The sequence below is a fragment of the Phaeobacter sp. CECT 5382 genome (assembly GCF_001457775.1).
Classification (GTDB): domain Bacteria; phylum Pseudomonadota; class Alphaproteobacteria; order Rhodobacterales; family Rhodobacteraceae; genus Pseudophaeobacter.
Genome location: NZ_CYSG01000001.1, coordinates 114,051 through 226,843, shown reverse-complemented (window position 1 = coordinate 226,843; position 112,793 = coordinate 114,051). Strand labels below are relative to the sequence as shown.

Here is a 112,793-nt window from a genome sequence, read left to right as displayed (position 1 = left end):
GCTTTCGTGCGGGTCATTCGATCGCCTCACTCGAAGATCTGGCGCAGGTGATATCGTGCCCTGATGATATTGGTGAAAAAGACCGCCTGTTACGGGCTGTGACGCAGGGTAAAAATTCCAACAATGGAATTTGATTGATTTCGATCAATTTTGTTGTCCCCAAAACAGTATACATTTTAGAAAATGAATATGATGGAGGGCATAATGCCACTGAACTGGAAAGCCGGAGGGCTCTTGCTTGGCCTGGTCTTTTTCCTCGCCGTATTATTGGTGAAACCGATTGGGGTATCGACACAATTTGTCATTCTGGATGGCATCGTCGGCGATGCTGTCAACAGCGAGCTGGTGACCCAGACCGACGAGGGCTATACCTCGACGAATGCCTATCTGGCCAAATCAAACGGAAAATATGCCAAATCCGTGGCCAATCCGCTGAACTACAGCTTTGTCTTTGTGCTGGCCATGGCGCTGGGCGGTTTTCTGTCGATGCGCCTGCGCGGTGGTCTGGATCAGGCCGAGCGCAGCATGCCAGCCCTGTGGCGGGCAAATTTTGGTGACAGTACATTCAAACGCTACGCACTGGTGTTTCTTGGCGGGTTTGTCGTGCTTTATGGTGCGCGGCTGGCGGGGGGCTGTACCTCGGGGCATATGATGTCGGGCATGATGCAGACCTCCCTTTCGGGCTATGTCTTTGCCGCCGGGGCCTTTGCAGCTGGCGTTCCTGTTTCCCTGATGCTGTTCAAAAAGGAGGCCTGAGCCATGATGTCGATTGTTCTTGCTATTGTGATCGGACTTGCCTTTGGCGCGGTACTAGACCGGGTTGGAGCCTCCAATCCGAACTTCATCGGAAAAATGCTTAATCTGACCAACCTCAATCTAGCGAAATCAATCATGCTGGCGATTGGTATCGGGTCGGTGCTGATGTTTGGCGGGCAGATGCTGGGGCTGGTAGATGTGGGCCATATGTCGGTGAAATCGGCCTATGCCGGGGTCTTTATTGGCGGGCTGATGCTGGGGGCTGGCTGGGCACTTGCGGGCTATTGTCCCGGTACCGGGGTGGTTGCAGCTGCCTCTGGTCGCAAGGATGCGCTGTTCTTTATTGCTGGCGGCCTGCTGGGCGCTGCGGCTTATATGATGACCTACCCTGCCTGGAAAAACAGCGGGTTGCTGGATGGGTTTGCCGGGGGCAAGGTTACATTGGGAACGGTCCCTGGTGCGAAATATGACGGGCTCACGGCCTTTCCCGGGGATATCCTTGGTCTGCTTTTGGGCGCGGTTTTCATCGCCGTGGCCTTTGCCTTGCCTGAGCGGATCATGACCGCAAAGTCGAAGGCGCAACCAGCAGAATAACGTATAAAAATCGGACTGAAATTCCCGCAGACGGCATCCACCTGGAAGGGCGGGTGCCGTTAAGTTTTTTTGTCCTCACGGTTTTGCGCCTTGAAACCGGAGCTGCAACGGGCAAGCTTGGGTCAAAAGGGGCGCTATGACCCTGCCTATGACCCTGCCGGAGGAAACATGACCCAGGATGCTCACCCCGCCGATACGGCGGAACTGTTGGACAGCGCGGCCAAAACGGCCCTGCGCTGGCATAGGGCAGGCCAGGGTGCGGCATTGGCCACCGTCGTTCAGACCTGGGGATCGGCACCGCGCCGGGTGGGATCACAACTGGTGGTCAGTGGCGATGGTCGTATCGAAGGCTCCGTTTCTGGCGGCTGCGTCGAAGGGGCGGTGATCTTTGAAGCGCAGGATGCACTGCGCGATGGCAAACATCGGGTGCTGGAGTTTGGGGTCAGCGACGGGGACGCCTTTGCGGTGGGGCTCGCCTGCGGTGGTACTATTCGTATTTTGGTGGAGCCTATTGGTGGCACGCTTCCGGCAGATCTGCTCGAAGAATTGGTGGCGGCACAGGATTCACGTCTGGCCCTTGCCTATGAGGTTAACCTGAACACCGGTGTGGGGCGACTGGTACGGGATGGATATAGCGACCGGCTGCGTCTGGATCGTTCTGGTGTCGAAGAGGATGGCGAAACCTTCGTGGCGGTGCACAATCCGCCATTGAGGCTGGTGGTGGTGGGGGCCGTGCATATAGCCCAGGCACTGGTGCCGATGGCGCAGATAGCCGGGTACGATCCGGTTGTGATCGACCCGCGCAGCGCCTTTGCCTCTGCGGAGCGGTTCCCCGGCGTGACCCTTTTAGATGACTGGCCAGACGAGGCCGTCGCCGCTTTGGGGTTGGATGCCCGCACGGCGCTGGTCCTGCTGACTCATGATCCCAAACTGGATGATCCAGCACTTGAGGCGGCGCTTGCGGCTGCTCAGGATGAGGCCTGTTTCTACATCGGCGCGCTGGGGTCCAAACGTACTCATGCCAAGCGGGTGGAACGCCTGCAGGCCGCAGGGTTCAGTGCGGCTGAAGTCGCCCGTATCCATGGTCCTGTCGGGCTGGACATCGGTGCGGCAGGCCCGGCTGAAATTGCCGTGGCGATCCTGGCAGAGATGACGACCGTGTTGCGAAAGGGCGTTGCATGATTTTTGGTACGGTACCTCTGGCCGAGGCCGAAGGCGCGATCCTGGCGCATTCCCTGCGTGCAAGCACAGGAAAAATCCCCAAGGGCAGCTATCTGACAGCGGCAGATCTTACTGCGCTTGCGCAGGCCGGATTTGAGGCGGTCACAGTGGCCAGGCTGGAGGCCAATGATCAACACGAAGACGCGGCAGCACTTGCTTTGGCGCAGGCGCTGGTGAGTGATGAGGCAGGGCAGAATATCCGCATTTCAGGCGCCGGGGCCGGGCGGGTGAACCTCTATGCGCGCAGTTGTGGCATTGTCCGGCTGGATCCACATGCGCTGAATGCGGTCAACGCAGCGGACCCGATGATCACCATCGCCACGGTGCCCGACTATCACCGCGTTGACAGGGACGGTATGCTGGCAACCATCAAGATCATTTCTTACGGGGTGCCGGAAACGGCGCTGTGGCAGGCGGGGGCCGGTGCCAGTGGGTCCATCTGGGTGCAACCACCAGTTTATAAGTCAGCGACCCTGATCGAGACCAAAGTGACCGATGAAACACCGCCTGACAAAGGTCGGCGCGCCATGGGGGGGCGGCTGCAGCGAATGGGGCTGGATCTCAGTCCGCGCGTTATCGTGCCGCATCGCGAGGCAGATCTGGCCGATGCCCTGACAAAGGCCCCCGGCGAAGTCCTGTTGATCCTGACAGGATCCGCAACCTCTGATCCGGCAGATGTGGCGCCTTCGGCCCTGCGTCAGGCTGGTGGAACAGTGACCCGGTTTGGCATGCCGGTTGATCCGGGCAACCTTCTGTTTCTGGGCGATTTTGGGGAAAAGCCTGTGATCGGGCTGCCGGGCTGTGCGCGCTCTCCGGCGCTGAACGGGGCAGACTGGGTGTTGGAACGGGTGCTCTGTGCGGAGCCTGTGACAGGTGCCGATATTTCCGCGATGGGCGTTGGCGGTTTGCTCAAGGAGATTCCTACACGGCCGATGCCGCGCGCAAAAGCCTAGCAGCAGTGCGCTTAGGAAATGGACAGTTTGGGGATGGAAGGACGCCGAGCCGGTGGCGGCTTCGTCAAAATGTCTCACGGAGGTTGGGTTTCGGGCAGGAAACTGCCAAGCGTTAAAATTGTTTCGTGACGGAACGTCTTGAGGGGTTCGCGAGGGCGCAATCCCGTGCTTAACTTCCCGCAGCCAACAAAAGTAGCAAATGGGAGGAATTCATGACCAAGGTCTCAATGACCGTGAACGGCAAACCCGCCAGCGGAGAGGCGGAAGGCCGCACACTGCTGTCGTCGTTTCTGCGCGAAGAGCTGGAACTCACAGGCACCCATGTCGGATGTGACACCAGTCAATGTGGTGCCTGCGTCGTGCATGTGAACGGTGTCGCTGTCAAATCCTGCACCATGCTGGCCATCGAGGCCGAGGGGGCCGAAGTGGCAACCATCGAAGGCCAGGCGGCTGCAGATGGCACGTTGAACACAGTGCAGCAGGCGTTTCAGGACCATCACGGATTGCAGTGCGGTTTTTGCACGCCAGGCATGGTGATGTCAGCGACAGCTTTGCTGAAAGACAACCCCAAGCCAAGCGAACAGGAGATCCGGGAGTATCTCGAAGGCAACCTGTGCCGCTGCACCGGCTATCATAATATCGTCAAGGCAATCATGGCCGCGTCCGGCCAGGACGTCTCTGCCATCGCGGCCGAGTGACAAGCCCCTCCTGGGCCGCCATAGGGAGGTGCGGCCCCGGCAATGATCAAACTGCATAACCAAGAGGTGCGCCCAAGGGTGGCACCCTCCAGGGAGGAGATTTGAAATATGCCAAAAGATAGTGGTATCGGCGCCAGTCCGAAACGGCGCGAAGACCAGCGGTTCCTGACGGGAAACGGCAACTACACCGATGATATCAACCTGCGCGGTCAGGCCTATGTGCACTTCCTGCGCTCTGACGTGGCCCATGGGCGCATCACATCCATTGATACAACGGCCGCTTCGGCGATGCCCGGCGTGGTGCGGATTTTCACCGGCGACGATTTTGAGGGTGTCGGCGGCATCCCTTGCGGCTGGCAGATTACCGATAAACATGGCGAAGTGATGCAGGAACCTGCGCACCCGGTGCTGGCCCAAGGCAAGGTGCGCTATGTCGGCGACGCCATCGCCGCCGTCGTGGCAGAAACGGCTGATCAGGCGCGTGACGCGGCCGAGGCGATCGAGCTGGACATAGAAGAGCTGCCAGCGGTCATCAACATGAAAGAGGCCGTCAAAGAAGGCGCCACCAAGGTCCACGATGATTTGACCTCGAACCTCTGCTATGACTGGGGTTTTGTTGAAGAAAACAAACCCGCGGTTGAAGAAGCCTTTGCCAATGCGGCACATGTGACGACGCTGGAGCTGGTCAACAACCGCCTCATCGCCAATCCGATGGAGCCCCGCGTGGCCGTTGGCGATTTCAATCGCTCCACTGGCGACAGCACGCTTTATACCACTTCGCAGAACCCGCATGTGATCCGGCTTCTGATGGGGGCCTTCGTGCTGGGTATTCCCGAGCACAAGCTGCGCGTGATTGCCCCCGATGTGGGCGGCGGTTTTGGCACCAAGATCTTCCACTACGCTGAAGAGGCCTTTTGTACCTTCGCAGCCAAGGCCCTGAACCGGGCGGTCAAATGGACCTCGAGCCGGTCTGAGGCCTTTATCACCGATGCTCATGGTCGTGACCATGTCTCGACGATTCAGCTGGCGCTGGATGCGGACAATAACTTTACCGCGCTGCGCACCGATACCTATGCCAATATGGGGGCGTATCTTTCGACCTTTGCGCCTTCGGTTCCGACCTGGCTGCATGGCACATTGATGGCGGGGAATTACAAAACGCCGCTGATCTATGTGAACGTCAAGGCGGTCTTTACCAATACCGTGCCGGTGGATGCCTATCGTGGTGCCGGCCGCCCCGAGGCCACCTATCAGCTGGAGCGCGTTGTTGACAAAGCCGCGCGAGAGCTGGGCGTTGACCCGATCGCGTTGCGGCGGCAGAACTTTATCACCGAATTCCCCTATGCCACGCCCGTGGCGGTGGAATATGACACCGGTGATTATAACGCCACGATGGATAAGCTGGAGGAGATCGCGGATCTCAAGGGCTTTGCCGCACGTCGCGCTGCCAGCGAGGCCAAAGGCAAGGGGCGTGGGCTGGGTGTGAACTGCTATATCGAGGCCTGCGGCATTGCTCCCAGTAACCTCGTGGGGCAGCTGGGCGCGCGTGCGGGTCTCTACGAAAGCGCCACCGTGCGGGTCAATGCAACCGGCGGACTGGTGGTTATGACCGGGTCGCACAGTCATGGGCAGGGGCATGAGACGTCATTTCCGCAGGTCATCGCGGATATGATCGGCATTGATGAAAGCATGGTTGAGATCGTACATGGTGATACTGCCAATACGCCAATGGGCATGGGCACTTACGGATCCCGTTCGCTGGCTGTTGGCGGCTCTGCTATGGTGCGTGCGACTGAAAAGATCATCGCCAAGGCGAAAAAGATCGCCGCCCATCTGATGGAGGCTGCTGAGGCCGACATTGAACTGAAGGATGGTGCCTTTAGCGTTGCAGGCACAGATAAATCCGTGGCCTGGGGCGATGTGACCCTCGCGGCATATGTGCCGCACAACTACCCGCTCGAGGATATTGAGCCGGGCTTGGAAGAGACCGCTTTCTATGACCCTGCGAACTTCACCTACCCGTCAGGCGCCTATGCCTGCGAGGTGGAGTTGGATCCGGAGACCGGCAAGGTCAGCATCGAACGTTTTGCGGCCGCCGATGATTTTGGCAATATCGTCAATCCGATGATCGTTGACGGTCAGGTGCATGGCGGCATTGGTCAGGGCATTGGTCAAGCGCTGCTTGAGGCGGCAATCTATAACGAGGACGGGCAGCTCCTGTCGGCCTCTTATATGGATTACGCCATGCCGCGCGCCGATGATCTGCCGTTCTATCAGGTGGACCATTCCTGCCAGACGCCCTGTACGCACAACCCACTGGGCGTAAAGGGCTGTGGTGAAGCCGGTGCCATCGGATCCCCCCCAGCGGTGGTCAATGCGGTGGTCGATGCGCTGCAATCGATGGGCAAGGACATCACCCATGTGGATATGCCGCTGAGCCCTGCGCGGGTTTGGACTGCGATGAATGAATGATAAGGGCCGGGGGTACAGCCCCCCGGTGCTTTGCTCAACTCTATCAAAAGATCTGACGCCAGACAGTGCGCAGGTCTTTGGGAAGGAAAAGCGAAATGTATAATTTCGAGGTCGAACAACCCACCAGTGTCGCGGATGCGGTGGCAGCCCTGGGCGAAGAGGAAGCCCAGGCGCTGGGCGGCGGACAAACCCTGATCCCGACGCTGAAACAACGTCTGGCGAGCCCGTCAAAGCTTGTCTCGCTGAGCGGCATTGCCGAGATGCAGGGGATGAGCGCGGATGCAGGCGTTCTGTCGATCGGCGGTGGCACAGCCCATGCAACGGTCGCAGCAGGTACTGCCGCATCCTATCCGGCGCTGGCAGCGCTGGCGGGCAATATTGGTGATCCGGCTGTACGCAATCGAGGCACCATCGGCGGGTCACTGGCCAACAACGACCCGGCTGCCTGCTATCCGGCAGCGGCGCTGGCCAGTGGAGCCACCATTGTCACCAATGCACGTGAAATTGCAGCGGACGACTATTTCGACGGGCTGTTCACCACGGCTCTGGAAGAAGGTGAAATCGTCACCCAGGTGCGTTTTCCAGTGCCGGAAGTAGCGAATTATCAGAAATTCGTGCAGCCAGCCTCGCGCTTTGCGCTTGTCGGGGTGTTTGTCGCCAAATATCCCGATGGCGTTCGGGTTGCTGTAACGGGCGCGTCAGAAGACGGAGTTTTCCGCTGGAGCGAGGCCGAAGCCGCGCTGAGTGCCAATTTCAACGCCGACGCACTTGAAGGCTTGTCACTTTCACCAGATGGTATGATGGCCGACCTGCACGGCACCAAAGCTTATCGTGCGCATTTGATTTCTGTGTTGACCAAACGTGCGGTCGCAGCTGCTGGCTGAGGCAGGGGAAATCCTAGCTGAAAAGGCCAGGCGGGTTATCCTGCCTGGCCTTTTTTCTGATTAACAGGCGGTTCGAATCATGCTGCTTCATGAGATCGAACTGACCAAGAAAGGCCCTTTCGAGCTAGGATGCGCGTAGCAAGTCGGCAATGTTATCTAGCATCATTTGGGTCTTTCCCGAGAGGTCGCGAATTTCCGAGGCAATAACGGTGAAGCCCTTGCCCATGTCACCAATGCGGGCGGCCTCGATCGAGGCGTTGAAGGCGATGAGCTGGATATTTTTGCCCACGACCTCTGCATTGGTAATGGCTTTGAGCATATCTTCCTGACGCCGCTCTTCCAGTCGCTTGTGGTTTTCCATCAGGTCTTCGGTCATCTCAATGAGAAAACTGGAAACAAGAGGTTCAAGCCGGTAGAGGCAGTGGTCTGAAAATGCGCTGCCTTGTGCTTTGCTGCTGTCTCTCAGGGATTCGACCAGCGGGGTGAGCGCCTCGAAACAGGCCAGCCGCTTTTCTTCCAGCTTGCTTGGGAAGGTATGGTTGCAGGCCTTCAGCATCGCCGGAAGCTTGGTGCCGAGCATCTCGTGTGCTGCAGTAATACGATCAACTGACAACTGGCGTGCTGTGTGTGCATCATCGCTGTCTTCTTTGTTCGCGAGAACCAGCAAGGAAAGCGCTGCGATACGGGCGGGGCCAATGGCCATAAAGGCCAGGCTTTGAATGTCGGTCAGGCTGTGCATATGTGAATTCGCTCTTGTTGCTGACACAAGCCTTAGCAAACGGAGGTTAACGCGATCCCAAGAGAGTTCAGAGATCTACAAAAGGAGAGCGGCAGAGCCTGTGTGATCTTCAGCGACGCAAGCGGATCGAATCCATCCGAGATCCGGGTAAGGGATTGGTCCTGTAGCGGAGATCTCATTGCCGGAAATGGACAGAGGCGAGGGTTACTTCGGTTTTCTGGCAACAAAATCCAACAGAGCTGAAAGGCCGGAATGACCACGTCCCTCTTCGATTTCGCGCTCGTAGGCCCGGCACTCAAGGATCTCCCAACCGGAGAAATCAGCCCGCATCTGTGCCTCTGTATACATGTTTTCGGCAAACGGTGGCCCGCCTGTGCCGTGTTTCAGCTGATCGGGCGTGTATCCATGGATCATTACCAAGCCTCCGGGCCTGCAACTGCGCTTCATGCCGTCAAACTGCTTGCGTCGCCCGTCGGGTCCAGTGAACTGGATGAAGATCCCGAGAACCAGATCATAGCTGCTCTCTCTGGCCCAATCTTCCTGGAGGATGTCGCAATGCTGGTAGTGTACTGAAACACCACGTGTTTTGGCTAACTGGCGTGCCCGTTCCAGGGCCGAAGGTGCAAACTCCAGTGCGGTGACTTCAAGGCCCTGCTGCGCCAGGTAAACCGAATTGCGTCCTTCCCCATCAGCGATAGAAAGCGCAGTCAGACCGGGGCGGAGATAGGATTGATGCTCTGCCAGGAACCGGGCCGGTTCCGTTCCAAAAACATATGAGTCCGAGGCCGCAAAGCGTTCTTCCCACATAGATGTCTCCTGTGCTGGTCGCCGGTGGATAGGGTCCAGGCCAATTTATGGCCCTGTGGGCGAAGATCAAGCGGGGGCAAGATGAAAAGACGATCAGGCAAAAAAAACGCCCCGCCCGAAACCGGGCAGAGCGTCCATACTCACCGAAAAAGGCGGTCTTATTTTTGTGGAAGAGGGCCGATCATCATAACCATCTGGCGGCCTTCCATTTTGGGCATGTTTTCCACTTTGCCCAGTTCCTTGACGTCTTCGGCAACGCGTTCCAGCAACTGGCGGCCCAGGTTCTGGTGCGCCATTTCACGGCCGCGGAAACGCAGGGTAATTTTTACCTTGTCGCCGGCTTCCAGGAATTTGAACACGTTGCGCATTTTGACATCATAGTCATTGGTGTCAGTATTGGGCCGGAATTTGACCTCTTTGACCTCAATGATCTTCTGCTTTTTGCGCGCTTCGCTTTCGCGTTTCTGCTGTTCATATTTGAACTTGCCAAAGTCCATGATTTTGCAGACGGGCGGATTTGCATTTGGCGAGATTTCAACCAGATCAAGTCCGGCTTCATTTGCCATGTCCATAGCCTTGGCAGGGTGCACGACCCCGACATTTTCGCCATCAGCACCAATCAGGCGGATTTCAGAGGCGCGAATTTTTTCGTTGGTGCGCGGGCCGGTGTCACGTTGCGGCGGCGCATTATGAGGTCTGCGGGCTATGGCTTTGATCCTTTGATTATTGCCGTTTTTCGAGCACGGAACCTAACCGGAACGGCCAGGTGTTTCAAGCGGCAACCGGCGGGCGCGGTCCTGAATTTCCGCCTCATAGGTGCTTTTTACTGCAAAGAGTACCGGTTTTGCTCCATTCAGGGTTTCAGTCGTGAAATTATGGTTAATTTGTCTCCTTTGTGAAAGGCCTGCAGGTATCGGCCGGGAGTCGCTCAAATCTACTGAGTCTCTGGAGATTCAACAGCAAGCTTTGGCCGATGATGTCTTGACCGGGTTATTCCCCCTTGTGAAATTGCCTGTCTGACCGCACCTCATCTGTCATCATAACTGCCAATGGCAGGTAAAAGGACAGGAGACGAAGATGAAACCGATTTATGTGGTTCTTGGTGCGGGTATCATTGCAGCAGGTGGGTATTTCTACCTTCAGAGCCAACAGCCAGAGGCCGTTGCCGTGGCCCCTGCCGCGAATGAAGCTACTGCTCCAGCAGCCGAAGAGGCACCGGTCGTTGAGGCAACTGAGGAAACTGTCGCGCAAGAGGCGGCAGAGGCCGTCGAAGAAGCCGGTTCGGCCATCGAAGAGGCTGTGGAGGCTGCAACCGATACTGTTACCGAGGCCGTGGATGAAGCCGTAGAAAGCGCAGCGGAGCAGGCCACCGAAGCCGCGACTGCAGCGGTTGAGGCCGCAAGCGAAGCGGCGGGCGAAGCGTCTGATCTGGCCAGCGGTGCCGCAGCCGCAACGCAAAGCTTGACCGAAAGTGCTGTAGACGCGGCAGGTGAAGCAGCAACGACTGCCACCGAAACCGCGGTAGACACTGCGACATCCGTCGCCGAAGCTGCAACTGAGACTGCAACCGAGGCGGCCAGCGAGGCAGCAACCACTGCCAGCGAAACAGCAACTGCTGCCGTCGAAGCCGTGACAGAGAGTGCGACGAATGCCGTGGCAGGGGATGCAGCGGCTGGCGCTCTGTCCGGTATGGGCGAATATCTGACGCTTGATGGTTTCAATTTCGACAAGGTGATCGAAATGATCGACGGCTCCGAGCTGGGTGAGGTTAAGAAAACCATGCTGAGCACTGCTTTGAACCAGGCAAAAGACAATCCCGAGCTGCTGTCCGGGGTTCTGGACCAGGTGAAAACCGCGATGGGCCTGTAAGCTCTGCTTGGGAGCAGTCGACGGAAAAAACGAAGGGCGGCCTCTGGATGGGGCCGCCCTTTGGCAAAATCAGATCGCTCGGTCAGTAAGAGATCTGGCGCGATAAGGTCTCGTCTTGAGAGATCTAGTCCAGAAAGGCCTTTTCCACCACATATTGCGCGGGTTTGGAATTGGCGCCTTCTTCAAGACCTGCTTTTTCAAGCATGTCCTTCAGTTCAAGATTGAAGGCCATGTTGCCACAGATCATTGCCCGGTCATTGTTTGGGCACAGCGGCGTCACATCGAGATCCTTATAGGCTTCACCCGAATTGATGAGATCGGTGATCCGGCCCATCTTTGGGCTCTCCTCGCGGGTGGTGGTGGGGTAGTATTTGATCTTCTTCCAGAAGCCTTCGCCGATCACCTCATTGAGCAACTCATCGGTTTTCAGACCTTCGATCAGCTCGGCGCCATAGGTCAGCTCACCAGCGGTGCGGCAGGTATGGGTGATGATGACTTCGTCGTAATCTTCATAAGTTTGTGGCTCGCGCAGCAAAGATGCAAAGGGTGCAAACCCGGTGCCGGTGGCAAAGAACCAGATGCGTTTGCCGGGGATCAGCGCGTCATGCACCAGGGTGCCAACTGGTTTGGGACGCAGAATGATTTCGTCGCCCACCTTGATGTGCTGCAAGCGCGATGTCAGCGGCCCGTCTTCGACTTTGATCGAGTAGAACTCCATTTCCTCGTCCCAGCTGGGCGATGCGATGGAGTAGGCGCGCAGCAGTGGCTTTTGCTTTCCGGTCTTCTCATTGACCTCGCCCATCAGGCCGATCATCACGAATTCACCCGAACGGAACCGCAACGAGGCAGGACGCGTCACCCGGAAAGAGAACAGTTTATCCGTCCAGTGTTTGACTTGCGTCACAGTCTGGGCATCGGGCAGGGCGGGGGCAGCCTTTACAGGCGCGGCATTGGTCGCAGCATCGGTCACGGGTGAAATCTCGTTCATCGGTTGCACTGCCGGTGGTTTTAACCGGCACCTCTGATTAATCTTTGATGTAGGTCAGGGGAAGCCCCGGAATCTGTACCATCGTAACGTCTTTGACGCTGCGACATGCAGAAATCAGGGCAATCCCGGACTGGTGAGGGGCTTGCTGGGGGTGGGCTGGCTTAGTTGGCAGCCGCGCTGCCGCGCAGGCGGGCCTGATAGTTATGGGCCTTCCACTGGGCCCGGGCAAGCCATTGCTCTTGCGGTTGCCGGGCGGCGAGATCATCGCTGATCTCCACTTCGTCAAACCCGGTGCGGCGCGCCATCGCATATTGGTCTGCCAGCACATGTCCCTTGGCGCGCAGGCGGCCCTGATAGCCCATCAGGCGCAATTGCCGCGCCAGAGTAAAGCCGCGACCATCGGCAAAGCTGGGGAAATCAATGCGGATGATCTGCACAGCACCAATGCTGTCGGTCAACGCAGCCGGGTCCGCATCTGAGGTGAGATCCAGTGCGGCCGCATCCTCGAAACCTGCGGTCCAGGTATCAGGGCCAAAGCCTGCGTCGGTTACAATAACAGTCATATCACTCATGCTCCTGTACGGATGAATTGGCCGTTCACGACGTGGATGCCACATTCTTCCTTGTTCTGATCGCGCCAGCGTCCGGCGCGGGGATCTTCGCCTGCCTTCACTGGTGATGTGCAAGGCGCACAGCCAATCGAAGGATAGCCCTTGGCCACCAGCGGGTGCCGCGGCAGGCGGTTCTCGTCCATATAGGCGCGTACGTCCTCTGGTGCCCAATGGGCCAGCGGGTTGATCTTGATGCGCCCGGTTGGGCCAGCGGCGGTCTCTTCGATCTCAAAGAAATCAAGTGCTGCCCGGCTGCCAGCCTGAAAGCGTTTGCGTCCGGTAATCCAGCCGTCGAACCCGTCGAGCGCCGCCTGCAAGGGCGCGGTCTTGCGCAAGCCACAGCAGGCATCGGTGTCGGAAAACCGCAGCGCACCATAGGGATCCCGGGTGGCGATATCCGCCGCCTTGACGATCTGCACATTGCGCAGGCCCAGGCGCTCGCTCACCTCTTGCTGATAGACCAGCGTTTCGGTGAACAGCAGTTCGGTATCCACAAACAGCACCGGCACCATAGGGTCGATGACAGCGGCCATGTGGAGCAGAACCACGGATTCCGCTCCAAAACTAGAGACCAGCGCGATGTGACCCGCATCCTCCAGCGCGCCCTGCATCACTGCAGTGGCAGAGTGGTGGCGGTAGCGGGCGTTGAGATTAGCGACTTTTTGGGCCAGTTCAACCTGTAGATCGTGCGGGGCTACAGAAGCCCCGCCCGGTTTAGTGTTCTGTGCTTCGAGGTTCACCATGGGGCTATGCCACCTTTTTCTGAGCCTCGGGATAGAGCGCGGACTTGAAGGGCTCCATGCCGAGGCGGCGATAGGTCTCGAGGAAAGTCTCCTCTTCACCGGTGCGGATCTCAAGATAGGTTGCAACCAGGCGTTCGACCGCCGGGACAATCTCGTCATAGGCAAAGCCGGGACCGGTGCGGGTGCCGATGGCTGCGGTTTCTGTGGCGTCGCCGCCCAGGGTGATCTGGTAGTTTTCAACCCCGGCGCGATCCAAGCCCAGAATGCCGATATGGGCGACATGGTGGTGACCACAGGCATTGATGCAGCCCGAGATCTTGATCTGCAGATGCCCGATGTCATGCTCCTGCTTCAGGTCGTCAAACCGGGCCGCGATTTCCTGTGCCACAGGAATCGAGCGCGCTGTGGCCAGGGCGCAGTAGTCCATGCCAGGGCAGGCGATGATATCTGAGATCAGACCGATATTGGCAGTGGCCAAGGCGTGTTCTTTCAGCTTGGCGTGAATGGCGGGCAGGTCGCTCTTGTGGACATGCGGCAGGATCACGTTCTGCTGGTGGCTGATGCGCAGTTCGTCATAGCCAAACTGTTCGGCCAGATCTGCCATCACGCGCATTTGTTCGGCGCTGGCGTCACCGGGGGTCGCCCCGTGAGCCTTGATCGAGATCGTGACAATGGCATGATCCGCATCGCGGTGTTCGGTCAGGTTGGTGTCTGCCCAAGCGCGAAACACAGGGTCCGCGTCATAGGCCGCCCGATAGGCGTCAGTTGCCCCTGCACGCAGGGAAGGCGGGGTGAAGTGGGTCTTGATCTCGGTCAGAAGTGCTTGATCGGTGCCGTCGAACTCATGGCGACGCTCTTCAAAGCGGGCCTCTACCAGCTCGCGGATCTTGTCGATGCCGTTTTCCTGCACGGTGATCTTGATGCGGGCTTTGTATTTGTTATCGCGGCGCCCCAGCACGTTATAGACGCTGAGCACGGATTCCAGATAGGGCAGCAGATCCGGCTGCGGCAGGAAGTCACGAATGACCTTGCCGACCATGGGCGTACGGCCAAGGCCACCGCCAACGATGACCTCGAATCCGATCTCACCATCGCGTTCGACCATGCGCAGACCTACGTCATGGGCCTTGGTCACGGCGCGGTCATTGGGGCTGCCGGTGATGGCGATCTTGAACTTGCGGCCCAGGAACTGAAACTCCGGATGATCTGTCGACCACTGGCGGATCAGTTCGGCATAGGGCCGCGGGTCTGTCAGCTCATCTGCGGCGGCACCGGCAAAATGGTCCGCAGTGGTGTTGCGGATGGTATTGCCCGAGGTTTGGATCGCGTGCAGGCCGACTTCTCCCAAAGCATCCAGCATGTCGGGGATGTCGTTGAGCTTGGGCCAGTTGTACTGGATGTTCTGACGTGTGGTGAAGTGGCCGTAGCCCTTGTCCCACTTCTCTGCCAGCAGCGCGAGCTGACGCATCTGGGCAGAATTCAGCGTGCCATAGGGGATGGCGACCCGCAGCATATAGGCATGCAGCTGCAGATATACGCCATTCATCAGGCGCAGGGGTTTGAACTCATCTTCGGTGAGCGAGCCGTCAATACGGCGTGCGACCTGGGCACGGAACTGGGCGTTGCGTTCGGCCAAAAAGGCATCGTCAAAGGCGTTGTACTTATACATGGGCTTCGGCCTCCTGTTTGCCGTGGCTGTAGTTGGATGGGCCCTTGCGGCGGAAATCTTCGCGGAAATGCACAGGTTCGGGGCCGTTTTCACCGGCCTTTGCATCGGCAAGATAGGCACCGACGATGGAAATGTTCTGGCGCTCGGCGTCCAGCAGGCGCAGCTGGGCTTCGGCCTCATCCACGATCAGTTCGGCCTCGGTCAAATCACGGGTCCAGCTGTCGTCGGCTTTGAAATAGATCACGTCACCTTCGAGCAGGTCGTTGGCGGTGATGACTTTGGGTGTAAAGGGGCGGGCCATTATGCGAGCTCCATGTTCAGGTCAGAAAGGGCGGCGACGCTTTGGCGTGGCGCCAGCCCAAGAAAGGTGAGAGCAGGGCCGTCAAAGGCGGCCTGCGCCAGATCGGCTGGCAGGTGTTCCAGTGTGGTTTCCAGCACGCGCTGATCAGCGCGCGAAGCGTTTTCAACGATGGTGATCGGTGTGGCGCGATTGGCCCCATGCATGATCAGACGGCCCTGCACAAAACGGGCGGATTTTTTGCCCATATAGATGGCGGCCACTTCACCGGGGCGCGCCAGCGCTGCCCAATCCTGATCGGCAAAACCGCGCATGTCATGGCCAGTGAGAAACCGCACCGAAGAGTTGCGGCCGCGCTGAGTCAGACTTTGACCAATGCCAGCCACAGCGGCCGAGGCGGCGGTGATGCCGGGCATGATCTGATAGCTGACACCTGCGTCTTCACAGGCGGTCAGTTCTTCGTCCAGACGGCCAAAAATGGTGGGGTCACCAGATTTCAAGCGCAGCACTTTCTTGCCAGTCTGTGCATGGGTAATCATACGGGCACAGATCTCATCCTGGCTCATGGAGGGGCCAAAGCCCTCTTTGCCAACGTCTTCGAGCTGTGTGTGTGCACCTGCAAGCGCCAGGATCTCGGCACTGACAAGGCGGTCGAACAGCACCACGTCTGCGTCTTGCAATGCACGCGCGACTTTGACGGTCAGCAAATCCGGATCCCCGGGGCCGGATCCGGCAAAGGCCACCTGGCCTTTGACAAGGCAACACATGCCGCTGCGGGTCTGAGCGGTGGCTTGGGCGATATGTGTCACGGGACCGGTCATGTCGGACCTCTTTTCTGTTGTTTGACTTGAGGTAAGATATAGGAAATATTCCCACCAATACGCTATATGCTTGGGCAAATAAGGAAGTTTGTTCCGAGTTGACGTGCAATCGGATGGAATGGTCCTGAACCAGAGGGAATAAGAGAATGACAGTGCGGATCGATGCCACGGACCGGAAAATTCTGGCGGAACTGCAGCGCGATGCCGGGCAATCCCTGGACGAAATTGCGCGGCAAGTGGGCAGTTCCAAGACCCCGGTGTGGAATCGCATCCGCAAATTGCGCGAGGCCGGCGTGATCGGTCAGCAGACCTTTGTGCTGGATGCAGAGGCTCTGGGGTTTGAGGCCTGCTTCTTTGTTCTGATCCGCACCTCAGAGCATGAGGCGGATTGGCAGCAGAAGTTCCTCAAAGCGCTGCAGGACCGTCCGGAAGTGCAGGAGGCGCATCGTCTGGCAGGCGATATTGACTATATTCTCAAGGTGCGGGTGCAGAACGCGCGAGCCTATGACAAATTCTACCAGGCGCTGATTTCAGAAGTGCGAGTGCACAATGTGACTGCGCTGTTGTCGATGGAAGAGATCAAATCCACCACCATGCTGCCGCTGGAAAGCTAGGGGAGATCCTGCGCTTTGCAAGGCGTGACCAAAAGGAGCGCTTCCGCGCGCTGGTTCAGGCATGGGGTGAGGTGACGCAGAACGTTGAGCCTGCGGCGGTGGTGATCGGTGTTTAACCTGCTGAGAAGCGCTTCAGGGGGCGGTCTGCCCCTGAAGGCGCCTAAGCCAGTATGATTGAGAATGCGCGTCAAGGACAAGCCGTGCAGAGCACGGGGGCCGTTGGCCCTCCTTGACTCGCGAATGCGTTGCTCAGCGCGTGACACGCAATTCCGTCAGCCCGTGGAAATGGTAGCTGTTGCTGTAGCGAGGTTCCTCGGCTAGGCGCAGGTTGGGGCAGCGCTCAAACAGAATGGGCAGGGCGATCTGCATTTCCATGCGCGCAAGTGGCGCGCCGACGCAGAAATGCAGCCCACCTCCAAAAGATGTATTGGTGCGGGCCGGGCGTGTCGGGTCAAAGACCTCGGGGTCGTCTTCGGCAGCGGGGTCGCGATTGGCGGCCGCCAGCAACAATGCGACCTGATCGCCGCGTTGGAAGGTATGTCCCATGACCTCGGCCTCTTCATAGGCGTAGCGGGTGAACATATGCAGGGGCGGGTCGAACCGCAGGATTTCTTCGACAAGGTTGGCAACGCTATCTGCGGCCAGCCAGGCTGGATCCCAGCCCTGTTCCAGCATGCATTTCACCCCGTTTCCAAGTGCGTGCACGGTGGCTTCGTGGCCTGCGTTCAACAAAAGAATGCAGGTGCCGATGAGCTCATCCGTGCTGAGCTTGTCGCCTTCCTCTTCGGCTGCGATCAGCCGGGTGATAAGATCGTCTTGCGGGTCAGCCCGACGCAGCCCCACATAGTCACGCAGAAAGCCAGAAAATTCCTGTGCGGCGCGGGCGGCGGCCAGTTCGGTGTCATGGGTTTTGCCAGCCTGATACATCGCCACCATATCATGGGACCAGTTGAGCAGTTGCGGCGCCATTTTGGCAGGAACCCCCAACAGGCGGCAGATCACGATGACCGGTACCTGGGTGCAATAGTGTTCAAGCAAATCAAAAGGGGCGTCGGGAAATGCGTCAATTAACTGATGGCAAAGGCTGGCAATGCCAGCCTCCTGGGCCTGAATCTCGCGCGAGGTGAAGGCGCGCATTACCAGCCTGCGCAGCCGGGTGTGGCGTGGAGGCTCCGCTTCCAACATGGAATGGGCCTCGACGGCGAGAAAGGGCGCCAGATGCGCTGGGCCGTCCTGAGCCATTTCCGCCGGGATTTCGCGACCAAAGCGACGGTCGCGCAGCAGCGCGTGGACCGCTGCCCGGCGAAAGGCGGTCGGCATTTTGTAATCCTGCCAATAGTGCAGTCCGCCCTCGGCGCGGGCCTTGGCATAAAACGGATAGGGGTTCTGGACAAATGCGGGGTCGGTAGGGGATTGAATGACTGTTTTCATGGGGCGACTTTTGCCATCGTGGCTGGTCTTTGCAAGGCAACATTTGCTAGAGTGCCTTTGAAAAGGCAGACAGAAGTGGGCTGGAAATATTGCATCGTTGGACGTTGTTGCTGGGGTTTGCGCTGGCGATTGTGGGTATTGCCGGGGCCACCTGGAGTTATGGATTTCGGCAGGCGCTTGATTCATTGGCCGAACGCAGCGCCGCTGATCTGGCGCTGGCCTCTGATAGGGTAAGCACGCAGCTGCAGATTTATCAGGAGCTTGCCGTCCTGATGGCCGATCATCCTGCCTTGGCGACATTGCAGACCGCTGCGGACCGCAAGGCTGCGCAGGCGCTGCTGCGCTCAGTTGCGGATAAGACCGCGGCCCTGGATGTGTTCTATGCCGACAGATCCGGCAAGGTTTTAGTCTCTGCCGCGGGCATCGCCCCTGCGAATGTCGCTTCTGAGGGATATTTTCACCGCGCCATGCAGGGGGCTTTGGGCACCGGCTCAGGGGTTCTGAGCACTGGCGGGCGTCGTGCCTATTTTTACGCTGCACCAAGTTTCAAAGCTGAACAGGGGCTGCAAGGGGCCCTGATCGTCGTGGCTGATGTCGAGGACGTAGAACAGACTTGGCGCGGGTCCTTACCGGCGGTGTTCTTTACCAACGACGACGGGGAGGTGTTTATTTCCAACCGGCCAGAATTGCTGTTCTGGCGTCGGGCGGAAGCGGGGCTGGGCATTTCTCCGCAGAATGGGGTCGATGTGGCGCTCGAGGTCTCCAGCTATGGAGGCCATGATATTTGGGAGCTGTCCTGGAGCCCCTATCTGCCGCAGCGGGCGCTGCATCTGGCGGTGGATCTGCCGGTGATCGGCCTGCAGGGGCAGATTTTGGTGGATGTCGCCCCGGCCCGGCGGATCGCAGTGTTGCAATCGGCCGCACTGGCCGCACTGTGTTTGGCCTTTGGTACATTTTTGTTCCTGACCATGGAGCGACGGCGCACCCTGGCCGAGGCCAATGCGGTTCTCGAAAGCCGGGTCGAGGCACGCACCCGGGCCCTGCAATCCACCAACAGCCAGCTGCGCCGGGAAGTCAGCGAGCGTGAAGAGGCTGAGGCCGCGCTCAAAAAGGCGCAGGAGGAACTGGTGCAGGCGGGGAAATTGTCCGCTCTGGGGCAGATGTCGGCAGGGATCAGCCACGAGCTAAACCAGCCGCTGATGGCAATCCAGCAATATGCCGAAAACGCCGAAGCCTTTTTGCAGCGGGAACAAACAGAGCGGGTCGGCGAAAACCTGACGCGGATTGCCGGGATGTCGGCGCGTATGGCGCGGATCATCAAGAACCTGCGATCCTTTTCGCGCAATGAGAACGAGCCCATGGCGCGGGTAGATCTTGTGCAGGTGATCAACACTGCCGTCGAGTTGACAGCATCCCGGCTTGAGACTGACAGGGTCTCGCTTGACTGGAAGCCACCGCAGGGCGGCGATCCGGTCTATGCCTGGGGCGGTGAGGTGCGGCTGACGCAGGTTTTTGTCAATCTGATCAACAATGCTGCCGATGCCATGCTGGGGCAGGCTGACCGGGCGATTACGGTTGCTTTGGATGTCACTCAGGACGCCGGTCGACGGCTGTCGGTTTCGGTCAAGGATATCGGGCCGGGTATCCGGGAGCCGGAAAAGATGTTTGATCCATTTTATTCCACCAAGGTTGTCAGCAGCTCCGAAGGAATGGGGCTGGGCCTGTCGATCTCCTATGGGCTTTTGCAAAGCTTTGGCGGCAATATCCGGGGTGCAAACGCCGCTCAGGGGGCGGTTTTCACTGTGGAGCTGGATCGCTGGAGCCCGGAGGACGCAGGATGAGCCACAAAGTTCTGGTTGTCGATGATGACGCAGCCCTGCGCGAAGCGCTGGCGCAAACGCTGGAGCTGCATGATCTGGAACCGGTTACCGCAGGCTCTTTTGTGGCGGCGAAGGATCTGATTCAGAAAGATTTCAATGGGGTTATCCTGTCTGATATCCGAATGCCCGGGCGGGATGGATTTCATCTGCTCGACTATGTGCAGGGGCAGGACGAGGATCTGCCGGTGATCTTGTTGACCGGCGAAGGCGATATCCCCATGGCGGTCAAGGCGATGTCGCGTGGTGCCTTTGGATTTCTGGAAAAGCCCTGTGTGACGGCGGATCTGGTGTCGGTTCTGGAACGGGCGTTGAAAACACGCAGGCTGGTGCTGGAGAACCGGCATTTCAAACAGCAGCTGGAAGATGGTGACCCGGCTGCACGGATGTTGTTTGGAACATCCAGCCAGTCAAAGGAGCTGCGCACGCGGGTACGCATGGCTGCGCCGACTGCCGCTGAGGTGCTGGTGGCCGGGCCTGCCGGCAGTGGGATCTCCAAGGTGGCAGAAGTGATCCACCTGATGTCTCCACGGGCGCAGGCGCCGTTTGTCAAATCGCCCTCGGCGGGGCTCAGCCCGGCGGGATTTGAGGATCTGTGTCATCAGGCCGCTGGCGGGTCGCTCTTCCTTGATGAGATCTCTGCCTTGTCCGAAGCGGTGCAATATGCGCTGCTGGAACGCCTGGAGCAGGGCGCAGAGCCGCGCGTGATTGCTGGCAGTACTGCCGATCTCGCCGCATTGGTCGCGGCGGGAAGCTTTGGTGCCGATCTCTATTACCGGCTCGAAGGCATGCGGGTGCGCGTGCCATCATTGGCGGAACGTCCCGGTGATATTCCCGTGCTGTTTCGCCACTATGTCGCTCAGGCGGCGGAGCAGGCCGGGATTGAGGCACCGCAGGTCAGCGAGGAGCATCTTGCCGCCCTGATGGCGCAGGACTGGCCAGGTAATGCACGCTCGCTGATGTCGGCGGCGATGCGGTTTGTTCTTGGCATGCCGGATGAGATCACCGAGGCCACCGAGCTGGGGCTGGCCGAGCAGATGGCTCAGGTCGAACGGTCACTGCTGATTGCCGCACTTGGGCGTCAGAATGGGCGGGCGGCAGCAGCTGCCGAAGCGTTGAAGCTTCCGCGCAAGACTTTCTATGACAAGCTGGCGCGCTATGGCATCCGGCCCGAGGATTACAGACGCTGAGAATTGCGGGCGCTCAGGAGAACGACCGGCGCCAACAGTCTTTCAAACAAGCGCTTCGTATAGATTCTGGGCGCGATTCCTATAGCCGTGATATCTGCAGTGGCCTTGTGCGGTTTTTCGCACAACCTTTCCAAAGACTGTGCGGATTTTCGCACAGGGGCCAAGGCTCGCATGGCGGCTGCCTGTGTCAATTTCAAGTAACGTGCTGAAAAATATCGCAAAGACATTAGGAAGGATCAAATTTAAATCATTTCTTGAGCGATCGGCGGCAACTCGCAATTCTGTGAGAGAGGCTCCCGCCTGATTTGGGGGCGTGTCTGATAATCTGGGAGGATTAAGATGAAATTCCTGACTGCTGCTGCCACTGCGATGGCATTGACCGTAACCGCTGGTGCTGCCCAGGCAGCCTGTGACGACGGCGAGATCGTTGTAAAGTTCAGCCATGTGACCAACACTGACAAGCACCCCAAAGGGATTGCGGCCTCGCTGCTGGAACAGCGCATCAATGATGAGATGAATGGCACCATGTGCCTAGAAGTCTATCCGAACTCGACTTTGTACAACGATAACAAAGTTCTCGAAGCTATGCTGCAGGGCGACGTCCAGCTGGCGGCGCCTTCGCTGTCGAAGTTTGAAAAATTCACCAAACAGTTCCGCCTGTTTGATCTGCCTTTCATGTTCAAAAACATTAATGCTGTGGATGCGTTCCAGGCCTCTCCTGATGGTCAGGCCTTGCTGGACAGCATGCAGCGTCGCGGCCTGCAGGGGCTGGCCTACTGGCATAACGGCATGAAGCAAATGTCCGCCAACAAGCCACTGGTTGCGCCGACGGATGCCAATGGCCTGAAATTCCGCGTGCAGTCTTCGGATGTTCTGGTGGCCCAGATGGAAGCCATTGGTGGTAGTCCACAGAAAATGGCCTTCTCCGAGGTCTATGGCGCGCTTCAGCAGGGCGTGGTTGATGGGCAGGAAAACACCTGGTCCAATATCTACGGCAAGAAATTCTTTGAAGTGCAGGATGGCGTAACCGAAACCAACCACGGCATCATCGACTACCTTGTGGTGACCAATGTAGACTGGCTGGAAAGCCTGGATGCGCCGGTGCGTGAGCAGTTCCTCACTATCCTTGGTGAAGTTACAGAGGCACGCAACGCGAAATCGACGGAAGTGAACCTGGCGGCCAAGGAGGCGATCATCGCTGCAGGCGGCGAGGTGCGCAGCCTTGATGCTGATCAGCGTCAGGCTTGGGTTGAAACCATGATGCCGGTTTGGGCGAAGTTCGCAGGCGACGTGGGTCAAGACAAGATTGACGCCGCACAGGCGATCAACGCCGGTTTCTGAACCGATTGACTGAGCTAAAGCCGACCTGCCCGAGGGGCAGGTCGCAACCAGGGCGCCAGTCATAGACTGCCTGCGCCTTGGTTCTCAGGCGGCGAGGGGATCCGCCGCCTGATCCGTATCTTTCCTTACATTCTAAAACTGGGGTGACCATCATGTCGGGGGCAAGAACCGGCCCGTCCGGGTTTATCAACTCACTCGAAGAAACGCTGATCGCCCTGCTGCTGGGGCTGATGACAGTGATCACCTTTGCCAATGTGATTGCGCGTTTCGTCTTTAATTCCAATATTCTCTGGGCTTTGGAGCTGACGGTGTTCCTGTTTGCCTGGTTGGTGCTTCTGGGGGCCGCCTATGCGGTCAAAACCCATGCACATCTGGGTGTCGATGCCATTCTCAACATGCTGAACCCCGGTCCGCGCAAGGCGGTGGCCCTGTTTGCCGCCATCTGCTGTCTGGTTTTTTCGCTGCTGCTGCTGAAAGGCGCCTATGACTATTGGGCGGTTTTTGCCGATCTGCCGCCGACCTCAGGCCGCTGGTTCCCAACCGGGTTTGACATGAAAGCGCGCTCGCAAAGTTTCTATGAGGTGCAGGATGTGCCGATGGTGGGAATTTTTCGCTTTCTCGAGGATCTGATCAACTACGGCGACCCCTACGAGAAGCTGCCCAAAGTGGTGCCCTATGTGGTGCTGCCGCTGTCGATGCTCTTGTTGGTCTATCGTTTTACCCAGGCGGCCCTGCAGGTGCTGCGCGGCGAGACCGACCGACTGGTCGCGAGCCATGAAGTGGAAGATGAGCTGGAAGCCGTGAAGGCCCAGCAAGGGGAACATGACTGATGGAAGTAGTCTTTCTTTTTTCGATGGTGATCGGGCTTTTGCTCGTCGGGGTGCCAATTGCGGTCTCGCTTGGCCTCAGCTCGACGCTGTTTCTGCTGATCTATTCCGACAGCTCCCTCGCTTCGGTCGCAGGCACCCTGTTTGAGGCCTTTGAAGGCCATTTCACCCTGCTGGCGATCCCCTTTTTCATTCTGGCCTCCAGCTTTATGACCACAGGCGGTGTGGCGCGGCGGATCATTCGCTTTTCCATCGCCTGCGTTGGGCATCTGCCGGGCGGGCTGGCGATTGCCGGCGTCTTTGCCTGTATGTTGTTCGCGGCCCTCTCTGGATCTTCGCCGGCCACTGTCGTGGCGATTGGTTCCATCGTGATCGCAGGCATGCGGCAGGTGGGCTACAGCAAGGAGTTTGCAGCCGGGGTGATCTGTAACGCTGGCACGCTAGGCATTCTGATCCCACCCTCCATCGTCATGGTGGTCTACGCCGCAGCTGTTGAGGTGTCTGTCGGCCGGATGTTCCTGGCGGGAGTTATTCCTGGCCTGATGGCTGGGATCATGCTCATGGTCACCATCTATATCATGGCCAAGGTCAAGAACCTGCCCAAGGGCGAATGGCACGGCTGGGGCGAGATCTTTGCCTCGGCGCGCGAAGCCGGTTGGGGATTGTTCCTGATCGTCATTATTCTGGGCGGTATCTATGGCGGGATCTTCACCCCGACCGAAGCAGCTGCTGTGGCAGCGGTCTATGCCTTCGTGATTGCCAGCTTCGTCTACAAAGACATGGGCCCGCTCTCCAATGGCGAAGGCGCCGCCAAGACCTCGTTGCTGAAAAAACCGCAGGCGCTGGTCACGGCCTTTTTCCACTCTGACACCAAGCACACGCTGTTTGAGGCTGGAAAGCTGACCGTAACGCTGCTGTTCGTGATCGCCAACGCACTGATCCTGAAGCATGTTCTGACAGATGAGCAGGTGCCGCAGACCATTGCCAATGCCATGCTGTCTGCCGGTTTCGGCCCGGTAATGTTCCTGGTGGTGGTCAATGTGATCCTGCTGATCGGCGGTCAGTTCATGGAGCCTTCGGGGCTGCTGGTGATCGTGGCACCGCTGGTGTTTCCGATTGCGATTGAGTTGGGGATTGATCCGATCCATCTGGGTATCATCATGGTGGTGAACATGGAGATCGGAATGATCACGCCGCCTGTAGGGCTCAACCTCTTTGTGACCTCGGGCGTGGCTGGAATGCCGATGATGGCGGTGGTGCGCGCAGCGCTCCCGTTCTTGGCAGTGCTTTTTGTTTTCCTGATCATGATCACATATATCCCCTGGCTCTCCACTGTCTTGCCCAATGCGGTGATGGGGCCAGAGATCATAACCAAGTAACAAATGTTGTTATTGCAAAAGAAAACGCCCCGGATCTCCGGGGCGTTTTTTGGTTTTAAGTGGTGCGGCGTGTCAGGGGTGCTGCGTCTTTTGGGCCGAAGGTCAATCCACCTCGCGGTTTTTCGGGCAAGATGAAACCGGCGACGGTCAGCTGGCTTCAAGGGCCGTGATGATGGGAGAGAAATCGGCCGCCTTGAGGCTGGCGCCGCCAACAAGTGCGCCATCGACATTAGAAATGGCAAAAATTTCTGCTGCATTGCTGGCTTTGACCGAACCGCCATAGAGAAGGGCGGCGGCATCGGCCAATTGTGTACCAAAGCGGGACGCAAGGGCCGCGCGCAAAAATCCATGCACCTTGGCGATCTGCTCCAGCGTGGGCACTTTGCCGGTGCCAATGGCCCAGACCGGCTCATAGGCAATGACGGTGTTGGCTGCAGTCACACCATCCGGCAGGGATTTTGCCAGCTGATTGCCGACCACCGCCAGCGTTTCTCCGGCTTCACGTTGTTCAAGGGTTTCGCCAAGGCAGACAATAGCGGTGAGGCCCGCGGCCCAGGCTGCGGATGTTTTGGCGGCGACCTGGGCGCTGGTCTCTGCGTGATCGCAGCGTCGTTCCGAATGACCCAGAATGACAGCTGTGGCACCTGCATCCTTCAGCATCTCGGCGGAGATGTCTCCGGTATGGGCACCATTGATAGCGGCATGGCAATCCTGACCTCCGATGGCGACAGCGCTATCAACGGTGGTTGCAGCAGCATGGGCGAGCAGTGTTGCAGGGGGGCAGATCAGGATCTCGACCTTTGCCTGTGCATGGGACTTTGCCAGGGTTTCAAGCTCAGCCAGGGCCGCGCTCGTGCCATTCATCTTCCAATTGCCTGCTGCCAGTTTCCGCCGCATTTGCCATTCCCCGTTTTTTGAATTGGCGCTGTGGTAGCACTGGGGACAGGGCGGGGCAATCGGACAAAGAAAATGCCGGGTAAATCCCCTCCTGAACTTTTCCGATCCCTTTTTTGCTGGCGCAGACCGCCAGGGCGGCTGCTTCAAAAGCCTGGAACGGGTTCACCTAAAGGCTGGGCATGTCCTTGAAGCTGATAGATTCACCACAGCCGCAGGCCTCAGAAACGTTGGGATTGTTGAACTTGAAGCCGCTTTCCAACAGGGAGGTTTCATAGTCGATTTCAGTGCCAAACAGAAACATTTGTGCCATAGGAGCGATCATCACCCGAGCCCCATCCTGTTCGACCACTTCGTCATTGCCATCGGCCGTGTCGACATATTCCATGGAATATTCCATGCCTGCACAGCCACCCTTTTTGACGCCGATGCGCAGGCCTGCATGGCCGCCGCTCTGCATCAGTTTGGTGATCTGGGCTGCTGCCCGTGGGGTGATTGTCACCGCCTGTTTGCCAGGAATGCCGAACATGATCTGTGTCTCCAATTCGCGCGTACCCTTCTATCTAGGCCCGCAGGCGCGCAGGCTCAAGAGGCAGCGCAGTGCAAAACGGGCCGCAAGAGAGATGCAGCCCGCCTGAAGTCTTGGACAGAAGGTCTTAAAACGGCTTAAAACCCCATGCAGTTTGCGTAGTAGGTCACCGTTGCAGGCCAGTCAGAAAAGATGCCCGCAATCCCGACATCCTGCGCCAGAACATCCAGAACCTGATAATAGCCGGAGGCATCGTGAATAGCGGGCTGAACCGTCTGGAAATACCAGCCGCCCCCAGTGGTCAGCGGGCCAGAGCGTTCAAGCGTCCAAGTGATCAGCTTCAACCCGGCCGTCTTTGCTTTTGTGGCATAGGCCGAGGGCACCATTTGACCGTTTTCCAAGGTCAGCAGCATCCACATTGGCGGCGCGATATAGTTGACACCCATGTCGGCCAGCTCCTGCATCGAAGGACTGAAACTGTCCGGATCCATCGGGTTCAGTGGGCTGTCGCCGCTATAACGGCCATCCAGATAGACGGCCTGCTTGCCGAATTCTGGCTCGTGTTCGATCCAGTATTTCACCACCTCAAGATCAAAGCTCTGGGGCCAGACATCTGAAGGTGGAATGCCCGCAGCCTTGTATTCGTCGATCATCTTTTGCGCATAGTCCTGCAGCGAAAACCCATTGAATGGCATCTCTACGGCCGGGGATTTCAGCTCAGGGGTGAATTTTGTGCCAAGAGATTTGAACAGAGCGATGGACTCCGCATGGGTCATGGAAGTGGCCCCATCGACATATTGGGTGCTGCGCCACGGGGCTAAGCCGCCCTGGGAGGCCGCGGCAGTGGTTGCGGTTTTGTCAAAACTGTCCATCTTGGGTGTCAGGCTGCGGAACTCAGCAAGGGTGAGATCAGAGCTGCGGCACTCAGCCAAGGCAGGCGTATTGCCGCTGGCAGGTGTGAAAGGCGTGATGCAGGTCTCGGCCAGATCGGTGGTCAGGATATTGGTGGTGGTGGCCAGATCGTCTTGCGCGTGGCGGCAGATCAGTTCCAGATCTTTGGTAAAGGTGACATCACATTCCAGAATGCCGGCCCCCATCTGGGCGGCGGCAACATTGGACTGCACCGTGTGTTCGGGGAACATCAGAGGCGCGCCACGATGACCGATCGAAAAGCTGCTGCGAGTGGGCGTTTGCCCAGCACAGGATTGTAGTTTCTCCTTCAGGGCACCTTCGGGCAGCATATTGACCAAATAGGCCGGACGCGGCCCATAGCTAAGACCGTCTTCGCTACCCGTCGCAACCTGCGGTGTGGCAGTGACAAGACTGATTGCAGATAGAAACGGCAGGGACAGAAAGATACGCAAGGGGGTCTGCACGGTGTTCTCCTGAGAAATTGATTTCAAAAGAGAAATCGCGGCACAGGGTAAAACCTTTGCCGCGATCCTGTGAAGCTTTTGTAACTCTTTGAGGGCGAGAGCTGCGCTTTACATAAAGCCCAATTCCAAGCGCGCCTCGTCCGACATCATCTCCATGCCCCAGGGCGGCTCCCAGGTGATGTCGACATTGACGGATTTGACACCAGGCACCGGCGAGACCGCATCAACGATCCAGCCGGGCATCTCACCGGCGACAGGGCAGCCTGGAGCTGTGAGGGTCATGATGATCTGCACATCGTTTTCATCATTGATGTCGATGGTATAGATCAGGCCCAGCTCGTAGATATTGACTGGAATTTCAGGGTCATAGACCGATTTGCAGGCCTCGGTGACCTGATCAAAAAGCGGGTGTTCAACGGAAGACGGCGCAATGAGCGGCGTGCCTTCAAGCGGTTCGGAAGCGTTGGTCATGTCGATCCCTGACAGTTAATCCGACTGTTTATATAGGGAACGCGCGCAGGAAGGTCCAGAGGGAGCAACCGGAAGTCGTCCGTTCGAGCAGAAGGCTCCATAAGCAGACATCTGGGCTGATAGCACCAGTGGCGGCTGTGCGGGACAAATCACCATTTCGCTGCGGCTGCGCCAATGTCGGCTTTTGGTCTGGCTAAGTTAGTGACACAACGCAGTTTGCAACCTACGGTACCCAGATGAACGCAACAGACAATCAAATGCATAAGGTCATATTTGATCTCGGCTCTGACATTTGGCATGGTCATTCAACTGAAAGTGTGTGGGCAACCAACCTTGGTTCGGGTGTCTATCGGCTTGAGAATTCGCCGTTCTTTGCAAAGGGCATCAGCTTCCGGGACGCTGTCATGACAAGCCAGGTCGAAGGCCAGATAAAAGTTGTCGGCCTCGGTCCAAAATCTGGGCATTCTACATACCGAATTCTTGTTTTGCAGGACAAGCATGATCCTGGGTTGTTTGCCGAATCGTGGAAACCGCTCGAGCATCTTGGATGCTCATACGAACATGGAAACTTTGGGTATCAACTGTATGCGATAGACGTTCCCGCGAGTGTAGATATCGAAACTGCGTATGCTTTTTTGGAACGCGGAGAACAAAAGGGGGCGTGGGATTTCGAGGAAGGCCTCTGCGGTCATTTTTGAAAACACCTTGCATTGATTATTTTTATGACTTCGCATTGAAGCAGCCATTCGTGCGTCCCGCTGCATCAGTCACCCTGGGCTCAAACCGGACTTACGCTGCATGTGACCCAATGTCGGTTGTCGGGACGTTTGTGTCACTTTTAGGCGCAAAGGGACTGGCCCGCACTGCCGATCGGCTCCGATTGGAAAGATTACCCAATTGGGCTGATCGCAGCTATCTTTGACGGGGCTCTAGTCGTTGATGTCGTGGTCGAAGTTTTTCACCTGGCCTGTGGGGAGGGCAAAATAGCGTCGCATCAAAAGCCAGGAGATTAACGATAGCGCGGCAAAGAGAAAGAGGAGGGCGGGTAAGCCCAGAGCTCCGCTGCCAAGCGCAGCCAGAAAAAGGCCGCAGGCCAGGGCGCCCAGGGCAAAACCCAGGAAGACAAAGCCGGGGGCCAAAACCTCGAGGATGGCGAGGATCAGCGCGGCAGCGCACCAAACCCACCAGAGCTCCCAATAGGAGGCAATCTCAGCCATTATTTGCCACCTTTCAGCAGTTTGAAGGCATCACCAAAGGCCTCAATCGCATGGGCAGGTAGAACGATGGTCTGTTTGCCTTCGCCATTGCCAAGCGCATTCAGGGCTTCGACCTGCTTCAGCGCGACCTGATACTGCGCCGCCTCAATACCGTTTTCGCGGATTGCTTTGGCGACCACCTCGGTGGCATAGGCTTCGGCATCGGCCTGAATACGCCGCGCCTTGGCAATCTGCTCGGCGGCATAAAGCTCGCCTTCGGCGGCGAGTTCTACCGCGCGTTTGGTGCCTTCAGCCTCGGTTACCTGAGCGCGGCGGGCGCGTTCGGCGTTGAGCTGCTGCAGCATGGCGTCTCGGGTGGCCTGATCGAGGTTCACATCGAGAATTTCGGCGCGCGTGACTTCGATCCCCCAGTCATCAACGGCATCCTCAACGGCGGTCTGAATCTGGCCAATAAGTTGCGAGCGGTTCGACTGCACCTCGTCCAGATCCATCTTACCGATCTCGGCACGCACAATCCCGGCGACGGTGGTGGCGATGGCGGCATCGACATCGCGAATGCGATAGACGGTCTTTTCCGGCTCCAGAATGCGATAGAACACCGATGTATCAATCTGCACGAGCACGTTGTCCTTGGTGATGGCGTCCTGGGTGGCATTTGGCAGCTGACGCTCCAGCACCGAAATACGGTGCGCGACGTTGTCCAGCAATGGCACAATGAAGTTGATGCCGGGCCCAAGAACCGAATGCAGGCGGCCAAAGCGTTCGACCACGAATTTTTCGGACTGTGGGACGATGTGGACGCCTTTGAAAATGATCACAATCAGGAAAAGTGCGGCCAAAATGTAGATGGCGTTTGCCGAAATCAGGCCAATGAGGAGGTCTTCGTTCATCGGGGGCTCCAAAATATCTGCGTACTATCAATGTGTACTATTGTATACATATGAGGGGCGGCGCTTCGCATTTCAAGACGCCGCTTTCCCCGTCTCTTGAACCCTGTATGGGCTGCTCCCATCTGGCTGACAAGGCTGGATGCACTTGTCAAAGCGCTGGTAATCGGGCAAATGCCCCGGGTTGTGCTGGCGAAGGATAGAAAAAATGGCGGCGAAAATCAGCTTTGATCTGAAAGCCAGCGATGGCAAGGCCCGGACCGGGGTCATTTCCACTCCGCGGGGCGATATTCGCACCCCTGCCTTTATGCCTGTGGGGACGGCCGCCACGGTCAAAGCGATGCTGCCGGAAAGTGTGCGTGCCACGGGAGCCGACATCCTGTTGGGCAATACTTATCATCTGATGCTGCGCCCGACGGCGGAACGCATTGATCGCCTAGGGGGCTTGCATAAGTTCATGAACTGGGATCGTCCCATTCTGACCGACAGTGGCGGCTTTCAGGTGATGTCACTGGCCGGGCTGCGCAAGCTGACAGAAAAGGGCGTGACCTTCAAAAGCCACATCAACGGCGCCAAGCATGAGCTGACGCCGGAACGCTCGATGGAGATCCAAAAGCTGTTGGGATCCGACATTGTCATGTGTTTTGACGAATGTCCGGCCCTGCCTGCGGATCGTGACCGCATTGCCGAAAGCATGCGACTGTCGATGCGCTGGGCGGATCGCTCGCGCGAAGCCTTTGGCGATCGGCCGGGTCATGCTTTGTTTGGCATCATGCAGGGCGGGCTGGAGCAGGATCTGCGCGAAGAAAGCGCCGAGGCGTTGCGCAAAATCGGCTTTGATGGCTATGCCGTGGGTGGTCTGGCAGTGGGCGAGGGGCAGGAGGCGATGTTCGGCTGTCTGGACTATGCGCCCGACATGCTGCCCGAGGACAAGCCGCGCTATCTGATGGGTGTGGGCAAGCCGGATGACATCGTTGGCGCCGTCGCGCGCGGTATCGACATGATGGACTGCGTGCTGCCGTCACGGTCGGGGCGGACAGGGCAGGTGTTTACCCGTCATGGCGTGGTCAATATCAAAAATGCACGCCATGCGGATGATCCGCGCCCCCTGGATGAGGCCTGCAGCTGCCCGGCCTGTTCCAAATACAGCCGCGCCTATCTGCACCATGTTTTCCGCTCCGGCGAGATGATCTCGGGGATGCTGCTGACCTGGCACAACCTGCATTACTTTCAGGAGATCATGCAGGGCATGCGCGACGCCATTGCAGCAGGCACGTTTGATGCCTGGCAAAAGGATTTCCATGAAACCCGCGCCAACGGCGATATCGACCCCCTATAGTAGTGTTGCCCATCTGTCCTGCCTGCGCCACACTGCGGCCCCATATTCTGGCCTTGTCTTAGTGTGAACTGCGGGCATGACCACCGGGTGGACTTCCGGGGGTGACAAGCCTTTTTTTTGGGCGTTAGCGCTTTGCTCACCTTGGCTGCAATTGCACCCTTGTGATCCTTCGGTGCTAAAGGCACACTGCTGCCACGCTTGAGGCAGGGTGGTTGAAAAATATTAACCGCCATACCAGATAAAAGACTTCCAAAGAGGAGAGAGCCGAGGGTTGCCAAGTGTTGGGATCAGGCTTTCTTGCCAAGTAAAGGACCGAGTATGAAAGAGCCGCTTAATTCTTCCTATCCCGTACTGCCGCTGCGCGACATCGTGGTCTTTCCACATATGATCGTGCCGCTGTTTGTGGGTCGGGAAAAATCTGTGCGCGCCCTCGAAGAGGTGATGGCTGATGACAAGCAGATCCTGTTGTCCAGCCAGATTGATCCTGCCGAGGATGAGCCCCAAACCGATGGTATCTATCAGGCCGGCGTGCTGGCCAATGTGCTGCAGCTGCTGAAATTGCCCGATGGGACCGTCAAGGTTCTGGTCGAAGGCCACGCACGGGTCGAAATCACTGAGTTCCTTGAAAACGAAAACTATTTTGAAGCGCGTGCCGAATATCTTACCGAGATCCCCGGTGATGTGACCACTATCGAAGCGCTGGTGCGTACCGTCGGTGATGAATTCGAACGCTACGCCAAGGTGCGCAAGAATATCCCCGAAGAGGCGCTGACAGCCGTCGGTGAAACCACCGAGCCTGCCAAGCTGGCGGATCTGGTTGCAGGCCATCTCGGCATCGAGGTCGACCGCAAGCAGGAACTGCTGGAAACGCTGTCGGTCAGCGAACGCCTTGAAAAGGTCTATGGCCTGATGCAGGGCGAGATGTCGGTGCTGCAGGTCGAGAAAAAGATCAAGACCCGTGTCAAGACCCAGATGGAGAAAACCCAGCGCGAATACTATCTGAATGAGCAGATGAAGGCCATTCAGAAGGAGCTGGGTGACGGCGAAGAAGGCGCCGGCGAAATCGCCGAGCTGGAAGAAAAGATCGCCGCCATCAAGCTGTCGAAAGAAGCCCGTGAAAAGGTCGATGCAGAGCTGAAGAAGCTCAAGAACATGTCGCCCATGTCGGCTGAGGCCACAGTGGTGCGCAACTATCTCGACTGGATGCTGGCCATTCCGTGGGGCGTGAAATCGCGCGTCAAGAAAGACCTGGGCCGTGCCGAGGAAATTCTCGACGCCGATCACTATGGTCTGGAAAAGGTCAAAGAACGCATTGTTGAGTACCTTGCGGTGCAGCAGCGCTCGGCCAAGCTCAAAGACCCGATCCTGTGTCTCGTGGGCCCTCCCGGTGTGGGTAAAACCTCGCTTGGCAAATCCGTGGCCAAAGCTACGGGACGCGAATTCATTCGGATTTCTCTGGGTGGCGTGCGCGACGAGAGCGAGATCCGCGGTCATCGCCGGACTTATATCGGCTCGATGCCCGGCAAAATCATCCAGGCGCTGAAAAAGGCCAAGACCACCAATCCGCTGATCCTGCTCGACGAGATCGACAAGATGGGCCAGGATTTCCGTGGTGACCCTGCATCGGCGATGCTCGAAGTGCTTGATCCGGAACAGAACTCCACCTTTGTGGATCACTATATGGAGGTCGAATATGATCTCTCCAACGTGATGTTCCTGACCACCTCGAACAGCTACAACATGCCTGGGCCACTGCTGGATCGGATGGAGATCATCCCTCTGTCAGGCTACACCGAGGACGAGAAACGCGAAATCGCCAAGCAGCACCTGATTTCCAAGCAGGTGAAAAACCATGGCTTGAAAGCCAAGGAATTCTCGCTGAGCGATGACGCGCTGAACGACATCATCCGGGTCTATACCCGCGAGGCTGGCGTGCGGAATCTGGAGCGTGAAATCGCGAAAGTGGCGCGTAAGGCCCTGACCAAGATCGTCAAGAAAGAGGTGGAAAGCGTCTCTGTCACTTCGGACAATCTGGATGAGTTCCTGGGCGTTGCGAAATACCGCTATGGTCTGGCCGAAAAGGAAGATCAGATCGGTGTTGTCACCGGGCTGGCCTACACATCTGTCGGCGGTGAACTGCTGTCGATCGAGGCGCTGCGCCTGCCGGGCAAGGGTCGAATGAAGACCACCGGTAAGCTGGGCGATGTGATGAAAGAGTCGATTGAGGCTGCATCATCTTATGTGCGCTCAATCTCGCCCAAGATCGGTGTGAAGCCTCCGAAGTTCGACAAGTGGGATATCCACGTTCACGTCCCCGAAGGCGCCACTCCAAAGGATGGCCCCTCAGCGGGTCTGGCCATGGTGACCTCCATTGTGTCGGTGCTGACGCAGATTCCGGTTCGTAAGGACATCGCGATGACCGGCGAAGTCACTCTGCGTGGCAACGCGCTGGCGATTGGTGGTCTGAAGGAAAAACTGCTGGCCGCCCTGCGCGGTGGTATCAAAACCGTGCTGATCCCGGAAGAAAACGCCAAGGACCTGCCGGAAATTCCGGACAACGTAAAAGAAGGTCTGGAAATCATTCCGGTCAGCCATGTGTCGCAGGTGCTGGAGCTTGCTCTGGTCCGGCAGCCCGAAGCCATCGAATGGGATGAGGCCGCCGAAGAAGAGGCGGCAGCTGCCAAGGCTGCGCTCGAAGCACAGGGTCGCGGATCTGGAACGCCAGCACATTGATGGATGATGTCTCTTGCGCTTCTGTCTTCTGAACGGCGGGCGCAGGATGGATCTCAGGCAAAAAAGAAAGGGCGACCAGCAGGTCGCCCTTTTTTAGTGTCCCCGTTTTGGGGTCTCTTCCGTTCTGGCCCGGTTTGTTCAGGGCTCGCTTGTTGTGCTTACTAGCGTGATCAGGCGGCGCTTTGCCTTGCCATTTTGGCCAGAACAGTGCTTTTGGCGACCGCATCGGGGCTTTGATCTTCCGCTTTGGCCTGTTTCAGGATCATCTCCATGCTGCGGTCCAGCGCCAATAGCTTGTCTTCGACATAGCGGGCGGGATCGGAAATCTTCTCGATTTCTGTTGCGACATTGATGATGCCACCACCATTGGCGACAAAATCAGGCGCGTAGAGGATGTTTGCTGCATGCAGGGCTGCTCCGTCCTTGCGGCTGGCCAACTGGTTGTTGGCACCCCCGGCAACGATGCTGACTTGCAGCTGTGGAATGGTTTCGCTGTTCAGAATGCCGCCAATGGCGCAGGGCGCAAAGATATCCGCCTTCACTGCATAGATGTCCTCTGGCGCTACGGCCTTCGCGTCGAATTCTGTTACTGCGCGGGCAATCTGTGTCTCGTTCACATCCGTTACGATCAGCTGGGCCCCGGCCTCGTGCAAAAGCGTGCAGAGATACCAACCGACATGGCCTAGCCCCTGCACCGAGATGATGACGCCTGCCAGATCCTTGCTGCCAGTTGCATGGGCCCTCGCGGTGCGAATGGCGTTAAAAATGCCACGGGCCGTGATCGGCGAGGGGTCTCCACTTGCAAATTCACCATCAGCCAGCCCGGCGACATAGGGGGTTTCTTGTGCCAAGATGGCCATATCCGTTGGGCTCATACCCATATCCTCGGCGGTGTAATACCGTCCCTCCAAGCTCTGGATCGCGCGGGCAAAAGCACGCAACAGCTCCGGGCTTTTGTCTTTGGCCGGGTCTCCAATGATCACCGCTTTGCCACCGCCAAGCGCCAGACCAGCTGCGGCGTTCTTGTAGGTCATGCCCTCACTCAGCCGTTTGACATCTTCCAGCGCGTCTGCCTCGTTGGCGTAGGGGCGCATACGCAAGCCACCTGCCGCCGGTCCAAGCTGCGTTGAATGCAGCGCAATGAAGCCGACAAGCCCCTGGGCCTGATCTTCGACACGATAGATTGCTTCATGGGACGTGGTGTCGACAGCGGTGACTGGCATTTTGATGGCTCCTCCTGAATGGAGCCGCAGTTTATCGCGGCGTTCGGAGGTGTTTTCACCAAAAAGGCGCATCTTTCCTTTGAATCTTGAAGGTTTTGGCTAATATTATGAGAGAAATTAGGGGGAAGCTTCATGGATGCGCTTGACCGTAAGATTGTCGCCATTCTGCAGGCCGAAGGGCGTATCAAAATGGCCGAACTCTCGGAACGAGTTGGCCTGTCGCCAACGCCCTGCGCCAGGCGGGTTGCCATACTGGAGGAGGCCGGAGTGATCACGGGCTATTCCGCGCGGGTGGACCAAGCCAGGCTCGGCTTGCCGGTGACCATCTTTGTTGCGGTGGAACTGGAGCATCAGTCAACGGATGCGCTGCAGGCCTTTGAGCGGGCCATCAGTCAATTCGATCAGGTGATGGAATGCTATCTCATGACTGGGACGCGCGATATTCTTCTCAGGGTGGTGGCGCAGGACCTCACCGATTTTGATCGCTTTCTCGAAGAGCGCCTGATGCGGGTTTCCGGTATTCGTAACACCCGGTCCAGCTTTACCTTGCGGACGATGATTGCGCGCAATGCGTTGCCAAAAATCTGAGTCATTGCAACTGATTAGGCACCGAAGGGGAGGGGCGTTTCCGATCGTAAGTTCGAAAAAGTCACAGATTAACAATTTGTTAACCTTTAGCGGTGGCTTTTTCTGGGGTCTGAGCATAGCCTGATGCCCATGATGGATCAGCAATAATCAAAAAATGAGGCGCATCATGGCAAGCAGTAAACCGGGCAGCCGCAGGGCCGCTCCCCGCAAGGTAACAACTCGCAAACCAAAGTCTTCCCCTGCTGCATCCACTGCTGCAGGTGAGACCAAGAAAGGTACAGCGTCTCGGGCCGCTGTGAAAAATGTGAGCGTTCCCAAAACGGAAAAACCCGTACAGGCAGCACAAGGGCAAAACATGTCAGTATCTTCAGTCAAGAATGTAACCCCACCTGTTGCGCTTGCGGCAGGGCAGAATCCCAGCCCGATGGTCGTGGCCACAACAGAGGTTGAAAACCAGACCTTGGCTCTGACCAAGAAAGAGCTGATTGACGAAGCGGTGTTGCGGTCGGGGATCAAGAAAAAGGATGCGAAACCGGTTGTCGAAGCTCTGCTGGCGGTCCTGGGAGAGGCTGTGGCAGAGGGGCGCGATCTTAATCTCCGGCCCTTTGGTAAGTTGCGGATCAACCGCAGTGAAACGCGCAGCAATGGTACCATTCACATCTGCCGCCTGCGCCAGCCTCTGGAGGCCAGTCAGAATGGGGAGGAGGCTGAAGAAAAATCTGAAGCTGAGGGCTCGCTTTCTTTGCACTCGCCCCTTGCAGAGGCTGCGGGCTGAGGGTAGTACCCGGCCTCAAGGGTGATTAGCTCAGTGGTAGAGCGCTTCGTTCACATCGAAGATGTCAGGAGTTCAAATCTCTTATCACCCACCATCCAACCTCTTGAAAAATATATTTCCCCTCAGGGAGGTGGTCTGTTTTACAAAGTGTTCATGGGTTCCTTGAACCTAAGGAGATTTTAGCGGGCTTTTCGGATCTGAGTGAAATCTAGAATTTCTGCTGCGTCTTGAAGGTGATCAGGAGCAAACCTTGCATAAGTTTGGTATGTGATGGCCACATTGGAATGGCCTAGGTATTGAGCAACCTTATCTAATGGAACTCCGTTTGAGATCATGGCTACAGCGCTAGAATGGCGGATGGTGTGAAGGGTCACGTCTTCAAGCTTGGCCCGCGAACAGGCAGCTTCAAATCCCTTGCGGATGTTCTTTACCTGACCACCCGCGTATTCCACCACGTAGTCGCTTAGCGCCGCAGTGCTCGTTTAAGCCATCTTCTGTTCGAAGGCGACAGGGCTTTTCCAGCCGAGTGCTGAGTGGCGTCGTCGTGGATTGTAGAAGCCGTTGATGTATTCGAAGATGGCGATCTCAGCCTGTCTGCGGGTGTCCCAGGTGCCCCGCCAGATCAATTCGGCTTTGATGGTTTTGAAGAAGGTTTCCACTGCCGCATTATCATAGCAAATCCCTTTGCCACTCATCGATGCCTTGATGCCATGCTGGCGCAAGATCTTTTGATAATCGTGCGAACAATAATGGCTGCCACGGTCGGTATGATGGATGCAGCCCTTGGGCGGTGATCGGAATGCTATCGCCATCTTCAGCGCCCTTAGTCGGGTAAGGCAACGTGAAAGAAGTACTCCTGCCTCATATAGCTCCCAATTTAGCCCGACTTACGGAGAAAGTTAGGAATGCAGCAATAGTTTGTCAGTAGCCTCCCACTGCAACATTTTGAAAGGGCTAGGGCATGTACGGAATGGTCAATGAGGGTATCCGTTCCTTCATCGAAAAGAATCATGGGCCCGAAACTTGGACTGCTATCTGCAAGAAGGCAGGTCTCGAGCGTGCTGAATTTGAGCGCATGTCAAGTTATGACGATTCAGTCACTTATGACCTTGTTGGGGCGATTTGCGAACATACTGAACTGCAGGCTGAGGAGGTTCTGAAAGTCTTTGGCGAGTACTGGATTGAATTTGTTTCTGACTCAAATTTCGGCAATCTTCTTCGTCTAGCCGGGAACACTTTTGTTGAGCGAGTCAATGGGCTCGACGATATGCATGAACGAATTCTACTGGCCATGCCACATCTCAAACCTCCGTCGTTTGAACTCGAACAAGTCGGGGAGAAATCATACCACCTCTTCTACTACTCTGACCGCGCCGGCCTCGTTCCAATGGTGGTTGGCCTGCTATACGGTCTCGCTGCAAAGAGCGGCGAGAAGATTGAGGTTACGTATATCACCCCAAAATCCCCTACCTCAGACCATGACGTGTTTGAAGTCACTCTGCTTGACTGACTTGCGTCACAGCCCCCAGTCTTAGGTCAAAGTATGGCACTCTACACATTTGAGTTTTCGAAAAGTATGATCGATATACTTTGCCCGATGTTTCTCACTGTTGGAGCCGGAGGCTGTATTGAACAAGTCGGCCCAACACTTTCACTCATTTTCACTCAAGAGATCCAAAAGAAGAACTTCTTTGAGGTTTTTTCGGTTGAAAAGCCCCGACGTGTAAACGACTTCGAACGCTTGAAGACACGGCTCGGAACTAAGCTTGTGTTGACAGCGCGACCGGATGGCGGCGACCCAATTCAGTTCCGGAGTGTCGCAACAGAGCTGCACAATAGCCCTGGAGGCCTCCTTCTCGACCTCTCCTTTGGGACAAGCCTTGCAGATGCCATCAAGCGCTTTAACCTCTCAGGCGCTGACTTCAAACCGAACGACTTTTCGATTGACTTATTTTACACATTTGAAACTCAACGTGCGCTTCTTGATGACAGCCAAAAGATGACTGATGCACTAACTTCTGCCAAAGAAGCTGCAGAACGCGAAGCCAATTTGGACTCCCTCACCGGGATCGCGAACCGACGGTCGCTTTATCAACAGCTCGAAGGTATGTTGCACCGTCCTAAAGATGATATTGACCTCGCCCTGCTGCATATTGACCTCGATAAGTTCAAAGCGATCAACGATACTTTCGGGCATGCCGCTGGTGACGAAATACTGAAACACACTGCTAAAGTCATGGAGGCCTGGGCCGGTCCTGATGATTTGCCCGTCCGGATTGGAGGAGACGAATTTGCCTTGGTTCTGGATGGACCACACGACAAGACTTCGCTTTTCAGTTTGGCTGAAAACCTGATTGCCAATATCACTACGCCGGTGCGCATTGACGGCCACAGTTGCAAGGTAGGTGCCAGTATTGGCATCGTCCGCTTCCGCGCTGGCGATGCATTAAGTTCAGATCGGTTGCTTATCAATTCTGACATGGCGCTTTACGAAGCCAAAGGTGCTGCCAATGGTGTCAAATTGTTAACGCCCGAGATGATCCGTTTGCATGAAGAGCGGGCCACATTGGTTTCCGAAATTGAGAAGGGGATCGCAGAGGGCCAGTTCGTCCCCTACTTCCAACCACAAATAGATACCAAGGCAAGCAAAGTTTGCGGGTTAGAAGTTCTCGCGCGTTGGGACAATCCAGCTAAAGGGGTTCTCTCGCCACCGAGCTTTTTGGAGGCGGCAAATCGCGCCAATCTGATGCGTGAAATTGATCGTCAGGTGCGCCAACAGGCCATCAATGCCTTTGCAACATGTCGCAGAGATGGAGTTCAGGTCGGTAAACTTTCTCTAAATGTTACGGCATCCAACCTGCGATCTCCGGACTTCCTAGAAGATTTGCAAGATGAGTTATTCTTGGCTGGCCTTTCCCCTCGGTCCATTCAACTGGAGCTGCTAGAATCTATCCTGTTCGACCAGTCTGACAAGTTCTTGATTGCGCAATGTCTATCCCTCAAAGCCGCGGGCTTCACCTTGGCACTTGATGACTTTGGGACTGGTCACGCCGCAATATCTACTTTGATCGAAGCACCGATTTCCACTCTCAAGATTGATCGTTCATTCGTCACAGGTCTAGACAGCAATAAAAAGATGCAACGTATCACAGGCGCAATGCTCGCTATGGCAAGGCAGATGGGGGTGGACGTCATGGCCGAAGGAGTGGAGACGCGAAGGGAACTCGACCTATTGGAAGCGAATGGCTGTCGATTTTTCCAAGGGTTTTACTTCTCACGTCCCATGGCAATGATAGATTTACGCTCTTGGCTGGAGCTCTGGGAAAAGGGGCAGATGCGCAAACTCAGCTAAATGACTGAGACGCTACCTCGAAGACGCTCCAAGCTCCGCTGCGATGTTTCCCGCAACTGCCCCGTCTTCTCGGATGCGCCGACAGGCCTCCCGCTTTAACTGGTTGGGCCAGATATTCTTTCCAGAAGCTGACTTGCGAACTGTGAAGCCCCAAACCTCATGTGCCGACATATTGACCTCCTGCTAATTGTCAGGAGACTAAATATCACTCAGAGTTGTTGCCGTTTAGGCATCAAAGAGGGGGACAGTAGCAACGCTTACAGTGGGGCTACTTAGTTTGTGTCATCGGATGTGTCAGAGAATGTGCCCAGAACAACAAAACCGCCCCAAGATGGAACGCTTTGTTGCTTAATTCGAACACCTTAGAGGTGGTGTTGGCTCCGGCGGTAGGGATCGAACCTACGACCAATTGATTAACAGTCAACTGCTCTACCGCTGAGCTACGCCGGAACGGTGTCAGCGATATAGCGGGGGTAAATGGGGGCGTCTAGAGAAAATCTGCTCTTTTCTGCAAAAACTCTGTCCTTGGCAGCTTCCCCATCCTTTGCCTGATTTCCGTCGCCCCGGAACGGGCAATCTTCTGGCTGGATTTGTGCCCTTGAGTTGCCGATTGTCCTGGCGCTGTGAGAGTGCCGTCAGCAGATGCGTGCACAGTCTCATCTGCGCCGTCTCGCCCGACTTGTCACATTTGCCTGCTGGATTTTGGACCTATCCCTGGGGAACTGGGGATAGGTCGTGGGTGTCCGGGTGTCCCGGGGGCAGCAGTCAGGCCTGTCTGGCGGCGGCCACGATGTCGTCTAGCCGTAGTGATCGACCGGGGTTCCGGCAATCGCGGCCATATTTAGCAACCCGCGTGCGGTGATCGACGGGCTGACGATATGGGCGCGATTGCCCATGCCCATCAGGATCGGGCCGACCTCCAGACCATCAGACCGCATCTTGAGGATGTTTCTCACTCCTGACGCCGCATCGGCATGAGCAAAGACCAGCACATTTGCCGCCCCCTGCAATCGCGAATTGGGGAAGATCCGCCCGCGCAGCTCGGCATCAAGGGCGGTGTCGATATTCATCTCGCCCTCATAGGTGAAATCATGCTGCCGATCATCGAGAATTTCGATGGCAGCGCGCAGTCGGGCACCGGTATCACAGGCAATATTTCCGAACTGCGACTGCGAGCACAGGGCGATCCTGGGCTCGATCCCGAAACGACGCACGTGACGGGCGGCACCGATGACAGTCTGAGCGATCTGTTCCGGCGTTGGCTCGATCCGCACCTGGGTGTCGGCGATGAACAGTGGGCCGTCTTCGAGGATCATCATCGACAGGGCCCCGTGGGGCTCAAAACTGTTACCGCCAAGCACTTGATTTACATAGTTCAGATGCCAGCGGTATTCGCCAAAGGTGCCGCAGATCAGGCTGTCGGCCTCGCCGCGCTGCACCATGATGGCGCCAATCGCGGTGGTATTGGTGCGCATGATCGCCTTGGCCAGATCGGGTGTTACGCCCTGACGCTGCATCAGCCGGTGATAGCTGTTCCAGTAGTCATAGTAGCGCGGATCATGTTCAGGGTTCACGATCTGAAAGTCACTGCCGGGGCGAATGCGCAGACCCAGTTTTTCACAGCGGCGTTCGATCACCTCGGGGCGACCAATCAGGATCGGTGTCTCGGTGGTTTCTTCCAGCACTTCCTGGGCGGCGCGCAGCACGCGCTCATCCTCGCCCTCGGAGAATACGATGCGGCGGGCTGCGGCGCGCGCGGCTTCGAACACTGGGCGCATCAGCAGAGCGGATTTGAACACCGTTTGGTTCAGGCGCTGCTTGTAGGCTTCAAGATCCTCAATCGGGCGCGCTGCGACACCGCTTTTCATCGCCGCTTCGGCTACGGCAGAAGACACCACTGCAACCAGACGCGGGTCAAAGGGTTTTGGGATCAGGTAGTCGGCACCAAAAGTCAGGTGCTCCCCCTTGTAGGCGGCGGCTGCCTCGGCCGACGTAGTCGCACGGGCGAGCTCGGCAATGCCTTCGACGCAGGCGATCTGCATCTCGTCGTTGATTTCCGAGGCCCCCACATCCAGCGCGCCGCGAAAAATGAAGGGAAAGCACAAGACGTTGTTGACCTGATTGGGAAAATCGCTGCGCCCAGTGGCGATGATGGCATCCGGGGCCACTTCGCGTGCCGCATCCGGCATGATTTCCGGATTGGGGTTTGCCAGCGCAAAAACAATCGGGCGCGGGGTCATCTTGGCGACCATTTCGGGTTTCAAAACATTGGGACCAGACAGGCCGAGGAAGAGATCTGCGCCTTCGATCACATCGTCCAGTGTGCGCAAATCGCTGTCTTGGGCAAAGGCGGCTTTTTCCGGGTTCATGTCTTCGCTGCGGCCGGTGTAAACCAGCCCGTGAATATCACAGAGCCAGATATTTTCCCGTTTCACGCCCAGTTTCACCAACATGTTGAGGCAGGCAATGCCAGCCGCCCCCCCACCGGTGGAGACGATCTTGATGTCTTCAAACGATTTTTCAGCCACATGCAGGGCGTTTTTGGCGGCGGCCCCGACGACAATAGCGGTGCCGTGCTGGTCGTCATGGAACACCGGAATGTTCATCCGCTCGCGACACAGCTTTTCGACGATAAAACAATCGGGTGCCTTGATGTCTTCGAGGTTGATCGCACCAAAGCTGGGCTCCAGCGCGCAGACGATATCGGCCAGCTTTTCAGGATCGCTTTCATTCACTTCGATGTCGAAACAATCAATGCCGGCAAAGTTCTTGAACAGGACCGCCTTGCCCTCCATCACCGGTTTGGAGGCCAGAGCGCCAATATTGCCAAGCCCTAGGACGGCGGATCCATTGGTGACAACGGCCACCAGATTGCCCCGCGCCGTATAGCGCGCGGCATTGGCGGCATCTGCCTTGATCTCGAGACAGGCCTCAGCCACCCCCGGCGAATAGGCCCGTGCCAGATCACGGCCATTGGCCATGGGTTTGGTGGCGCGGATCTCCAGCTTACCGGGGCGGGGAAATTCATGATAGCGCAGGGCCGCGTCGCGCAGAGAGGGGGTGTCAGACATGAGAGGCTCCAAAAACGAATAGTTTAGCGTTAAACCAATTGTGACGTCAGGTGAACAGGCTTTTCCTAACCTAACGTGACCTGCGGCGTCTTGCGCAATAAAAAACTTCGCCGCACAGTCCCGCGAAACAACTGCCGCAAATGCCGGGACCATCATCCGGATGATAGCAACAGGGAGCAACAGATGAATGATATCGTAGCAGAGATGCGCCTGCCAACGCAGGAGCTGCGTGATGATATTCCGTTTTTCACCAAGGTTTTGGGAATGAAAATGGATATGATCTATCCGGCCGACGACCCCAGTGTGGGCGTGTTTTCCGGCCATGGGCTGCGGTTGCGTATCGACAAGGATGCATCCGAGGCCCCCGGCACCCTGCGCATTCTCTGTGATGATCCGGATGGTTTTGCCGATGGGCAACGTCTGCTGATCGCACCCAACGGGACCCGGGTTGAAATCGAAGAGCGGCATCCGCCGATGGTGATGCCTGAAACCGTGCATAGTTTTGTGGTGCGCCGCCTCAAGGATCAGGCGCCCTGGGTCATTGGCCGCGCTGGCATGCACTACCGCGATCTGGTGCCGGATCGTCTGGGCGGGTCGATAATTGCCAGCCATATCCGCATCCCCGATGGCGGGCCGGTGCCTGATATGGTGCATTTCCACCGGGTCGGTTTTCAGCTGATCTTTTGCATCCATGGCTGGGTTGATGTGGTCTACGAGGATCAGGGCGAAAAGATGCGCCTCACCGCCGGGGATTGCTTTATCCAGCCGCCTGAGATCCGCCACCGTGTGCTCGAGGCCAGTGACAACGTTCAGGTGATCGAAATCGGTGTTCCGGCGGAACATGTGACCGAGATCGACCATGACATGACCCTGCCAACCCCGCATCTACGCCCCGACCGCGAATGGCAGGGCCAGCGTTTTGTCTACAACAGGGCCGAAGGGGCCACCTGGCAGCCGTTCCGCCTGCCGGGCTTTGACAGCCGCGACACCACGATTGCTGAAAACACCGGGGGCGTGGCAGGGGTGCAGGTGGTGCGCCCGGCCAAAGCGAGCGTGGATCCAGTCTGGACCTCCCATGACACTGATATCCACTTTACCTTTGTGATGAATGGCGCGGTGACGCTGGAGGGCGAGGGGCGCGATCCCTTCCCGCTAGAAGAGGGCGACGCCTTTGTCATTCCGCCCGGCATGAAGACACGGCTGAGGGATGCCAGCGCCGATCTTGAGCTGCTCGAGGTGAGCCTGCCGGGGGTCTTCAATACCACGGTTATGCAGGCATAATCGCAGATCACAGCGGCAGAGGCCTCTCTTTGGTGTATCTCGCTCAAAGAGGGGCTTCACCTTTGCCGCTGCTTTCCCCTATCCTGCGACCTCTTGACCAGTTGATCAAAAGCAGCGGGATACTCTGATGAGCCTCAAAGATGCAGCCCTTGCCGTGCGCAAAAACGCCCATGCGCCCTATTCCAATTTCCAGGTTGGGGCCGCGCTTCGCACGGCCTCTGGCAACATTTATGTGGGCTGCAATGTGGAAAACGTCGCCTATCCCGAAGGTACCTGCGCCGAAGCTGGGGCGATTGCAGCCATGGTTGCCGCCGGAGAGCGTGACTTGGCCGAAGTTTATGTGGTGGCCGACTGCCCCACACCGATCCCCCCCTGTGGTGGCTGCCGCCAAAAGCTGAAAGAATTCGGCGACGGTGAGGTGAAGGTCACGCTGGGAACCACTGACGGCGCTGAGACGGAAACCACCATCGGCACGCTGTTGCCGGGGGCGTTTGATCAGGGCCATATGGAACGGAGCTGACCTCATGGATGCACGTGCCATCATTGCCACCCTGCGGCGTGGGGAGCAGCCAAGTGCCGGTGACCTCAGCTGGTTTGCCGCAGGCTTGGCCAATGGCGAGGTGAGCGATGCCCAGGCTGGGGCCTTTGCCATGGCGGTGTGCCTGCAGGGGCTGGATCAACCGGGCCGCCGCGCGCTGACGCTGGCGATGCGCGACAGTGGCGATGTGCTGACATGGGATTTGCCAGGCCCGGTCCTGGATAAACACTCCACCGGCGGGGTTGGCGACAGTGTCTCTTTGCTGCTGGCGCCAGCACTTGCAGAATGTGGCGCCTATGTTCCGATGATCTCGGGGCGGGGGCTGGGCCATACCGGTGGCACGCTGGACAAGCTGGAGGCCATACCGGGGCTTTCCACTCAGGTTTCTGAAAACCGCCTGCGCCGCATCACGGCGGATGTTGGCTGTGCCATTGTAGGTGCAACCGGACGCATCGCGCCTGCGGACAAGCGGCTCTATGCCATTCGTGATGTCACCGGTACCGTCGAAAGTCTCGATCTGATCACCGCCTCGATCCTGTCAAAGAAACTGGCGGTGAGCCTGCAGGCGCTGGTGTTGGATGTGAAGATCGGCTCTGGCGCGTTCATGAAAACCCCAGAAGAGGCCCGTGCACTGGCGCGGTCTTTGGTGGACACGGCCAATGCAGCGGGCTGTCGGACCACGGCCCTTATCACCGATATGAACCAGCCGATTGCGTCCTCTCTAGGCAATGCGCTGGAAGTGATCGAGGTGATGAAGGCGCTGACCTGCGGATGTGATACGCCGCTGAGCGAAATCACCGCTGCCCTTGGCGGTGAGGTGCTGATGGATGGTGGTTTGGTGGCAAAGGCAGAGCAGGGGGAGGCCCTGATCCGCGCAGCGCTTCTGGATGGCCGTGCTGCGACACGGTTTGGCCGTATGGTGGCCGCCCAGGGCGGGCCAAAGGATTTTGCCGAAAACTGGGCGCGCTATCTGCCCGTGGCACCTGTAATCCACGAGGTCAAAGCGCCCAAATCGGGCTATGTCGCCGCTATGAACGGTGAGGCACTGGGCCTTGTGGTGGTGCAGCTTGGCGGCGGGCGTCTGGTCGAAACTGACGCGGTGGATCCGGCTGTTGGCCTGTCCGATCTGGTCCGGCTGGGGCAACATGTTGAAAAGGGTGAAATACTGGCCCGTGTGCATGCTGCCCGCGAAACTGCGGCACTGGAGGCCGAAGTGGCCGTACTGCACGCCCTGACCTTGACAGCCAAGGTGCCAGAGGTGCCGCCGCTTATTCATGAGAGGATCAGTTGATGGCTCAGGAGCTTGCAAAAGGGACGTCCAAAGATCCGCAGAACGATTTGCCGCGGGCCTTTTTGGTGGTGATGGATTCCGTTGGTATTGGCGGCGCGCCGGATGCCAGTGGGTTTTTCAATGGGGATCTTCCGGATCTGGGGGCCAATACCCTAGCACATATCGCACAGGCCTGTGCTGCAGGCCGGGCCGAGGAGGGGCGCTCTGGTCCCTTGCATCTGCCCACTCTGGATCGGCTTGGCCTGGGGGCCGCGATGCGGCTGGCCTCATCGGTACCGTTTCCCGGATTAACCGCAGTGCCAGAGGGGCTGTGGGGCTGCGCCGCCGAGGTGAGCCCAGGCAAGGATACTCCGTCTGGCCATTGGGAGTTGGCCGGGGTGCCGGTGCCCTGGGACTGGTGTTTCTTTCCCGACACCCTGCCGGCCTTTCCGACGGATCTTGCGGATCATGTTGCGCGCGCCGCAGGCAGCACCGGGATTTTGGGCAATTGCCATGCTTCCGGCACCGAAATCATCGCCCGCCTTGGGGCGCAGCATATGCAGACAGGGCAGCCGATCTGCTACACTTCGGCCGATAGCGTGTTTCAGATTGCCGCCCATGAAGAGAGTTTTGGACTGGAGCGCCTGCTGGATCTCTGCCGTGCAGTGGCGCCGCGCCTGCATGAGATGAAGGTCGGCCGGGTCATCGCACGCCCCTTTGTCGGAAATCCGCAGGAGGGGTTCAGCCGGACCGCCAATCGCCGCGATTTTGCAATTCCGCCACCGGCGCCGGTGCTGACCAATTGGGTGCAGGACGCGGGGCGGCGCGTGCATGCCATCGGCAAGATCGGCGATATCTTCAGCATGTCCGGCATTGATACGCTCAGCAAAGGCCCTGACGCGGCGCTGATGCAGCAACTGGCCGCTGGCATTGACGATGCCGAAGGTGGCAGCCTGACATTCGCCAATTTTGTCGAATTCGACAGTCTTTATGGCCATCGCCGGGATATATCGGGCTATGCCCGCGCGCTGGAATGGTTCGATGCTGAACTGGGCAAGCTGCTGCCACGCCTGCGCCCCACTGATATGCTGGTGTTGACGGCAGATCACGGCAATGACCCCAGCTGGCCGGGCACCGATCATACGCGCGAACAGGTGCCGGTTCTGGTGGCTGGGTGCGGCACCGGTTGCATCGGGCAGCGTGGATTTGTCGATGTCGCAGCCTCGATCGCGGCGCATCTGGGCGTTACGGCGCAAGGCCCCGGCAAGAGCTTTCTTTGACCAACAGATCAAAACCGGCTTGCCCCCAAGGGGTGAGCCCGCATAAGACCCGCACAGGAAACGTCGGAATTCATAGTAGGAGACAGCCCAAATGAGCGACCATCTGACCGTTGTTGATCACCCGCTGGTACAGCACAAGCTCACTCTGATGCGCGACAAGGGCACATCGACTGCCGAGTTCCGCCGCCTGCTGCATGAGATCACTCAGCTGCTGGCCTATGAGATCACCCGCGAGATGCCGCTGACCACCACCACCATCGACACGCCGATGGAAGAAATGGTCGCACCCATCCTCGCAGGCAAGAAACTGGCGCTGGTCTCGATCCTGCGCGCAGGCAACGGCATGCTGGACGGCGTGCTGGAACTGGTGCCTTCGGCCCGCGTTGGCTTTGTCGGTCTTTACCGCGATGAAGAAACGCTGCAGCCGGTGCAGTATTACTTCAAAGCCCCGAAAGAGCTGAACGACCGGCTGGTTATTGCTGTGGATCCAATGCTGGCCACGGGCAATTCTTCGGCAGCAGCGATTGATCTGTTGAAAGAGGCTGGTGCAACCAACATCCGATTCCTGTGCTTGCTGGCCGCCCCAGAAGGTGTTGCGCGCATGAAAGAAGCGCATCCGGATGTGCCGATCGTCACGGCTTCGCTTGATCGCGAGCTGAACGAGAAGGGCTATATCATGCCTGGCCTCGGGGATGCGGGTGACCGGATGTTCGGCACCAAATAGGGCGCATGCCAATCGCTAAGTGCTTGCGGTGATTGGGCAACTATTTGCCCGATTGCCGCCTTATTGTTGCCAAACCCGACTTTACTACATCTGGGTTTTGAGGCATTCTTTCCCCAGATGTTGTGGGGTTGGGTATGAAAATCACAAGAATTGTCGCGCTTGCCATTATCGCTGCCTCCGCCAGTCTTGCAGCAGGGCAATCCGGGTTGCAGGCGCAGACCCTGCGATCCGCTGGCCCCCCGGCGGAATATCCGCCTGCCTCTTTTCAGGGCAAGCAATATGTCGACAGTCGCGGTTGCATCTATATTCGTGCGGGTATCGACGGCAATGTGAACTGGGTGCCGCGCGTCACGCGCAGCCGCAAACAGATTTGCGGCTACAAGCCGACGCAGGTCGCAGGCACCACGGCCCGCCCGGCGCGGAATGCGACTTCAGAAGCACCGGAACAGATCACGCTGGCTCCACCGGAGCAGACAGGACGCCAGACCAGCAGCCAGACCAGCAGCCAGGTCGGCAATCAGGGCTCTGATGTTGCCTCGGCCTCTGGCGGTGCGTCCAGAAAACCGGTTCCAGTTGTTTCCCAGCCAGTGCCAAAGCCGACAAGATCCGCGCCTGTGGTGGTGACCACAACCAAACCGCAGCGCTCTGCTCGGAGGGCCACAACAGCACAAACAAAACCGGCGCCGCGTCGGCCAGCTGCGGGCCAGCCGGTTGCTGGCCAACCTGTCACCGTCCGGCCGGTTGCGCTCCAACCTGCATACAGGCAGGCGGCGGCCACCTCGCAGGGAAATACCCAGGGTGCCTGCGCCGGGATTTCGGCGATCAGCCGACAGTATTCGAACAGGGCCGGTCTGCGCTGTGGCCCACAGGCGCAATCCCCCGTGACCTATGGCAGTGGTTCTTACCGCAGCACAGGTCGGCGTCCCTCGCAGGTGCTGGCCCCCAATACCCGTGTTTTGCCGACACATGTCTATGAAGATCGCCGCCACAGTCAGGGCCTGACCCCGCCGCCGGGCTACCGCGTCGCCTGGGAGGATGACCGGTTGAACCTGCGGCGCGCTGAACGGGACCTGCAGCCCAGGATCGTGGAAAATGGGCTCGAAGTGCCAGCGGGATTTGTCGCCGTGAACCGGCATGACAATCGGATGAACCCGTTGCGGGGAATCCGCACCGATAATGGCGAAGCCCAAATGGCGGCAATCTGGCAAGAAGGTGTGCCGCGCAAACTGGTTCCACTACCGCAGGATCGCCAGACTGTGGTTTTGACAAACACGGGGCGCGACCGTTTTGAAGGCGATGTCAGCCGCAACAGTTTGGCACTGCGTCTGTCCAGCCGCTCTGAGCCGGGAAGCAGCTTGCAGGATGCAAAACAGCCTGCAGCTCAGGAGGTGACGCGGCGCTATGTGCGCGCAGCGACCTATGTTGATGCGGCGCAGGCGCAAAAGGCAGCCCGTGCTTTGGCAGCACAAGGCCTGCCAGTGCGACTTGGCGAAGTTTCGCGGCAAGGAGTTCCTTACAAGGTTGTTCTTGCAGGACCTTTCCCGGATCTGCAAAGCGCCAAAACCGCCTTGCAGCAGCTGCGTGCAGCTGGCCACAGCGGCGCGCGCATCAGCAAATAGTCTGCGCGGTTAGTTGGAACAGCTCTGGCGGGTCCCCGGTCAGAGGATCTCGGTCAGAGGATCTCGGTCAGAGGATCTCTGACCTGAACCCCTTCGCCCAGCGAGCTCAGGCAGGCGCGTATTTCGGCTACGGAACCTGGGCAGCTAATGAGTTGGTAGGTCTGAGTTTTAGCCGCAAATATTTTGCAGCTGAACCCAGTCGCGATCATTGAGAACTGGTTCAAGTGCGCGTCCGGCCATCGGGTCCGCCTCGATCAGACCCAAAGTGGTCTCTCCGGTTACATCCAAGGCATAGGCATAGGGTGTAGAGGGAATGGCTGCGCGGGCAAATTCTGCCAGCAATAGATCATCAGCCAGGGCCGGGCGTGGGTATGCCAAAACCGATTCCGAATAGGCATCAAGGGTCTCACGCTGCAGCTCGCCGGTGGTCAGCAACCTGAAAGAGGCCATGGCCCCACCAGCGGCCAGCAGTTCAGCCAGAGGTTCATGCTGGGTAGCACGGGCCCGTTCTGCCAGAATTGCCCCGGCGGCGACGGCAGGATCTTCGAAATCTTCGACCAGGCTGCGGTTGAGCAGAACAATGCCGCCGGGCAGATGCAGGCTGCTGGCCACACCCGCACGCATGATGACCAGCTGGCGGACCCCGGTGCGGGCTGCCAGTTTGGCCAGAATTGGCGTGGCCTCAGGCGTGGCGCAGGCCTGGCCCGAGACCCGTTCGATCCGCCCCAAAAGCGCCTGCCCAATGGCTTTGGTTTTGATCTCTGGCACGACATTGACGGCGTGGGCCTGCATCAGGCTGGGCAGCCAAAAGACAATGATCAACCCGACAAAAGCCAATGTGCCAAGAATGCTGAATAGCCGCAGGCGACCGGGGTGGGCACGGGTCCGGTCGATGGCGTGTCGCACGCGCTCGATTGCCTCCAGCATGGTCGTTTCATCCTGGGGGATTTCCAGCGTTTCTCCGGGGTCGCCATCGGGGTGAAACAGTGCCGGAAAGACGCCGGGATTGGCGCGCTCAACAGCCGCCAGCGACCAATGCGCCAGCGGGCGGTCCTGCATATCGGTGATAGTCAGGGTGGCGTCACCTACTGAGATGATCACATCGCGGCGTTGTGCTTCGGGGCTTGCACGCCACAGGCCTGCGGCCTCCAGTCGTTCAAATTCCCTGAGAGCGGTCATTCTGCCTGCCTGTTTTGCCAGTTGTCATTGCCGGGTATCGGTGGCCTGATCCTAGCATGCGGGCTGGGCAGGCGGCAAATGGCTTTGCCTGCCAAATGCCGCTCTGCGTTGTGATTTTTGCCCCCATACCCGCAGGTGGAGACGCATTTGTTGCTTTCACAGCGCTTTGGCGGCCGTGCGCAGCTCAAACTTCTGGATTTTCCCGGTCGAGGTTTTGGGTAATTCCTGAAACACCACCTTCTTTGGCGCTTTGAAGCCAGCCAGGGTTTCGCGGGCAAAGGCGATCAGCGCGGCCTCAGTGACCTCGGCATCCTCTTTCAGCTCGACAAAGGCGCAGGGCACCTCTCCCCATTTGTCGTCGGGCTTGGCCACCACGGCGGCCAGGTTCACGGCCGGATGGCCCATCAACACGCTTTCGACTTCGACCGAGGAGATGTTTTCGCCGCCGGAGATAATGATATCCTTGGCGCGGTCGGCGATCTGGATATAGCCATCTGGGTGCTGAACCGCGATGTCGCCGGAATGGAAATAGCCGCCGGCAAAGGCCTCGGCGGTGGCTTCGGGGTTCTTCAGATATCCCTTCATGACCGAGTTGCCGCGCATGACGATTTCGCCCTGATCAGAGCCATTTTTGGCGATCTGGTTCATATCGTCGTCGAGCACGGTAATATGGTCCATCATCGGGAAGGCTACGCCCTGACGCGCCTTGATGGCGGCGCGGCCCTGATGGTCCAGCCCGTCCCATTTGTCGCCCTTCCACAGGCATTCGGTGACATGGCCATAGGTCTCGGTCAGGCCATAGACCTGGGTGACATGGAAGCCGAGCGTTTCGATCTTTTGCAAGGTGGCGGGGGCAGGTGGCGCACCGGCGGTAAAGACCTCGACGGTGTGGTCAAAGGCGCGGCGCTCTTCTTCTTTGGCGTTGACCAGCAGGTTCAGCACAATCGGCGCACCACCGAAATGGGTCACGCCATGATCGGCAATGGCATTGTAGATCGCCTCGGGCGTGATGTTGCGGCAGCAGACCAGCGTGCCGCCCAGCACCGGCATCATCCAGGTGTGGTTCCAGCCATTGCAGTGAAACAGCGGCACAATTGCCAGGTACACAGGGTTCATGACCATCCGCCAAGAGATCACTGTGCCCATGGTCATAAGATAAGCGCCGCGATGGTGATAGACCACGCCCTTGGGGCGGCCGGTGGTGCCGGAAGTATAGTTCAGCGCCAGGCTTTCCCATTCGTCCTGAGGCATGATCCAGTCGAAATCATGTTCGGCAGTGTCCAGCACGTCTTCATAGGCGGGGTGACGTCCGGTGGCGACAAACCCGGCCTGCGGGTCAGGCACTTCGATCAGCAGCGGTGGCTTGCCCTCCATGCGCGCGGCGGCGGCTTCGGCCAGGTCAAGGAATTCGGTATCAACCAGAACTACCTTGGCGCCGCCATGGTCAAAGATATAGGCGACGGTATCCACATCCAGCCGGGTGTTGATGGTGTTGAGCACAGCCCCGCAGGCAGGCACACCAAAATGCGCTTCGGCCTGGGCCGGGAGGTTGGGGATCAGCGTGGCGACCACATCACCGGGCTTCACTCCCATCCCTGCCAACGCCGAGGCCAGCCGGGTGCATCGGTCATAATAGGCGGCATAGGTCTTGCGATGCGTGCCATAGATGACGGCCGGTACGTCGCCAAAAACATGTGCGGCCCGGCGTAGATGCGAAAGCGGTGTCAGCGGCACATAATTCGCGGCGGTTTTCTCCAGTCCCGCCTCATCAGCCATCCATCCCATCAGCTTTCCTCCCCTAAGTCTTTCACGTGATTCTTTGGTATGTCGGTTTGAGGACAGATAATGATCAAAGTTGCGGGCATTGAAAGGGATATGAAACAAGTTGTATCTCTTCCCTCCCATGCGGGTAATCAAACTGCGGCAGCGCAGGCGATGCTGGCGGCCATGGCGATTATTGGCGTCACCGACAATGCCGTGCCCTTGATGGCCGAAACCATCGGGTTGGGGCAGTTCTATCTGCTGCGCACGCTGGTGGCCCTGCCGATCCTCTGGGCAATGTCGCAAATGGGATTTGGAACGCTGTTGCCGCATCGGGTTGGCGCTGTTGTGTTGCGTGCCATGTTGGTGGCGACCTCAATGGTGTTTTATTTCTCCGCTGTCGCCTTGATGCCGATTGCCCAGGCGCTGGCCGGGCTGTTTACCTCGCCGATCATCATCGTTGTGGTTTCCGTACTGTTCATGCGGCTGCGGATCGGTTTGGTGCGCATCGCCGCAGTTATCGGCGGCTTTGTCGGGGTGATGTTTGTGTTGCAGCCGGATTTTTCCGCCTTTGACTGGATGATCCTGCTGCCCGTCGCAGGTGGGTTCTTTTATGCGCTGGGATCGATCGTGACCGGCACCATATGCAAGGACGAAAGCACGGTGTCGATGCTGTTTGTCTATCTGCTGGCGCAGGGGATGATTGGGGGGCTGTTTCTTGCTGGGATCGAGCTATGGCCACTGCCGGTGGCCGAAGGGGCCGAGGGTTTTGTCACTCGTGGCTGGGTCTGGCCGGTCTGGGAGATGTCGCATCTGATCCTGTTGCAGGGCTTTGCTGCCGTTGGCGGCGTATTCCTGATCACCAAGGCCTATCAGCTGGGCGAGGCGTCTTTTGTGGCGGTGTTTGAATATTCGGTGCTGCTGGTTGGCCCGGCAATTGCCTGGCTGGCCTATGGGCAGGTTCTCAACTTTGGTCAGATCTTTGGCATCGGGCTGATTGTACTGGCGGGATCAACGCTGGCGCTGCGCTCGTCCAAAGGGGCCTGACACTAAAGCAGGCAGTGGGCGTTTCCTTTCGCGCAACAGCGGCTTAACCTGCGCGGATGATCCTGTCGCGCGGCCGCAAATTTCTGTTCATCCATATCCCAAAAACCGGGGGCACGTCGCTGGCGTTGGCGCTGGAGGCGCGCGCCATGGCTGATGATATGATGCTGGGCGACACGCCCAAGGCCCGCAAGCGGCGGCGCAAACTGCAAGGCGCACAAGTGGCCGGGCGGCTATGGAAACATGCGACACTGGCCGATATCGCGGGGCTTGTTCCCGACGAAGAGCTGCGCCGCCTGTTTACCTTTACCTTAGTGCGCAACCCTTGGGACCGGGCCGTTAGCTATTATCACTGGCTGCGCAGTCAAAGCTTTGACCATGCTGCCGTGACACTGGCCAAGACACAGAGCTTTCGTGACTTTATCCTGACACCAGAGATATTGCGCAGCTTTGAGGCCAATGCGGCCTCTAGTTATATGCGTCACGCCGACGGGCAGGAACAATGCCAGGCCTATATTCGTATTGAGCAGTTTCACAGCGATGCACGCCCGCTGTTTAAACACCTGGGATTTGATCTGACATTGCCGCGTGCCAATGCATCCGGTCGGCTGGCCGACTGGCGTGGCTACTATGATGGCGCAACAGAAGCAGCGATTGCTGCGGCCTGCGCCGAAGAAATCGCGCAATTTGAATATTCTTTTAACGATTTCGACCTAGCCTTGAGTCAACAGCGCCGCTCGTCAGACTGAACGGATCACAGGATCCACCTTCATTTGGACCGGCGCAGACATGGGAAGCAGCGCCATTGCAAGGGGTTAGCCCTGCGCGGGACGGGAAGGAGTTGAGATGCTGGATTGGTTTCAAAAACGGATGAGCCAGGGATTCGACCTTACCATTCCACCGGTTGCGGTGGGCCAGGGCGGATTTCTGAGCGGCACCCACGTGGCCTCCAACCTGGGCTGGCGCCCGGTCGAAGCGCTGTGTGCGGGCGATAAGGTCCTCACCTTTGATCATGGTATGCAGACCGTGGTCGAGATGGTGCGCGAAAGTGTCCGGCTTGATGCAGGTGAAATCGACCCCAGCCGCTGTCCGATGCATATCCCGCGCGACGCTTTGAACAACCGTGTGCCGATGTGGCTGATGCCGGATCAGGGCGTGCTTATGGAAAGCGATCTGATTGAGGACCACCAGGGTGACCCCTTTGCCGTGGTGCCGGCCTCAACGCTGGATGGCTACCGTGGCATTTGCCGCCTGCATCCCAGTGCACCGCTGGAGCTGGTGACACCGCGTTTTGAACAGGATGAGGTGGTCTACCTTGAGGCGGGGCTTTTGGGGTTTTGCCCGGCGCCACGCGATCTATTCACCATCGGCATTGAGCTGCGCGAAGACCTGTACCGGGTCCTGCCTCTTGAGGAAGCCAGCGAGCTGATCACGGCGATGACAATGTCGGAAACCCTGATGACAGGGCAGGGCATGGCAGCCATGACGCCGGGTGCCTTTCAGCTGTAAAACCTGAGGGTCAGGCAAGGCTTCAGTCTGCTGGCGTCCAAATTCAGAATAATCGAGCAGTAAAACGCCGTCTTAGGGCCATCTTCGGATGGTTTCAGGGCGGTGTTTTTCTGTGTGGGTCGTTCTGGACGGCACAAACTGGAAGGCACAAACTGGAAGGCACAAACTGGACGGTACAAAGAAATCGGCCGCTCCCATCAGGGGCGGCCGAGACGTGTTTTTGAATGTGTCAGACGAATGTCTGATCGCTTTGGGTCGCCTTAGGCGGCAGAGGCCGCGTCCGGGTTGAAGCGCCCGTAGAAGGTCTGACCCTTTGCCGCCATGTCGCGCAACAGGTCGGGGCAGGCAAAACGCTCACCATAAGCCTCGGTCAGCTGATCACACCGTTCGGCTGCATAGGGTGTTCCGATGATGTCGAGCCAGGACAGTGGGCCGCCGGACCATGGCGCAAAGCCCCAGGCCAGAACCGCGCCCACATCGCCTTCGCGGATGTCTTCCAGCACGCCTTCTTCCAGCGCCCGGACCGCTTCCAGCACCTGGGCAAACATCAGACGTTCCTGCACCTCAATGAGGTCAGGCTGATCCTCCAGCAGCGGGTATTTGTCCTGCATGCCTTTCCAGTAGCCGGTGCGCTTGCCCTTGTCGTCATAGTCAAAGAAGCCGGCGTTGGATTTGCGCCCCAAACGGCCGAGATCTTCCATCCAGAAGATCATGTCATCCGCTGGGCTTTCGGGGTATTCATTGCCCATGGCGGCCTTGGTCGCGCGGGCAATCTTGGCGCCCAGATCGATCGAGGTCTCATCGGTCAGCTGAATGGGGCCAACAGGGAAGCCAAGCTGACGCGCGGCATTGTCGATCAACACCGGCGACACACCTTCGGTTATCATCCGCGCGCCTTCATTCACGTAAGGGATGATGCAGCGGTTGGCATAGAAGAAACGCGCGTCATTGACGACGATGGGCGTCTTCTTGATCTGGCGCACATAGTCCAGCGCCTTGGCGACGGCACGAGGGCCGGTTTCCTTGCCCTTGATGATCTCCACCAGGAACATTTTCTCCACCGGAGAGAAGAAGTGGATGCCGATGAACTGCTCTGGGCGCACGGATGCCTTTGCCAGATCAGAGATCGGCAGGGTCGATGTGTTGGAGGCAAAGATGCAATCCTCTGGGATGATCGCCTCAACCTTTTTGGTCATCTCGGCCTTCACGGCAGGATCCTCGAATACCGCCTCAATGATCAGATCGCAGCCTTTCAGCGCGTCAAGATCAGGGGTGGCGGTGATGCGCGCCAGCATCGCCTCTTTCTTCTCTGCGGTGACCTTGCCGCGCTTCATCCCCTTGTCGAGGTAGCTTTCGGTATAGGCCTTGCCCTTGTCGGCGGCGGCTTGATCGCGGTCGATCAGGACGACCTCCATACCGGCCTGCGCTGAGACCAGCGCAATGCCCGCGCCCATCATGCCTGCACCCAGCACCCCGAGTTTCTGCACGCGCTGATCGGGGATATCTTTGGGACGCACCGCGCCTTTTTCCAGCGCTTCCTTGTTGATGAACAGCGAGCGGATCATGGCACCGGACGAGGGGTTCATCAGCACGGAAGTGAACCAACGCGCTTCAATCTTCAGTGCGGTGTCAAAATCAACCAGCGCGCCTTCATAGACCGCAGAGAGCAGCGCCTTGGCGGCCGGGAAGGCGCCTTGGGTCTTGCCATGCACCATGGCAGAGGCACCAACGAAGTTCATGAAGCCAGCAGGGTGATAGGGCGCGCCACCGGGCATCTTGTAGCCCTTTGCATCCCAGGGTTTCACCAGATCAGCACCAGAGGCATTCAGCACCCACTCTTTGGCGGCGGCAACGGGATCGGCGGCGATCTCGTCAACATAGCCCGCACCCTTGGCCTTTTTCACGTCCAGCATCTTGCCTTCCAGCAACAAAGGCGCGGCAGCAATTGCGCCGACTTTGCGCACCATGCGGGTGGTGCCACCGGCACCGGGGAAAATGCCAACCATGATTTCAGGCAGGCCATATTTGGCCTTGGGGTTTTCAGCGGCAAAGATGCGATGGGTTGCCAGGGGCAGCTCCATGCCGATGCCGGCGGCGGTGCCGGGCAGGGCGGCGGCGATTGGCTTGCCGCCTTTTTTGGTTTTCAGATCCATGCCAGCAAGTTCGATCTTGCGCAGCAGGGCATGCATTTTCATGGTGCCTTCAAACAGGCCCCGCGCAGGCTCATCGCCGGCCTCTTCCTTCATCACGGCCAGCAGGTTCAGATCCATGCCGCCGGCAAATGTGCCCTCTTTGCCAGAGGTGATCACCACGCCTTTGATCTCGTCATCAGCCAGCGCCTGATCAATGCAGGCCTCCAGTTGCGAGAGCCCGTCAAAGGACATCACGTTCATGGTTTTTCCGGGCACATCCCAGGTGATGATGCCGACGCCATCTGCGTCCTTGGAAAGCGTAAACTCAGTCATGTTTCGTCTCCGATCTGGTCAGCCGTCAGTGGGCTGCCGTCTTTACGGGTGAAAGAAGAGCCTTCAGGCCCCATCTCAACCATCATATCCATATCGCTGTAGAAAGCGGTTTCAGTCGGGGTCCGCGTGCCCACCACCAGGAATGTGGCAGGCGCGTCGGTTGTGTTCTTCAGGTGATGGCCATTGGCCTCACCGGCTGGAAAGGCGGCGCAGTCGCCCGGCAGCATCGCATGCTCCCCCTGATCGTCGATCAGGGTGCAGGCACCACTTACCATCATCAGGAATTCATCCTGCTGCATGTGGTAGTGGCGCAATGACGACAGCCCACCGGGTTCAAGCCGCACGATATTGACGCCAGATTGGGTCAAACCGCTGGCATCCCCAATGCGCTGCACGAAACGACCTGCGGTCGCCTCGGCCAGCTTTCCAGGGTAGCTGGAGCCGCCCTGAAAGGGGATTTGTGCCAGATCCAGCTTGGGCATCAGACCCGCTCGATGATTGTCGCGGCACCCATGCCGGAGGCGATGCAGAGCGTGGCCAGACCCATCTCTTTGTCCTGACGCTCCAGCTCATCCAGCAGGGTGCCGATGATCATGGCCCCTGTGGCGCCCAGCGGGTGGCCCATGGCGATAGAGCCGCCATTGGGGTTGATCACTGCTGGGTCCACATCAAAGGCCTGCTGGAAGCGCATGACAACGCTTGCAAAAGCCTCGTTAACCTCAAAGAGATCCAGATCGGAAATCACCATACCATTGTCGGCGAGGATCTTCTGGGTCACAGGCACCGGGCCGGTCAGCATGATGGTGGGATCGGTGCCGATCTTGGCGGTGGCCTTGATGCGCGCGCGGGGCTTCAGGCCATATTGCTCACCAAATTCCTTGTTGCCAATCAGCACGGCAGCCGCACCATCCACGATACCCGAAGAGTTGCCGGCGTGGTGGATGTGGTTGATCCGCTCCAGATGCGGGTACTTCAGCATTGCGACCTTGTCGAAACCAGGCATCTGCTCGCCCATCATCTGGAACGAGGCATTCAGGCCACCAAGCGACTGCATGTCTGTGCCGGGGCGCATGTATTCATCGCGATCCAGAATGGCGATGCCGTTCTGGTCGCGTACGGTGATCACCGATTTGGCAAACCGATTGTCGTCCCAGGCGGCCTTGGCGCGACGCTGGCTTTCAACCGCCAGGGCATCTGCCTGCTCGCGGGTGAAACCGTATTCGGTGGCAATGATATCGGCCGAGATGCCCTGTGGCACAAAATAGGTGTCCATCGCCAGCGAAGGATCTACTGCGATAGCCGCCCCATCAGAGCCCATAGCAACGCGGCCCATCATCTCAACACCGCCAGCGATATAGGCTTGGCCTGCGCCACCCTTTACCTGGTTGGCCGCAAGGTTCACAGCTTCCATGCCGGAAGCGCAGAACCGGTTGATCGCAAGGCCGGGAATGGTTTCGTCCAGATCCGAGGCCAGCACAGCAGAGCGCGCCAGACAGCCACCCTGTTCCATGACCTGGGTCACGTTGCCCCAGATCACATCCTCAACGGCGTGACCTTCGAGGTTGTTGCGCTCTTTCAGCGCGTTCAGTGTCAGGGCGGAGAGCCGCACAGAGGTCACCTCGTGCAGCGCGCCATCCTTGCGGCCTTTGCCACGCGGGGTGCGAATGGCGTCGTAGATATAAGCTTCGGTCATGAGTGTCTCCTCAAGCGCGGTCCGACGGATTGCCGGGCATAAGATCATAGGGGTGTTTCCAGCCGGGTGTTTCGCTGATGCGCGTCAGCCAGGCGTCGATATTTGGGTAGTCCTTGCGGTCAAAGCCAAAAGGTTCGGGGTAATAGAGATAGCCGCAGCAAGAGAGATCGGCATTGGTGATCCCGGTGCCGACAATCCAGTCGCGACCCTCAAGATGGGCGTTCAGCGTGGCATAGGCCGCCTTGAGCCGCCCCTGCATAAAGCCGATAACCTGTTCGGGGCGCTTGTCCTCGGGCAGGAAATTCATCAGGAACCGAGTCATGCCGGCCTGGCTGGAGAGTTTGTGGTTGTCCCACAGTACCCAGCGTAGCACCTCGTATTTGTCCTCAGGCGCGCCACCGAATTTGCCCGATTTGTCGGTGATATACTGCTGGATAACGCCGGATTGCGACAGCCGGATGTCGCCGTCTTCGAGCACTGGGGCTTCGCCCATGACGTTCATCTCGCGAAACTCCGGCGCGCGGCCCGCTCCGGCAAAGAAATCGACAAAGACCGGCTCCCAATCCAGGCCGGAAAGCTCCAGCGCCAAGGCCGCCTTGTAGGCGTTGCCGCTTTCGCCAAAGCAATGCAGTTTGATGGTCATCTTCTTCTCTCCCTCGCCGGATAGGCGTTTACAGTGAGCGTGAGATCAACTCTTTCATGATCTCATTGGTGCCACCGTAGATGCGCTGAACCCGCGCGTCAGTCCACATTTCCGCGACCGCATATTCCTGCATGAAGCCATAGCCGCCGTGCATTTGCAGACATTCGTCCAGCACTTCACCTTGGGCATCCGTGGTCCAATATTTGGCCATGGCCGCTTTTTCCACGGTCAGCTTGCCTTGCAGGTGCTCGACCATGCATTCGTCCAGAAAGGCGCGAGCCACTTTGGTTTTGGTCAGGCATTCCACCAGTTTGAACCGGGTGTTCTGGAACTGGGTGAGTGGCCCGCCAAAGGCTTCGCGCTCTTTGCAGTATTCAATGGTCCGGGCGACTGCGCCTTCCATGGCGCCAACGGCACCACAGGCGATGATCAGACGTTCCTGCGGCAGCTGCTGCATCATCTGATAAAAGCCCTTGCCCTCTTCCTGACCAAGAATGTTTTCTGGCGGCACTTCGACATTGTCGAAGAACAGCTCTGATGTGTCCGCCGCGTGCAGACCGATTTTGTCGAGGTTGCGGCCGCGCGAAAATCCTTCGGCACCGTCGGTTTCCACGGCCACCAGTGACACACCCTTGGAGCCGAGGCTGGGGTCGGTTTTGGCCGCCACCAGAATGAGGTTGGCGTGCTGACCATTGGTAATAAAGGTTTTTTGCCCAGACAAACGGTAGGCATTGCCGTCGCGCAGTGCCTTGGTCTTGATCCGTTGCACGTCTGATCCTGTCGAGGGCTCGGTCATCGCCAAAGCCCCCACGAGCTCACCGCTGATCATCTTGGGCAGCCAGCGTTTTTTCTGCTCTTCGGTGCCATATTGCAGGATGTAATGGGCAACAATTCCGGAATGAATCCCATGGCCCCAGCTGGCCAGGTTAGCGCGGCTGCCTTCGATCAGGATGGCGGCCTCGTGGCCGAAATCGCCACCAACGCCGCCGTATTCTTCGGGGATCGAGGGGCACAGCAGGCCAAGCTCGCCAGCCTGGTTCCAGGTCTCGCGATCCATCATGCCCTGCTTGCGCCAGCTTTCGTATTTCGGCATCCATTCATTGGTGATGAACTGGGCGGTCATGTCGGCCAACATCTGGTGTTCGTCGGTCATCCAGGCGGAACGGGTTTCGCTCGTCATTTTTCTCCCTTTGGCCCGTCCTATGCGCGATGTCGCGCCGGGCCCTTATTTTTTGCGGCTCTCCAGCGCGCTGTTGAACAGTCGCAGCCGGTGGCCCAGGTTTTCCTTGTCCGTCACGCTGTCGAAATGTTCGAACAGGAATGACAGCGCTTCGCCTTCATCCAGTCCGGCCTCGGATGCAAAGCGTTTGAGCCTACGATAGCCGTCTTCCGTCATGGCGACGGGAAAGCGGCGGGTAAGGCGGAAACGTTTTGGCATTGGGGGCTCCTTTTGGTCTTGTGTCACAGCCCCCGGACCGGTTGAGGCTCCCCCTGGTTTAGGCAGGGGAGGCCCCGAGGTTTTCCATATGGATCAGAAGCTTGCCGCGTCCAAAGCCATCACCGTATCAGCACCGGTTTCGATCCGGGCCAGGTGCAGTTTGGTGGCGGGCAGCCTGCGTGCCATATAGTACCGGCCGGTGGCGATTTTTGTCTCATAGAACGCCGCGTCAGAGGTGCCCGCGTCAAGCGATTCCGTAGCGGCTTTTGCCATCTGCGCCCAGACCAGGCCAAGGCAGACGTGGCCAAACAAATGCATGAAGTCGTTGGAGCCGGACAGGGCATTGTTGGGATTCTTCATGCCGTTTTGCATGAAATACATCGATGCAGCCTGCAGATCCTTCGATGCGGCTTTCAGCGGCGCGATGAAGTCCTTGGCAAAGCCTTCGTTCAGCTCGGCGTTGTCCTTGCAAAAGTTTTTGACCAGTTCAAAGAAGGCCATCAGGTGCTTGCCGCCATCCACGGCCAGCTTGCGGCCAACCAGATCCAGCGCCTGCACGCCATTGGCGCCTTCATAGATCTGCGCGATACGGGCGTCGCGAGTGTACTGGCTCATGCCATGTTCTTCGATATAGCCGTGGCCACCAAAGACTTGCTGTGCCTTCACAGTCATGTCGTAGCCTTCGTCGGTCAAAAAGCCCTTGATCACGGGCGTTAGCAGCGACACCAAGCCGTCGGCGTCCTTGTTGCCGTCACGGTGCGCTTGGTCAATCATCTGCGCGCCCCAGAGCAAGAAGGCACGACCGCCTTCGACAAAGCTTTTCTGGTCCATCAGCGAGCGGCGGATGTCGGGGTGCACGATCAGCGGATCAGCCGGGCCATCGGGGTTCTTGACGCCGGTGACATCACGACCCTGCAGACGGTCCTTGGCGTATTCAACGGCGTTCTGATAGGCGGCTTCGGCCTGGGACACACCCTGCATGCCGACACCCAGACGGGCCTCGTTCATCATGGTGAACATGGCGCGCATGCCTTTGTGTTCGGTGCCCAGCAGATAGCCAGTTGCCTCGTCGTAGTTCATCACGCAGGTCGAATTGCCGTGGATGCCCATTTTCTTTTCGATATTGCCAACGGTGACACCGTTGCGCTCTCCGACTGAACCATCGTCGTTGACGATGAACTTCGGCACGATGAACAGGCTGACACCTTTGATGCCATCAGGGCCGCCGGGGATTTTGGCCAGCACCAGATGGATCACATTGTCGGACATGTCGTGATCACCCGCCGAGATAAAGATCTTCTGGCCGGAAACCTTGTAGCTGCCGTCGTCCTGCGGTTCTGCCTTGGTGCGCATCAGGCCCAGATCGGTGCCGCAATGCGGCTCGGTCAGGTTCATGGTACCGGTCCATTCGCAAGATACCATCTTGGGCAGATAGGTGTCTTTTTGCGCGTCAGTACCATGCGCCAGAATGGCTGAGGCCGCCCCATGGGTCAGGCCCTGATACATCACAAAAGCCTGGTTCGCCGAAGAGAACATCTCGCCCACGGCGGTGCCAAGCACATAGGGCATGTTCTGGCCGCCATATTGTTCCGGCATATCCAGCCCGGTCCAGCCGCCGTCCTTGACCTGCTCAAACGCGGCCTTAAAACCGGTGGGGGTGTAGACCACGCCGTTTTCCAGGCGGCAGCCCTCCTGATCGCCGACGACATTCAGCGGATGCAGGACTTCGGCGCTGATCTTGCCGGCTTCTTCCAGGATGGCGCCAGTAAAGTCGCGCTCCAGCTCATCATAGCCGGGGGTGCTGGCCTCGGAGACTTTCAGAACGTCATGCAGGATGAACTGGGTGTCTTTGGTGGGAGCTGTATAGACGGGCATCGCGGTCCTCGTTGGTGGCTAACTGTTATAAACTTGGGGCTGCCCATTCGGGCAGCGGCATGGGTCGGTAGGGGCCGTTATTCGGCGGCCTCCTGATCGGATTTCATCGAGGCGATGACTTTTTCGCCCCATTTCAATTGTTCTTTCAGCTCGTCGATGGCCTCGTTCAGCTCATCACGCTGGCGCACCATGTCCGCCAGGCGGTCACAGGCAATCTCATAGGTGCGCGACAGCTGGGTGATCTGCTGGTCGCCAATATGGTAAAGATCCAGCAATTGGCGGATCTCTTCGAGGCTGAAGCCAAAGCGTTTGCCGCGCAGGATCAGCTTTAGCCGGGCGCCGTCACGTTTGGTGAACAGGCGCTTTTGGCCGTCCCGAATGGGAAACAGCAGTTCCTTGGCTTCGTAAAACCGCAGGGTGCGGGGTGTTACCCCATAGGAGTCACACATTTCGCGGATCGATTTGGTGTCTTCGGTCTTGTCAGTCATCGTCGTCACTCTTTTCGGCCTCAGTCTGTGGCAGGTCGCCTTTACAAGCTGAGCCGGTCTGTTCGGATTTACAACAGTATCTTGACGTTGACGTAAGCTGTACGCTGCGTCACTTGCGAGCTTGACGTAGCTGCCAGCAATTTTGACGCGGCGTCGGTTGAGTGTGGCGCAACGTTTTTGCCTGCCAGCCAGTCGCCAACCAGTCGCCAGCCGGTCGTATGGGCAGCAATCCGGAAGGGAATTCGGCGAGAATCCGAAGGCAAGAATTCGCAAGCGCGGGGGCTCTAGGACTGGAAACTGGGACGGTAAATAGTCTGGAGGAATGACATGTCGAAATTGATCTGGCCCAGCCTGAGACATCAGACTGGGCCAGTATCTTGGTGCGTGTTCCTGGTCCGCCAATTCAGGTCAGGACCAAGCTGTCTATTTCAAAAGGCTATGTGTCGTTGCGCGCAGGCTGCTCAGCTCGTCCAGTGCTTCGTCCAGCTGTTCGCGCTGCTTGTGCAGCTCTCCCATCTGACGGTCGGCCATTTCGATAAAGGCCTGCATCTGGGCCTGGTTGCCCTCATTTTCGTAGATCAAAAGCCACTGCCGGATTTCTTCCAGCTGAAAGCCGAACCTGCGCCCGCGCAGAATCAGTTTCATCCGTGCCCGCTCGCGCGCACCGTAAAACCGAGACCGCCCTTCGCGGTCTGGCTGCAGCAATTCGATATACTCATAATAACGCAAGGTTCGCGGCGTAACGTCAAACGCCGCGCACATTTCCTTGAATGACAATCTTGCTTCGGTCATCCATCATCTCCCTCGCGCGCAACCTATGCATTCGCATGCAGCTGTGCAACCACCCTCGGTGCTGCAGGCTTGCTCTTTGTTTCAGGGGGGGCCACTAATGAGCGCAAGCCAAGACAGGAAACAGCTATATGGCAGATAAAACCAAGCTCGCACGGCAATTCATCGAAGCCATCCCCCACGCCAAGGAACTTGGCCTGGTGTTGCAGGATATCGGCGATGGAATGGCCCGTATTTCAATGCCTTATGATGAAAAGTTGATCGGCGATCCCAAGACGGGCGTGATCCATGGCGGGGCGGTTTCTGCCTTGATGGATACCTGTTGCGGGGCTGCGGTGATGAGTCACCCATCGGCCCCCGGCGGCACCGCAACCATCGATCTGCGCATCGACTACATGCGCGCGTCCACTCCCGGCCAGACCATCACTACCAAAGCCACCTGTCATCACATTACCCGCAGCGTCGCCTTTGTGCGCGCGGTTGCGATGGATGACGATACCGACCGCCCCGTCGCCACTGCAGCCGGCGCCTTTACCGTGGAGCAAGGATTTTGAGCCGTCCCCGTCCTGAACCTATTCAAGTGGTCAAGCAGCGCCGCGACGCAGCACTGAATGCGCTGCTCGAATCCGTGCCCTACATCCGGTTTCTCGATGTCAGTTTTGACCGGCGTGGAGATGAGTTGACCGCGCAGCTGAACTTCAATGACAAACACATTGGCAATCCGTTTCTGCCCGCCATTCACGGCGGGGTGACGGCGGCGTTCCTTGAGATCACCGCCATGGTAACGCTGAACTGGTCACATCTTTGGGAGCGCATCGAAAGCGGCGCGCTGGACCCCGATGAAATGGCCAAAGGCAATCTGCCGCGCCAGCCCAAGACCATTGATTTCACCGTGGATTACCTGCGCTCGGGCCTGCCGCGCGACGCCTATGCCCGTGCCACCATCAGTCGCGCCGGGCGCCGCTATGCCTCGGTCCACGTCGAGGCCTGGCAGGATCACAAGGACAAACTGTTTGCCCAGGGCTCCGGCCATTTTGTGATGCCGCAGGACAAGGTAGAAAAAAAGTAGGGGCCTCTTAGGGGGCTGCCTGCTTTCGCCCTGTCGGTTTCATATTCCGCTGGGCGAAAGCTTGCCAACACGTAGAAAGAGCAGAAAGAAGAGTGCAGATGGCCCAGATGCAGGCGGAGATCACCCATGCACGGGTGCTCAAGATCGCTGTGCCGATCGTGCTGTCCAATGCCACCGTGCCGATCCTGGGTGCGGTGGATACCGGTGTAGTCGGCCAGATGGGGCAGGCGGCTCCGATCGGGGCGGTTGGCATCGGCGCGGTGATCCTGGCGACGCTCTATTTCATCTTTGGTTTTTTGCGCATGGGCACCACCGGATTGGTGGCGCAGGCGCGTGGTGCCGGAGACTGGGCGGAAACGGGCGCCTTGCTGATGCGCGGCCTGTTGCTGGCTGCCGCGGCCGGCATGGGTTTTATTCTGCTGCAGTCCGGGTTGTTCTGGGGCGCTTTTGCGATCGCCCCTGCCAGTGCCGAGGTCGAGACTTTGGCCCGCGACTACATGCAAATTCGAATCTGGGGGGCGCCTGCGACGATTGCGCTTTATGCGGTGACCGGCTGGCTGATTGCAGTGGAAAAGACCCGTGCGGTCTTTGTGCTGCAAATCTGGATGAACAGCCTCAACATCGGGTTGGATCTGTGTTTCGTACTGGGGCTGGACTGGGGCGTTGAGGGCGTGGCGCTGGCCACCCTCATCGCCGAATGGTCCGGCCTTGCGCTGGGGCTTTGGCTGTGTCGCGAGGCCTTTGCCGGCAATCAGTGGCGCGACTGGCCACGGGTGTTTGACCCCGAGCGGATCCGGCGTATGGCGGCGGTGAATGGTGATATCATGGTGCGCTCGGTGTTGCTGACAGGATCCTTCACCACCTTTATGTTTATCGGTGCAGACTTTGGCGATGTGACGCTGGCGGCCAATCAGGTGTTATTGCAATTTGTCGAGATCACCGCCTTTGCGCTGGATGGCTTTGCCTTTTCCGCCGAAGCGCTGGTGGGGGCGGCTCTGGGCGCTGGTCAGCGGCAGAACCTGCGCCGTGCCGCCTGGATCTCTGCGCAATGGGGGATCGCGGCGGCTATCTTGCTCGGGGCGGTTTTTGCCCTGGGTGGGCCGTTTCTGATCGATTTGATGGCCACAGCACCCGACGTGCGCGCCGAGGGGCGCAGCTATCTGGGCTGGGCGGCGCTGCTGCCGCTGATATCCGTAGCAAGCTATATGTACGATGGCATCTACATAGGCGCCACCTGGACGCGGGATATGCGGGTGGCGATGCTGCAGTCGGTTGCGCTGTATGTTCTGGCGCTGCTGGTTCTGGTGCCAAGTCTGGGCAACCATGGTCTCTGGGCTGCTTTGATGCTGCTCAATCTTGCCCGCGCGGTCACGCTGGGGCTGCGCTATCCAAGACTGGAGGCGACGGTCGGGGCCTGACCCCGCCCGCGCAGTGTTTTTATTTGGTGTTTCTCTATTCGGCAGCCTGCGCTGCTGGTTCGAACGACGCATCCTGCTGCGCCAGCCAGATCTGAAAGTCGCGAATGGTGCCCTCATAGTCTTCACCAGCCAGCGGCCCGGTCTGGGCATGTTGTGATTTCAGCGCCAGCTGCATGCGCTCCAGCTTTTCACGGTCCTCGCGATTGACCTCTTCCCAGAGCTTGACGCGCGCCTGAATGGTTTCTGCGTCCAGATCATCGCCATAGGTGGACATGGTCCATTTCACCCGGATCAGATCGGCTGCCAGTGGAAAGATCGAGATCGACACCAAAAGGCTGGCGGCCTGGCTGGCCACCTGGGTCGGGAACCGCGCAAACAGCGAAGACCGTTGGCGTTCGTCAGATGTGAGCCCCGGAGCACCCAGACCACGGGATTCAATCCCATCGGGGTAGTTGGCACAATAGGAGGTATAGCCAGGCCCCGACACGGATTTCTTCGCCAGGCCCGTCGGGGTGTAGCCATGCAGGGTCTGCGGATGGACCACCGACAGATGATAGCCTTCCATGAAATTCTCGACGAGACATTTCCAGTTGGTGTGCCAGTTTTCCTCGGCGGTATGGACGACCCTGAAACTTTCGGTCTCATAGGGGGCCAGAAGGCTGTCCAAGGGATCGCTCTCGCTGCCAAAGGGGGCGGCGTCGGCGTCAAGGCTGCAGTAGATGAAACCCTGCCATATCTGCATGTTATGCCCATGCAGGCGGCAGGCTTTGGCGTCAAAGCCGGCGTTTTCCATCCGCGCCGCCCGCAACAAAGCCCCGTCGCGGCCATACATCCAGGCATGATAGGAGCAGATGAAACGTTTTACGTTGCCGCGCCCTTCGGCCAGCGGCATGCCGCGATGGCGGCAGACATTGGCAAGAATGCGGATCTGATCGTCATCGCCACGCACCACGATTAGTGGCTCATCCAGCAATTGAACGGTGAAAAAATCACCTGGCTCAGGGATTTCATCAGCGCGTCCCAGACAGTGCCAACCCTGGCGCAACACCGTGGCTTTCTCCCATTCGAACTGCTGCTGCGAAGTATAAAATGCCCCCGGCATGCCCATGGGCCGGTCGGCCGGCAAGGCCGCCAGTTCCTGCAATGTTGTCCTCAAATCGCGCATGGCGTCCTCCCTTGTTGTCGTCACTTTTGGCCTTGTTGTCGTCACTTTTGGGCATGGCTCTGGCTTCGCAAAGACATGCGGCTTGGTTTTGCGCCGCCCGGAGGCTGCGCAAGAGTGTTTTGATCTTTGTTTTTGGCTTGCGGCGAGACTAGCCCGCTTTGCCCGCCTCGATGCGCCCCATTAGATACTGCGCAAAGTCGTAATTGGGCCGTTCCAGATGCGACAGATGGCCGGGTGCTGCCTTACCTGACGAGAGCCCGTTGAAAACCTTCTCGGTGCAGCCACGATCTTCGACGTTGACGTCATCCAACAGGGCTTTCAGGTCTGCAAAATTCTGTTCCATATCAGTGTCATCAGCGAAATCATTGGACATGCCGCCGCCAAAACGGATGTGCACCTGGCCGGGACCTTTGGGGTGCAGGCTGAGATACCAGAAATAGCCGGGCGTCAGGGTGATCAACAGCGATGGATACAGCGCCAGCAGATAGGTGGTGCGGCGTGCGTCCCCCTCCAGCCGCGTGTTCTTGTCATGCGCCATGGCGATGCGCAGGCTCTCGTCCTTGAGGATGGTGTGATAGTTGAACGCATCCTCGCCGGGCGGGCAGATCATGTCTTCGAGCTTGCTGAGGCCCCCGATGGTGCCTGCATGGCAGACTGGCAGGTGGTAGCTCTCCATGAAGTTTTCGGCCAGTACCTTCCAGTTGGTGTCCCAGACGTGCTCTTCATAAAAGGCTTCGGTGTAGTTGGTCATGTCGTAGCCCGCGATCATCTCGGCGACCTGCGACAGCTGGTCAGCAACCGGTGCGGCGTCCTGGTTCAGGGTGATAAAGACCCAGCCCAGCCATTCTTCGCAGCGGACCTGCGGCAACTGATACTGGTCCTTGCAGAACCCCTCGTTCAGGGTCATCGCCGGGGCGCCGCGTAGGGATCCGTCCAGATTGTAGGTCCAGGCATGGTAGGGACAGACGATGGCGCGAGCAGTACCGCGGCCATGCAACAGGGTCGACATCCGGTGCAGGCAGACGTTGGAGAGCGCGCGCAGATCGCCATCACGGTCGCGGATCACCAGAACCGGCTGCCCGGCCAAATCGCAGGTGGTATAGTCGCCGGGGTTGGCCAGACTGTCGGCGCGTCCGACACAGAACCACTCCTTGGAAAACACATGCGCCAGTTCCTCGTCGAGGAAGGCCTGCGTTGTGTAGACTTCGGGCGGCATGGCGCGGGCTGTCTCAAACGGCTGCGCGGTGTTCTGGCGCAATGCCTCTACCGGATCGATGTGATCTTTTGCCATGCCTTGGGTCTCCTTGGGGCAGATGAGGGGCGGTCGCCAGTGGCGGCTGCGGTTTTTCTGTGCCCCGATCAGGGCTTTCCGACAGCTTTCGCTGCTAGATCCGATGGACGAAAGAAGGATCTTTCTTAGTCTTGATTTGGCCTTTCCTAAGCTGCGGTTTCTCCGAATAAAGCCGATGAAATCCAGTGTTTCTGGCTCAAAAAAGACGCCGATGTCGCGATTGAGCGAGAGAGGCAGCTTTGCCGTGCCGCGTATCTTGCGGATGGAAAACACACCAGTTCACTTCGATGTTTTTGCCGCGCTGCTGCAGGCGCTGTTCAGGGTTCACCAAAGCCATGAGGCGCTGCGTCGCTTTGCCCCCATGCCGCCGGATCTGGGCAGCACAGCCGGTGGAGGTCGTCCACAAGGGCGCCACTGCCCTGCTACAGCGCGAAGGCGGGTTTGGCAGCAGTGCACTGGCGGATCTGCAAGCAGCAGTGGTTGCAGCCGGGCAGGTAGCACAGTGGCGCGAACACTACCGCGCCGAGGAGGTCGGTCAGGATTTCCTCGACCGTTTTGGCTGTTATCCGATAATTGGTGAGGGTGGCCCCTATAGCAGTGCAGCCTTGCGCGCCTGGATCGTCTACATGCCGCCGCATCTTTATTACCCTTGGCACGAACATCAGGCCGCAGAGCTTTACCTGATCATTTCCGGCAGCGCGGTGTTTCGCAAAGAGGGCAGTGCCGATGTGACGCTTCGGTCAGGGGATACGGTGTTTCACGGGCGCAACCAGCCCCATGCGACGGAAACCGGAGCTGATCCGGTGCTTTGTCTGGTGCTGTGGCGAGATGATTTCGAACACGCACCGATGCTGTCCGATCTGGTAAAACTGCAAAGGGACAGGGCGCAGCTCGCTCTGCCGCGGGTTCTTACGGCACAATAGGGTTTACTGCCCAAGAGCGAGGCACGCTTGGGCAGCGAGACGGAACGTCACAGCAGCGCTTCAATCGCCTCGGTTGGGCGGCCGATTGCGGCTTTGCCGTCTTTGACTGCAATGGGGCGTTCGATCAGGATCGGATGGGCCACCATAGCCGCGAGCAGTTCTGCCTCGGCGCTGGTCTTGCTGAGGCCCAACGCCTTGAAGGTCTTTTCACCAGTTCGCATCATTTCAAAGGCCGACATCCCCAAAGCATCCCGCAAAGCGGTGACCTCTTGCAGGCTGGGGGCGTCTTGCAGATAGAGGCGCAGCTGATGTTCAGCTCCGCGCTCTTGTAGCAGGGCAAGCCCTGCACGGGATTTTGAACAGCGCGGATTGTGCCAATAGGTGATCATAGCCAGTGCCCTCGTTTGCAGCCTACAGCGTCCGCGACATTGGCAAAGCCGTCGCGCGCCAGCAGATCGTCCAGACCGCGGGCAATGTCACCGGCGAGCGACAGTCCGCCATAGACCATGGCGGTATAGAGTTGAACCGCCGAGGCCCCGGCGCAGATCTTAGCATAGGCCTGTTCAGCATTGGAAATGCCACCGACGCCAATTAGTGGCACCGTCCCATTCAGCAGTTCAGACAGCTGCGCCAGCACGCGGGTGGATTTTTCAAACAGGGGCGCGCCGGACAGGCCGCCGGCCTCATCGCGGTGCAGGCTCTGCAACCCCTCGCGCGACAGGGTCGTATTGGTGGCAATGACCGCGTCAATGCCCACGTCCTGCGCGACGGCGGCGATGTCTTCGATGCCCTCGCGGTCCAGATCGGGCGCGATTTTCAAAAACACCGGCACCCGGCGCGCCAGCCCGTCTCGGGTCTCGATGACACCGCGCAGCAGTGCCGAAAGAGCGGCCTTGCCCTGCAGATCGCGCAGCTTTTCGGTATTGGGCGACGACACATTGACGGTGGCAAAATCCAGATGCGCGCCGCAATGGGCCAGTACGCGGGCAAAATCTGCGGCGCGATCATCGCTGTCCTTGTTGGCGCCAAGGTTGAGGCCAATGACGGCATCCTTGGGACGTTTGGCCAATCGCGCGGCAATCACCTCCATGCCTTCGTTGTTGAAGCCAAAGCGGTTGATGGCGGCGCGATCCTCGGACAGGCGGAACAGGCGCGGCTTTGGATTGCCGGGCTGCGGACGCGGGGTTGCAGCGCCCACCTCGATAAAGCCGAAACCGGCACGCGACAGCGGTGTCAGCGCCTCGGCATTTTTGTCAAAGCCCGCGGCCAAGCCAACAGGATTGGGCAGATCAATTCCTGCAATCTGTGTTTTCAATCGTGCCGATGTCACCGGGCCTGGGGCCGGGGCGAGACCGGAGGTTAGCGCCTTGATCGACAGGCTATGGGCCGTTTCGGGATCTACCCTGTGCAGCGCCTTCAGCGCCAGTTTTTCGGTCAGTTTCATCCGAATGTCGCTCCGGTATTGCCGGGTTTGGTGCGGATCAGGCGCGAGGTCGCAACCGCCGCCTGCCGATGTACCACGGCTTTTTGGTAATCAGGGTTGGAGACCATGGCCAAAAAGGCATGGGCATCCGGGTAGCGGGCGACAAAGACTTCGTCCCAGGCTTCATCCGTGGGGCCAATCAGGGTGGTCTCGAAACCGCCACGCCAGATGATCTGGCCACCCAGATTGGCAAAGATCGGTCCGGTGTCGCGACCATAGTTTTTATAGGCCTCAGCCCCTGTCAGGCCCTTGTCGGCCAGCGCATGTCCGGCAGGGTAGGCGGCAATACCGCGAAACTTCACCAGATTGAGCATCTCGATCGGGTGACCACGCTCCAGCGCCTTGAAGGCATCGAACTGGTCGCGGTTCGGGTCTAGGTGTCCGCTCATACCATTGCGTCCGGGAATTGGTGCACGCCACCCTGCAGTGGCAGGGGCTTGGCCCAGAGCACCTCGGCCAGGGTCATCTTGCGATAGAGATGGGGAAATAGCGCATCATTGCGCGAGACTTCCCATTTTAGCGCATCTCCCAGAGAGTCGGCCTCAAAGGCCAGTAACCACAGCCCTTCGGCATCGGCGAAATGCTTGGCTGCGGTCTCGGCGGCCTGAGTGGCCGTAGAAAAGTGAATGAAACCATCGCTCAGATCGATGGGCGCGCCAAGGGTTTCGCCTTGGGACTGGAAGGCCGACCATTCATCGGCGCGAAGGATTTTATAGATCAGCATGAGGGTCTGATGCCCCGCTGACGATTTGGAATCAAGCCCTGTTGCCGTGCAAAGCCGGACCCGGAGCGGGTGGAAACCCGGAAAGGTTGTTTTTCCCCTTTGACTGGCGCGTGCTTTAGTCGCACGATCAGGGCAAAGAAAAACAACGGGAGTGATTATGATGTTCACGCGTTTCCTCACCACGGTCACGGCATTTGGTTTGACAGCCGGTATGGCGGCGGCTGACTACAAGCTGACGATCCTGCACACCAATGATTTCCATTCGCGGTTTGAGCCGATCAGCAAATATGACAGCGGCTGCCGTGAAGGGGACAATGCCGAAGGCAAGTGCTTTGGCGGCTCTGCCCGTCTGGTGACAGCCCTGGCCGATGCCCGCCGCCGCAGCAATAATTCCATTCTGGTGGATGGCGGTGATCAGTTTCAGGGTTCGCTGTTTTATACCTACTACAAAGGCAAAGTCGCGGCCGAGATGATGAACAAGATGGGCTATGATGGCATGACCGTCGGCAACCATGAGTTCGACGATGGTCCCGAAGTGTTGCGTGGTTTTATGGATGCGGTGGAATTCCCGGTGCTGATGTCCAATGCCGATGTGTCAGCCGAGCCGCATCTGGCCGACGTGCTGCAGAAATCCACGGTGATCGAGCGCGGCGGCGAAAAGATCGGTCTGATCGGTCTGACCCCCGAAGATACCCATGATCTGGCCAGCCCCGGTAAGAATATTTCGTTCTCAGACCCCGTGGCAGCCGTGCAGGGGGAGGTAGATCGCCTGACAGCGCTGGGCGTCAACAAGATCGTGGTGCTGAGCCATTCCGGCTATCGGGTTGATCAGGAGGTTGCGGCCCAGACCCGGGGCGTAGATGTGATCGTTGGGGGTCATTCCAATACCTACCTGTCCAACCAGTCCGAAAAAGCTGCCGGGCCATACCCGACCATGGTCAATGGCGTGGCCATCGTGCAGGCCTATGCCTATGGCAAATTCCTTGGTGAGTTGAACGTTACCTTTGATGACGCGGGCAACATCAAAGTGGCCGCAGGCGAGCCGCTGATCATGGATGGCAACGTGGTTGAGGATAGCGATACCCTAGCCCGCATCGGAGAGCTGGCCCAGCCGCTCGACGAGATCCGCAACAAGGTGGTGGCTGAGACCGCCGCCGCCGTTGAAGGCGACCGGACTGTTTGCCGCATTCAGGAATGCCAGATGGGCAATCTGGTGGCCGATGCCATGTTGCAGCGGGTCAAGGATCAGGGCGTGACCATTGCCATCGCCAATTCCGGCGGCATTCGCGCCAGTCTGGAACCCGGCGCTGTCACCATGGGCGAAGTCCTGACTGTGCTGCCGTTTCAGAACACCCTGTCGACATTCGAAATCTCGGGCGAAGGCCTGATTGCAGCGCTGGAAAATGGCGTCAGCCAAGTTGAAGAGGTCAAGGGGCGCTTTCCGCAGGTCGCGGGGCTGAAGTTCAGCTGGGATGCCTCAGTCGCGCCAAACGAAGGCCGGGTGCAGGAGGTCATGGTCGCCACTGACGCAGGCTTTGCGCCGATTGATGCTGCCAAGACCTATCTGGTTGTCACCAACAACTACGTGCGCAATGGTGGCGATGGTTACAAGATCTTTGCCGGTGAAGACAAGAATGCCTATGATTTTGGCCCAGATCTGGCGGATGTTCTGGCGGAATATCTCGCCGCGCAGGGCCCGTATCAGCCCTATGTCGATGGCCGTATCAGTCAGAAATGATAGGTTGAACAGTTGTTTCGCGCGCGAAACAGCTGAACAGAAAGTAAACTGGCCGGTCGTTGAGCGGCGTGGATCATAAAAGCCCCGTCTGAAAGCCTTCTGTGTGCTGGCGGGGCTTTTCCTTTGGCGCCTTTCTTGTCAGATTGGCGGTATGGATGATCACCCGCTTTCCGCTCTTATCAACGCTCGGATCACTGCCGCTCAGGAGGCGGGGGAGTTTGATGACCTGCCCGGCGCAGGCAAGCCATTGCCACGGATTTCGGATCCCCAAGGGGAGGTGTTCAACCGGATGCTGCGCGATGCAGGGGCGGTGCCGGAGTTTGTCGCCTTGGCACGCGAGTTGACGCACCTGCGGGCCGAGCTGCAAGAGACGGGTGATCGCAGCCGTCGGCGCGACATTCTGAAAGAGATGTCGATGATGGAGGTGCGGATTGATTTGGCGCGCCAGACGTACAAGCCTTAAGCGGCAGATCAGATCAGGTCTGAAGCTGGGCCTGTTTGGTCGCCCTGTTGCTGCAGGCGCTTGAAACTCATGGAAATATGCGCGCGCTGGATATGGGCCACGGCCTCCAGATCGCCGCTGTGCAGGGCCAGTGATATCGCCTCCAGCTCATGTTGGAAAATGCGAAACTCTGCCCGCAGGTCCAGCTGGGCATCCATCGCAGTTCTCAGCCAGATCCGTTTGGTTTGAAAATATAGCCGTTCCAGCGTTTGGCGCAGGGGAAGGTTCGCGGTCAGCTCCAGCAGGGTCTGAAACACATCAATATCGAACTGAGTGAATTCATGCGGCGTGCCAGAGGCCATGATCTCGGCTCCGCGGGCGATCAGCTGATCCAGACGCGCCAGAAAGGCGGCATCGGGCATCACCGGATCCAGACGTCCCGTGAGCTCTGTCAGCTCGACCCGCAGGCGATAGACCTGTGCAAGTTCGGTGATGTCGGCGTCTGTGACCAGGGTGCCAACCCCGTGCCGTGACTGCACCAAGCCTTCGTCTTCGAGCCGGGCCAGCACCCGCCGCAGTGGCGTGCGGCTGGTACCGAATTCTTCGGCGAGTGCTGTTTCAGACAGGCGCATGCCGGGGGGGTAGTGCAACAGGCAGATGCGCTGGCGGATCTCATGGTGCATCGCTGCGTGCCGGTCCCGGACGGTTCCGGACAGATCGGTTTCGGGGGAGCTTGCTGTAGGGTCATCCATGCGACCGTGCCCCCAGCTGAGTTCCCAGTTTGGCCCCGAGGCGTTGCAGCATCACCAGGCACTGGGACAGCTGGTCGACGGCCAAGTATTCATCCGCCTTATGGGCCTGCTCGATAGAGCCGGGGCCACACACGACCACGTCGCTCCCCATGGCCTGAAAAATACCCGCTTCGGTGCCAAAGGCAACCAGATCAGCCCCATTGGCCCCAGTGAGTTCGCTGACAATCCGGCGGGCCTCGTTTTCATCCGTCGGAATAAGCCCTGCGACCTCGCCAATGACCTCCAGTTCGATCGTGGCCTGCGGGTGTACGGCCCGCATGCGGGGCAGCAACTCATTGTCGCAATAGTGGCGCAGGGCCGATTTGACAAAATCCGCATCCGAGGTGCGCACCGGGCGCATTTCCCAATCCACCTGTGCGCGCGAGGCGATGACGTTATGCGCAACGCCGCCATTCAAGGCACCGACATTCACCGTGGTCCAAGGCGGATCAAAGGCACTGTCGGCAGGTGCCAGCCCGCGCAGGCTGTCCTTGAGCTGCAGCAGGCGGTTGACGTATCGCACGGCCATCTCAACCGCATTCACCCCCAGATCCGGGGAGGATCCATGGCCTTCGAGGCCGCAAAAATGGGTGGAGTATTCATAGCAGCCCTTGTGGCCTTCGATGATCCGCATCTCGGTTGGCTCACCAATGATGGTGACACCGGGGATCAGGCCGCGCTTTTGCAGAATCTGCGCCAGATGCTGGGCACCGAAACAGCCGATCTCTTCGTCGTAGGTAAAGGCAAAATGCAGCGGGCGGTCGCGCACCTGCCGGGTAAGGTGCGGCGCCATCGCCAGAGTGGCTGCAATGAAACCCTTCATGTCGCAGCTGCCGCGCCCATAAAGCCTGCCATCGTGTTCTTGCATCACGAAGGGATCACTGGACCAGTTCTGGTCAGTGACGGGCACCACATCGCTATGGCCAGACAGCAATATGCCGCCGTCCACCTCGGGGCCGAGGGTGGCAAAGAGATTGGCCTTGGTGCCGCAGGGGGCGGAAAACACCTCCACCCGGGCACCGGCAGTTTCCAGCAGCTCAGCCGTATAGGCGATCAGTGCCATGTTGCTATCCGCTGACACCGTGGGAAAGGCGATCAGATCGCGCAGCAGGTCCTTGGTGCGGTCAAGATCCGGGTTGATCACAGCTCACCCCTTGACGAAGAGCTTACGCTCAACGTTGCACAGGGTTTCGGCCGGGCCGGTATCAGAGATCAGGATGGTCTCGGTGGTCTCCAGCCCCCAGGTCTCCATCCAGAGTGCGGGCATAAAGTGAAAGGTCATACCCGGCTCCAGCACGGTGGTGTCTTCGCTGCGGATAGACGCACTGCGCTCGCCCCAGTCCGGTGGATAGCTGAGCCCGATAGGATAGCCGCAACGCCCCTCGCGCTGGATGCCGTGTTTTTCCAGCACAGCGAGAAAGGCATTGGCGATGTCGCAGGTGCGATTGCCGGGCTTTGCAGCCTCCAGCCCGGCGGCGATGCCTTCGAGCTGCGCCTGTTCTGCATCCAGCATGGCCTGGGGTGGCTTGCCTAGAAATATAGTTCGGCTGAGCGGGGCGTGATATCGGCGATAACAGCCTGAAAGTTCAAAAAAGGTCGCCTCACCCGCGCGCATGGGGGTGCCGTCCCAGGTCAGATGCGCCGCCGTTGCATCCAGTCCCGAAGGGGTCAGCGGCACGATGGCGGGGTAGTCGCCCCAGTCGTCGTCAACGCCAGTGATCCCGGCGTGAAAGATATCGGCCACCAGATCGTTTTTGCGCAGCCCCGGTTCGGCCTTTTCCAGCGCCAACCGCACCACCTTATCGGTGATGCGGGCGGCCTTGCGGATAAAGGCGATTTCATCGGCGGATTTCACCAGACGCTGCCAGTTCACCAGGGCTGTGGCGTCAACAAACGTGGCCTGCGGCAGTTCTTCGACCAGGACCGCATGGGCCTTGGCGGAGTAATAGTAGTTCTCCATCTCGACGCCGATCCGCGCCTGTTGCGCCCCCAGCGCGCGCAGATGCCCGGCCAGATCCTGCATCGGGTGGCGTTCGGTGGATTGCACATAGTGGTCGCCATAGCCGTGGATACTGTCAGCCTGCATCCAGCAGGTGCGCAGCGCGCCCAGACTGTCCATGTAGCGCCCCCACCAGATCGGGCTGCCCTCCTGTGGCAGAATAACCCCCTGATGCACATAGAAGGACCAGCCATCATAGCCGGTGAGCCAGGCCTGATTGGAGGGGTCGGTGACAAATAGCAGATCAATCCCGGCGCGCTGCATGGCGACGCGGCTCTTGGCGATACGGCGGTCATATTCCGCCTTGCTGAAGGGGGTATTTCCCTGAACCATCTGAGCTGCCCTTTCCGATCTTTTGGCGCATGTTGTGCACAACAATTGCGCTGATGTGTTTTGTTTGGCAAGTTTTCGCCGGATGTGTTGACAATTTCAAGTGATTCAAATGATGTTGTGCACAAATATTCAAATCCTCAAAGTGAGTAAGTGGAAAAACCATGCTGAAGAATGATCAACTGGACAGTTGGGATCGCGACAACTTCTTTCACCCATCGACCCATCTGGCCCAGCATGCGCGCGGTGAAAGCCCGACCCGGGTCATCAAGACGGCCTCTGGTGTTTTCATCGAGGATCGCGACGGCAACCGGCTGCTGGATGCCTTTGCCGGGCTATACTGTGTCAATGTCGGCTATGGGCGTTCTGAAATTGCTGATGCAATTGCAGATCAGGCGCGCGAGCTGGCCTATTATCACGCCTATGTGGGGCACGGCACCGAGGCTTCGATCACCCTGTCAAAGATGATCCTGGATCGCGCGCCCAAGAACATGTCCAAGGTCTATTTTGGCCTGGGCGGGTCGGATGCAAATGAGACCAACGTCAAGCTGATCTGGTATTATAACAATATCCTGGGTCGCCCCGAGAAGAAAAAGATCATCTCGCGCTGGCGTGGCTATCATGGGTCGGGTCTGGTGACCGGATCACTGACCGGGCTGGAGCTGTTTCATAAGAAGTTCGATCTGCCGCTGTCGCAGGTGATCCATACCGAAGCGCCTTATTACTATCGGCGTGAGGATCTGGACCAGAGCGAAGAGCAGTTCGTGGCCCATTGTGTTGCCGAACTCGAAGCGCAAATCGCGCGCGAAGGCGCGGATACCATTGCGGCCTTTATTGGCGAGCCGATACTGGGCACTGGCGGCATTGTGCCACCGCCTGCGGGCTACTGGCCTGCCATTCAGGCGGTGCTGAAAAAGCACGATATCCTGCTGGTCGCCGATGAGGTGGTTACCGGGTTCGGGCGCCTTGGCAGCATGTTTGGCTCTGATCACTACGGGCTGGAGCCGGACCTGATCACCATCGCCAAGGGGCTGACCTCGGCCTATGCACCGCTGTCGGGCTCCATCGTGTCGGACAAGATGTGGAAGGTGCTGGAACAGGGCACCGACGAAAACGGCCCGATCGGCCATGGCTGGACCTATTCGGCCCATCCCATCGGCGCGGCGGCGGGCGTTGCCAACCTGAAATTGCTGGATGATCTGAACCTGATCGGCAATGCCGGTGATGTCGGTGCTTATCTACAAAAAACCATGGCCGAGGCGCTGGGCGATCACCCCAATGTGGGTGATATTCGCGGCGAAGGCATGCTTTGTGCGGTGGAATTCGTCAAGGATCGCGACAACCGCCAGTTTTTTGATGCCACCGACAAGATCGGCCCGCAGGTATCGGCGAAACTGCTGGAGCAGAGCAAGGTCATTGCCCGTGCCATGCCGCAGGGTGACATCCTGGGATTTGCGCCGCCCTTCTGCCTGAGCCGCGTCGAGGCCGACACCGTGGTCGAGGCAACTCAGCGCGCCGTGACCGCCGTTCTGGGCTAACGCAGACTGCGATACAAAAGCCAAAAGGGTTGGGGCCGTCTGGCCCCGACCGAAAGGTAGATCAGATGTGGGTTAGAGCCCGAGGGTAGATCAGGAGGCGCGCATCTCAGGCCACAGGGCAGGGTCGAGACCTTCCAGAAACGGGCGCAGCATCTCGGCGTATTTCGCCCATCCGCCGACCGAGCGTTGATGCACTTTCTGGCGCACCTGGGTCGCGCTGAGGGTCAGAATGGGCTGGTCTGCCGCCCCGGGGTTCATCATTTCGGGATACCAGTTAAGCCCGGTAAAGGCCGCGATACGCCGACTTTCCCCTTCGATGTCGCCGGTCAGATCCTCGTAGCGCACAGACAGGATCTGTTCGGGAAAGAGGCGCTGCCAATGGGCGACCATCTCTGCGTGTAGATTGAAGCGTTCAGCCATGGCCGCCAGATCGTAGCTATAGGCCAGAGCCTGGCCTGAAAAATGCGCCTGCCACATCGACAGGGCAATATCACGGGCATCGCGCCGCATGCACAGGATGCGACAGTTGGGAAAGGCTTTGATGAGATAGCCGATGTAGCGGTAGTTCTCTGGCATTTTGTCGCTATAGGCCTGTATCTCTGGCGGCAGGTCAGGCAGCCGCAGGCTATAGGCCTCCCCAAAATCCTGCTGGGCTGCACCGTCAAAAGGGTGTGCTGCATCCAGATAGGGCCTCAACAAGGCACCGGCAGCGGCGCGTTCTCCCAGCGGAGCCACATGTGGATGCGCGCCAAGCACAGCTTCGGCCAATGTGGTGCCCGACCGTGGCAATCCGGTGATGAATATCGCCCGGCGCTCGCTGTTGGACAGCTGATGGGCAGACGTCGCCGTAGGGGCCCGTTGGGATGTGTCGGAGCTGGATGAGGATGAAATCGACGGCAGTGGAAACTGCTGCAGGATGGCCTTTGTCTGGTGCCTGTCAGCCACGGAATCGTAGGCGAACTGGCCTGCCATATCCGCATTGGCGCGTGACAGATGGCTGGCAAATTTTTGCAGATCCTGACGCAGTCGGGCTAGGTGGGCGAGACCAAAGTTCAGCCGGGCGCGATCTTCGCTGGCCCGGGAAAAGACCTTTAATGCACTGTGCAGTGGGGCCAGCAGGGCTTGGGCCTCTTCGCCTTTTGACAGGAGCGCCAGGTGTTCCAGCGCTTCGGGCTGGCCGGGGGTATGTGCCAGGATCTGGCGATAGCGCTGCCTGGCGGCCTCCGCATCACCCTGTTCAATGTGCAGCGCTGCTTGCCGTAGATTGGCCCCGAGATGTTGCGGGGCCAGTGCCAAGGCCTGCGTGATCACCGCCTGCGAGTCCTGATGCCTTGTTTGTCGTGCCAGTGGCTGGCTGATGTTGACCAGGGCTTCGACGTCATTCGGGTTTGCTTGCAGCGCGGCCTCAAAATCCGTCAGGGCTTCCATCTCCTGGCCTTGAGCAGACCGGATCAAGGCGCGCAGATTGTAATTGCGGCCCTGATCCGGGGCAAGGTCAATGGCGGAGGTCAGGCAGGTTTCGGCCTCTGCGAGGCGACCTGTCGACCAAAGCGCCTGCGCCTTGAGGTAGAGCACCTCCGGGTGATCGGGCAGGGCTGCCAGAACATAGTCCAGCTGAGGCAATGCCTTGTCCGGCTGCCCCATCAGAATCAGGGTTTGCGCGAGGTTTTTGCGGGCGTCATGAAACGTCGGATCTTGGGTGAGGGCTTTTTTGAACATCGGCAGGGCGTCGCGCGGGCGTTCAAGCCCACAAAGCGCAATAGCGGCCAGATTGGCAACACTTGCTGGTGCCGCCTTGTCTTTCAGCAAGGGCTTGACCTGTTTCAGAACCGATTTGAATCTGCCCTGGTTGAGTTCTGCAGAGATGGCGTCAAGATTGATCGAGCCAGTTCTGGCTTTGACAGGGCGATTGGGCATTGTGAGAGGTCCGCAGATTGAAAACAAAAAAGAAAAACGCAACACAGGTCACAGATGGGCATATGGGGCGGTTCGCTCGGAAATAACCCTTTTGTAACAGAGATGTGAAGTGGGTCCGCTTTGCTTGCCGACATGTTTTTGCCGATATGCGGCAGGGGCTGGCTGTTTTGCCGTAAGGCCGATAGCCTGACAGCATGTGCGGACGATTTGCGATCACTTTGCCCAATGATGCTATGGCGCAGCTCTTTGCGGCGGCTCCGGCCAATGACCTGCCATCCGTGCCGAATTACAATGTCTGTCCCGCCACCCGCATTCATGTTGTTGCCTCTGACGGGGGGCAGCGCCAGTTAACGGCAATGCGCTGGGGCTTTGTGCCGCACTGGTATCAACGCGAAACCGCCGGGCCGCTGCTGATCAACGCACGCGCTGAAACCCTGGCGCAAAAACCGGCCTTTGCCGAGGCTTGTCGCAGCCGCCGCTGTTTGATTCCGGCCGCGGGGTTTTATGAATGGACCAAAGACGCGGCTGGCAACCGGCTGCCATGGTATGTGCAGCACCGGGATTGTGAACCCATCGCCTTTGCTGGGATCTGGCAAAGCTGGGGGCCTGAGGCTCTCAAAACCTGCGCCATTGTGACGACATCTGCCAACCAGACTCTCAAGCCTATACATCACCGCATGCCGTTGATTCTGCCCTCGCAGGATTGGGACCTGTGGCTGGGGGAGGCAGGCAAAGGAGCTGCGCGTCTGATGCAGCCTGGGGCCGAAGGCGCGCTGATCGCGCATCGGGTTGCACCAGTGGTGAACAGCAACCGGGCGGCGGGGCCTGAGTTGATTGAGCCCTTTTTTGATGGGACTGCCAATACGAGGACTGTTTGCCAAACTGGGCAGACAGGGAGCGAGGGGGCAGATAGGGAAAACTCAGAGACTGCATACCCAGAACCTGATAGCCCAGTGGCGGCGCGACCGGCGACAAATGGCGCAACAAAGCGAAAAGATATCGCCGCATGTCCCGATCAGGCCCCCGGACAGGACCTAGTTCAGGCCCCCGATCAATCCCCCGGAAAGGCCCCGGATCAAACAAAGAGGCAGGGCCGCCTGTTCTGACAGTTGGGCGCCCGCCAGAGGCCTCTCTAAAGGCCCCGTTGTGGGGCGCGGCTTAATTCATTGCCGGCAAGAATGGTCTTTTGCAAAAGCAGGATGAGCTGTTGCTGTTCTTCCGTGGTGAGCCCTGAAAGAATCTCTGTCTGGGCTGCTTTCACCACCGGATGGACCTGCTGCAACAGTCTCTCGCCCAGCTGCGTGAGTGTCACCTCGCGGGCGCGTCGATCTTGTGGGCTAACCTGTCGGGTGACCATCTGCTTGGCCTCTAGCCGGTCGATGACCTTGCCCAGGGTCGCCCGATCATAGGCAATCAGCCCGGCAATGGAGGCCTGATCTATACCCGGATGGGACTGGATCGCACAAAGGGCTGAAAACTGCACCGGCGTTAGGTCTACTTCGATCGCAGCCATCTTCTCCATGAATTGGGCAACTGCGATTTGGTTCAGACGACGAATGAGATGGCCGGGGAGACCGTGAATGTCGAGGAAGGGCGCATTCATATAGCCAAAGTTCCATTCTAGTGTTTCGAATTTTTCCTGTAGACAGATATGGTTGTCTGTAAACAGATATTTGAAATGCCATTTTAAAGGCATCGTTTCGAAAAATCTATAATTTCTCTGCGCGAGTGTCCTAGGGTCAACATTTTGGCGCACTTTCTTCTATCTATGGTCTCACTATGGGGAGGGGGGGGCAAGGAACTGTGGAATTTTCCTTTCGCTTGCTTTCGCGTCGCGCTATGGCAGGCCATGCCTATATGCTTCAAATCTTTGCAGGACATGCTTGCTCATGGGCGGGATGCGGTCATTGACGTGCGCAGCCCTGCTGAATTTGCCGAGGATCATGTTCCGGGTGCCATCAATCTGCCGGTTCTCGACAATGACGAACGGGCCCGCGTGGGCACGATCTATGTGCAAGACAGTCCTTTCCGCGCCCGCAAGCTGGGCGCGGCGCTGGTTTTTCGCAATTCCGCAAATCACATAGAACAGAGCCTGAGCCATCATGACGGCGGCTGGCAGCCGCTGGTCTATTGCTGGCGTGGAGGGCAGAGATCCGGCAGTTTTGCCTGGATGCTGCAGCAGATTGGTTGGCGGGCGGAGCTGATCCAGGGCGGCTATCAAAGCTATCGGCGCTTGGTCAAAGCCTACCTTTACGATCAGGATCTGCCGTTTCAACTGATTGCTCTGGACGGCTACACCGGCAGTGCCAAGACCGAATTGCTGCACCGGATTGCGGCACTGGGCGGGCAGGTTCTGGATCTTGAGGGCCTCGCCAATCACCGAGGCTCGCTTCTGGGCGGGATGGCCGGTCCTCAACCAAGCCAGAAGGCCTTTGAAACGGCTTTGGCCAGTGCCCTGGTTCAGTTCGACCCGGCCCGTCCGATTCTGGTTGAAGCTGAATCCAGCAAGATTGGCGATCGGATCATTCCCCCCGGTCTCTGGACGGCGATGAAGCAGGCGCCCCGGCTAGAGGTCACGGCACCAGTCTCAGCACGCTGCCGCTATCTGACCCAGGCCTATGATGATATCCTGTCTGACAGCGCCGAGCTGCGCAAAAAGCTGGGTTATTTGCGCGGGCATCGTTCGAATGCGGTGATCGAACACTGGTTCGCGCTGATCGCGTCAGGTGACAAGGCCCTTTTGACGCAGTCGCTGATGGAGGATCACTATGATCCGTCCTATTTGAAATCACAGCGCCTCACACGGCAGCTCAATGGTCAGGTGCCGGTGGCGCAGGTCGACCTGCAGCAGATGACAGAAACAGATCTGGCGCAAGCCGCTGAGACCATCCTGGCCATCGTGGAGCGACAGCTCCTAGAAAAACAGCCCCCATCTTAGCGCCAGACGCCCCTACCAGCTGCCTCCTGATCAGGTCCTGAACCTGTTTCGGCGACGGCCTGGATATTCCCCTCAGCTGATCAGGGACAATTGGGCAGCGCCAGCATGAAAGGTGCCGATTTTCGCCGCCTCATACCCGGCCTGGCGCAGCTCGGCCAGCAAGGCATCTGCGCGGCTCTTGTCAACGGCGGCCAGCAGACCACCGGCCGTCTGCGGATCAAACAGCAATGCGGCGGCGCCATCGGTGCTCAGTTCCGGGCAGATGGCATGGTTCTGGGCAAACAGCGACGACCGGATGCCCTGATCTGCCAGCGCCAGCGCACCTTTCATCAGGGGCACTGCTGCCAGATCCAGACCTGCGCCCAGACCAGAGGCTTCGCAGATCCCCAGCAGGTGCCCGGCCAGTCCAAAACCGGTGACATCGGTCATTGCATGGGCGCCCGACAGGATGCGGGAGGCATCGGCCTGGGGCTGGCACATCAGGGTCATGGCTGCCGCCACGGTTTCGCCGGGGGCTTCGCCCGCCATTTCTGCGGCCATGATTACGCCAGAGCCGATGGGCTTGGTCAGGATCAGCACATCTGAGGGCTGCGCCCCCGCCAGGGTTATAGGATCGCGATCGCACAACCCGGTGACGGTGAACCCAACCGTGAGCTCATCCCCCAATGAGGTATGCCCGCCAACGATATCTGCCCCGGCCGCGCGCATGACGTCATTTGCTGCCATCATGATTTCACCCAATGTGCGCTGCTGCAGTTCAGCAGAAAGCCGCGGCAGGATCAGGTTGGCTGTAGCCGCCTGCGGAGCAGCCCCCATGGCCCAGATATCGCCAAGTGCATGGATCGCCGCGATGCGGGCTTGCATCAGGGGATCCAGGCAAAAGCTGCGCAGATGATCGGTGGTGATCACCTGACGCTGATCCCCGATCTTTAAAAGCGCGGCATCATCGCCGGGCAGGGACAAGACATCCCGGCGCTGCGGCGGCGGGATCAGGCTGAGGGCGGCCTGCAGCGCGCCGCGCCCGGTCTTGGCACCACAGCCACCGCACATCGGTCTGTCGCCCAGGGTTGCGGGCAGGTCCAGGGTATGTTCCGCCGGAAGATCCGGCGTTTCCATCTTGGGCAATTGACGAAACTGCTCCATGAAAGCCTGATCAATCCTGTCCTTCCAGCGCCAGACCATAGCGCCAGAAAACTGCAGGCCGAACCGGTCTCCGAGCGCTTCCTTGCTGCCCAGTGAAATCAGTTTCAGATAGTCTTTTTGCGGCTTGTATTTGCGCAGCGGATCACCCGTCAGCAAGGCGCGCAGATTGTGAAACAGGATTGGCGCCTGACGCACGGCATAAACGCCGGCCTTGGGGCGCGGGGAAAACCCCAGATGGGCGCAATCGCCCACGGCAAAAACACCGGGTGTGGAGCTTTGCAGGGTTTCATCAACGGTGATGAAACCGTCTTGATGGTCGAGGCCGGTCCGGGCGATCCAGTCGTGCGGTCGGGCACCTGCGGCACCGGTGGTGAAATCAGACAGCACCATCCGTCCGCCTTCCAGGTGGATCATGTCGGGCTCGACCCGGGTGACGCCGGTGTTTTCGATGACGGACACGCGATGCTCGCTAAAGGCTCGTCGCAGCCGTTTGCGCACTTCGGGGCTGGCCTGACCCAGAACTGGGCCGCTGTCGATCAGCGTGGCAGCGCCCAACCGGCCGCCTTGTTTCAGCGCATGCGCCATTGCCAGGACCAGCTCGGCCCCGGCGACACCGCCGCCAATGACGGCGATATTTGTCGCAGTGCTTTTGGTGCGAAAACCATCCCAAGACCGGGCAAAGGCACCCAGGGGTTTGGCCGGCACCGCGTGTTTTGAAAACCCTGCGAGCTGCGGCATCTCCGAGGTGATGCCCACATCGACGGACACCAGATCATAGGCGATGGCCGGGCGGCCGGGCACCCGAACCAGCCGGGCCACGGGATCAAGCTGATCCGCCGCCCCCAGAACCAGTCGCGCCCCGGCAAAACGGGCCAGTTTCACCAGGTCAATATCAAGATCTTCGCGCTGGTAGTGACCTGCGACGAAACCGGGCAGCATGCCAGAATAAGGCGCCGTCGGGCCTGGGTTGATGACGGTGAGCCGGGCCCCGGGCAGCGGCTTCATCCCCCATTTCAGAAGCACCAGCGCATGGGCATGCCCGCCTCCGATCAGAACCACATCCTTGGTTGCGGGCAGAGGGGGAGTATGCATGTGAAAACGCGCCTTTGTTAAAACAGTTGCCAACGGAGGTCGGATAACAGGGGGTCGGTTAATGGATCTTAGGTCTCGGGTCTTTGCGGGGGATCAAAAACGGGCCTGATCCGGGCATTTGTGAAGTGCTCTGGTATCATCGCCGCGTCTTTAGCTCAGACTCTGCCCCAGTCTTTACCTATGTCTTTACCCATGTCTTTCATCTGGCCCGTCGGTCTTTGGTTCTGCGGTTTCAACGCTGACATCATGGGTTGCCCATTTGATGTCGTCGCCGGCCTTTGGCAGGCTCTCAGGTGTCTGATGCCGGTGAATATGCACCTTGGCAATAAACAGGGCCGTGACCGGGGCGGTCAGAAACAGAAACAGGGTGATCATCACCTCATGCAGCGACAGATGCCCTTCGACGGTGAACCCATGCACCATCGAGGCCAGCAAAACGCCGCCGACGCCCAGTGTAGTGGCCTTGGTCGGGGCATGCAGGCGTGACATCGGGTCATCCAGTTTGAGCAACCCGAAAGAGCCGACAAAGCCGAAGATACCGGCCATGATCAGAAAGCCCGCGATCAGATATTCAGAAAACATGTCCATGCCCCCATCATTCGATAATATTGCCGCGCAGGATGAACCGCGCATAGGCCACGGTTGAGACAAAGCCGAGCATGGCGATGATCAGCGCCGCTTCAAAAAAGATCTCGGTGCCCAGAGCGATCCCATAGAGCACCATAGTCGCCAGCGCATTGATGAACATTGCATCCAGCGCCAGGATGCGATCGGCGATTTCATCGGCGGAAATGATTTTCCAAAGGTTCATCAGTACCGCCAGCGCAAAGCAGATGAAGGCGAAAAGCGCAGCATAGATAATCATTCGAAAATCTCCTTCAGGCGGCGCTCGTAGCGCTGTTTGATCTCGTCGCGCACAGCATCCGGATCCGGTGCGTCCAGGCAATGGACCAGCAATGCATGGCCACCAGACGAGATATCGGCAGAGACGGTGCCGGGCGTCATGGTGATCGTGCCGGCCAGGACCGTAATCGCTTCGGGCGTGAGCAGGTCCAGCGGCACCGTGACCCAGGCAGGCTGGCGCTTGCGGTTGGGTTTGAACACCACGATACGGGCAACAACCACATTGGCCACCACGATGTCATAGAGCACGATGAAGATATAGGCGGCGATCTTCAGTGGCTTTTTCATCCGCATCTGATGTGGCCAGTAGGGCTGAGTCAGAAACGGGATGAGCAGCCCCAAAAGGAAGCCAAAAACCAGCGAGTTCAATGTCCAGGTGCTGGTGAGCAGAACCCAGGTGAGGGTCAGAAGCAGGGTCAGGATCGGGTGCGGCACCAGCCGTCGCAACAGGTTCATTGTGTTCCCCTTCCCAGCACGGCGTCGATATAGATCTGCGGCGTAAACAGCTGTGTTGCCGTGGCCTCGGCGTAGCGGCTGGCGGGGCCGGCAAAGACGGTGAGCAGGATCAACCCGCTCAGCAGGGCAAAACAGGCCACGATCGGCAAGGCGGCGACACGTTGCGGCGGGCTTTCATCCTGTTCGTTGGCCTCTTCCTCGTAGGGCTCAGGCTGTTCCTGGCCAGAGGCGGCAGCGGTCACGCCATGGCTTTTCCAAAACAGCAGGCTGCCCGCGCGGGCCATGCCAAGAATAGTGATCAATGAGCTCACAAGGATGACCGCCCAGATCCACCAGACAAGATCATGGTCGCGGGCCGCATCCATCACCAGAAGCTTGCCAAGAAAACCGGACAGAGGTGGCATACCAGCCATGGCAATGGCCCCAGCAAAAAACAGCGCCGCGATCAGCCCGCTTTGCGGCATCGGCCGCTGAGCGGTGATTTCAATGCCTTGGCGTTCGCTGATCTGATCAACCACCAGGAACATGAAGGCCGCCGCCAGGGTCGAATGCAGCGTATAATACAGCGCTGCGGCAACGGACTCCGGCGTGAACATAGCAATCGCGGTCAAAAGCGTGCCCATCGAGGTGATCGCGCCAAAGGCCACCAGGCGGCCAATCCGGTACGAGCCGAGAATGCCGATGGCTCCCAGTGCCAGCGTTGCCAGCGCGGCAGGCATCAGCCAGGCCCCGGCCAGACCTTCGGTGATCGCCAGATCGGGACCAAAGACCATCGTATACATGCGCAGGATCGCGTAGGCACCAACCTTGGTCATGATTGCAAACAGGGCCGCCACCGGCAAAGGCGCGTTGGCATAAGAGGCCGGCAGCCAGAAATGCAGCGGAATAACAGCCGCCTTGATGGCAAAGACCAGCAGCAGCATGACCGCACCAACCCGCAACAGGGCTGTGTCTTCGGCAGGGATTTCAGCCACCCGCACCGCCAGATCCGCCATGTTGAGCGTGCCTGTCACCGAATAAAGCGTGCCCAGGGCAAACAGAAACAGGGTCGAGCCGAGCAGGTTATAGACAACATATTGCACCCCGGCCTGAAACCGGCGGGTGCCGCCGGCATGGATCATCAAGCCATAGGAGGCGATGAGCAAAACCTCGAAAAACACAAAAAGATTGAAGGCGGCCCCCGTCAGAAAGGCACCAATGATGCCCATCAGCTGGAACTGAAACAGGGCATGGAAATTGGCGCCGCGTTCGTCCCAGCCGGTGCCGATCACATAGAGATTGACCACCAGCGCCAGCACCGAGGTCAACAGCACCATCAGGGCCGCAAGCCGGTCCAGCACCAGAACAATGCCAAAGGGCGCAGGCCAGTTGCCCAGCTCATAGACCTGTACGGTGCCATCGGCGGCCTGTGCCGCCAGAACCATGGAAATCGCCACCAGCGCGACGGTGCTCGCCAGCGAAAAGATCCGGATCAGATCCAGATGGTGACGCACCACCATGATAATGAAAGGGGCAACAAGGGCTGGCAGAACAACCGGTGCAATCAGGAAGTGGTTCATGCGTCTTCCCCTTCGTCTTCGGGGTGGTGGGGCATGTCGATGCGGTCATCCTTGGAGGACAGATAGGCCGCCAGAGCAATCATCACCACCACGGCTGTCATGCCAAAGGAAATCACGATGGCGGTCAGCACCAGTGCCTGTGGCAGCGGGTCAGTATAGGCCACCTTGGCATATTTATCCAAGATAGGCGGCGCATCAACGCGCAGTCGCCCAGTGGCAAAAAGGAAGATATTCACCCCATAGGTCAGCAGTGACAGGCCCAGGATGACCGGAAAGGTGCGCCGCCGCAGGATCAGATAGATCCCGGCCGCTGTCAGCAGGCCAACAGCAGAGGCCACCAGGAATTCCACGCTCAGGATCTCCATCATCAGACCTCATCTTCGCTGTTTTCGGCGGCATCACGCGCCGGGTTGATATCCATTGCATGTTCCGTAGACATTCCCGGTTGCCAGGCAAACCGCGCCAGGCTTTCCAAGGTCAGCAGCACCGCGCCAACCACTGCGAGGAACACGCCAAGGTCAAACAGCGACGCCGTCGCCCATTCAAACTCTTCCAGCGGTGGCCAGTGCAGATAGCCATAGGCGCTGGTCAGGAACGGGCGGGCAGCAAACCAGGAGGCCAGACCGGCAGAGGCTGCGATCAGAACCCCGGATCCGATGATGCCGTGATAGCCCACTCGTTGTCGTTCTGCCGCCCAGGAAAACCCAGAGGCCATATATTGCATCAACAGAGCGATCGCGGCGATCAGACCGGCAATGAAGCCGCCGCCGGGCAGGTTGTGGCCGCGGAAAAAGATATAGGCGGCAACCATCAGCGCCAGTGGCATCATCACCCGGGTGGCAACAACCATCATCATCGGATGCGCATCCCCTGCCTGCGGCATGTCGGGTTTGCGGTTCAGCAGATAGGCCCGCACCCGCGAGCCCAGAACAGCCTCGGTCAGGGCATAGATTACCAGCGCCGCAATGCCGAGCACGATGATCTCGCCGAAGGTGTCATAGCCGCGAAAATCCACCAAAATCACATTGACCACATTGGTGCCGCCGCCACCCTTGTAGGCATTGGCCAAGTGGTAGTCAGAGATGCTGGGCGCGACGAAATCGCGTAGCATCAACGCATAGATCAGGGCGGCTGCGCCCAGCCCGCCAATCACGGCAATACCGCCATCGCGCAGCCGCACCCAGAGCGGGGCTTCGATAGGGCTGTCCTTGGGCATGAAATTCAGCGCCAGCAGCAGCAGCACCATGGATACCACCTCGACCGAGAGCTGCGTCAGGGCCAGATCGGGGGCGGACAGGTAGTTGAACCCCATGGAGACAACCAGCCCGACCACGCCGATCAGAACCAGCGACAGCTGCCGCTGGCGGTGCTTGGCCACCACGGCCAGCGTGGCAATTATCAGACAGAACCAGGCGATCACCGGAATGGGGCCGACGCCTTGCACCGGGCGTGAGGCCGTGCCGAGACTGCCAGAGCTATAGGCGTAGTAGCAAATGCCGATAATAAACAGCATCATCACAAAGGCATAACGGGTGATGGCGCCGTTGTGCAGCCCATCGGTGATCAGTTGCGCCAGTTTGGTCAACCCACGCATCGACACGTCAAAAATCTGTTTGGCCTCCGGACGAGGCGTAGCCATCCACAGCGCCATCAAAGGACGGTGCAGCCTCACCAGAATGAGCCCGCCAATGACAGCAACCCCGGACATATAAAGCGCCGGTGTCAGCCCGTGCCACAGCTTCAGCGAATAGTAGGGCAGATCATCGCCGCCGATCACTGCCCCCGCCGCCACGGCAACCAGTGGCCCTGCCAATTTGGCAGAGAACAACCCAATCAGCACCACCAGCACCATCAAAAACCCAGGTCCGGCCCACATACCAAGACCAGGATCATGCGGGGTGGCCGGGTAGTCATCACGTGGTTGGCCCAAAAAGACGTGACCGATAAAGCGGAAGGAATAGGCCGCCGAAAACAGCGCCGCCAGCAGCGCCAGACCCGGCACCAGATAGTGCGAGCTGCCCCAGAGGGTATGCACGGTTTCCTCCAGCATCATTTCCTTGGACAGAAACCCGTTGAAGGGCGGAATACCAGCCATCGAAAGGGCGGCAACAATGGCAATGGTAGCAGTCACTGGCATCAGATGGCGCAGGCCGCCCAGCCGGTTGATGTTGCGGGTATGGGCTTCGTGGTCGACGATGCCTGCCGACATGAACAGCGCCGCCTTGAAGGTCGCGTGGTTGATAATATGAAACACCGCCGTCACCGCGGCGATTTTGGTGCCAAAGCCCAAAAGCATGGTGATCAGACCCAGGTGCGACACAGTGGAATAGGCCAGCAGCGCCTTCAAATCATCTTTGAACAGAGCAATCACCGCGCCCAGCAGCATGGTGACCAGACCGGTGGTGGCCACGATATAGAACCATTCGGGTGTGCCGGCCAGAACCGGCCACAGCCGCGCCATCAGAAACAAACCAGCTTTTACCATGGTGGCGGAGTGCAGATAAGCAGAAACCGGCGTCGGTGCGGCCATCGCGTGCGGCAGCCAGAAATGGAACGGAAACTGCGCCGATTTGGTAAAGCAGCCGATCAGGATCAGGATCAGCGCGGGCAGATACAGCGGCGAAGCCTGGATCAGATCTTTGTTCTGCAAAATGACGCTCAGATCATACGAGCCTGCGACATTGCCCAGGATCATCATGCCACCGATCATCGCCAGCCCGCCGGATCCGGTCACTGCCAGCGCCATACGCGCGCCCTGGCGGCCTTCGGGCAGGTGTTTCCAGAACCCGATCAGCAAAAAGGACGACAGCGAGGTCAGCTCCCAGAAGATCAGCAACAACAAGATGTTGTCGGACATAACAATCCCGACCATGGCGCCCTGAAACAGCAAAAGGTAGCTGTAGAACTGGCCCATGGGGTCTTCGCGCGAAAGATAGAATCGCGCATAGAGGATGACCAGGAGCCCGATGCCCAGGATCATGGCGGCAAAGAGAAAGCCAAGCCCGTCGAGGAAGAAATTGGCATTGAGACCCAGGGCGGGCAACCAGTCGATGCCGACCTGGATCACCTCGCCTCGAAATATCGCAGGGGCGTGCAACATCAGGCCGACAAAGGCCAGAAATGTGGTCAGACCGGCGGCCGACGCCGAGGCATTGCGCCCGGCACGGATCAACAGGGCGGGGAAGACCGCTCCGAGAAAGGGCAGGGCCGCAATCAAAAACAGGGACACGTGCAGTTCTCCTGGCTGGGTTAGGCAATAGGGAAAGGCTTAGGCAATTTTTCGCAACTGTTCCAGTCCCGCGACCCTGTAAGTGTCTCAAGAATGGGTCTTTGTCGCCATGTAGGCGCGCCTGGTTGTGATTTTTACTGCTGAAGTGCATTTTCTTGCCGGTTTGGTCGGGTTTTTATCAAACCCCATCTCCAAGCTTCGCCATTCCAGCTTTTGAACAGACTGAGACAAAAAACCAACTGAGGCAGGAAACGAACTGGGGCCTGATATGACCAAGGAGCTGACATAAAGTTGAACGACTGGACCATATTGTGCCGCTGCCAGCACGAGGCAAAACTGTTAGGACTGATTGCATGTGGTAGTCCTGCAATGGACGGCAGGAAAGCTATGCTTGCAGTTGCATGAAGTTTTCTACGGATATTGGGATGAAACAGGCTGAGATGACAAAGCAAAATCCAGAGCAGACTGGACAAGACGGTCGCGAAGGTGAGAGCCTTGATAGGCGCTTGTCGCGACGCAGCTTGTTGCGTACTGGTGGGGCATTGGCAGTTGTTTCTCTTGGAGCTGGCTGGTGGTGGCGACGCCAGCCGCCAGCCCATAATCGCCCGCGGCTGACCCCGGCCGAGGCCTTTGCCAAAGCGCAGAGTGGCGAAATTACCCTGATAGACATTCGCACACCGCGGGAGTGGCGCCAGACCGGGGTTCCGGTTGGGGCGGTTCCGATTGATATGCGGCGCCGGGATTTTCTGCAGGCACTTGAACAGCAGGTTGCAGGACAGCGCGGCGCGGCGATTGCACTGATCTGCGCACGGGGCGTGCGCTCTGCGCGCATGACCAATGCGCTTCAGGCAGCGGGTTTCAGCAATGTGATCGATGTGCCCCAAGGCATGCTGGGTGCCGCCAGCGGGCCGGGCTGGATCGCAGGCAACCTGCCGGTAGCAAGATGGCAGGGATCGTGATGGACGATAGGCCGCGCTGTTTTGATCTGTTGGCTTCATTCGCTCTGTTTGCAGCAGGCATTCTGGGTCAGACGCAGCAGGCCGCCGCCAGTTGCGGGCCGGATCCAGATGCCTGTCAAAGTGGTGATGGCAGCTATCATTTGGCCCTGCCGCCAGATCAGGGTGCAGAACCTGCTCTAAATCCTGCAGTGATTTTCCTGCATGGCTATGGCGGATCTGGTGCAGGCTCGCTCAAAAACACCTCTCTTGTCGAAGGGCTGACCGCGCGGGGTTATGCCGTGATTGCCCCGGATGCCTTGCCCCGCGGCAATGGGCGACGGTCCTGGACGTTTTTTCCCGGCTGGGCCGGGCGCGACGAGGCCGCTTTTTTGAAGCAGGTGGCGGATGACGCCGCCGCGCGCTTTGATCTGGACCGGGGAAACATGGTGCTGGCGGGATTTTCCGCCGGGGCCTTCATGGTCAATTACCTCGCCTGCGCGGATCCGCAGGCCTTTGCCGCCTATGCGCCGGTCTCTGGCGGGTTCTGGCGGCCGCAACCGCTAAGCTGCGCCGGGCCGGTGCGGCTGTTTCACAGCCATGGCTGGAGCGACGGGGTGGTGCCGCTGGAAGGGCGGTTCCTAGGCGGTGGGCAATTTCAACAGGGCGATATCTTTGCCGGGCTCGAGCTGTGGCGCCAGACCAATGGCTGTCAGGAGCAGGCACCGGACAAACGCTCGGTCGAGGGCGGTCTGCTGCGGCGTGACTGGGACTGTCAGGCAGGGGCGGATATCGATTTTGTTTTGTTTCCCGGAGGGCATCAAATCCCCAAGGGTTGGTCCGACTGGATGCTCGACTGGTTGGAGAGACCGCAGGACGGAAGGCTGAAAATACAGAGCCGCAGGCGTGGGCTCCCGCGCCTTTGCCTATCATCTCAGATGAAAGACAAAGCCTTGGGCCCGGCAGCGCCCCTGCGGGGCGCTGCGGATGCTCCTGAAGCCGAGGGCGCTGCAAATCCTCGCTTGCTGCATTTGGCGGGACCTATTCAGCCGGGTGGATGAATCCGGCTTCGAGGTAACGCCGCAGGTTTTCACGGTATCGCCGTGCAGTGCGGGTGATGCGGGGTTCAGAATAAACCACTGGGGTTGCCATCCAGCCGCGTCCGCGCGCGCCCGCACGCTGACCGGACAGGGCCGAAAGCGGAACGGCCAGCACCAGTGACAGGGCGATTGGCATCAGCCAGAGCGAGATCAATCCGGCAAAGATCCCACCCCAAAGGGCAAGCCCGCTGAGGGTTTCCAGCGCGTGGCAGGTGATCAGCGTGCGTAGCCCGTATTGGCCGCCATCCCGCGCCTGGGGCGACCAGCCATGTTGCAGCCCAAAGGTGGTGCGAAACACCGCGATCATCTGCTGTACCATCAGGATCGGCGCGTAGAGCACCGCCAGCAGGATCTCGCAGCCCACAGAGAGGGCAAAGCGCACAGGGCCGCCATAGTCCGACAGCTTGCCACCGGTAAAGGCCAGCGCCAGAACCGCAAGCAATTTGGGCGCGAGCAACATGGCGTAGATCAGCAGGATGACCAGCACATGGCGTGGCTCCGACATATCCGGCCAGGAGGGGCGCGAAGGGTTGGCCTCGCTGAAGTAATGGATGACCGAGGCCTCCTCGCCGAGGCCAATCATCGCCCAGATCACCAGCAGGGCAAACCAGATCGGCGCCATCAGATAGCCAATGGCCCCGTGCAGCAAGTGAAAGCGCGAGATAGCAAAAAAACCGCGTGCGCCCAGTAGGTTCAGGTGTTGTAGGTTGCCCTGACACCAGCGCCGGTCACGCAGAATATGGTCGATCAGTGTCGGCGGCGTTTCCTCGTAGGATCCCCCCAGACGCGGCAGGAACCGCACCCGCCAGCCCGCCCGACGCAACAGGCCCGCTTCGACGAAATCATGGCTCATGATCAGTTTTTCGCGGCCAGTAAGGCGCGCGCGCAGTAGCGGTAGGCCGGCACAGGCCGCAAAGGCGCGGGTGCGCATTATGGCATTGTGGCCCCAGTAGTTGCCTTCATGGCCGGTCCAGCGCGCCAGTCCTTCGGCCAGCGCCAGACCATAGACGCCATTGGCGAACTGCTGCATGCGGCCAAAGACGGATTGCGCCCCGATCAGCTGCGGGAAGCTCTGGATCAGGCCAGCGGCGGGATCGCGCGACAGCGCATCGGTCAGCCGAGAGATCGCCCGCCCGGTCATCAGGCTGTCGGCATCCAGCACCAGCATGGCCTCGTATCCAGCACCCCAGCGGCGCAGCCAGTCGCTGATATTGCCAACCTTGCGACCGGTGTTTTCAGCGCGGCGGCGATAATATAGCTGCAGCTCTGGAGGCAGGTTCGCGCGCAGGGCTTCGACGCTTAGCCGTTCCTGTTCGGCTAGCGTGTCATCGCGGGTATCGGACAGGATGAACATGGCATAGCTGTGGCCGCCACCACGGGCGTGCAGCTCTTCGAGCATCGACTGCACATTGCCGAGCACATACCAGGGCACCTCGTTATAGACCGGCACCAGTAGGGCGACCTTCATCGGGGCGGGTTTGTCTGACGGGCGGCTGCGATCGCGTTTGGACAGGGAATACAGCCCCAGAACCACGGTCGAGACTGAAAAACAGATCCAGAAGAAGTTGAAGGCGATCAGGGCCAGAAGCACCAGCTCCAACGCCATGAAACCGCCCTTGGCAAACCAGCCCTGCATTACCCAGGTCAGCGCCGCCGTGGCCAGCATGGCAGGTGAAAACGCCAGAAAACGCCAGAGTGCCATCTGGCGTGGTGGCTCAGATGCCGGGGCATTCAGGTCGCGAAAGGGCGCGTCAAAATCCTGTTCCGGCATCTCCATCACCTGAAGGGGCGGCATCAAAGGTTCAGCTGGCATCACGTTTTCTGTCATGCGGTCCACCGATAAAGCCAGACTTCGCTGGCCGCAGTGCCGTCGCGGCGCAGTTGCAGGCGCAGCTCGACGTGGTTTTCTGCATTGGGGGCAAAGCTGAAGGCAAGCCGCAGCCCACCTGTGGCCGGGTTGCGCTGCAACACGCCCTCGCTGAGCTCCACATGCGGGGAGGACAGATGCACCTCGAAATCTTCGGGGGCGCCCTCAAGCAGCGGGTGCGCCTCGAAATCGACGGTCATCAGGCGGCCCGGCTCACCAAAGATGCGCGCACCTGCGGCGGTATCTATGACGCGGGCCAGATCCAGATGCGGATCCTCGCCCCAGCTCAGACGGTAGGACAGCGGCACTTCGCTGCCTGCTTCGATACTATCCTGAGGGCGCCAGTAGGCAACGATATTGTCATAGATCTCTTTGTCGGCGGGGATTTCAACCAGAGTAACAGCGCCTTTGCCCCAGTCGCCTTTTGGTTCCACCCAGAGGCTAGGGCGGCGATGATAATTGGCTTCGAGGTCTTCGAAATCCGCGAGGTGCCGCGAGCGCTGCATCAGGCCAAAGCCGCGTGGGTTTTCATCTACAAAGGAGGAGATCTGCAGATGTGCCGGGTTAGCAAGCGGGCGCCACAGCACCTCTTGGTTGCCGTTTTTGATCAGCAGCCCGTCACTGTCGTGCACATTCGGGCGGAAATCATCGAAGCGGTTGCGGTTGGTGCGATCAAACAGGAACATCGACGTGAGCGGCGCCAGCCCGGCATGGGATAGGTCCGTGCGGGCAAACAAGCGCGCCTCGACGTCCATCACGGTATTGGCGCCGGGGGTTACGGTAAAGCGATAGGCACCAGTGACTGAGGGCGAATCCATCAGCGCATGTACCACCATGCTGCGCTGGCCGGGGGCGGGGGCTTCGAGCCAGAACTCGATGAAATCGGGAAACTCCTCGCCCATGGGGTCACCGGTTTTCAGTGCCAGGCCACGGGCTGAAAGCCCGTAGGACTGGCCGACCCCGATAGCGCGGAAATAGCTGGCCCCCTGAAAGACGCAGAATTCGGTCTTTTTGTTGGGTTGATCCAACTGCGTGCGCAGACGCAAGCCACTATAGCCGAGCGCTCCTGTGGTGCTGAGATCCGGGGCGATATCGCGGCGGTCAAACAGCGACATATCAAAGCCAAAGGGCCGGGACATCCCGTCGGTGACGGTGTTCACCTGGACCGCGTGGCGGAAATACAGCCCCGGCAGAAAGAGATCGACATTGTAGCTGCGATCGGTGCCAGACCAGATCGCATCCTGGGTGCGGAACCGATGCGCCTTGTACTCATCATAGGACATATCGAGCCAGTCTTGCGGGACCTCGGCGCGGGGCGCGTAGTCCTGTGCGGCCAGGGCGCGGGCGCGTTCGATGACCTGATCATGGCGGAAGGGACTTGCCTCATTCCCTGCTGCGGCGGCAGGTCGGGCCGTCAGGAGAGCGCTTGACAGAACTGTGCTGGAGAGGGCGGCACCAAGAAAGGCGCGACGGGTGAGGTGGTTCATCGTTTGGCCCTCCAAGGATGGGATTTGAACCAGCCGGCCGCAAAGGCACAGGTGATGATCAGGGCAAAACCGACCAGATTGGCTGCGGCGGTGATCGCGATGCCGCGGTCGGTCTGGTCCAGCGCAAAGCCGATCAGCCGGGCCAGCGCCATGGAGAAGACAAAGACCGCAAGGCTTTGCTGGCCGACCCGGGTGATGATGTGCAACAGGCGGGCCCAGATCCGGGCCGCGACGCTGTGGCTGGAGGCGATCAGCCGCTTGCCGCCTTCACCCGCGATGAGCCAGCCAAGATAGGCCAGCGCCAGGAAATGCGCATAGCGCAGCAGGCCGAAATCGGTTTTTTCGCGCCACTGTGCCGTGGTTTTCCACCAGGGGCGGATCATCTCGGCCAGATCTGCATTGGCCGCCTCGACCCACAAGAACACCTTCCAGGAGCCAAAAGGCGCCGACAGGATCAAAAAGGCCGCTGCAATCACGCCCAACGTGGCAGAAACTGGTGGCTTTGGCAGCCAGCCTTTCATGAAGGCAAAACCGGTAAAGAACAAAAGCTGCCAACCAAACGGGTTGAAGAACCATTCGCGCGCTGACCAGGGTTCCGCCGGGAGAGAGGCGCCATCGGGGCCCAGGCCAATCAGATAGGGGTTGGCGGCGAGCCAGATCAGGCCAGCCGCAAGGGCAATTGCCCAGACCCCATACCGCTCCAGCCCCATCATCAGCGGCATCAGCGCCAGCACCACCAGATACATCGGCAGAATGTCGAAATAGTTCGGCACATAGGTCAGGGTGAACAACCCGACCAGCTGCGGCATCGGATCATTGAAGAAATGCATCAGGTTCAGCGAAGCCGCGTAACTTTTGTCAAAGCTGCCATAGGTATCCAGGGCGGCCATGGTCATGGCCACAAAGAAGAACAACCCGATATGGGCCCAGAACACCTGCCAGCAGCGAAACACCACGCGCGCGGTGCCCAGCCACCAGCCTTTGCGGGCAAAAGAGCCGCCAAAGGCAATGGCTGAGGCCATGCCGGAGCAGAAGACAAAAATCTCGGTGGCGTCGGAAAAGCCAAACCGCGCCGGGATCCAGCCGGTCCAGCGGTTGCCCGGAATATGGGCCACCAGAATGATGAACATGGCGATGCCACGATAAAAATCGAGCCGCGGATCGCGCACCCGGTTTGCGGTGGTCTTGATCTGATCGGAGGATTCAGAGCCAGAGGTGTCAGGAGAAACCGTCCGGTTGGCCGCAGGCCCCGGATCTTGTTTTGGTGTTGGAAAGGGCGAAACTTCCGCCATGGGTGGTTTATCCTTACAGGTCTGTCTTGAATAAATGCAGTGTGTTCGCGAGGTCGCTATGCGCACCGCGTTGATTTTTTGTCTTATTCCGCTGGCATGCTCTGGACGTCAAGCCCGGTACGGCCAGCAGAAATCAAACTGCGGCGGGCCAGGGCATAATTGTCTTCGCCACCTGCGCGCATGGCACGGCGATCATCCAGTATGGCCTCGACCGCGTCAAAATCACCTGCCCGCAGGCCGGCGTCGATGGTCATGCGTTCAAACACATCGCGCTGCGCGTGGCTGCCGCCAGCCAGTTGCATGCTGTTGCGGGCTCGAGCCAGATGGGTAAAGGCCAAAGCATAGTTGCCATCGCCAAAGGCCTCCAACCCGTTGGCGGCGTCACAGCCGGGCGTCGCCATACGTTCCTGGGCTTCGGTATTGCGGGATTTTGCATCGGCGTGGATACGGCTGACCAAGCGGCGGGTTTCGGCGGCGCGGTCGCGCCCGACCAGAGCCAGCAGGTAGTGCAGATCGGCAAAGATCAGGCTGCCGTCTTCGCAGCGATTGGCGCACAGTTCTGACAGCTCTTCCCAGCGGTTGCCAACGGCGACGCCGTCCAGCTCCAGTCGCATCAGCAGCGAGGTCGCGTTTGATATATCGCGGTAGTCATCGGTTTTGTCTTTGCGCACTTCGGTATCATAGAGCGTCAGCGCCTGGTCGATCTGGCCAAGGTCAAGATGCATCAGCGCCTTGTGCCACCAGACATGGTAGCGGAAATTGTTGCAATGGGCCCAGGCCTCTTCGCGGCCCATCAGCCAGGTAAGGCCGGCTGCGGCGTCGCCGGTCATATCATGGACATGGGCGACGGCGTGCAGACCCCAGGCATCATCCGGTGCCATCCACAGGGCTTGCCGCCCGGTCACACCTGCCTTTTCATAGGCCCCGGTTTCTTCCAGCGCAAAGGCATGACAGCCCAGCAGATAGCCGCGCCCTGCATGATCGGGGGCATAGGCAGGCATCACCCGTTCAACAGAGGTACGCATGCCTTTGGCATCGCCCAGAATAAAGCGAATACCATGGCTGAGCTTCATCGCCAGCGCATCGGCGGGATCCACATCAAGCACCTGTTCCATCAGCGCGATCGACTGCGACGGACGTCCCATGAGCCAGGCGTCAAGCGCGTCGACATATTTGCGTTCACGTGGCAGCGCCGCACTGTAGCTACGCTTGGCCGCTTTCAGGGCGTCCTGCGCCATGGGCAGCAATTCAGATCGTCCCAGCATCAGCACCGACAGGCCCTTGATGGCCTGCGCCAGCGCAAAGTCGGGTTCGGCTTCAAGCACGGCCCCAAGGTGGTCGGCAGTGACAGCGGCATGGGCCAGCACACCCATCTGGGCGGCGTCCCAGCTGGTGCGGGCGGCGTCAGTGCTGAGGCTGGTCTCTTGTCCGAAGATGTCTTGCGTCATTGGGGGTCCAATCTCTGCCTTGTTGGAAAATCACGATGTTTGAGACGAGATTAGACCAGCCTGTGCGGCCGCGCGACGGTGCTCGCGTTTTGGTGAAGCCGCGTGTGCGGGCTGGGGGGTATCTTGCCGAAATGTTTCGATTTATCAGGCGGTTTTTCGCGTCTTTGATCCGATTTCAGGCCAATGACAAGAAAGCACCCGCCGGATGGGCGGGTGCTTGCCGATTATTGTAACATTCGTGAACAGTGTGGCGACAGGACGCAAAGCCCGCCGGGCCTTAGTCCTGCTCAAATGGGTCTGCCGCCCCGAGAATCTCTGCCGTAGCATCGCCGCATTGTGGCGGCGCATAGCGGTAGGTCACCGGCGTGCGTGAGAAGTTCAGCGGGTTGCCCAACAGTTTTACAGGACCGGCGGTCGAGGTCATGTCGATGGCCATGTCGCGGGCTGCCACCTGATCCGAGGCAAAGACCCGGTCGAGGGTCTGTACAGGCCCTGCGGGCACCTTGCGCGCTTCCATCCCGGCGATGACCTCGTCCATGGTGAACCGTTGCAAGGCCGGGATCAGGATATCGTTCAGCGCGCCACGATTTTGCAACCGCGCCGGGTTGGTGGCAAAGCGGGCATCCTCTGCCAGGCCTTCGAGGCCGAGGAATTCCATGAAACGGCGGAACTGGCTGTCATTACCGACGGCCAGAATGACATGGGCATCCGAGGTGTCATAGAGGCCATAGGGCACGATGCTGGGGTGTTCGTTGCCACGGCGCTGGGGCAGGGTGCCAGTGTTGAGATAGGCCACACCCTCGTTGATCAGCCAGGCCACTTGGGCATCGACCAGCGCCAGATCAATCTGCTGGCCTTCGCCGGTTTGGGTTTTGTGGTGCAGGGCGGCGAGAATGCCGATGGTGGCATACATGCCGCACATGACATCGGCGATGCCGACACCGGCCTTCACAGGCTGGCCCTCTGGTTCGCCTGTCAAAGACATGATGCCGCCGTAGCCCTGCGCCATCAGATCATAGCCGGGCTTGTGGCTGTTGGGGCCGGTCTGGCCGTAGCCGGAGATCGAACAATAAACCAGTCCCGGATGATCGGCGCGCATGCTGGCGTAGTCGAGCCCGTATTTCGCAAGGCCTCCGGGTTTGAAGTTCTCCACCAGAATATCGGCCTCGGCCGCCAGACGGTGGATTACGGCCTGACCTTCAGGGGTGGCGATATCCACCGCAATAGATCGTTTGTTGCGGTTGGCTGCCATGAAATAGGCCGAAAGATCCGAGGCTTCGCCGTCCTGATCCATTACATAGGGGGGGCCCCACTGACGCGTATCATCGCCGCCGGTTTTGGGATTTTCCACCTTTAGGACAATGGCACCCAGATCCCCCAGCATCTGCGTACAGGTGGGGCCTGCGAGAATGCGCGACAGATCCAAAACCTTGATACCTTTGAGGGCACCCTGGGCCAACGGGGGCAGCGGGGTGGGTGACTGTTGATCAGATGCGTCCATCATATCCTCCGGGGGTGATTTCGGCAGAGATGACAGTGAAACGATCCGAGGCCAAGGCCTCTGTCAGAGCTTTGTTGAGTTCGGCGCGATTACGTACCGTTGTGCCGTTGCCGCCAAAGGCCCGCCCCATGGCGGCAAAATCGTGACGGCCAAAATCCACCCCAGCGTTTGCCATCTGGCGCTGACGTTGTTTCAGCTCGATCAGCGCGAGGCTGGCATCGGCAAAGACCACAAAGATAGGGGCGACGCCGAGCTCGGCGGCGGTGGCCAGATCGCCCGCGACCATCAAAAAGCCGGCGTCGCCGGAAAAGCTGACCACTGGGCGGCTTGGGTCTGCCAGTTTGCGGCCGATGGCCATGGGAACGGCGCAGCCCATGGTGCAGAGCCCCGAAGACTGGATCAGCGCGCGCGGCTCATGGCACTGCCACATCTGGCTGAGCAGAATGCGATGCGCACCGCTGTCGGCACTGGCAAGGGTATTGTCGGGCAGGCTGGCGCGGCACTCAGAAATGATGGCAGCGGGGCCCCAGGTATCGTCGTGGGGAAAGGCTTCGGCCAGGGCTGCCTGTGCAGCTGCGGGGGCTTTGTCGGGCCATTTTTTTGTTGCACCGGGTTGCGCAGGCGTCAGCGCCTGTAGCGTCGGGGCAAGGGCTGCGGTGATCGCCAGGCTGGCCTGATGCATATAGTGGGTGTTGGAGACCGGGGTGATATCGATCATCCGCTGCCGGGTCGGATCCCAGACATCGCGCCAGCCCGGGCGCATCTCGATCGGGTCATAGCCAAGGCCGAGGATGAGATCGGACCGGTGCAGCAGCGGCAGCAGGTATTTGTCTGCCAGGGGCGAAAGGCCAGCACCGCCTAGGCACAGGGGGTGATCTTCGGGCAGGATGCCCTTGGCTTTGTAGGTGGTGACAAAGGGGATCTGGTGGCTCTCAAGAAAGGCGCGGATCGCGGCCCCGGCGTGTTCCTGCAGGGCGTCCAGACCGATGATGGCCAGCGGGCGTTCAGAGGTGTCGAGCCAGGAAAGCGCCTGCGCCAGTGTGGCGTTATCTGGCCGCGTCGGCGCTGCAGGCGCGCGGCGGCTGCCGCGATCTCTGGCGGGGGAGTCTGCGACCGAGATCGGGACATCAATATGCACCGGCCCATTGCGCGGTTCCGTGGCGATGGCGACGGCCTTATCGGCGATCAGATCTGCGGCCTCTGCATCCAGACGGAAGGTTGCCTTGGTGATTTCAGAAAACACCGCGCGATGGTCGAGCACCTGATGGGTATAGCTGTGTTCTTCGCTCGCATCGACGCAGCCGGTGAGCACCAGCATCGGCACCCGGTCCTGATGCGCGTTGGCAACCACATTGACACCGTTGAGGGCGCCGGGGCCAAGGGTCGCCACCAGAATGGCCGGCGCTCCATCGCTGTGGTGCATACCTTCGCCCATGAATCCGGCAGCGTTTTCATGTTTGGCCAGATGAAACTGGATGCCGGCCCTGACCAGCGCATCCACCAGCGTGAGCACCTCGCCGCCGGGCATGCCAAAGGCGTGGCGGCAACCTGCCTCGTATAGTCGTCTGGCCAGCACGTCGGCGGCGCGAAGGGTCTCGCTCATGTCTTGGATATCCCACTGTTTCTGAGGCAAAGAGATTGCTGATCACCGCAGGCTGCGCAAGCGGTATCACGGGGCTGTGACCGGTGGTGAGTGGAAGGCTGCCGACCGCAGGTGCGCGATCGTCCTAGTCCAGCGCCTGAGCCGCGATCCTGGCAAAGCGCAGATCCAGTTCGGCGGCGATTTGCAAAAGCTCTGCCCCGCCTTCACCCAGATAGGGCTGAAACACATGGCTGGGCTCTTTGTAAGAGAGTGTTGCACTGCCATTGGCAATTTCGGTGACGTTTTCGGTGACATAGAACCGGATGGGTGCTTCGATCATTGCGGCGGTGGAGAGCGCCAGTACCCGCACCGCGTAGTCATTGTTGAACACCCCAAGCACGCGATTGCCGGGGATGGTGATGCCACGCGCTGCGGCGGCCTGGGTCGGGCCAGCCTGGGTCACAGTGATCAGACCTTCGGCTTTGACGGCTGCGCGCAGATCCTGCAACAGCTGATCGTAGGGTTTTGTCGTGGGATGCACGGCCCAGCCGGGGCGCTGTTGTAGTGGCTGCGCTGTCAGCGGCATCAGCGGCGCACACAAAAAGCCGATGGCGAGCGTGAGCCGTAAGACACGACGGAGTAATCGGGGCAACATGGCGGTGACTCCTGCAAGAGAGATTACAAATCTGACCAGGACCATAGCCGAGGGCCCCGGCGTGGGGTCTCACATTGGCGTGTAACGCTTTGTGAGACCCCACGCCAGGGGGGGCGGTTTTCGGGCGTTCTGGCCAAGATCTGCCAGTCAACCATCGATCCAGCCATTCAGTCAGCCATGCAGCCAGTCAGCCATGCAGCCAGCCCGATATCTGGTCAGCCCGCGATCTTGCCTCCGCCTGTTTTGGTGACCACAACCACAGAGGGGCGCGGTGGCATTTTGGGATCAAAATCAGGCCAGCGGGTGGCCGGGTCTTCAAAGGTCGATGCGCGCTCAAAACCCTTCAGGGATTTGGTGCCATCGGTGCCGGGGTGCTGGACGGCCAAAAACAGCGTCTCGCCGTCATCGGTGAAATAGGGGCCGCAGAGCTCTCCGCCGACGGGGCAGCGGAAGAACAGTTTGGAATGGCCGCGCAAATCGCCTTCGGTTTCCAGCGCATAGAGCCCGTCGGATTTGCCGGTCTTGCCCCATTTACTGCCCTGATCGGTGGAGATCCACAGACGCCCATCGGCATCAAAGGCGCAGTTGTCGGGTGAGGCGAACCAACCGTTTTCGCTCGTTTCAGGGTTCCACTGCGCGCCAACCTCGGCAATCTCGGGGTCGCCACATTTGACCAGGATCGACCAGGTGCCTTTGATGGCCGCGTGATTGTCGCCGTCTTCCTTGATTTCGATAATATGGCCAAAAGTGTTTTTGGCACGGGGGTTTGCAGCGTTGATCTCATCCGCTTTGCGGCGGGTGTTATTGGTCAGCATGATATAGGCGGTGCCGTCGCCACGGGGCTGGGCATCTTCAGGACGATCCATCGGGGTCGCCCCCAAGGCATCTGCCGCAAGACGTGTGTCAATCAGCACATCGGCCTGGCTGGCAAAGCCGTTTTCAGCTGTCAGCGGCCCTGTGCCATGCACCAGCGGCAGCCAATGCACGGAGCCGTCGGCGTCAAACCGCGCCACATAGAGCGTGCCGTCGCTCAGTAGATCGGTGTTCTGGTCGGCCGTATAGGAGACCGTGCCGTTGGAGACATATTTGTACTGATAGTCGAACCGGTTGTCGTCGCCCATGTAGATCACCAGCTTGCCATCGCTGGAGACGGTTGTCTCGCAGCCCTCGTGGCGAAAACGACCCAAAGCAGTGTGTTTCACCGGCTTGGCATCGGGGGTGCGGGGATCCACCTCGACCACCCAGCCAAAACGGTTGGGCTCTTGTGGTTCCTTGTCGATGTTGAAGCGGTCATGGTGCTGACCCCAGGCATACCAGCCACCGGGCACGCCATAGCGCTTCATGCTGGCGGCATCCGCATGGGCGCTGAGGTCGGGCTTGCCATCGGCGTCGCGTGCGTCAGTCCAGAAATAGCCGTGGAAGTTTTCTTCGGCCATCAGCCAGGTGCCCCAGGGCGTCATACCACCAGCGCAGTTGTTGAGGGTGCCGATCACTGCCGTGCCGGAAGGATCAGCCTTGGTCTGCATGCGGGCATGACCTGCGGCGGGCCCGTCAAGGATCATCGCTGTGTCCAGCGGTGTGATGCGGCGGTTCAGGGTGCTGTCGCGCAGCACGGCCCATTTGCCATCTGCTCCTTTGGCGATCTCGACCACGGTGCCACCATGGGCGGCCATTTCGATGTCGATCAAGTCGCGTGTCATGCCGGTAAAGCCCTGCTTGTCCTGACGGCCGAGGCCAGGGAACATGACTTCTTCGTTGGTGTATTCGTGATTGACGCAGAGCAGGCCGCGTGTGCCTTCGGCGTTCAGCGGGGTAAAGCCGACGTAGTCGTTGTTATAGCCAAACTGTTTCAGCTGGGCCGCAGCAGTCTGGTTCATCACGTCAAACTCAGGCGCGTCGGCCATGATCGGATCACCCCAGCGCAGCAGCACGTCGGCCTCGTAGCCCTTGGCGATATGATGTTTTTCATCATTGCCCCAGGTCAATTCATCGAACTTGTAGCGGCTTTCGCTCTGCTGAGAAGCTTTGGCTGCGGTTGGGGCGACAAGCGCCGAGGTGCCAAACAAGGTCGTCGCAGCCGAGACACCAAGCATGCCACGCAGAACCTCTCGGCGGCCATAGCGGGCTGCGATCACGTCACCGATGGTGTTTTCAAGGTGCGGATTGGTGGGGATGTCGTCAAAGGCCTCATAGGCCTCTGCCTTGTTGCCGATCTCGGGATCGTTGATGATGTGCTTGCGGTCCATGGCGCGCTCCGTTTTCAAATGCGGTCCCGAGGGATGCCCGGTTGACGGGCGCTTTGTTGGCTGGGTTTGTAACAGGGTGATGTCGAACAACGCGCGTTCATCAAATCATCACAGCAGGGCCTGCACCACGTGCAGCGCGTGACTTTGGACAATGTCAGGCCGGCTCTGTTGGCTGATCCGCCACCCTATTCTGCGACACGAAAACCTTCGATGAGTTGGCGCAAGCCAAGGGCCGCCCCGGCAAAGATCGCCAGAAACGTCACCGGGGCCGAGATCGACAGCAGGGAAAAGGCGCTGAGCCCTTGGCCGACAGTGCAGCCCATGGCGATGACCGCACCGGCCCCCATGATGGCGGCGCCAAAGATCTGACGGCGCAGCTCGCGCGGGTCTTCGCAGGCTTCCCAGCGAAAATGGCCTTTCAGCATCGAGCCGATGAAAGCCCCCAGCCAGACGCCGGTAATCGAGCCGACGGCAAAGGACAGCGGCCGCAGGCTGCCGGTCATGGTCCAGAGAATGGTTTCCCCGAGCGGGGCTGAAAAGGAATGCGACACCACTTGCAGGGCTTCAAACCCTGCGCGGTTGATATAGGCCATTCCGGCCCAGCCAGATGTGACGGCAAGACCAACCACGACGGACCAGAAAATCGCGGCGGGGTCTCTGATCATCTCAGCGCTCCAGAGGCTGCCAGCTATCAGGGCGATCCCTGCAAGGATGCCAATTGGGGCAAGGGGCAGGCCGGTCAGGGCTGCGGCGTGATGGGCGAGGCCGGGCGCAAGGTCTGTGGTCACATCCTGTTGTTCAAACAGCAGGTTACGTAAGGGGGCCAGCGGGCCGGACAGCACTACATAGGTTGAGACCCCCATGACCAGAACGATCACAAAGCTGCGCAGATCGCCGCCACCCAGACGCGCAATTGCGCCGTAGCCGCAATTGCCGCTCAGCGCCATGCCGTAGCCAAACATCAGCCCGCCAATAATTGACGCCATCGGCATCCAGCGTACCGACAGATAAAACGAGCGCGTCTCGTCAAACAGTCCAAGCCCGATGAGAGTGAAACTGCTGACAACTGCGGTGCCAATCGCAAGGATCCACATGCGCATCCGCAGGGAGGATCCGCCATAAAGCAGGTCTTCGATTGCGCCAAGGGTACAGAACCGGCCCAGCCGCGCGGCCAAACCCAGCAGCACGCCGCCCACAAGGCCAACTGCGGCGGCCAGTTGGTGATCGCTCAACAGTTCAAACATGGGCGGCTTGTCCTTTCCAGAAAAGATACCAGGGCCAATCTCAGGGCCAAGTTGCCCAGATCCTGCGCCAGACTGCAAGAACGACCGCAAGAATTATGAGCAAACATATTGCCACAGGCAAGAGGCTGCAAAAACAGGGCGAGGCGCACAAACACCGTCTAGGGGCTGGCTTGGTACAAGTTCGGTGACAGGGGGGCGCTGGTTGGAGGGCGCCGCCGGTTGGGGGAAGTCGGCTGAGGAGCTGAGCCTGCGCTTTGGTCAGATCTAGCCGACTGGCCAAGGCGGCTAGGGGCACAAAGAGCCCAATCCCGAGCACACCTCAGGCTCGCATCATTCCTCACGTTCGCCTTCGTAGAAGACAACTGGCCCGTATCTGACCTCAGGTTGGTATCTGAACTCAGGTTGGTATCTGAACTCAGGCCCGTATCCGAGATCAGGAATGATTTTCGGCGCAGAACAGTTCGTAGACCACTTCGAGAATACGGCGGGGGCGATCATCGGCCAGCCGGTAATAAATCGCTTTTCCATCACGCCGGGGCACCACCAGACCTTCGAGACGCAGCCGCGACAGTTGCTGTGAAACTGCAGCCTGACGCGCGGCCAAAAGGTCTTCCAACTCGGTTACGGATTTCTCGCCGGTGACCAGATGGCACAGGATCATCAACCGGCCCTCGTGGCTGATCGCCTTGAGGAAGTTTGAAGCAATGGTGGCGTTGTCCACCATATTGTCCAGCTCATCCGGGGCCATATCAGCCGAGAATTGCGGTAGTGCCATGATCGCGTCTCCTGCGGTGGCGGCGCGTCGCGGGCCACCTGTGATCCAGTTCATATGTTGCCTTTGTTGCCATGGCTGGCAATTCAGCTAGCTGCCGGGGCTTTCGGCGGTGTCAGGGGTGAACCCGACATGTTTGCTCAACAGTTGCGCCAACAGAGGCCAAAAGAAGTCTTCACCGGGATAGCCTTCGAGACGGGCCATCTCATGACTGTCTTTCACAATCAAGAAGGTCGGAGTGAAATTGACCCGACGTGCGGTTTTCAGGTCATCCGGTATCGCACGCAGATCGACCCGACGCAGAGGCGCAAAGGCGCCTTCGGTGGTCTTCGGGTAGATAGGAGCGATTTCTTCGTTCCAGCGGCGACACCATTCGCAGCCCTGCTGTTCGACCATCACGAGCTCAACCCCGGATGATGGCGCAGTTCTGGCTGCCTGATTGGCCGCCTGTGTACCGGCAGTTTCGGTCCCGCTGGCGGCCAAAGCCACGAGGGGCGAAAATAGCAAAACCACCAGCGTCAGAAGGCTCTGGCGCAGCAGATGGGGCAGGTGGTTTGGTATGTACCTGTTTGGCAAAAACTGAGCTATCATGTCCTCTACCGTTGACGGCGCCCTCTGATTGGGGCTTGATACTACATAATTTGAATATGTGAATAACACAAGTCTTGGCCGCATTGGCAAGGCTTTGGGAGAACAAGATACCGTGATGCTGGAAATCTCATACCTTGGGGCGGCCTTTGCCGGGCTCCTAAGCTTTTTTACGCCCTGCATCCTGCCGATGGTGCCGTTTTACCTGTCCTATCTGGGCGGGATGTCGATGGCAGAACTGCGTAGCGATGGCGAAATCGCCCCCGGTGCGCAGCGGCGCATGGTGCTGGCAGCCGTCTGCTTTGCCGCCGGTGTCACCTCTGTTTTCATGCTGATGGGCATGGGGGCCACAGCGCTTGGGCAGCTGTTTGGCCAGTACATGGAGATCCTGTCCTATGGGGCCGCTGCTCTGTTGGTGCTGTTTGGTCTGCATTTCCTTGGCGTGGTCCGCATTCCGCTGCTGTACCGCGAAGCACGGATGGAAAGCGAGGCGGATCCGTCCAGCTTCATCGGCGCCTATCTGATGGGGCTGGCCTTTGGCTTTGGCTGGACGCCCTGTGTGGGACCGGCATTGGCCTCGATCTTGATGGTGGCCTCGGGCATGGGCGAAATCTGGCGTGGTGGTGCATTGCTTCTGGTCTATGGTGCTGCCATGACCGCGCCTTTTGTGGTTGCGGCATTCTTTGCGAAGCCATTTTTGGGCTGGGTGGCGCGCCATCGCGCCGCCTTTCACTGGGTTGAAAAAATCATGGGGGCGATGCTGATCCTGTTTGCCATTCTGATCGTCACCGGCGGCGTGCGCTGGATTGCCGATCTGATGATCCGCTGGATGCCAAGCTTTGCAACTATCGGATAAAGAACACTGCTGAACTCGAAATTTTGGGAGGGAAAAATGAAACACTGGATGTTGAAACTCGCCGCCCTTGCGCTGGCGCTGCCCCTGGTCGTAACGGACGTCGCCGCGGTTGAGCTGGGCGATGACGGGCTGCACAAGACGCCCTGGATGCGCGAGACCTTCAAGGATCTGCGCGAAGACCTGGAAGAGGCAAATAGCGAAGGCAAACGCCTGGTGCTGTTTTTTGAGCAGCGTGGCTGCATCTATTGCACCAAAATGCACGAGGAGGTTTTCCCGCGACCAGAGGTTTCCGACTATATCGCGGACAACTACTTTGTGGTGCAACTGAACCTCTATGGGGATGTTGAGGTCACCGATTTCGATGGCTCCGTGCTGGCCGAAAAAGACATGGCGCGCAAATGGGGCGTGCTGTTCACGCCGACGATTCTGTTCCTGCCGGAAGAGGTTGGCGAAGGGGGTACAGCCCCGCAGGCTGCCGTTGCGACAATGCCGGGGGCCTTTGGGCCCGGAACCACTCTGGACATGTTCACCTGGGTGCGCGAAAAGAGGTATCTTCTTGACAACGGGGAAGATTTTCAACGCTACCATGCGCGTCGTATTCGCGAGCGCAACAATGGATCAGCAGATTAACGCCGGACGCACTTATATAATAATTCACACTATTGAATTTGTTGTTGCGTTGGGGGGCATCGGTGCCCTACGGTATACCACAGCTAAGCCCGCCAGATAGCGGGTGGCAGCCAACGGGAGGAACCATGAAGAGACTATCTCTGACACTGGCCATGTGCCTGACCGGGAGTGCAACCCTGGCGGCAGATGTTGCGCCAAAGGATGTGCAGTTTGACGAGGATGGCGCTGTTGCGGCTTCCTTGACCGGAACCGCAGGAGACGCCGTCAACGGCGCTCTGGTTGCGGGCACCAAATCGCTGGGCAACTGTGTTGCCTGTCATCAGCTTACCGCCTTGGCGGATGTGCCGTTTCACGGCGAAATCGGCCCCTCGCTGGATGGTGCCGGTGAGCGCTGGACCGAAGCAGAGCTGCGCGGTTTGATGACCAATGCAAAAATGACCTTTGAAGGCACGATGATGCCTGCATTTTACAAGGTCGACGGCTTTATTCGCCCAGGGGATGCCTATACCGGCAAAGCCCCGACCGAGGCGCTGACGCCGATCCTGACGGCGCAGGAAATCGAAGATGTTGTCGCATTCCTTGCGACACTGAAAGAAGAATAAGGGCAGAGGTACCCCCTCTCGCCTGACCTAAAAGTCAAAGGAGACTGAAGATGGAGTTCTCACGTCGCGAGACCCTGGCCATGGGCCTTGGTGCTGCCGTGCTGACCGTTCTGCCGTTCCGCGTAAGCGCGAGCACAGAAGATCGGATTGCCGAGTTTACTGGTGGTGCCGATATGGCGGACACAGGTGTGACCCTGACCGCGCCCGAGATTGCCGAAAACGGCAACACCGTGCCAATCGAAGTGAGCGCCCCTGGTGCGACGGCTATTCTGGTGCTGGCCACCGGCAACCCGACGCCTGGTGTTGCGACCTTCAACTTTGGCCCGCTGGCCGCCAGCCAGGCTGCCGCCACCCGGATCCGCCTTGCCGGTACCCAGGATGTGGTTGCGATCGCCAAACTGGCCGATGGCAGCTTCGCCAAGGCAAGCGCTGCCGTCAAAGTGACCATCGGTGGCTGCGGCGGCTAAACCCGCCTACAGGCATATCCGATTACGGCCTGAATACGGCCTGACTACGAAGGAGTTAAAGACATGGCATCCGGTGTAAAACCCCGCGTCAAAGTCCCGAAAAAAGCAGCTGCCGGTGAGGCAGTCACCATCAAGACCCTGATCAGCCACCAGATGGAAAGCGGTCAGCGCAAGGATAAGGCCGGAAACCTGATCCCGCGTTCGATCATCAACCGCTTTACCTGTGAGTTCAACGGTCAGTTGGTTACCGATATCACCATCGAGCCCGCAGTCTCGACCAACCCTTATTTTCAGTTCGAGGCCACCGTGCCCGAAGCCGGTGAATTCGTCTTCACTTGGTATGATGATGACGGGTCGGTCTATGACGCCAAAAAGGCGGTCGCTATCGCCTGATCCCTTCCGGATCTCAAGGCACGGCACCCTGGCCGCAGACGCGGGCAGGGTGGATACCCAAGGGAGGACAAGGAATGAACTATAAGGCGCTTACCGCCATTGCCGTCGTGCTCAGCCTGCCGCTATCTGCCCATGCAGATGCGGATA

Annotated in this window: 105 protein-coding genes, 2 tRNA genes and 3 pseudogenes (2 of these 110 cut by a window edge); 49 read left to right on the top strand and 61 right to left on the bottom strand. The window is 58.9% G+C overall.

Annotated elements, in window-relative coordinates:
* The 8 genes from PH5382_RS01065 to PH5382_RS01030 form a co-directional block, all read left to right on the top strand.
* Positions 1–134 carry the 3' end of a vWA domain-containing protein gene (locus PH5382_RS01065; protein WP_058332484.1) on the top strand. Its footprint begins 1,150 nt before the window's first position, so only the last 134 of its 1,284 coding nucleotides appear in the window; the start codon falls outside the window, past its left edge; it ends in the stop codon at positions 132–134.
* A 70-nt stretch (positions 135–204) separates the two neighbouring features.
* Positions 205–756, top strand: a complete 552-nt coding sequence (locus PH5382_RS01060) for a YeeE/YedE thiosulfate transporter family protein (RefSeq protein ID WP_058332483.1) — start codon at positions 205–207, stop codon at positions 754–756.
* A gap of 3 nt (positions 757–759) precedes the next feature.
* Positions 760–1,350, top strand: a complete 591-nt coding sequence (locus PH5382_RS01055; protein ID WP_058332482.1) for a DUF6691 family protein — start codon at positions 760–762, stop codon at positions 1,348–1,350.
* 168 nt (positions 1,351–1,518) lie between these two features.
* Positions 1,519–2,532 (top strand): XdhC family protein, encoded by a 1,014-nt coding sequence (locus PH5382_RS01050; protein WP_058332481.1) that lies wholly within the window; start codon positions 1,519–1,521, stop codon positions 2,530–2,532.
* The gene (locus PH5382_RS01045) at positions 2,529–3,524 is read left to right on the top strand and encodes a molybdopterin-binding protein (protein WP_058332480.1); all 996 of its coding nucleotides are present in this window, start codon (positions 2,529–2,531) and stop codon (positions 3,522–3,524) included. The genes PH5382_RS01050 and PH5382_RS01045 overlap by 4 nt, the downstream gene beginning before the upstream one ends.
* Before the next feature lie 212 nt (positions 3,525–3,736).
* Positions 3,737–4,222, top strand: coding sequence for a (2Fe-2S)-binding protein (locus PH5382_RS01040; protein WP_058332479.1), 486 nt, complete (start codon positions 3,737–3,739; stop codon positions 4,220–4,222).
* Positions 4,223–4,330: 108 nt separating this feature from the next.
* Positions 4,331–6,694: a xanthine dehydrogenase family protein molybdopterin-binding subunit gene (locus tag PH5382_RS01035; protein WP_058332478.1), complete on the top strand. Its 2,364-nt coding sequence runs from the start codon at positions 4,331–4,333 to the stop codon at positions 6,692–6,694.
* Positions 6,695–6,789: 95 nt separating this feature from the next.
* Positions 6,790–7,578, top strand: coding sequence for an FAD binding domain-containing protein (locus tag PH5382_RS01030; protein WP_058332477.1), 789 nt, complete (start codon positions 6,790–6,792; stop codon positions 7,576–7,578).
* A 124-nt stretch (positions 7,579–7,702) separates the two neighbouring features.
* On the opposite strand, the gene PH5382_RS20325 is transcribed toward PH5382_RS01030, so the two are convergent.
* From PH5382_RS20325 to infC, 3 genes are all read right to left on the bottom strand, one after another.
* Positions 7,703–8,281: a methyl-accepting chemotaxis protein gene (locus PH5382_RS20325; protein ID WP_304438329.1), complete on the bottom strand. Its 579-nt coding sequence runs from the start codon at positions 8,279–8,281 to the stop codon at positions 7,703–7,705.
* Between the two features lie 240 nt (positions 8,282–8,521).
* On the bottom strand, positions 8,522–9,124 hold the full coding sequence (locus tag PH5382_RS01020; protein WP_058332475.1) for an SAM-dependent methyltransferase: 603 nt from the start codon (positions 9,122–9,124) through the stop codon (positions 8,522–8,524).
* Positions 9,125–9,282: 158 nt separating this feature from the next.
* Positions 9,283–9,831 carry a translation initiation factor IF-3 gene (infC, locus tag PH5382_RS01015; RefSeq protein WP_058332474.1) on the bottom strand — a complete coding sequence of 183 codons (549 nt, stop codon included), beginning with the start codon at positions 9,829–9,831 and terminating at the stop codon, positions 9,283–9,285.
* A gap of 370 nt (positions 9,832–10,201) precedes the next feature.
* On the opposite strand from infC, the gene PH5382_RS01010 reads away from it, so the two are divergent.
* Positions 10,202–10,993: a hypothetical protein gene (locus PH5382_RS01010; RefSeq protein ID WP_058332473.1), complete on the top strand. Its 792-nt coding sequence runs from the start codon at positions 10,202–10,204 to the stop codon at positions 10,991–10,993.
* 124 nt (positions 10,994–11,117) lie between these two features.
* On the opposite strand, the gene PH5382_RS01005 is transcribed toward PH5382_RS01010, so the two are convergent.
* The 6 genes from PH5382_RS01005 to cobA all read right to left on the bottom strand — a co-directional run bounded on the left by PH5382_RS01005 (position 11,118) and on the right by cobA (position 16,069).
* A complete protein-coding gene (locus PH5382_RS01005) occupies positions 11,118–11,981 on the bottom strand; it encodes a ferredoxin--NADP reductase (protein WP_058332472.1) in 864 nt (287 codons plus the stop codon).
* A 161-nt stretch (positions 11,982–12,142) separates the two neighbouring features.
* Positions 12,143–12,544 (bottom strand): DUF934 domain-containing protein, encoded by a 402-nt coding sequence (locus tag PH5382_RS01000; RefSeq protein ID WP_058332661.1) that lies wholly within the window; start codon positions 12,542–12,544, stop codon positions 12,143–12,145.
* 5 nt (positions 12,545–12,549) lie between these two features.
* Entirely contained in the window at positions 12,550–13,335 is a 786-nt protein-coding gene (locus PH5382_RS00995; protein WP_082645527.1) for a phosphoadenylyl-sulfate reductase, read from the bottom strand.
* A 4-nt stretch (positions 13,336–13,339) separates the two neighbouring features.
* Positions 13,340–15,004 carry a nitrite/sulfite reductase gene (locus PH5382_RS00990; RefSeq protein ID WP_058332471.1) on the bottom strand — a complete coding sequence of 555 codons (1,665 nt, stop codon included), beginning with the start codon at positions 15,002–15,004 and terminating at the stop codon, positions 13,340–13,342.
* On the bottom strand, positions 14,997–15,305 hold the full coding sequence (locus PH5382_RS00985; RefSeq protein WP_058332470.1) for a DUF2849 domain-containing protein: 309 nt from the start codon (positions 15,303–15,305) through the stop codon (positions 14,997–14,999). The genes PH5382_RS00990 and PH5382_RS00985 overlap by 8 nt, the downstream gene beginning before the upstream one ends.
* Positions 15,305–16,069, bottom strand: a complete 765-nt coding sequence (cobA, locus tag PH5382_RS00980; RefSeq protein ID WP_231751772.1) for a uroporphyrinogen-III C-methyltransferase — start codon at positions 16,067–16,069, stop codon at positions 15,305–15,307. The genes PH5382_RS00985 and cobA overlap by 1 nt, the downstream gene beginning before the upstream one ends.
* 200 nt (positions 16,070–16,269) lie before the next feature.
* Between cobA and PH5382_RS00975 the strand changes: the two genes are divergently transcribed.
* Positions 16,270–16,737: an Lrp/AsnC family transcriptional regulator gene (locus PH5382_RS00975; protein ID WP_058332468.1), complete on the top strand. Its 468-nt coding sequence runs from the start codon at positions 16,270–16,272 to the stop codon at positions 16,735–16,737.
* A 249-nt stretch (positions 16,738–16,986) separates the two neighbouring features.
* Here the strand turns inward: PH5382_RS00975 and PH5382_RS00970 are convergent, their stop codons facing one another.
* On the bottom strand, positions 16,987–18,168 hold the full coding sequence (locus PH5382_RS00970; RefSeq protein WP_058332467.1) for a cytochrome P450: 1,182 nt from the start codon (positions 18,166–18,168) through the stop codon (positions 16,987–16,989).
* 89 nt (positions 18,169–18,257) lie between these two features.
* On the opposite strand from PH5382_RS00970, the gene PH5382_RS00965 reads away from it, so the two are divergent.
* From PH5382_RS00965 to PH5382_RS00945, 5 genes are all read left to right on the top strand, one after another.
* On the top strand, positions 18,258–20,009 hold the full coding sequence (locus PH5382_RS00965; RefSeq protein WP_058332466.1) for a sensor histidine kinase: 1,752 nt from the start codon (positions 18,258–18,260) through the stop codon (positions 20,007–20,009).
* Positions 20,006–21,235 carry a sigma-54-dependent transcriptional regulator gene (locus tag PH5382_RS00960; protein ID WP_058332465.1) on the top strand — a complete coding sequence of 410 codons (1,230 nt, stop codon included), beginning with the start codon at positions 20,006–20,008 and terminating at the stop codon, positions 21,233–21,235. The genes PH5382_RS00965 and PH5382_RS00960 overlap by 4 nt, the downstream gene beginning before the upstream one ends.
* A 339-nt stretch (positions 21,236–21,574) precedes the next feature.
* Entirely contained in the window at positions 21,575–22,576 is a 1,002-nt protein-coding gene (locus tag PH5382_RS00955) for a DctP family TRAP transporter solute-binding subunit (protein ID WP_058332464.1), read from the top strand.
* Between the two features lie 152 nt (positions 22,577–22,728).
* A complete protein-coding gene (locus tag PH5382_RS00950; protein WP_058332463.1) occupies positions 22,729–23,406 on the top strand; it encodes a TRAP transporter small permease in 678 nt (225 codons plus the stop codon).
* On the top strand, positions 23,406–24,782 hold the full coding sequence (locus PH5382_RS00945) for a TRAP transporter large permease (protein ID WP_058332462.1): 1,377 nt from the start codon (positions 23,406–23,408) through the stop codon (positions 24,780–24,782). The genes PH5382_RS00950 and PH5382_RS00945 overlap by 1 nt, the downstream gene beginning before the upstream one ends.
* Before the next feature lie 147 nt (positions 24,783–24,929).
* On the opposite strand, the gene tpiA is transcribed toward PH5382_RS00945, so the two are convergent.
* From tpiA to PH5382_RS00925, 4 genes are all read right to left on the bottom strand, one after another.
* Complete coding sequence (gene tpiA, locus PH5382_RS00940; protein WP_058332461.1) at positions 24,930–25,679, bottom strand: triose-phosphate isomerase; 750 nt, start codon at positions 25,677–25,679, stop codon at positions 24,930–24,932.
* Between the two features lie 166 nt (positions 25,680–25,845).
* Entirely contained in the window at positions 25,846–26,205 is a 360-nt protein-coding gene (locus PH5382_RS00935; protein WP_058332460.1) for a HesB/IscA family protein, read from the bottom strand.
* A 137-nt stretch (positions 26,206–26,342) separates the two neighbouring features.
* Positions 26,343–27,533 (bottom strand): glycerophosphodiester phosphodiesterase family protein, encoded by a 1,191-nt coding sequence (locus tag PH5382_RS00930; protein ID WP_231751771.1) that lies wholly within the window; start codon positions 27,531–27,533, stop codon positions 26,343–26,345.
* Positions 27,534–27,689: 156 nt separating this feature from the next.
* Positions 27,690–28,052 (bottom strand): SUF system Fe-S cluster assembly protein, encoded by a 363-nt coding sequence (locus PH5382_RS00925; protein ID WP_058332459.1) that lies wholly within the window; start codon positions 28,050–28,052, stop codon positions 27,690–27,692.
* Between the two features lie 236 nt (positions 28,053–28,288).
* On the opposite strand from PH5382_RS00925, the gene PH5382_RS00920 reads away from it, so the two are divergent.
* Positions 28,289–28,750 (top strand): DUF4265 domain-containing protein, encoded by a 462-nt coding sequence (locus tag PH5382_RS00920; protein WP_058332458.1) that lies wholly within the window; start codon positions 28,289–28,291, stop codon positions 28,748–28,750.
* Between the two features lie 231 nt (positions 28,751–28,981).
* Here PH5382_RS00920 and PH5382_RS00915 read toward each other — a convergent pair whose 3' ends face one another.
* Positions 28,982–29,269, bottom strand: coding sequence for an NfeD family protein (locus PH5382_RS00915; protein ID WP_058332457.1), 288 nt, complete (start codon positions 29,267–29,269; stop codon positions 28,982–28,984).
* Positions 29,269–30,159, bottom strand: coding sequence for an SPFH domain-containing protein (locus PH5382_RS00910; RefSeq protein ID WP_058332456.1), 891 nt, complete (start codon positions 30,157–30,159; stop codon positions 29,269–29,271). The genes PH5382_RS00915 and PH5382_RS00910 overlap by 1 nt, the downstream gene beginning before the upstream one ends.
* Before the next feature lie 205 nt (positions 30,160–30,364).
* Between PH5382_RS00910 and tgt the strand changes: the two genes are divergently transcribed.
* Both tgt and lon read left to right on the top strand, forming a co-directional pair.
* Positions 30,365–31,495: a tRNA guanosine(34) transglycosylase Tgt gene (gene tgt, locus PH5382_RS00905; RefSeq protein ID WP_058332455.1), complete on the top strand. Its 1,131-nt coding sequence runs from the start codon at positions 30,365–30,367 to the stop codon at positions 31,493–31,495.
* A gap of 318 nt (positions 31,496–31,813) precedes the next feature.
* Positions 31,814–34,228 (top strand): endopeptidase La, encoded by a 2,415-nt coding sequence (gene lon, locus PH5382_RS00900; protein WP_058332454.1) that lies wholly within the window; start codon positions 31,814–31,816, stop codon positions 34,226–34,228.
* Between the two features lie 170 nt (positions 34,229–34,398).
* Here the strand turns inward: lon and PH5382_RS00895 are convergent, their stop codons facing one another.
* On the bottom strand, positions 34,399–35,451 hold the full coding sequence (locus PH5382_RS00895; protein WP_058332658.1) for a Leu/Phe/Val dehydrogenase: 1,053 nt from the start codon (positions 35,449–35,451) through the stop codon (positions 34,399–34,401).
* A gap of 132 nt (positions 35,452–35,583) precedes the next feature.
* On the opposite strand from PH5382_RS00895, the gene PH5382_RS00890 reads away from it, so the two are divergent.
* The 3 genes from PH5382_RS00890 (at position 35,584) to PH5382_RS00880 (ending at position 36,908) form a co-directional block, all read left to right on the top strand.
* The gene (locus PH5382_RS00890; protein ID WP_058332453.1) at positions 35,584–36,039 is read left to right on the top strand and encodes an Lrp/AsnC family transcriptional regulator; all 456 of its coding nucleotides are present in this window, start codon (positions 35,584–35,586) and stop codon (positions 36,037–36,039) included.
* 355 nt (positions 36,040–36,394) lie between these two features.
* Positions 36,395–36,814: an HU family DNA-binding protein gene (locus PH5382_RS00885; RefSeq protein WP_231751766.1), complete on the top strand. Its 420-nt coding sequence runs from the start codon at positions 36,395–36,397 to the stop codon at positions 36,812–36,814.
* 19 nt (positions 36,815–36,833) lie between these two features.
* Positions 36,834–36,908: transfer RNA gene (locus PH5382_RS00880), tRNA-Val, on the top strand.
* 85 nt (positions 36,909–36,993) lie between these two features.
* Here the strand turns inward: PH5382_RS00880 and PH5382_RS19355 are convergent.
* Entirely contained in the window at positions 36,994–37,269 is a 276-nt protein-coding gene (locus PH5382_RS19355; RefSeq protein WP_231751765.1) for a tyrosine-type recombinase/integrase, read from the bottom strand.
* A gap of 27 nt (positions 37,270–37,296) precedes the next feature.
* A pseudogene (locus PH5382_RS00875) lies at positions 37,297–37,641 on the bottom strand (IS3 family transposase); the annotation flags it as partial.
* Between the two features lie 134 nt (positions 37,642–37,775).
* On the opposite strand from PH5382_RS00875, the gene PH5382_RS00870 reads away from it, so the two are divergent.
* Positions 37,776–38,324 (top strand): heme NO-binding domain-containing protein, encoded by a 549-nt coding sequence (locus PH5382_RS00870; protein WP_058332452.1) that lies wholly within the window; start codon positions 37,776–37,778, stop codon positions 38,322–38,324.
* Between the two features lie 66 nt (positions 38,325–38,390).
* The gene (locus PH5382_RS00865; RefSeq protein WP_197409971.1) at positions 38,391–40,166 is read left to right on the top strand and encodes a putative bifunctional diguanylate cyclase/phosphodiesterase; all 1,776 of its coding nucleotides are present in this window, start codon (positions 38,391–38,393) and stop codon (positions 40,164–40,166) included.
* A 375-nt stretch (positions 40,167–40,541) separates the two neighbouring features.
* On the opposite strand, the gene PH5382_RS00860 is transcribed toward PH5382_RS00865, so the two are convergent.
* Both PH5382_RS00860 and PH5382_RS00855 read right to left on the bottom strand, forming a co-directional pair.
* A tRNA-Asn gene (locus PH5382_RS00860) sits at positions 40,542–40,616 on the bottom strand.
* A 347-nt stretch (positions 40,617–40,963) separates the two neighbouring features.
* Positions 40,964–43,237 carry an NADP-dependent malic enzyme gene (locus PH5382_RS00855; RefSeq protein ID WP_058332450.1) on the bottom strand — a complete coding sequence of 758 codons (2,274 nt, stop codon included), beginning with the start codon at positions 43,235–43,237 and terminating at the stop codon, positions 40,964–40,966.
* A 183-nt stretch (positions 43,238–43,420) separates the two neighbouring features.
* On the opposite strand from PH5382_RS00855, the gene PH5382_RS00850 reads away from it, so the two are divergent.
* The 6 genes from PH5382_RS00850 to PH5382_RS00825 all read left to right on the top strand — a co-directional run bounded on the left by PH5382_RS00850 (position 43,421) and on the right by PH5382_RS00825 (position 49,949).
* Positions 43,421–44,518, top strand: a complete 1,098-nt coding sequence (locus PH5382_RS00850; RefSeq protein ID WP_058332449.1) for a cupin domain-containing protein — start codon at positions 43,421–43,423, stop codon at positions 44,516–44,518.
* A gap of 127 nt (positions 44,519–44,645) precedes the next feature.
* The gene (locus tag PH5382_RS00845; protein ID WP_058332448.1) at positions 44,646–45,038 is read left to right on the top strand and encodes a cytidine deaminase; all 393 of its coding nucleotides are present in this window, start codon (positions 44,646–44,648) and stop codon (positions 45,036–45,038) included.
* A gap of 4 nt (positions 45,039–45,042) precedes the next feature.
* Positions 45,043–46,347 (top strand): thymidine phosphorylase, encoded by a 1,305-nt coding sequence (locus PH5382_RS00840; RefSeq protein WP_058332447.1) that lies wholly within the window; start codon positions 45,043–45,045, stop codon positions 46,345–46,347.
* A gap of 47 nt (positions 46,348–46,394) precedes the next feature.
* Positions 46,395–47,606: a phosphopentomutase gene (locus PH5382_RS00835; protein WP_058332657.1), complete on the top strand. Its 1,212-nt coding sequence runs from the start codon at positions 46,395–46,397 to the stop codon at positions 47,604–47,606.
* Positions 47,607–47,697: 91 nt separating this feature from the next.
* Positions 47,698–48,330 (top strand): uracil phosphoribosyltransferase, encoded by a 633-nt coding sequence (upp, locus tag PH5382_RS00830; protein WP_058332446.1) that lies wholly within the window; start codon positions 47,698–47,700, stop codon positions 48,328–48,330.
* Positions 48,331–48,464: 134 nt separating this feature from the next.
* Entirely contained in the window at positions 48,465–49,949 is a 1,485-nt protein-coding gene (locus PH5382_RS00825) for an SPOR domain-containing protein (protein ID WP_058332445.1), read from the top strand.
* A 168-nt stretch (positions 49,950–50,117) separates the two neighbouring features.
* Here PH5382_RS00825 and PH5382_RS00820 read toward each other — a convergent pair whose 3' ends face one another.
* Together PH5382_RS00820 and PH5382_RS00815 are read right to left on the bottom strand one after the other, a co-directional pair.
* Positions 50,118–51,128, bottom strand: a complete 1,011-nt coding sequence (locus PH5382_RS00820) for a hypothetical protein (protein ID WP_058332444.1) — start codon at positions 51,126–51,128, stop codon at positions 50,118–50,120.
* A 156-nt stretch (positions 51,129–51,284) separates the two neighbouring features.
* Positions 51,285–52,913, bottom strand: coding sequence for an AMP-binding protein (locus PH5382_RS00815; protein ID WP_058332443.1), 1,629 nt, complete (start codon positions 52,911–52,913; stop codon positions 51,285–51,287).
* Between the two features lie 90 nt (positions 52,914–53,003).
* On the opposite strand from PH5382_RS00815, the gene PH5382_RS00810 reads away from it, so the two are divergent.
* The 3 genes from PH5382_RS00810 to PH5382_RS00800 all read left to right on the top strand — a co-directional run bounded on the left by PH5382_RS00810 (position 53,004) and on the right by PH5382_RS00800 (position 55,442).
* A complete protein-coding gene (locus tag PH5382_RS00810) occupies positions 53,004–53,936 on the top strand; it encodes a DMT family transporter (RefSeq protein ID WP_058332656.1) in 933 nt (310 codons plus the stop codon).
* 56 nt (positions 53,937–53,992) lie between these two features.
* Entirely contained in the window at positions 53,993–54,682 is a 690-nt protein-coding gene (locus PH5382_RS00805; RefSeq protein WP_058332442.1) for a sulfotransferase family 2 domain-containing protein, read from the top strand.
* Positions 54,683–54,779: 97 nt separating this feature from the next.
* Positions 54,780–55,442 carry a Hint domain-containing protein gene (locus PH5382_RS00800; protein WP_058332441.1) on the top strand — a complete coding sequence of 221 codons (663 nt, stop codon included), beginning with the start codon at positions 54,780–54,782 and terminating at the stop codon, positions 55,440–55,442.
* Positions 55,443–55,702: 260 nt separating this feature from the next.
* On the opposite strand, the gene PH5382_RS00795 is transcribed toward PH5382_RS00800, so the two are convergent.
* From PH5382_RS00795 to PH5382_RS00755, 9 genes are all read right to left on the bottom strand, one after another.
* The gene (locus PH5382_RS00795) at positions 55,703–57,907 is read right to left on the bottom strand and encodes a 3-hydroxyacyl-CoA dehydrogenase NAD-binding domain-containing protein (protein WP_058332440.1); all 2,205 of its coding nucleotides are present in this window, start codon (positions 57,905–57,907) and stop codon (positions 55,703–55,705) included.
* A complete protein-coding gene (locus PH5382_RS00790) occupies positions 57,904–58,389 on the bottom strand; it encodes a cupin domain-containing protein (protein ID WP_058332439.1) in 486 nt (161 codons plus the stop codon). Before PH5382_RS00790 ends, PH5382_RS00795 begins: the two co-directional genes overlap by 4 nt.
* The gene (locus PH5382_RS00785; protein WP_058332438.1) at positions 58,389–59,600 is read right to left on the bottom strand and encodes an acetyl-CoA C-acetyltransferase; all 1,212 of its coding nucleotides are present in this window, start codon (positions 59,598–59,600) and stop codon (positions 58,389–58,391) included. Before PH5382_RS00785 ends, PH5382_RS00790 begins: the two co-directional genes overlap by 1 nt.
* A gap of 10 nt (positions 59,601–59,610) precedes the next feature.
* A complete protein-coding gene (locus PH5382_RS00780) occupies positions 59,611–60,243 on the bottom strand; it encodes a glutathione S-transferase family protein (RefSeq protein WP_058332437.1) in 633 nt (210 codons plus the stop codon).
* A 28-nt stretch (positions 60,244–60,271) separates the two neighbouring features.
* Positions 60,272–61,423, bottom strand: coding sequence for an acyl-CoA dehydrogenase family protein (locus tag PH5382_RS00775; protein ID WP_058332436.1), 1,152 nt, complete (start codon positions 61,421–61,423; stop codon positions 60,272–60,274).
* Positions 61,424–61,468: 45 nt separating this feature from the next.
* Complete coding sequence (locus tag PH5382_RS00770; protein WP_058332435.1) at positions 61,469–61,681, bottom strand: hypothetical protein; 213 nt, start codon at positions 61,679–61,681, stop codon at positions 61,469–61,471.
* A gap of 93 nt (positions 61,682–61,774) precedes the next feature.
* Positions 61,775–63,556, bottom strand: coding sequence for an acyl-CoA dehydrogenase C-terminal domain-containing protein (locus PH5382_RS00765; RefSeq protein WP_058332434.1), 1,782 nt, complete (start codon positions 63,554–63,556; stop codon positions 61,775–61,777).
* A gap of 77 nt (positions 63,557–63,633) precedes the next feature.
* The gene (locus tag PH5382_RS00760; protein WP_058332433.1) at positions 63,634–64,044 is read right to left on the bottom strand and encodes a MerR family transcriptional regulator; all 411 of its coding nucleotides are present in this window, start codon (positions 64,042–64,044) and stop codon (positions 63,634–63,636) included.
* Between the two features lie 423 nt (positions 64,045–64,467).
* Complete coding sequence (locus PH5382_RS00755) at positions 64,468–64,836, bottom strand: MerR family transcriptional regulator (protein ID WP_058332432.1); 369 nt, start codon at positions 64,834–64,836, stop codon at positions 64,468–64,470.
* A gap of 128 nt (positions 64,837–64,964) precedes the next feature.
* Here PH5382_RS00755 and PH5382_RS00750 point away from each other — a divergent pair, with 128 nt between their 5' ends.
* The 3 genes from PH5382_RS00750 (at position 64,965) to PH5382_RS00740 (ending at position 67,320) form a co-directional block, all read left to right on the top strand.
* Positions 64,965–65,387, top strand: a complete 423-nt coding sequence (locus PH5382_RS00750) for a PaaI family thioesterase (RefSeq protein WP_058332431.1) — start codon at positions 64,965–64,967, stop codon at positions 65,385–65,387.
* Positions 65,384–65,902 (top strand): PaaI family thioesterase, encoded by a 519-nt coding sequence (locus PH5382_RS00745; protein ID WP_058332430.1) that lies wholly within the window; start codon positions 65,384–65,386, stop codon positions 65,900–65,902. The genes PH5382_RS00750 and PH5382_RS00745 overlap by 4 nt, the downstream gene beginning before the upstream one ends.
* A 98-nt stretch (positions 65,903–66,000) precedes the next feature.
* Positions 66,001–67,320, top strand: a complete 1,320-nt coding sequence (locus PH5382_RS00740; protein WP_058332429.1) for an MATE family efflux transporter — start codon at positions 66,001–66,003, stop codon at positions 67,318–67,320.
* 34 nt (positions 67,321–67,354) lie between these two features.
* On the opposite strand, the gene PH5382_RS00735 is transcribed toward PH5382_RS00740, so the two are convergent.
* Together PH5382_RS00735 and PH5382_RS00730 are read right to left on the bottom strand one after the other, a co-directional pair.
* Positions 67,355–68,485, bottom strand: a complete 1,131-nt coding sequence (locus PH5382_RS00735) for an aromatic ring-hydroxylating oxygenase subunit alpha (protein ID WP_082645526.1) — start codon at positions 68,483–68,485, stop codon at positions 67,355–67,357.
* A gap of 148 nt (positions 68,486–68,633) precedes the next feature.
* Positions 68,634–69,776 carry an aromatic ring-hydroxylating oxygenase subunit alpha gene (locus PH5382_RS00730; protein WP_058332428.1) on the bottom strand — a complete coding sequence of 381 codons (1,143 nt, stop codon included), beginning with the start codon at positions 69,774–69,776 and terminating at the stop codon, positions 68,634–68,636.
* A gap of 389 nt (positions 69,777–70,165) precedes the next feature.
* Between PH5382_RS00730 and PH5382_RS00725 the strand changes: the two genes are divergently transcribed.
* Positions 70,166–70,699, top strand: coding sequence for a dimethylsulfonioproprionate lyase family protein (locus PH5382_RS00725; protein ID WP_197409970.1), 534 nt, complete (start codon positions 70,166–70,168; stop codon positions 70,697–70,699).
* Between the two features lie 47 nt (positions 70,700–70,746).
* Here PH5382_RS00725 and arsC read toward each other — a convergent pair whose 3' ends face one another.
* Genes arsC through PH5382_RS00705 form a run of 4 tightly spaced genes read right to left on the bottom strand, consistent with a single transcriptional unit; the run spans position 70,747 to position 72,906 of the window.
* Entirely contained in the window at positions 70,747–71,088 is a 342-nt protein-coding gene (arsC, locus tag PH5382_RS00720; RefSeq protein ID WP_058332426.1) for an arsenate reductase (glutaredoxin), read from the bottom strand.
* Complete coding sequence (locus tag PH5382_RS00715; protein WP_058332425.1) at positions 71,085–72,143, bottom strand: quinone-dependent dihydroorotate dehydrogenase; 1,059 nt, start codon at positions 72,141–72,143, stop codon at positions 71,085–71,087. The genes arsC and PH5382_RS00715 overlap by 4 nt, the downstream gene beginning before the upstream one ends.
* Positions 72,140–72,571 (bottom strand): DUF1330 domain-containing protein, encoded by a 432-nt coding sequence (locus PH5382_RS00710; RefSeq protein ID WP_058332424.1) that lies wholly within the window; start codon positions 72,569–72,571, stop codon positions 72,140–72,142. Before PH5382_RS00710 ends, PH5382_RS00715 begins: the two co-directional genes overlap by 4 nt.
* A complete protein-coding gene (locus PH5382_RS00705; RefSeq protein WP_058332423.1) occupies positions 72,568–72,906 on the bottom strand; it encodes a DUF952 domain-containing protein in 339 nt (112 codons plus the stop codon). Before PH5382_RS00705 ends, PH5382_RS00710 begins: the two co-directional genes overlap by 4 nt.
* Before the next feature lie 160 nt (positions 72,907–73,066).
* On the opposite strand from PH5382_RS00705, the gene PH5382_RS00700 reads away from it, so the two are divergent.
* Positions 73,067–74,644, top strand: coding sequence for a bifunctional metallophosphatase/5'-nucleotidase (locus PH5382_RS00700; RefSeq protein WP_058332654.1), 1,578 nt, complete (start codon positions 73,067–73,069; stop codon positions 74,642–74,644).
* 151 nt (positions 74,645–74,795) lie between these two features.
* Positions 74,796–75,107, top strand: coding sequence for a DnaJ family domain-containing protein (locus PH5382_RS00695; RefSeq protein WP_058332653.1), 312 nt, complete (start codon positions 74,796–74,798; stop codon positions 75,105–75,107).
* An 8-nt stretch (positions 75,108–75,115) separates the two neighbouring features.
* Here the strand turns inward: PH5382_RS00695 and PH5382_RS00690 are convergent, their stop codons facing one another.
* From PH5382_RS00690 to PH5382_RS00680, 3 genes are read right to left on the bottom strand one after another with little or no spacing between them, the layout of a single operon-like run.
* Positions 75,116–75,838 (bottom strand): GntR family transcriptional regulator, encoded by a 723-nt coding sequence (locus PH5382_RS00690; RefSeq protein ID WP_058332422.1) that lies wholly within the window; start codon positions 75,836–75,838, stop codon positions 75,116–75,118.
* Positions 75,831–77,018 (bottom strand): acetylornithine deacetylase, encoded by a 1,188-nt coding sequence (argE, locus tag PH5382_RS00685; RefSeq protein ID WP_058332652.1) that lies wholly within the window; start codon positions 77,016–77,018, stop codon positions 75,831–75,833. Before argE ends, PH5382_RS00690 begins: the two co-directional genes overlap by 8 nt.
* A gap of 6 nt (positions 77,019–77,024) precedes the next feature.
* Positions 77,025–78,209 (bottom strand): M24 family metallopeptidase, encoded by a 1,185-nt coding sequence (locus tag PH5382_RS00680; RefSeq protein WP_058332421.1) that lies wholly within the window; start codon positions 78,207–78,209, stop codon positions 77,025–77,027.
* 161 nt (positions 78,210–78,370) lie between these two features.
* On the opposite strand from PH5382_RS00680, the gene PH5382_RS00675 reads away from it, so the two are divergent.
* On the top strand, positions 78,371–79,744 hold the full coding sequence (locus tag PH5382_RS00675) for an aspartate aminotransferase family protein (RefSeq protein WP_058332420.1): 1,374 nt from the start codon (positions 78,371–78,373) through the stop codon (positions 79,742–79,744).
* 90 nt (positions 79,745–79,834) lie between these two features.
* On the opposite strand, the gene PH5382_RS00670 is transcribed toward PH5382_RS00675, so the two are convergent.
* Positions 79,835–81,661, bottom strand: coding sequence for a tetratricopeptide repeat-containing sulfotransferase family protein (locus PH5382_RS00670; protein WP_058332419.1), 1,827 nt, complete (start codon positions 81,659–81,661; stop codon positions 79,835–79,837).
* Between the two features lie 194 nt (positions 81,662–81,855).
* On the opposite strand from PH5382_RS00670, the pseudogene PH5382_RS00665 reads away from it, so the two are divergent.
* Positions 81,856–82,506 (top strand): annotated as a pseudogene (locus PH5382_RS00665) (SOS response-associated peptidase); the annotation flags it as partial.
* A gap of 287 nt (positions 82,507–82,793) precedes the next feature.
* Here the strand turns inward: PH5382_RS00665 and PH5382_RS00660 are convergent.
* On the bottom strand, positions 82,794–83,357 hold the full coding sequence (locus tag PH5382_RS00660; protein WP_306341240.1) for a MarR family winged helix-turn-helix transcriptional regulator: 564 nt from the start codon (positions 83,355–83,357) through the stop codon (positions 82,794–82,796).
* A gap of 153 nt (positions 83,358–83,510) precedes the next feature.
* Here PH5382_RS00660 and mnmH point away from each other — a divergent pair, with 153 nt between their 5' ends.
* On the top strand, positions 83,511–84,599 hold the full coding sequence (mnmH, locus tag PH5382_RS00655) for a tRNA 2-selenouridine(34) synthase MnmH (RefSeq protein WP_058332418.1): 1,089 nt from the start codon (positions 83,511–83,513) through the stop codon (positions 84,597–84,599).
* A 72-nt stretch (positions 84,600–84,671) separates the two neighbouring features.
* On the opposite strand, the gene selD is transcribed toward mnmH, so the two are convergent.
* The 7 genes from selD to PH5382_RS00620 form a co-directional block, all read right to left on the bottom strand.
* Positions 84,672–86,834, bottom strand: coding sequence for a selenide, water dikinase SelD (gene selD / locus PH5382_RS00650; protein WP_058332417.1), 2,163 nt, complete (start codon positions 86,832–86,834; stop codon positions 84,672–84,674).
* 186 nt (positions 86,835–87,020) lie between these two features.
* Positions 87,021–87,422: a Na+/H+ antiporter subunit G gene (locus tag PH5382_RS00645; RefSeq protein ID WP_058332416.1), complete on the bottom strand. Its 402-nt coding sequence runs from the start codon at positions 87,420–87,422 to the stop codon at positions 87,021–87,023.
* Between the two features lie 7 nt (positions 87,423–87,429).
* Positions 87,430–87,699: a K+/H+ antiporter subunit F gene (locus PH5382_RS00640; RefSeq protein ID WP_058332415.1), complete on the bottom strand. Its 270-nt coding sequence runs from the start codon at positions 87,697–87,699 to the stop codon at positions 87,430–87,432.
* Positions 87,696–88,193 (bottom strand): Na+/H+ antiporter subunit E, encoded by a 498-nt coding sequence (locus PH5382_RS00635; RefSeq protein ID WP_058332414.1) that lies wholly within the window; start codon positions 88,191–88,193, stop codon positions 87,696–87,698. The genes PH5382_RS00640 and PH5382_RS00635 overlap by 4 nt, the downstream gene beginning before the upstream one ends.
* On the bottom strand, positions 88,190–89,752 hold the full coding sequence (locus PH5382_RS00630) for a monovalent cation/H+ antiporter subunit D (RefSeq protein WP_058332413.1): 1,563 nt from the start codon (positions 89,750–89,752) through the stop codon (positions 88,190–88,192). Before PH5382_RS00630 ends, PH5382_RS00635 begins: the two co-directional genes overlap by 4 nt.
* Positions 89,749–90,102: a Na+/H+ antiporter subunit C gene (locus PH5382_RS00625; protein WP_058332650.1), complete on the bottom strand. Its 354-nt coding sequence runs from the start codon at positions 90,100–90,102 to the stop codon at positions 89,749–89,751. The genes PH5382_RS00630 and PH5382_RS00625 overlap by 4 nt, the downstream gene beginning before the upstream one ends.
* Positions 90,103–90,119: 17 nt before the next feature.
* The gene (locus PH5382_RS00620; protein ID WP_058332412.1) at positions 90,120–92,981 is read right to left on the bottom strand and encodes a monovalent cation/H+ antiporter subunit A; all 2,862 of its coding nucleotides are present in this window, start codon (positions 92,979–92,981) and stop codon (positions 90,120–90,122) included.
* Positions 92,982–93,382: 401 nt separating this feature from the next.
* Here PH5382_RS00620 and PH5382_RS00615 point away from each other — a divergent pair, with 401 nt between their 5' ends.
* Together PH5382_RS00615 and PH5382_RS00610 are read left to right on the top strand one after the other, a co-directional pair.
* On the top strand, positions 93,383–93,940 hold the full coding sequence (locus PH5382_RS00615) for a rhodanese-like domain-containing protein (RefSeq protein WP_231751764.1): 558 nt from the start codon (positions 93,383–93,385) through the stop codon (positions 93,938–93,940).
* A 59-nt stretch (positions 93,941–93,999) separates the two neighbouring features.
* Positions 94,000–94,782 (top strand): annotated as a pseudogene (locus PH5382_RS00610) (PHB depolymerase family esterase); the annotation flags it as partial.
* 175 nt (positions 94,783–94,957) lie between these two features.
* Here PH5382_RS00610 and mdoH read toward each other — a convergent pair.
* The 11 genes from mdoH to PH5382_RS00550 form a co-directional block, all read right to left on the bottom strand.
* Positions 94,958–96,844, bottom strand: coding sequence for a glucans biosynthesis glucosyltransferase MdoH (gene mdoH, locus PH5382_RS00605; protein ID WP_231751763.1), 1,887 nt, complete (start codon positions 96,842–96,844; stop codon positions 94,958–94,960).
* The gene (locus tag PH5382_RS00600) at positions 96,841–98,370 is read right to left on the bottom strand and encodes an OpgD/OpgG family glucan biosynthesis protein (RefSeq protein WP_058332411.1); all 1,530 of its coding nucleotides are present in this window, start codon (positions 98,368–98,370) and stop codon (positions 96,841–96,843) included. The genes mdoH and PH5382_RS00600 overlap by 4 nt, the downstream gene beginning before the upstream one ends.
* Positions 98,367–99,662 carry an OpgC family protein gene (locus PH5382_RS00595; RefSeq protein ID WP_058332410.1) on the bottom strand — a complete coding sequence of 432 codons (1,296 nt, stop codon included), beginning with the start codon at positions 99,660–99,662 and terminating at the stop codon, positions 98,367–98,369. Before PH5382_RS00595 ends, PH5382_RS00600 begins: the two co-directional genes overlap by 4 nt.
* 83 nt (positions 99,663–99,745) lie before the next feature.
* Positions 99,746–101,110 carry a tetratricopeptide repeat protein gene (locus PH5382_RS00590; RefSeq protein ID WP_058332409.1) on the bottom strand — a complete coding sequence of 455 codons (1,365 nt, stop codon included), beginning with the start codon at positions 101,108–101,110 and terminating at the stop codon, positions 99,746–99,748.
* A 277-nt stretch (positions 101,111–101,387) separates the two neighbouring features.
* Positions 101,388–102,614, bottom strand: coding sequence for a CaiB/BaiF CoA transferase family protein (locus tag PH5382_RS00580; protein ID WP_156414810.1), 1,227 nt, complete (start codon positions 102,612–102,614; stop codon positions 101,388–101,390).
* Positions 102,598–104,214, bottom strand: a complete 1,617-nt coding sequence (locus PH5382_RS00575; protein WP_058332406.1) for a thiamine pyrophosphate-binding protein — start codon at positions 104,212–104,214, stop codon at positions 102,598–102,600. Before PH5382_RS00575 ends, PH5382_RS00580 begins: the two co-directional genes overlap by 17 nt.
* Before the next feature lie 124 nt (positions 104,215–104,338).
* Entirely contained in the window at positions 104,339–104,779 is a 441-nt protein-coding gene (locus PH5382_RS00570) for a DUF302 domain-containing protein (protein WP_058332647.1), read from the bottom strand.
* 284 nt (positions 104,780–105,063) lie between these two features.
* Positions 105,064–107,094: a PhoX family protein gene (locus PH5382_RS00565; protein ID WP_058332405.1), complete on the bottom strand. Its 2,031-nt coding sequence runs from the start codon at positions 107,092–107,094 to the stop codon at positions 105,064–105,066.
* Positions 107,095–107,279: 185 nt separating this feature from the next.
* Positions 107,280–108,338, bottom strand: a complete 1,059-nt coding sequence (locus PH5382_RS00560) for a YeeE/YedE family protein (protein ID WP_058332404.1) — start codon at positions 108,336–108,338, stop codon at positions 107,280–107,282.
* A 433-nt stretch (positions 108,339–108,771) separates the two neighbouring features.
* Complete coding sequence (locus tag PH5382_RS00555; RefSeq protein ID WP_058332646.1) at positions 108,772–109,113, bottom strand: ArsR/SmtB family transcription factor; 342 nt, start codon at positions 109,111–109,113, stop codon at positions 108,772–108,774.
* Between the two features lie 87 nt (positions 109,114–109,200).
* Positions 109,201–109,599 carry a thioredoxin domain-containing protein gene (locus PH5382_RS00550; RefSeq protein WP_231751762.1) on the bottom strand — a complete coding sequence of 133 codons (399 nt, stop codon included), beginning with the start codon at positions 109,597–109,599 and terminating at the stop codon, positions 109,201–109,203.
* A gap of 217 nt (positions 109,600–109,816) precedes the next feature.
* Here PH5382_RS00550 and PH5382_RS00545 point away from each other — a divergent pair, with 217 nt between their 5' ends.
* The 6 genes from PH5382_RS00545 to soxA form a co-directional block, all read left to right on the top strand.
* The gene (locus tag PH5382_RS00545; RefSeq protein ID WP_058332403.1) at positions 109,817–110,554 is read left to right on the top strand and encodes a cytochrome c biogenesis CcdA family protein; all 738 of its coding nucleotides are present in this window, start codon (positions 109,817–109,819) and stop codon (positions 110,552–110,554) included.
* 36 nt (positions 110,555–110,590) lie between these two features.
* Positions 110,591–111,184, top strand: a complete 594-nt coding sequence (locus tag PH5382_RS00540) for a thioredoxin family protein (protein ID WP_082645524.1) — start codon at positions 110,591–110,593, stop codon at positions 111,182–111,184.
* 125 nt (positions 111,185–111,309) lie between these two features.
* A complete protein-coding gene (soxX, locus tag PH5382_RS00535; RefSeq protein WP_058332401.1) occupies positions 111,310–111,786 on the top strand; it encodes a sulfur oxidation c-type cytochrome SoxX in 477 nt (158 codons plus the stop codon).
* Between the two features lie 50 nt (positions 111,787–111,836).
* Positions 111,837–112,253 carry a thiosulfate oxidation carrier protein SoxY gene (gene soxY, locus PH5382_RS00530; protein ID WP_058332400.1) on the top strand — a complete coding sequence of 139 codons (417 nt, stop codon included), beginning with the start codon at positions 111,837–111,839 and terminating at the stop codon, positions 112,251–112,253.
* A gap of 63 nt (positions 112,254–112,316) precedes the next feature.
* Complete coding sequence (soxZ, locus tag PH5382_RS00525) at positions 112,317–112,646, top strand: thiosulfate oxidation carrier complex protein SoxZ (protein ID WP_058332399.1); 330 nt, start codon at positions 112,317–112,319, stop codon at positions 112,644–112,646.
* Positions 112,647–112,720: 74 nt separating this feature from the next.
* On the top strand, positions 112,721–112,793 hold the 5' end (the start) of the coding sequence (gene soxA, locus PH5382_RS00520; protein ID WP_058332398.1) for a sulfur oxidation c-type cytochrome SoxA. The gene runs 779 nt beyond the window's last position; only the first 73 of its 852 coding nucleotides appear in the window; the start codon lies at positions 112,721–112,723; the stop codon falls past the right edge of the window.

Bases quoted from the DNA above. Each gene is read 5' to 3' on its own strand.
- PH5382_RS00640 (WP_058332415.1), bottom strand. From the start codon at position 87,699: ATGATTATCTATGCTGCGCTTTTCGCCTTCATCTGCTTTGCGCTGGCG.
- PH5382_RS00920 (WP_058332458.1), top strand. From the start codon at position 28,289: ATGAACGCAACAGACAATCAAATGCATAAGGTCATATTTGATCTCGGC.
- PH5382_RS00560 (WP_058332404.1), bottom strand. From the start codon at position 108,338: ATGTTTGAACTGTTGAGCGATCACCAACTGGCCGCCGCAGTTGGCCTT.
- PH5382_RS00700 (WP_058332654.1), top strand. From the start codon at position 73,067: ATGTTCACGCGTTTCCTCACCACGGTCACGGCATTTGGTTTGACAGCC.
- PH5382_RS00675 (WP_058332420.1), top strand. From the start codon at position 78,371: ATGCTGAAGAATGATCAACTGGACAGTTGGGATCGCGACAACTTCTTT.
- PH5382_RS00710 (WP_058332424.1), bottom strand. From the start codon at position 72,571: ATGAGCGGACACCTAGACCCGAACCGCGACCAGTTCGATGCCTTCAAG.
- PH5382_RS00595 (WP_058332410.1), bottom strand. From the start codon at position 99,662: ATGGCGGAAGTTTCGCCCTTTCCAACACCAAAACAAGATCCGGGGCCT.
- PH5382_RS00795 (WP_058332440.1), bottom strand. From the start codon at position 57,907: ATGACTGAGTTTACGCTTTCCAAGGACGCAGATGGCGTCGGCATCATC.
- PH5382_RS00885 (WP_231751766.1), top strand. From the start codon at position 36,395: ATGTCAGTATCTTCAGTCAAGAATGTAACCCCACCTGTTGCGCTTGCG.
- PH5382_RS00565 (WP_058332405.1), bottom strand. From the start codon at position 107,094: ATGGACCGCAAGCACATCATCAACGATCCCGAGATCGGCAACAAGGCA.
- PH5382_RS00915 (WP_058332457.1), bottom strand. From the start codon at position 29,269: ATGGCTGAGATTGCCTCCTATTGGGAGCTCTGGTGGGTTTGGTGCGCT.
- PH5382_RS00825 (WP_058332445.1), top strand. From the start codon at position 48,465: ATGAAAATCACAAGAATTGTCGCGCTTGCCATTATCGCTGCCTCCGCC.
- PH5382_RS00960 (WP_058332465.1), top strand. From the start codon at position 20,006: ATGAGCCACAAAGTTCTGGTTGTCGATGATGACGCAGCCCTGCGCGAA.
- PH5382_RS00600 (WP_058332411.1), bottom strand. From the start codon at position 98,370: ATGAACCACCTCACCCGTCGCGCCTTTCTTGGTGCCGCCCTCTCCAGC.
- PH5382_RS00990 (WP_058332471.1), bottom strand. From the start codon at position 15,004: ATGTATAAGTACAACGCCTTTGACGATGCCTTTTTGGCCGAACGCAAC.
- PH5382_RS00575 (WP_058332406.1), bottom strand. From the start codon at position 104,214: ATGAGCGAGACCCTTCGCGCCGCCGACGTGCTGGCCAGACGACTATAC.
- PH5382_RS00870 (WP_058332452.1), top strand. From the start codon at position 37,776: ATGTACGGAATGGTCAATGAGGGTATCCGTTCCTTCATCGAAAAGAAT.
- PH5382_RS01010 (WP_058332473.1), top strand. From the start codon at position 10,202: ATGAAACCGATTTATGTGGTTCTTGGTGCGGGTATCATTGCAGCAGGT.
- PH5382_RS00755 (WP_058332432.1), bottom strand. From the start codon at position 64,836: ATGACCGAAGCAAGATTGTCATTCAAGGAAATGTGCGCGGCGTTTGAC.
- PH5382_RS00680 (WP_058332421.1), bottom strand. From the start codon at position 78,209: ATGGTTCAGGGAAATACCCCCTTCAGCAAGGCGGAATATGACCGCCGT.
- PH5382_RS01035 (WP_058332478.1), top strand. From the start codon at position 4,331: ATGCCAAAAGATAGTGGTATCGGCGCCAGTCCGAAACGGCGCGAAGAC.
- PH5382_RS00945 (WP_058332462.1), top strand. From the start codon at position 23,406: ATGGAAGTAGTCTTTCTTTTTTCGATGGTGATCGGGCTTTTGCTCGTC.
- PH5382_RS00790 (WP_058332439.1), bottom strand. From the start codon at position 58,389: ATGCCCAAGCTGGATCTGGCACAAATCCCCTTTCAGGGCGGCTCCAGC.
- PH5382_RS00690 (WP_058332422.1), bottom strand. From the start codon at position 75,838: ATGGATGACCCTACAGCAAGCTCCCCCGAAACCGATCTGTCCGGAACC.
- PH5382_RS00715 (WP_058332425.1), bottom strand. From the start codon at position 72,143: ATGAAACTGACCGAAAAACTGGCGCTGAAGGCGCTGCACAGGGTAGAT.
- soxZ (WP_058332399.1), top strand. From the start codon at position 112,317: ATGGCATCCGGTGTAAAACCCCGCGTCAAAGTCCCGAAAAAAGCAGCT.
- tgt (WP_058332455.1), top strand. From the start codon at position 30,365: ATGGCGGCGAAAATCAGCTTTGATCTGAAAGCCAGCGATGGCAAGGCC.
- mdoH (WP_231751763.1), bottom strand. From the start codon at position 96,844: ATGACAGAAAACGTGATGCCAGCTGAACCTTTGATGCCGCCCCTTCAG.
- PH5382_RS00760 (WP_058332433.1), bottom strand. From the start codon at position 64,044: ATGACTGACAAGACCGAAGACACCAAATCGATCCGCGAAATGTGTGAC.
- PH5382_RS01050 (WP_058332481.1), top strand. From the start codon at position 1,519: ATGACCCAGGATGCTCACCCCGCCGATACGGCGGAACTGTTGGACAGC.
- PH5382_RS00895 (WP_058332658.1), bottom strand. From the start codon at position 35,451: ATGCCAGTCACCGCTGTCGACACCACGTCCCATGAAGCAATCTATCGT.
- cobA (WP_231751772.1), bottom strand. From the start codon at position 16,069: ATGTGTTGCCTTGTCAAAGGCCAGGTGGCCTTTGCCGGATCCGGCCCC.
- PH5382_RS00765 (WP_058332434.1), bottom strand. From the start codon at position 63,556: ATGCCCGTCTATACAGCTCCCACCAAAGACACCCAGTTCATCCTGCAT.
- PH5382_RS00780 (WP_058332437.1), bottom strand. From the start codon at position 60,243: ATGACCATCAAACTGCATTGCTTTGGCGAAAGCGGCAACGCCTACAAG.
- PH5382_RS00975 (WP_058332468.1), top strand. From the start codon at position 16,270: ATGACAGTGCGGATCGATGCCACGGACCGGAAAATTCTGGCGGAACTG.
- PH5382_RS00995 (WP_082645527.1), bottom strand. From the start codon at position 13,335: ATGGTGAACCTCGAAGCACAGAACACTAAACCGGGCGGGGCTTCTGTA.
- PH5382_RS00740 (WP_058332429.1), top strand. From the start codon at position 66,001: ATGGCCCAGATGCAGGCGGAGATCACCCATGCACGGGTGCTCAAGATC.
- soxY (WP_058332400.1), top strand. From the start codon at position 111,837: ATGGAGTTCTCACGTCGCGAGACCCTGGCCATGGGCCTTGGTGCTGCC.
- PH5382_RS00935 (WP_058332460.1), bottom strand. From the start codon at position 26,205: ATGTTCGGCATTCCTGGCAAACAGGCGGTGACAATCACCCCACGGGCA.
- PH5382_RS01000 (WP_058332661.1), bottom strand. From the start codon at position 12,544: ATGACTGTTATTGTAACCGACGCAGGCTTTGGCCCTGATACCTGGACC.
- arsC (WP_058332426.1), bottom strand. From the start codon at position 71,088: ATGATCACCTATTGGCACAATCCGCGCTGTTCAAAATCCCGTGCAGGG.
- PH5382_RS00540 (WP_082645524.1), top strand. From the start codon at position 110,591: ATGAAACACTGGATGTTGAAACTCGCCGCCCTTGCGCTGGCGCTGCCC.
- PH5382_RS00890 (WP_058332453.1), top strand. From the start codon at position 35,584: ATGGATGCGCTTGACCGTAAGATTGTCGCCATTCTGCAGGCCGAAGGG.
- PH5382_RS00545 (WP_058332403.1), top strand. From the start codon at position 109,817: ATGCTGGAAATCTCATACCTTGGGGCGGCCTTTGCCGGGCTCCTAAGC.
- PH5382_RS20325 (WP_304438329.1), bottom strand. From the start codon at position 8,281: ATGGCCATTGGCCCCGCCCGTATCGCAGCGCTTTCCTTGCTGGTTCTC.
- upp (WP_058332446.1), top strand. From the start codon at position 47,698: ATGAGCGACCATCTGACCGTTGTTGATCACCCGCTGGTACAGCACAAG.
- PH5382_RS01045 (WP_058332480.1), top strand. From the start codon at position 2,529: ATGATTTTTGGTACGGTACCTCTGGCCGAGGCCGAAGGCGCGATCCTG.
- PH5382_RS00775 (WP_058332436.1), bottom strand. From the start codon at position 61,423: ATGACGAGCGAAACCCGTTCCGCCTGGATGACCGACGAACACCAGATG.
- mnmH (WP_058332418.1), top strand. From the start codon at position 83,511: ATGCCTATATGCTTCAAATCTTTGCAGGACATGCTTGCTCATGGGCGG.
- PH5382_RS00865 (WP_197409971.1), top strand. From the start codon at position 38,391: ATGATCGATATACTTTGCCCGATGTTTCTCACTGTTGGAGCCGGAGGC.
- PH5382_RS00770 (WP_058332435.1), bottom strand. From the start codon at position 61,681: ATGCCAAAACGTTTCCGCCTTACCCGCCGCTTTCCCGTCGCCATGACG.
- PH5382_RS00910 (WP_058332456.1), bottom strand. From the start codon at position 30,159: ATGAACGAAGACCTCCTCATTGGCCTGATTTCGGCAAACGCCATCTAC.
- PH5382_RS00840 (WP_058332447.1), top strand. From the start codon at position 45,043: ATGGATGCACGTGCCATCATTGCCACCCTGCGGCGTGGGGAGCAGCCA.
- soxX (WP_058332401.1), top strand. From the start codon at position 111,310: ATGAAGAGACTATCTCTGACACTGGCCATGTGCCTGACCGGGAGTGCA.
- PH5382_RS00955 (WP_058332464.1), top strand. From the start codon at position 21,575: ATGAAATTCCTGACTGCTGCTGCCACTGCGATGGCATTGACCGTAACC.
- selD (WP_058332417.1), bottom strand. From the start codon at position 86,834: ATGCATACTCCCCCTCTGCCCGCAACCAAGGATGTGGTTCTGATCGGA.
- PH5382_RS00705 (WP_058332423.1), bottom strand. From the start codon at position 72,906: ATGCTGATCTATAAAATCCTTCGCGCCGATGAATGGTCGGCCTTCCAG.
- PH5382_RS01005 (WP_058332472.1), bottom strand. From the start codon at position 11,981: ATGAACGAGATTTCACCCGTGACCGATGCTGCGACCAATGCCGCGCCT.
- PH5382_RS00850 (WP_058332449.1), top strand. From the start codon at position 43,421: ATGAATGATATCGTAGCAGAGATGCGCCTGCCAACGCAGGAGCTGCGT.
- PH5382_RS00985 (WP_058332470.1), bottom strand. From the start codon at position 15,305: ATGGCCCGCCCCTTTACACCCAAAGTCATCACCGCCAACGACCTGCTC.
- tpiA (WP_058332461.1), bottom strand. From the start codon at position 25,679: ATGCGGCGGAAACTGGCAGCAGGCAATTGGAAGATGAATGGCACGAGC.
- PH5382_RS00670 (WP_058332419.1), bottom strand. From the start codon at position 81,661: ATGCCCAATCGCCCTGTCAAAGCCAGAACTGGCTCGATCAATCTTGAC.
- PH5382_RS00805 (WP_058332442.1), top strand. From the start codon at position 53,993: ATGATCCTGTCGCGCGGCCGCAAATTTCTGTTCATCCATATCCCAAAA.
- PH5382_RS00555 (WP_058332646.1), bottom strand. From the start codon at position 109,113: ATGGCACTACCGCAATTCTCGGCTGATATGGCCCCGGATGAGCTGGAC.
- PH5382_RS00645 (WP_058332416.1), bottom strand. From the start codon at position 87,422: ATGGACATGTTTTCTGAATATCTGATCGCGGGCTTTCTGATCATGGCC.
- PH5382_RS01040 (WP_058332479.1), top strand. From the start codon at position 3,737: ATGACCAAGGTCTCAATGACCGTGAACGGCAAACCCGCCAGCGGAGAG.
- PH5382_RS00815 (WP_058332443.1), bottom strand. From the start codon at position 52,913: ATGGGATGGATGGCTGATGAGGCGGGACTGGAGAAAACCGCCGCGAAT.
- PH5382_RS00635 (WP_058332414.1), bottom strand. From the start codon at position 88,193: ATGAACCTGTTGCGACGGCTGGTGCCGCACCCGATCCTGACCCTGCTT.
- PH5382_RS01060 (WP_058332483.1), top strand. From the start codon at position 205: ATGCCACTGAACTGGAAAGCCGGAGGGCTCTTGCTTGGCCTGGTCTTT.
- PH5382_RS01055 (WP_058332482.1), top strand. From the start codon at position 760: ATGATGTCGATTGTTCTTGCTATTGTGATCGGACTTGCCTTTGGCGCG.
- lon (WP_058332454.1), top strand. From the start codon at position 31,814: ATGAAAGAGCCGCTTAATTCTTCCTATCCCGTACTGCCGCTGCGCGAC.
- PH5382_RS00925 (WP_058332459.1), bottom strand. From the start codon at position 28,052: ATGACCAACGCTTCCGAACCGCTTGAAGGCACGCCGCTCATTGCGCCG.
- PH5382_RS00615 (WP_231751764.1), top strand. From the start codon at position 93,383: ATGAAGTTTTCTACGGATATTGGGATGAAACAGGCTGAGATGACAAAG.
- PH5382_RS01030 (WP_058332477.1), top strand. From the start codon at position 6,790: ATGTATAATTTCGAGGTCGAACAACCCACCAGTGTCGCGGATGCGGTG.
- PH5382_RS00570 (WP_058332647.1), bottom strand. From the start codon at position 104,779: ATGCCGCTGACAGCGCAGCCACTACAACAGCGCCCCGGCTGGGCCGTG.
- PH5382_RS00800 (WP_058332441.1), top strand. From the start codon at position 54,780: ATGCTGGATTGGTTTCAAAAACGGATGAGCCAGGGATTCGACCTTACC.
- PH5382_RS00695 (WP_058332653.1), top strand. From the start codon at position 74,796: ATGGATGATCACCCGCTTTCCGCTCTTATCAACGCTCGGATCACTGCC.
- PH5382_RS00950 (WP_058332463.1), top strand. From the start codon at position 22,729: ATGTCGGGGGCAAGAACCGGCCCGTCCGGGTTTATCAACTCACTCGAA.
- PH5382_RS00855 (WP_058332450.1), bottom strand. From the start codon at position 43,237: ATGTCTGACACCCCCTCTCTGCGCGACGCGGCCCTGCGCTATCATGAA.
- PH5382_RS00820 (WP_058332444.1), bottom strand. From the start codon at position 51,128: ATGACCGCTCTCAGGGAATTTGAACGACTGGAGGCCGCAGGCCTGTGG.
- PH5382_RS01020 (WP_058332475.1), bottom strand. From the start codon at position 9,124: ATGTGGGAAGAACGCTTTGCGGCCTCGGACTCATATGTTTTTGGAACG.
- PH5382_RS00735 (WP_082645526.1), bottom strand. From the start codon at position 68,485: ATGCGCGATTTGAGGACAACATTGCAGGAACTGGCGGCCTTGCCGGCC.
- PH5382_RS00750 (WP_058332431.1), top strand. From the start codon at position 64,965: ATGGCAGATAAAACCAAGCTCGCACGGCAATTCATCGAAGCCATCCCC.
- PH5382_RS00785 (WP_058332438.1), bottom strand. From the start codon at position 59,600: ATGACCGAAGCTTATATCTACGACGCCATTCGCACCCCGCGTGGCAAA.
- PH5382_RS00970 (WP_058332467.1), bottom strand. From the start codon at position 18,168: ATGAAAACAGTCATTCAATCCCCTACCGACCCCGCATTTGTCCAGAAC.
- PH5382_RS00810 (WP_058332656.1), top strand. From the start codon at position 53,004: ATGAAACAAGTTGTATCTCTTCCCTCCCATGCGGGTAATCAAACTGCG.
- PH5382_RS00580 (WP_156414810.1), bottom strand. From the start codon at position 102,614: ATGATGGACGCATCTGATCAACAGTCACCCACCCCGCTGCCCCCGTTG.
- PH5382_RS00730 (WP_058332428.1), bottom strand. From the start codon at position 69,776: ATGGCAAAAGATCACATCGATCCGGTAGAGGCATTGCGCCAGAACACC.
- PH5382_RS00590 (WP_058332409.1), bottom strand. From the start codon at position 101,110: ATGACGCAAGACATCTTCGGACAAGAGACCAGCCTCAGCACTGACGCC.
- PH5382_RS00845 (WP_058332448.1), top strand. From the start codon at position 44,646: ATGAGCCTCAAAGATGCAGCCCTTGCCGTGCGCAAAAACGCCCATGCG.
- PH5382_RS00660 (WP_306341240.1), bottom strand. From the start codon at position 83,357: ATGCCTTTAAAATGGCATTTCAAATATCTGTTTACAGACAACCATATC.
- PH5382_RS00630 (WP_058332413.1), bottom strand. From the start codon at position 89,752: ATGAACCACTTCCTGATTGCACCGGTTGTTCTGCCAGCCCTTGTTGCC.